Genomic DNA, 115343 nt, shown 5'->3' with positions numbered 1-115343 from the left:
CCAGGTAGGCACGGCGCCCCTCTGCTGCCGCGCGTGAGCAGCCACGACAGCCGCCCGCGGAACCCCGCGCGAGCGTGGTCGTGCGCTCGTGAGGACGGAGCGTGGCCGACATGCGAACGAGTCCGATGCGCTGGAGGTCGCTGACCTCGCGGTCGCAGCCCCTCGCTCGCTGGCCGCTCGCGCGAAGCACCGAGCCGGATGGTCGGTGGCGCGGCGGGCCGACTCGCCATCTCTCCTGACGGCGAGGCGCTGAGGCGCCTCGCGAGGGGGCGTGTGGCGATGCGGACCGTCGTGCCCCGACGATGCGTGGAGGTGCGTCCATCGCGCGAGGGCGCCAGTCGAGCGGCCTTTGGGCGGCGCCCGGAGCCAGCGTCCGTCGCGGCATCGATCTGCCTGAAATCCGGGGTCGTACGATGAATGGAGGGTGTATGAGAGCCGGTTCTTCGAAGGGTTCGTTCAGCCTTGGTGCTCTTTCTGCTGTGATGATGAACGATCGAATGGAGGATTCTATGCAACAGCCCGCGCATCTCCCCGAGCGCACACTGGAGCTCGGCTCGGCCAAGACGCCCGAGCCGCGCCCGCCGCAGACGGGGCATGTCCCTGCGCCGAAGCCGGCGCACCGGGAGCCCCGCCCGCCGAGCAAGCTCCCCCATCAGGATCGCTCCCGGCCGGCGCTCAACATCCCGCAGCGCCGCCGCATGGGCGTGCAGCGGTAAATCCCCTGCCGGCTCCCCACGCCGGAGCGCCGGGGACGGGCGGCGGCCCGGCCGCGCGCTCCGGCGGCGCGGAGCCGGAAGGCATAGACTTCCGCGACTCCGCGCCGTCCGGCCGCGCCCTGACGGCTCCGATCATGATTGGGCCGGGGCGAGGGCTGCGGTAAGACCTCGCCACCCGCGCGGGCCAGCAGCCCTTCGTCCCGCCGACGCCCAATCATGATCCAAGCCGAACCGTTCGAAGCCCGCCTCGTCGCTGCCCGGCCTCTCAGCCCCTTCGTGCGGGAGCTCTCGTTCGAGCGCGAAGGCGGCAGGGCGTTCCAGTTCGAGGCCGGCCAGTGGGTCAACCTCGTCCTCCCGCTCCCGGGCGGCGAGGTGAAGCGCGCCTACTCGATCGCTTCTGCCCCCGATGGCTCGTCCCGCTTCGATCTGGCGGTCACCCGGGTGGAGGGCGGGACGGGCTCGGAGTACCTGCACCGGATCGAGCCCGGCGCGACGCTCCGCGCCGTCGGCCCGCACGGGCTCTTCACGCGCGATCCCGCGAGCGCTGCGCCCTCGCTGTTCGTCGCCACCGGCACCGGCGTCACGCCGCTCCGGAGCATGCTGCACGCGTCGCTGCGCGCCGGGGTGGCCGCGCACCTGTGGATCCTGTTCGGCGCGCGCTTCGAGGAGGACATCATCTACCGCGACGAGCTCGAGGCGCTCGCGCGCGGCTCGGACCGGATCCGCTACGAGATCACGCTCTCGAAGGGCGGCCCGTCCTGGTCGGGCCGCCGCGGCTACGTGCAGGCGCACGTGCCCGAGCTCTACCGGGAGCTCGCCGGGGCGAGCGGGGATCCGGCGCCGCACGTCTTCATCTGCGGCCTCGATAGGATGGTCTCGTCCGTGCGTGAGCTCGCCCGCGGCGAGCTCGGCGTCCCCCGCAAGCACGTCCACGTCGAGCGGTACGACTGAGCCGCCGCCCCGCGCGAGCGCGTCCACATCGAGCGCCGCGACAAAGCCGGCGGCCTCTCCAGGACGGAGCCGGCGATCTCTGGCGGACGCGCGGATCTCCCTCGGGTGACGCGGCGCGCCTTGAGCGTTACCCTGGGTACGACGTAGGATGCGCGCCCCCCGCGGGCGGTACCTGCGGGGTCAGTTCTGCAGGTGATCACGTGACGACCAAGAAGACGTTCCGCACCATCGATCCAGCGACGCTCCCGAAGCACTTCGACTCGCCCGTCGCCGAGCAGCGCCTGGCCGACGCGTGGGAGGCCGACGGGACGTACCGTTATGACCCCTCGCGCCCCCGCGAGGAGACCTTCGTGGTCGACACGCCTCCGCCGACCGCCTCGGGCTCGCTGCACATCGGCCACGTCTTCAGCTACACGCACACGGACGTCATCGTCCGGCAGCGCCGGATGCTCGGGTTCAACATCTTCTATCCCATGGGCTGGGACGACAACGGCCTGCCCACCGAGCGGCGCGTGCAGAACTATTTCCACGTCCGCACGGACGTGCGCACGCCGTACGAGCGCGGCCTCTCGCTGCCGCAGGCGGCGCCGGAGGCGCTCAAGAAGGAGCAGCCGCGCATCGTGTCGCGGCCGAACTTCATCGAGCTCTGCCACAAGGTCACGCGCGAGGACGAGCAGGTCTTCAAGGCGCTCTTCCGCCGGGTGGGCCTCTCGGTCGACTGGCAGTACGAGTATGCCACCATCGATGATCACTGCCGCAAGACGGCGCAGCTGTCGTTCCTGGATCTGCACGAGAAGGGCCACCTCTACTCGGTCTTCGCGCCGACGATGTGGGACGTCGATTTCCAGACGGCGGTCGCCCAGGCGGAGGTCGAGGATCGCCCGCAGTCCGGCGCGTTCCACGACATCGCGTTCGCGGTGGAGGGCACGGGCGAGCAGCTCGTCATCGCCACGACGCGCCCCGAGCTGCTCGCGGCCTGCGTGGGCGTGACGGCGCACCCCGAGGATCCGCGGTATCAGCACCTCTTCGGCAAGACGGCGATCACGCCGATCTTCCGCGCGCCGGTGCCCATCTTCCCGAGCACGCTCGTGGATCGCGAGAAGGGCACGGGCATCCTGATGGTCTGCACCTTCGGCGACGCGACGGACGTGATCTGGTGGCGGGAGCAGAAGCTCCCTCTCCGGCAGATGCTCGGCAAGAACGGCCGACTCCTCCCGGTGACGTTCGGGGAGGGAGACTGGCAGAGCCGCGATCCGGCCGCCGCGAACGCGGCGTACGCGCCGCTCCAGGGCAAGGGGGTGAAGCAGGCGCGCACGGCCGTGGTCGAGCTCCTCCGCCGCGAGGAGCACGCGGCGGCGCCCGGCACGGGCCCGGCGCTCCGGGGGGAGCCGAAGCCGATCGAGCGGGCGGTGAAGTTCTTCGAGAAGGGCGATCAGCCGCTCGAGTTCGTGCCCACGCGGCAGTGGTTCGTCCGGCTTTCCGACAAGAAGGCCGAGCTCCTCGAGTTCGGCGACAAGATCGAGTGGCACCCGGACTTCATGCGCCTCCGGTACCGCAACTGGACCGAGGGGCTCCAGGGCGACTGGTGCATCAGCCGCCAGCGGTATTTCGGCGTGCAGTTCCCCGTCTGGTATCCGCTCGACGCCGAGGGCAACCCGGATCACGGCAGGCCCCTGCTCGCGACGCGCGAGATGCTGCCGGTCGACCCGACGGTCGACGTGCCGCCCGGGTACGACGCGTCTCAGCGGGACAAGCCGGGCGGCTTCACGGCGGAGTCGGACGTGTTCGACACGTGGTTCACGAGCTCGCTCACGCCGCAGATCAGCTCGTACTGGGGGCTCGACGAGGGGCGCCACGCGCGGCTGTTCCCGGCCGATCTGCGGCCGCAGGCGCACGACATCATCAGGACGTGGGCGTTCTACACGATCGCGAAGGCGATGCTGCACGAGTCGTCGGTCCCGTGGCGTCATATCGCGATCTCGGGGTGGATCCTCGACCCCGATCGCAAGAAGATGTCGAAGAGCAAGGGCAATGTCGTGACGCCGATGCACCTGCTCGACAACTACTCGTCGGACGCGGTCCGCTACTGGTCGGCGAGCGCGCGGCTCGGCACGGACACGGCCTTTGACGAGAAGGTGCTGAAGATCGGCAAGCGCCTCGTCACGAAGATCTGGAATGCTGGCAAGTACGTGCTCAGCCAGTCCGCGGACGTGCACCCGATCTCCGAGGAGCTGGATCGGGCGCTCGTGCACAAGCTGTCGGCGGTGGTGGCGGACGCGACGCGCTCGTTCGAGGCGCAGGAGTTCGCGGCGGCGCTCGAGCGGACGGAGGATTTCTTCTGGCGCTGGTTCACCGACGCTTACCTGGAGCTCGCGAAGGCGCGGGCGCGCGGCGAGGGCGGCGCGAACGAGGCGGCGCGGGGCTCGGCGGTGGCCGCGCTGCGGCTCGGGCTCTCGGTGCTGCTGCGGCTGTTCGCGCCGGTGCTCCCGTACATCACCGACGAGGTCTGGGCCTGGGTGTACGCGGAGGAGACGGGGCAGCGGTCGATCCACCGGGCGAAGTGGCCGGCGGCAGGGGATTTCGCGGAGGTCGCGGTGCCGACCGACGCGGGGCTCCTGGATCTGGCGGCCGCGGCGATGGCGGCGGTCAACAAGCGGAAGAGCGAGCTCGGCGCGAGCGTGGGGCGCGTGGTGACGGATCTCGCGCTGGGGGCGAACGCGGCGACGCTGGCGCGGCTCGGGCCGGCGCTGGGGGACGTGCTCGCGGCGGTGCGGGCAGGCAAGCACGAGCTCGTGGAGCGGGCGGAGCTCGCGGACGGCGAGGTCGTGGTGGTGCGCTGCGAGGTGGAAGCGGCGGCGGCTGCTGCCGGGGCGGGGGAGGCGGCGGCGGCGACGGAGTAGCACGGTATCGAGATGGGCCCGGCCCTCGTGGAGGGAGCGCGCCGCGCGGCGCGCACACGGGCTGAACTCGCCTGAGACGTCCTGTGCCCGTCGCGCTGCGCGCGCCGGACACAGGACGTGAAATCGGCTCAGACAACAGCCCGTGTGCGCGCCGAGCGGCGCGCTCCCTCCACGAGGGCCTACGGCTTTGCTGTGGAGACGAGAGGGCGCCGCGGCGTGTCAGGGCATGTGGGCCCCGCGGGGCATCGAGGGGAATCCGACGCGGATGGTAATCGACGTGCGGCTGTGGTGAGCTGCGTCGGTCGCGCGCGGGAAGTAGGCATCCAGGGGCTCGCGCGATACCTGAAGAAGGGCGATGCGCGCTTCGGACGTCGTCGAGGATCGGTTCGAGATCGAGCGGCTCGCCGGCTCCGGCGGGATGGGGGACGTCTATCGGGCGCGCGACCGGCGGTCGGGGGAGACTGTCGCACTCAAGGTGATGCAGGGCGCGAATGTGCGCGACCTGAGCCGGTTCTCGCGGGAAGCCGAAGCGCTCGTCACTCTCCGGCTGCCAGGGGTCGTGCAGTATGTGGCGCACGGAATGACCGCCACAGGGCAGCCCTATCTGGCCATGGAGTGGCTCGATGGGACCACCCTGGACGCGAGGCTCGCTCAAGGACCGCTCTCGATCGCCGAGAGCGTGATCCTGGTTGCACGGGTGGCGGAAACGCTCGGCGCGGTCCACAGGCTCGGGATCGTCCACCGGGACCTGAAGCCGAGCAACCTGATGCTTGTGGGCGGCGCGGTGGAGCGCGTCACGCTGCTCGACTTCGGCATCGCGCGCGATACCCGGCTCGCGCGCCGCCTGACCGTGCCCGGCGCGATCCTGGGCACGCCCGGGTACATGGCGCCCGAGCAGACGCGAGGCGAGCCGTCCATCGATGCCCGAGCGGACGTGTTCGCGCTCGGCTGCATGCTGTTCGAGTGCCTCACGGGGCGCCCGCCGTTCCTGGGCGCGAACGCGCTGTCGCTCCTCATGAAGGTCGTCCTGGAAGAGCCGCCGCGGCTCGGGGAGCTCCGGAGCGACGTCCCCGAGCCGATCGAGCGCCTCGTGGCCAGGATGCTGTCGAAAGAAGCGGGGCACCGGCCGCGCGACGGCGCCGCCGTCGCCGAGGAGCTCTCGGCCCTGGCGCACGCAGGGCTCCCCGCCGGAAGAAGCGTGACCGCCGTGCCGCCCGCGCCCGGCGCGGAGATCACGATGTCGGAGCGGCGGGTCATGTGCGTCATCCTCGCCGCCGACGGCCGCATGGAGGCCGACACGTCCACGGAGACCGAGGTCGGATCCGGAACGGAGCCGGCGCGTCCGGACCCGGAAGCGCTGCGCCGGATCGCGGCGCGCCACGGCGGGCGCGTCGAGCTCCTGCGATCGCAATGGCTGCTCATCGCGCTGTCCGGCGCCGAGCCCCCGACCGATCTCGCGGCCCGCGCGGCCCATTGCGCGCTCGCCCTGCGGGAGAAGCTCGGGGATGTGCCCATGTCGATCGCCACGGGCCTGGCGGAGATCGCGGGGCGGCTGCCGGTCGGCGCGCTGATCGATCGCGTCGTGCAGCTCTCCCCGCAGGGCTGCCGGGCGCCGGGGTCGAGCATCCAGCTCGACAGCGCGACGGCGGTCCTGATCGCCGGCCGCTTCGACACCACGCAGGAGCCCGACGGGTGCTGGCTCCGCGGCCCCAGGGAGGAGCCGGTCGCCGTCCCCAGGCTCCTCGGGAAGCCGACGCCGTGCGTGGGGCGCGAGCGAGAGCTCTCGCAGCTCTCGACCGAGTGGCGCCACTGCGTGGACGAGCCCGAAGCGAGCGCCGTGGTCGTCGTGGGCGCCCCGGGCCTCGGCAAATCTCGCCTCGGCTGGGAGTTCCTCCGCGCCCTCAAGGAGCGGAGCGAGGCCGCCGAGATCTGGATCGGCAGGGCCGACCCCCTGGCCGCCGGCTCCGCGTTCGGCCTGCTCGCCCGGGCGCTCCGCCGCGCCATGGGGCTGCTCGACGGCGAGCCGCTGGAGGTGCGGCGGAGCAAGGTGCTGGCCCGGGTCCGGCAGCTCGACGGGCTCGGGGGAGGGGGGCCGCACGTCGCGGCGTTCCTCGGCGAGCTGGTGGGGGCGCCCTTCCCCGACGAGGGAGACGTGCAGCTCCAGGCGGCACGGCAGAACCCGGTGCTGATGGGCGATCGCCTCCGTCAGGCGTTCAAGGATTTCGTGAAGGCCGAGTGCCAGCGGAGGCCGGTGCTGCTCGTGCTGGAGGATCTGCACTGGGGCGACCTGCCCACGGTGCGCCTGATCGACGCGGCGCTGCGGCACGCAGCGGAGCTGCCCTTCTTCGTGCTCGCGCTCGCCCGCCCGGAGGTCGACGAGCTGTTCCCCTCGCTCTGGGGCCAGCGGATCGGGCTGCGGCTCCGGCTCGCGCCGCTGCCGCGGCGGGCGAGCGAGCGGCTGGTGCGGGAGGTGCTCGGCGACGGCGTGAGCGCGGCGCAGGTGGACGAGCTCATCGCGCGCGCCGACGGCAATGCGTTCGTGCTCGAGGAGCAGATCCGCGCGGTCGCCGAGGGCAGGAGCGAGGGCATGCCGGAGACGGCGCTCGCGATGGTGCAGGCGCGGCTCGAGGCGCTCGGGATCGAGGAGCGCCGCGTGCTGCGCGCGGCGAGCGTCTTCGGCGAGACCTTCTGGGAAGGCGGGATCGCGGCCCTCGTCGGCGGCGCGCAGGTCGCGCCGTGGCTCGCCGAGCTCGCGCGGCGGGAGCTCGTCCTGCGGCGCGACGAGGCGCGCATCGCGGGGGAGCTGGAGTACGAGTTCCGGCACGCCCTCGTGCGGGAGGCCGCCTACGGCATGCTCACGGAGCGCGACCGCCGCGTCGGGCACGCGCTCGCGGGCGACTGGCTGGACCGGGTCGGCGGCGCGGACGCGATCGCGCTGGCCGAACATTTCGAGCTCGGCGGCGCGCCGGCGCGAGCCGCGGAGGCGTACCTGCGCGCGGCCGAGGAGGCGCTCCGCGGCGGCGATCTCGGCGCGGCGATCGAGCGGGCCGACCGGGGTATCGGCTGCGGCGCGGCCGAAGACACCGCCGGCCGGCTCCGCCGGGTCCAGGCCGAGGCCTGCGTCTGGCGCGGCGATCTCTCCCTCGCCATGGAGCGAGGCACGGAGGCGATCTCGCGGATAACGCGCGGATCGAACGCGTGGTTCTCGGCCATCACCGAGGTCGTGCTCGTCGCGTCCAAGCTGGGCCGGCTCGATGAGGTCGGGCGCTGGACGGCCATGGCGGCGGACACGGCTGCTCCGGACGACCCTGCCGTCAAGCTCATCTGTCTTGCCGAGTGCGCGATCGTGCTGACATTGAACGGGCGCTATGCGGAAGGCGGCGCTCTCGTCGAGGCCGTCGAGCGCGCGCTCGCGGGCCTCAAGGCGCGCGACCTGGAGGTGGTCGCGCGGCTCCACCTGGCGCGGTCTTGCCAGGCCATCCGCGCTGGCGATCTGGGGGCCGGCGCGGATCACATGAAGGCCGCGGTCGCCGCCTTCGAGGCGGCCGGAGATCGGCGCGGGGCCAGCAGCGAACGCGGGAACCTCGGGTTCATCCACGCGGAGCTCGGGGACTTCGAGACGGCTGAATCGGCGCTGCGCGAAGCGCTCGCGGAGGTCGACCGGATGGAGCTGCACGACGCCAGGCTCTCGATCCTGGCGAACCTCGCCGAGGTGGTCGCGACGCGCGGCGACCTGGCCGCCGCGCAATCGATGGCCGAGGCGGCCCTCTCGTCGAGTCATCAGCTGGGGGTCCTGCGCGTGGAGCTGCAGGCTCGTTATTGCCTCGCGAGGATTGGCCTCCCCGCCGGAGACCTCGGCATCGCCGAGCGCGAAGCGCGCGGCGCCGTGGCGCTCTCCGATGGCGTGCAGCCGTTCGGCCCCATCACCGCTGCTGTCCTCGCGCGCACCCTGCTCGCGCTGGGGCGCGTCGACGAAGCGATCCAGGCCGCCGCCAGGGCGAGCGCCATGCTGGCGGAGTTCGGCGCCGTGGAAGAAGGCGAGTCGCTCGTCCGCCTCACCTATGCCGAAGCGCTCGCCGCGAGCGGCAGGCACGCGGAGGCTGCCGACGCGATCGCGTCAGCCAGGACGGCGCTGCTCGCGCGCGCCGAGAAGCTCAGCGACCCGACCTGGCGTGAGCGGTTCCTCCACGACGTTCCGGACAACGCCCGCACGCTCGAGCTCGCGCGGCAATGGCTCGGCAGCTGAGCGATCGGGGGCTGGCCGAGGCGGATCGCTCCCTCCGCGAGGGCCGACGGCCGTGCTGAAGGACGAGAGAACGTCGCGGCATCCCGGCGCGCGTGGACCGCGGGGATCGACAGGAATCCGACGCTCGGATGACGCAAATCACCTGGCTTTTGCGGTGACCTGGGCCGATCGCGCGCGAGGGTGAGGCACCGTGGGGCTCGCGTGAACTACATTGCGGTCGCGATGCGCGCAGCGGACGTCGTCCAGGATCGGTTCGAGATCGAGCGGTTCGCCGGCTCCGGCGGGATGGGGGACGTCTACCGAGCGCGGGACCGGCGGTCGGGGGAGGCGGTGGCGCTCAAGGTGCTTCAGAGCGCGAGCGCGGCCGATCTGCGCCGGTTCGCGCGGGAAGCGGAGTCGCTCGTCGCGCTGCGGCTGCCAGGGGTCGTCCAGTACGTGGCGCACGGGACGACCGGCGCGGGTCAGCCGTACCTGGCGATGGAGTGGCTCGAAGGCGTCACGCTGGACCAGAGGCTCGCTCGCGGGCCGCTCTCCATCGCGGAGGGCGTGACGCTCGCGGCGCGGGTGGCGACGACGCTCGGGGCGGTGCACAGGCTCGGGATCGTCCACCGGGACCTGAAGCCGAGCAACCTGATGCTCGTGGGCGGCGCGGTGGAGCGGGCCACGCTGCTGGACTTCGGCATCGCGCGCGACATCGGGCTCACGCGGAGCCTGACGGCGCCGGGGGCGATCCTGGGCACGCCCGGGTACATGGCCCCCGAGCAGGCGTGCGGCGATCCGTCGGTCGACGCCCGCGCGGATGTGTTCGCGCTCGGGTGCGTGCTGTTCGAGTGCCTGGCGGGGCGCCCGACATTCGTGGGCGACAAGGCGCTCGCGCTGCTCGTGAAGGTGGTGCTGGAAGAGCCGCCGCGGCTCGGGGAGCTGCGCGGCGGTATCCCTGGGCCGCTCGAGCGCCTCGTGGCCAGGATGCTGTCCAAGAAGGCTCTCGAGCGGCCGCGCAATGGCGCCGTCGTCGCGGCGGAGCTCGCCGCCTTGGCCGGCGAGGCGCTCGCTGCAGGGAGGAGCGCGGTCGCGGCGCCGCGCGCGCCGGACGGGGAGATCACGACGGCGGAGCGGCGGGTGATGTGCGTCATCCTGGCCGAGAGCGGCAGCGAGGGGACGGACGCGATGCTGCCTGCGGCCGAGGGCGTCGCGCAGGCACAGGCGCTGCGGGACATCGCGGCGCGCCACGGCGGGAGCCTCGATTTCCTGCAATCGAAGTGGCTGCTCATCGCGCTGTCGGGCGCCGAGTCGCCGACGGACCTCGCGGTGCGAGCGGCCCATTGCGCGCTCGCGCTCCGGACGGTGCTCGGCGGCGCGCCCATGGCCGTCGCGACGGGGCTGGCGGAGACCGAGGGGAGGCTGCCTGTGGGCGAGCTCGTCGATCGCGTGGCGCAGCTCATCGTCGGTCGTGACGGACCGCCGCCGGCGGGTATCCGGCTCGACGACGCGACGGCGAGCCTGCTGGCGAGCCGCTTCGACACGGCGCGGGGGCCGGACGGATGCTGGCTTCGCAGCCCCAAGGCGGAGCCTGACACCGTCCCGAGGCTGCTCGGGAAGCCGACGCCGTGTGTGGGGCGGGAGCGCGAGCTCTCTCAGCTCTCGACGGAGTGGCGCCATTGCGTGGACGAGCCGTCCGCGAGCGCGGTGGTGGTCGTGGGCGCCGCGGGCGTGGGCAAGTCGCGCCTCGCCTGGGAGTTCCTCCGCTCCGTCAAGGAGCAGGGCGATGGCGCCGAGATCTGGATCGGCAGGGCCGATCCGATGGCGGCCGGCTCGGCCTTCGGCCTGCTCTCCCAGGCGCTGCGCCGCGCCATGGGTATCCTCGACGGCGAGCCGCTGGAGGTGCGGCGGCGCAAGGTGCTCGACCGGGTGGGGCAGCTCGATGGGCTCCGGGCCAAGGGGCCGCACGTCGCGGCGTTCCTCGGCGAGCTGGTGGGGGCGCCGTTCCCCGACGAGGGCGACGTGCAGCTCCAGGCGGCACGGCAGAACCCGGTGCTGATGGGCGATCGCATCCGCGAGGTGTTCGAGGACTTCGTGAAGGCCGAGTGCCAGCGGCGGCCGGTGCTGCTGGTGCTGGAGGACTTGCACTGGGGCGACCTGCCGACGGTGCGGCTGATCGACGCTGCGCTGCAGCACGCGAGGGACCTGCCGCTGCTGGTGCTGGCGCTGGCGCGCCCCGAGGTGGACGAGCTGTTCCCCGAGCTCTGGGGCCAGCGGATCGGGCTGCAGCTGCGCCTGTCGCCGCTGCCGCGGCGGGCGAGCGAGCGGCTCGTGCGGCAGGTGCTCGGCGACGGGGTGAGCGGGGCGCAGGTGGACGAGCTGCTGGCGCGCGCCGAGGGCAACGCGTTCGTGCTGGAGGAGCAGATCCGGGCGGTGGCCGAGGGCCGTGGCGAGGGCATGCCGGAGACGGCGCTGGCGATGGTGCAGGCGCGGCTGGAGGCGCTGGGCGTGGAGGAGCGGCGGGTGCTGCGCGCGGCGAGCGTGTTCGGCGAGACGTCCTGGAAGGGGGCGATGGCGGCGCTGGTGGGCGGGGCGCAGGTCGAGCAGCCGCTCGCGGAGCTGGAGCAGCGCGAGCTGCTGGTGCGACGGCGCGAGGCGCGGATCGCGGGCGAGGTGGAGTACCAGTTCCGTCACGCGCTGGTGCGGGAGGCGGCGTACGGCATGCTCACGGAGCGCGACCGCCGCGTCGGCCACGGCCTCGCGGGCGACTGGCTGGAGCGGACCGGCGGCGCGGACGCGATGGTGCTGGCGGAGCACTTCGAGATCGGCGGCGCGCCGGCGCGGGCGGCGGAGGCGTACCTGCGGGCGGCCGAGGGGGCGCTCCGGGGCGGCGATCTCGACGCGGCGATCGCGCGGGCGGACCGGGGCATCGGCTGCGGCGCGGCCGGGGACACCGCCGGAAGGCTCCGGGGGGTCCAGGCGGAGGCCCATGTGTGGCGAGGCGATCTCGCGCTCTCCGTGGAGCGGGGGAGCGAGGCGCTGCGCCTCGTGGAGCGCGGCTCGACCGCGTGGTTCTCGGCCATCACCCCGATGGCGGCGGCCGCGTCCAAGCTGGGGCGGCTGGATGAGCTCGCGCGCTGGTTGACCGAGGCGGTGGACGTGGCTGCTCCAGACGACGCGCAGAGCGCGAAGCTCCGCTGCCTGTCCATGGGGGCGGCCGTGCTGTCGATGGGGGGACGGTATGCCGAAGGCGCCGCGCTGCTCGACGCTGTCCAGCGTGCCATTGGGGACGTGGGGGCGCCCGATCTCGAGGCGGTCGCGCACCTCCATCAGGCGCGCTCGGCGCACGCGATCTGCACCGGCGACATGGGGGCCGGCGCTACCAGCCTGGAGGCTGCGTTGCTCGCGTTCGAGCAAGCCGGCGATCACCGCAACGCGTGCAGCAACCGGTCGAGCCTGGGCTCCGTGTGTACGGAGCTCGGTGACTTCGAGAAGGCGCAATCGATGCTGCGGACAGCCGTGGAGGAGGCCGACCGGATGCGCCTGGACGAGCTGAAGTTCGGCGCGCAGGCCAACCTCGCGCACGCCCTCGGGTACTGCGGCCGGCTCGCCGAAGGGCGGGCGCTCGCCGAGGCGGCGACCGTGTCGAGCCAGGGAGCGGGCCAGGTGCGCACGGAGCTCTTCGCTCGCTGCTACCTCGCGAAGATCGCCCTCGCCATGGACGACCACAGGGCCGCCGAGCGCGAGGCGCGCGCCGCGATCGCCCTCTTCGAGAGCGCGCCGACGCTCGGCGTGCAGGCCTTCTCCATCCTCGCGCGCACGCTGCTCGCGCTCGGGCGCACCGACGAGGCGGTGCGCGCTGCCACCGAGGCGAGCGCGCGGCTTTCGGAGTTCGGCACCGTGGAAGAGGGCGAGTCGCTCGTCCGCCTGACGTATGCCGAGGCGCTCGCCGCGAGCGGCAGGCGCGCCGAGGCCGAGGTCGCGATCCGGTCGGCCAAGGCGGCGCTGCTCGCGCGCGCCGAGAAGCTCAGCGACCCGACGTGGCGCGAGCGCTTCCTCCGGGACGCTCCGGACAACGCCCGCACGATCGAGCTGGCGCGGGACTGGCTCGGCGGCTGAGCCGCTCTGTGCTCGGCAGCGAGGTCCGCACCGGGGGGCCCGGGTGATGACCGCGCGGCCATCTGGACAGGCGCGGGGGGCATCTGGACACGCCCGGGGGCCATCTGGACATCCTCGGGGCCATCTGGACAGGCGCGGGGGCCATCTGGACATGCCAGGGAGCCATCAGGACACGCCGGTGCCCATCAGGACACGCCGGTGCCCATCAGGACACGGCACGAGCGCGCTCAGGCGCGAATGACGACGACCTCGCGGCCGGCAGGGGTCAGCGCGTGCTCGCGGCGGGTGCGCTCGGCGATGGGGGGCTGTCCCGCGCGCTGATCGAAGAGGATGAGCCATCCGCGCTGGAGCCCCAGCCCGGCGAGGTACTCGTCGAGCTGAGCGAGCCCCTCGGCGAGGGGATCCGGCCGGCCGTCTCGCCAGACCTTGAGCTCGATGGCGAGCGTCTCGCCGGCATAACGAACGCACAGATCCATCCTGCCCCGGCCGATGGCGTACTCGCGCTCGATGGTGCCGCCGCCGTTCACCACGCGGTGGAGGAAGGCCATGACAACGAGGTGCGGTGCGATCTCGTGGTAGGCCGCGGCGCCGAGGAGCGGCTCGCCGTGCTGGCGCCAGAAGGCGAGGAAGGCGTCGAGCAGGCGGTCCGCGTCGAGGCGGCCGTCCTGCGTGAGCCACGTGGCCTTGATCTGGGGGAGCGAGGCGCGGATCGGGAACGCGAGCTCGCGGACGACGATCTCGCGGTAGATGGGGTTGGCGATGTCGAGTCCGCCCTCCGCGGTCATGCGCACGAGGCCCAGGTCGATGGCGAAGCGAAGGTCGTCGGGGGGCACGCTGGGCAACGCGGTGCCGGCGAGCATCGGCTCGATCACGGCGCGGATGCGCGGCTCGCGCAGGCGATCCACCAGGCTGTCGAGGTGCGTGTCCTGCCGCTCGACGAGGATCTCCTTGGCGCGATCGACGTCCGCAGGCGTGATGGGTTGCGCGCGATCCTTGACGAGGACCTCGACGAGCTGGCGGGCGAGCGCGTTGACGAGCCACGGCTGGCCCTGGGTGAGCTCGAACGCGCGGTCCACGGCGTCCGGCTGGAAGACCTGCCCGGTGTCGGTCGTGTGCTGTCCGTAGAGCGCCGCGACCTCGTCGCGGGTGAAGTTGCGCAGCGTGAGCGACTCGACCTTGATGTTGAACGGGCTCGCTGTGCCGAGCCTGTCGCTGCCGCCGGAAGCGACCTTGTAGTCGCGCACGTCGCGCAGGCCGACGAGGGCGAGCGCATGCGGGAAACCGTGTGGACGGCTCGCATACCCGCTGCGGATCTGGCGCAGCATCGAGATGAGCGCCGCGTCGCGCAGCGCGTCGGCCTCATCGAGGAACACGACGAGCGGGCGCGGCGCGGCCTCGGCCCAGGAGCCCAGGGCAGCCCCGATACGCTGCCCAGGGGGCGCTTCGGGGAAGGGGGGCGGCCGGAGTGCGGCGGGGAGCTGCCAGTCGGCAAAGCGGCGCCACTCGGCGAGCATCGCGAGCTCGGCTGCGCCGGGGTCGTCGGGAAAGGGGGCGCCAACCTCCGCCGAGACGAGGACCGCCACGTAGCGCCCCTCGGCCGTGAGATCCCGGGCGACCGCGAGCAGCGAGGTCGTCTTGCCGATCTGCCGCGGCGCGTGCAGGACGAAGTAGGCCTTGCGATCGATGAGATCGCGCACCGCGGGCAAGCGCTCCTCCGCCGGGAGCATGTAGTGATCGGCCGGGTTGCAGGGGCCTGCGGTGTTGAACCAGCGGGGCATCGCGGCGGTGAGCCTAAGGGCGGCGGCGCCGGGTGACCAGCGCAGCGATGACGGCGGTGCTCGCCCGGCGGCGGCGCACCTGGCGCCCCCCGCGTGTCGCGCGCGCTCATCTGCCTGCTACGGCGGGCGAACGCCGCCTACGCAGCGTCGGCGTCGGCGCGCAGCCGGAGCGTCACGAGCCCGCTCATCACGGCCATCCCGATATGCACGAGCGCGACCTGGTCCGGAAAGACGACGCACCCGATCGCCCCCGCGACGAGCGCCAGGGCGAGCTCGATGAACCGCTGCGCGAACACCACCGCCGCGAATACACACGTGAGCGCGCACATGACGAAGCACAGCGCCGTCACGGTCGCGACCGGGATCCCGGCGGCGAGCCCGATGAGCGTGGCGCCGAGGCAGGCCACCATGTCCGCCGTGATCACCACGGCGTATTGCCTGCCGACACGGTTGGCGAGCAGGCGCCGCCGGCCGAGCGCCAGCGCCGAGAGGAAGACCACGATGACGAGGGCCTGCGCCCACGCCACGTTGCGGAGGGTGAAGAGCGCGACGCCCCGCCCCTCCAGCGCAAGCACCAGGACGCCTGCGACGGCGAGGCTCGCGACGAGCCCGAACTGGACGACCACCCGCTGCCGCAAGGAGATGGCGAAGCTCCCCTCGTGACGGAGCCGGGTGAGGTCCGCCCGGGCGCGCGCCTCCGCCTCGATCTCGCGCCCCAGCGCCTCGAGCTGCGCCTCGAGATCCGCGCGCCTCTCCGGCGGCATCTCTGCGAGCAACGCGCCGGCCGCGGCGGGATTGCGGCGCGCCACCTCCAGGGCGAACGCACGCTCGAGGTACGCCGTCATGCCGGCGCGGGCCGCGGCGTTCTCGGGCCAGGCACGGAGCGCCTGCTGGAAGCCGAACCGGCACTCGGCCGATAGCCTGTGCGCCTCCTCGTCACACCCAGCGGCCACGGCCGCGTCCAGCTCGTCCAGCCGCCGCGACGCCTCCTCGCCGAGCTCCACCGAGCCCCGGTGGCGGAGGAAATCCGTCAGCGCATCGCGCACCTCGAGCGCGCTCGCGAAGCGCGCTCCAGGGTCGGCGCTCGTGGCGCGGTTGCAGATCGCCCCGAGCTCCCATGGCACCGACGCCTCGTACTCCACCGGCGCCGACTCGTGCGCCGCGCGCAGCACGTCGCGGATCGTCCTCCCCTCGTGGCGCGGCCTGCCGGTGAGCGCCTCGTGCAAGCTCGCGCCGAGCAGGTACACGTCGGTCCACGGGCCCACCGATTCCCTGCCGTCGAGCATCTCCGGCGCGAGGTACGCCGGCGTGCCGACGAGCGCCGTGGAGGCCACGTCCTCGGGGGAATCGAGGCGCAGCGCGATCCCCCAGTCGAGCAGGTACACCTCGCCGAAGGCGCCGATCATCACGTTGTCCGGCTTGACGTCGCGGTGGACCACCCTGCGGCTATGGGCGAAGTGCACCGCATTGCACACCTGCTGGAGGATCTCGACATGCCGCCCGATCCGGTCGTGCCGCGCGCTCTGCCACGCCGGGTGCTCCGGATCGTGGATCAGCGCCCGCCACGCGACGCCCTCGACGCGCTTCATAACCAGCACGGGCTGTCCGGCGTCGTTGAGGGCCAGCGCATGCACGGGCACGATGTTGGGGTGCTCCAGCGCCCCGGTGATGCGCGCCTCTCGCAGCAGCGACGCGGCGGCCGCGGCGTCCGTCTCGGCGGGCAGCGACTTGATGGCCACGTCGCGCTCCAGCGAGCGCTGCCGCGCGAGCTCCACGCGCCCCATTCCTCCCTCGCCGAGGGTGCGCAACCGGACCAGGTCGGCCTCCCCCGGCGCTCCGGCGTCGCGCGCCACGACCACGGTGGGCAGCATTTGCGTCTCGTCACGCGTCGGGGCGACCAACGTTCGAGCGAGCACCCTGGGGGGGCCGCCGGCAGGTAAGGGACTGCGGATCGTCCCGTCCGGCGCGGTGATGGTGTCGCCGAGCGCCTCCGCGGCCGTCTCCCAGATCGGGGGCACGGATCCGTTCGAGGGAGCGGGGCGCTTCATTCCCCCCTTCTTGTACTACAGTCGTACTTCGTTGCGGCAGCGCGCCCCGCCCTGCCGCCGCGGGCGCCGCCTGCTTTCACGGTGCGTCGCTTCGCGGGGGGGGGCCGTGCGCGCGAGAAGCACGCACGCGGGGGCTCGCGCGAACTACATTGCCGACGCCATGTGGATTGCGGAGGTGGTCGAGGATCGGTTCGAGATCGAGCGGTTCGCCGGCTCCGGCGGGATGGGGGACGTCTACCGAGCGCGGGACCGGCGGTCGGGGGAGGCGGTGGCGCTCAAGGTGCTTCAGAGCGCGAGCGCGGCCGATCTGCGCCGGTTCGCGCGGGAAGCGGAGTCGCTCGTCGCGCTGCGGCTGCCAGGGGTCGTCCAGTACGTGGCGCACGGGACGACCGGCGCAGGGCGGCCGTACCTGGCGATGGAGTGGCTCGAAGGCGTCACGCTGGACCAGAGGCTCGCCCGAGGGCCGCTCTCCATCGCGGAGGGCGTGACGCTCGCGGCGCGGGTGGCGACGACGCTCGGGGCGGTGCACAGGCTCGGGATCGTCCACCGGGACCTGAAGCCGAGCAACCTGATGCTCGTGGGCGGCGCGGTGGAGCGGGCCACGCTGCTGGACTTCGGCATCGCGCGCGACATCGGGCTCACGCGGAGCCTGACGGCGCCGGGGGCGATCCTGGGCACGCCCGGGTACATGGCCCCCGAGCAGGCGCGCGGCGATTCGGCCGTCGATTCCCGCGCGGATGTGTTCGCGCTCGGGTGCGTGCTGTTCGAGTGCCTGGCGGGGCGCCCGGCGTTCGTGGGCGACAAGGCGCTCGCGCTGCTCGTGAAGGTGGTGCTGGAAGAGCCGCCGCGGCTCGGGGAGCTGCGCGGCGGCATCCCTGGGCCGCTCGAGCGCCTCGTGGCCAGGATGCTGTCCAAGAAGGCTCTCGAGCGGCCGCGCGATGGCGCCGCCGTCGCGGCGGAGCTCGCCGCCTTGGCCGGCGAGGCGCTCGCTGCAGGGAGGAGCGCGGTCGCGGCGCCGCGCGCGCCGGACGGGGAGATCACGACGGCGGAGCGGCGGGTGATGTGCGTCATCCTGGCCGAGAGCGGCAGCGAGGGGACGGACGCGATGCTGCCTGCGGCCGAGGGCGCCGCGCGGGCACAGGCGCTGCGGGACATCGCGGCGCGCCACGGCGGGAGCCTCGATTTCCTGCAATCGAAGTGGCTGCTCATCGCGCTGTCGGGCGCCGAGTCGCCGACGGACCTCGCGGTGCGAGCGGCCCATTGCGCGCTCGCGCTCCGGACGGTGCTCGGCGTCGCGCCCATGGCCGTCGCGACGGGGCTGGCGGAGACCGAGGGGAGGCTGCCTGTGGGCGAGCTCGTCGATCGCGTGGCGCAGCTCATCGTCGGTCGTGACGGACCGCCGCCGGCGGGTATCCGGCTCGACGACGCGACGGCGAGCCTGCTGGCGAGCCGCTTCGACACGGCGCGGGGGCCGGACGGATGCTGGCTTCGCAGCCCCAAGGCGGAGCCTGACACCGTCCCGAGGCTGCTCGGGAAGCCGACGCCGTGTGTGGGGCGGGAGCGCGAGCTCTCGCAGCTCTCGACGGAGTGGCGCCATTGCGTGGACGAGCCGTCCGCGAGCGCCGTGGTGGTCGTGGGCGCCCCCGGTCTCGGCAAGTCGCGCCTCGCCTGGGAGTTCCTCCGCTCCGTCAAGGAGCAGGGCGATGGCGCCGAGATCTGGATCGGCAGGGCCGATCCGATGGCGGCCGGCTCGGCCTTCGGCCTGCTCTCCCAGGCGCTGCGCCGCGCCATGGGCATCCTCGACGGCGAGCCGCTGGAGGTGCGGCGGCGCAAGGTGCTCGACCGGGTGGGGCAGCTCGATGGGCTCCGGGCCAAGGGGCCGCACGTCGCGGCGTTCCTCGGCGAGCTGGTGGGGGCGCCGTTCCCCGACGAGGGCGACGTGCAGCTGCAGGCGGCACGGCAGAACCCGGTGCTGATGGGCGATCGCATCCGCGAGGTGTTCGAGGACTTCATGAAGGCCGAGTGCCAGCGGCGGCCGGTGCTGCTGGTGCTGGAGGACTTGCACTGGGGCGACCTGCCGACGGTGCGGCTGATCGACGCTGCGCTGCAGCACGCGAGGGACCTGCCGCTGCTGGTGCTGGCGCTGGCGCGCCCCGAGGTGGACGAGCTGTTCCCCGACCTCTGGGGCCAGCGGATCGGTCTGCGGCTGCGCCTGTCGCCGCTGCCGCGGCGGGCGAGCGAGCGGCTCGTGCGGCAGGTGCTGGGCGACGGCGTGAGCGACGGGCAGGTCAACGCGCTCATCGCGCGCGCCGAGGGCAACGCGTTCGTGCTGGAGGAGCAGATCCGGGCGGTGGCCGAGGGCCGCGGCGAGGCCATGCCAGAGACGGCGCTGGCGATGGTGCAGGCGCGGCTGGAGGCGCTGGGCGTGGAGGAGCGGCGGGTGCTGCGCGCGGCGAGCGTGTTCGGCGAGACGTCCTGGAAGGGGGCGATGGCGGCGCTGGTGGGCGGGGCGCAGGTCGAGCAGCCGCTCGCGGAGCTGGAGCAGCGCGAGCTGCTGGTGCGACGGCGCGAGGCGCGCATCGCGGGCGAGGTGGAGTACCAGTTCCGTCACGCGCTGGTGCGGGAGGCGGCGTACGGCATGCTCACGGAGCGCGACCGCCGCGTCGGCCATGGCCTCGCGGGCGACTGGCTGGAGCGGACCGGCGGCGCGGATGCGATGGTGCTGGCGGAGCACTTCGAGATCGGCGGCGCGCCGGCGCGCGCGGCGGAGGCGTACCTGCGGGCGGCCGAGGAGGCGCTCCGGGGCGGCGATCTCGACGCGGCGATCGCGCGGGCGGACCGGGGCATCGGCTGCGGCACGGCCGGGGGGACCACCGGCCGATTCCGCCAAGTCCAGGCGGAGGCCCATGTGTGGCGAGGCGATCTCGCGCTCGCCGCGGAGCGGGGGAGCGAGGCGGGGGGCCTTGTGGAGCGCGGCTCGGCCGCGTGGTTCTCGGCCATCACCCAGGTCGTGCTGGCCTCGTCCAAGCTGGGCCGGCCTGATGAGGTCGAGCGCTGGACGGCCATCGCGGCGGATACCGCCGCTCGGGGCGACGACACGGCCGTCAAGCTCATCTGCCTTGCCGAGTGTGCGATCGCGCTGCTGCTCAACGGACGTTACGCGGCAGGCGGTGCGCTGGTCGAGGCCGTCGAGCGCGCGCTGGCGAGCGTCGAGGCACGAGGCCTCGAGGTGGTCGCCACGCGGCTCCACTTGGCGCGGTCCTACCATGCGATCTGCACCGGCGATCTGGGCGCCGGCGCGGATCGCATGAAAGCCGCGATACTCGCCTTCGAGATGGCCGGGGATCGACGCAATGCCTGTGGTGAACGAGGAAACCTCGGATTCGTCTATGCAGAGCTCGGCGACTTCGAAACGGCTGAATCGACATTGCGCGAAGCATCGGAGGAGTCCGACCGGCTTCACCTGCAAGACGTGAAGCTCTCGGCGGAGTCGAACCTCGCCCGTGTCGTGGCGTGCCGTGGTCGACCCGCCGAAGGGCGGGCGCTCGCCGAGGCGGCGGTCACGTCGAGCCAGGGAGCGGGCATGGTGCGCACGGAGCTCTTCGCTCGCTGCTACCTCGCGAAGATCGCCCTCGCCCTGGGCGATCTCGAGGCCGCCGAGCGCGAGGCGCGCTCCGCCATCGCGCTCTTGGAGAGCGCACCGACGCTCGGCGTGCAGGCCTTTTCCATCCTCGCGCGCACGCTGCTCGCGCTCGGGCGCACCGACGAGGCGATGCGGGCCGCCGCCGAGGCGAGCGCGCGACTCGCGGAGTTCGGCACGCTGGAAGACGGCGAGTCGCTCGTCCGCCTGACCTATGCCGAAGCGCTCGCCGCGAGCGGCAAGCGCGCCGAGGCCGAGGCCGCGATCGCGTCGGCCACGGCGGCGCTGCTCGCGCGCGCCGAGAAGCTAAGCGACCCGACCTGGCGCGAGCGCTTCCTCCGGGACGTGCCGGACAACGCCCGCACGATCGAGCTCGCGCAGCAGTGGCTCGGCGGATGCGCGAATCACGATGACTGATGCCCCGGACGCTTTGTTTATCAATGTAAGCTATATTGCGCTTTCTCCCGGTAAACCACTGGGATCCTGCGCATGCGTGCTGTGGGCTCGAGGGTTGTGTGAAATTTATTACAAACGCGATCCGCGTTTCGGACGTGGTCGAGGATCGGTTCGAGATCGAGCAGCTCGCCGGCTCCGGCGGGATGGGGGACGTCTACCGAGCGCGGGACCGGCGGTCGGGGGAGACGGTCGCGCTCAAGGTGCTTCACAGAGCGAGCGCGGGCGATCTGCGACGGCTGTCGCGGGAGGCGGAGGCGCTCGTCGCGCTGCGGCTGCCAGGGGTCGTGCGGTACGTGGCGCACGGGACGACCGGCGCAGGACAGCCGTGCCTGGCGATGGAGTGGCTGGAAGGCGTCACGCTGGACCAGAGGCTCGCTCGAGGGCCGCTCTCCATCGCGGAGAGCGTGACGCTCGCGGCGCGGGTGGCGACGACGCTCGGGGCGGTGCACCAGCGCGGGATCGTCCACCGGGACCTGAAGCCGAGCAACCTGATGCTCGTGGACGGCGCGGTGGAGCGGGCCACGCTGCTGGACTTCGGCATCGCGCGCGACATCGGGCTCACGCGGAGCCTGACGGCGCCGGGGGCGATCCTGGGCACGCCCGGGTACATCGCCCCCGAGCAGGCGTGCGGCGAGCCTCCGGTCGACGCCCGCGCGGATGTGTTCGCGCTCGGGTGCATCCTGTTCGAGTGCCTCGCGGGGCGCCCGGCGTTCGTCGGCGACAACGCGCTGTCGCTGCTCGTGAAGGTGGTGCTGGAAGAGCCGCCGCGGCTCGGGGAGCTGCGCGACGGCATCCCCGAGCCGCTGGAGCGCCTCGTGGCCAGGATGCTGTCGAAGCCGGCGGAGCGCCGGCCGCGCGACGGCGCCGCCGTCGCCGAGGAGCTCTTGGCCCTGGCGTGCGGAAGGCTCGCCGCCTGCTGGGAAACGAGCCCGGCGCCGCCCGCGCCGAGCGCGGAGATCACGACGGCGGAGCGACGGGTGATGTGCGTCATCTTGGCTGAAAGCCGCGGCGCGGAGACGGACGCGACGCTCTCGGACGCGGAGGGGGAGGCGCAAGCGGTGGCCCTGCGCGAGATCGCGCTGCGCCACGGCGGGCGCCTCGAGCTCCTGCAGTCGAAGTGGCTGCTCATCGCGCTGTCCGGCGCCGAGGCGCCGACGGATCTCGCCGCGCGCGCGGCCCATTGCGCGCTCGCGGTGCGGGCAGCCCTCGGCGGCGCGCCGGTATCGGTCGTGACGGGGCTGGCCGAGGTCGCGGGGCGGCTGCCGGTCGGCGCGCTGATCGATCGCGTCGTGCAGCTCCTGCCGCCGCACGCCGGCGCGCCGGGGGCGGGCATCCGGGTCGACAGCGCGACGGCGGGCCTGCTCACGAGCCGATTCGAGACCCTCCAGGGCCCGGACGGGTGCTGGCTGCGGGGCCCGAAGGAGGAGCCGGATGCTGTCCCCAGGCTGCTCGGAAAGCCGACGCCCTGCGTGGGGCGGGAGCGCGAGCTCTCGCAGCTCTCGACGGAGTGGCGCCATTGCGTGGACGAGCCGACCGCGAGCGCGGTGGTCGTCACCGGCGCCGCGGGCGTGGGCAAGTCGCGCCTCGCCTGGGAGTTCCTCCGCTCCGTCAAGGAGCAGGGCGATGGCGCCGAGATCTGGATAGGCAGGGCCGATCCGATGGCGGCCGGCTCGGCCTTCGGCCTCGTCGCCCAGGCGCTGCGACGCGCCATGGGGCTGCTCGACGGCGAGGCGCTGGAGGTGCGGCGGCGCAAGGTGCTCGCGCGGGTCCGGCAGCTCGATGGGCTCCGGGCCAAGGGGCCGCACGTCGCGGCGTTCCTCGGCGAGCTGGTGGGGGCGCCGTTCCCCGACGAGGGCGATGTGCAGCTCCAGGCGGCGCGCCAGAGCCCCGTGCTGATGGGCGACCGCATCCGCGAGGCGTTCGAGGACTTCGTGAAGGCCGAGTGCCAGCGGCGGCCGGTGCTGCTGGTGATCGAAGATCTGCACTGGGGTGACCTGCCGACGGTGCGGCTGATCGACGCTGCGCTGCAGCACGCGAGGGACCTGCCGCTGCTGGTGCTGGCGCTGGCGCGCCCCGAGGTGGACGAGCTGTTCCCCGAGCTCTGGGGCCAGCGGATCGGGCTGCAGCTGCGCCTGTCGCCGCTGCCGCGGCGGGCGAGCGAGCGGCTCGTGCGCGAGGTGCTCGGCGACGGGGTGAGCGGGGCGCAGGTGGACGAGCTGCTGGCGCGCGCCGAGGGCAACGCGTTCGTGCTGGAGGAGCAGATCCGGGCGGTGGCCGAGGGCCGCGGCGAGGGCATGCCGGAGACGGCGCTGGCGATGGTGCAGGCGCGGCTGGAGGCGCTGGGCGTGGAGGAGCGGCGGGTGCTGCGCGCGGCGAGCGTGTTCGGCGAGACGTCCTGGAAGGGGGCGGTGGCGGCGCTGGTGGGCGGGGCGCAGGTCGAGCAGCCGCTCGCGGAGCTCTCGCGGCGCGAGCTGCTGGTGCGGCGGCCCGAGGCGCGGATCGCGGGCGAGGTGGAGTACCAGTTCCGTCACGCGCTGGTGCGGGAGGCGGCGTACGGCATGCTCACGGAGCGCGACCGCCGCGTCGGCCACGGCCTCGCGGGCGACTGGCTGGAGCGGACCGGCGGCGCGGACGCGATGGTGCTGGGGGAGCACTTCGAGATCGGCGGCGCGCCGGCGCGCGCGGCGGAGGCGTACCTGCGGGCGGCCGAGGGGGCGCTCCGGGGCGGCGATCTCGACGCGGCGATCGCGCGGGCGGACCGGGGCATCGGCTGCGGCGCGGCCGGGGACACCGCCGGAAGGCTCCGGGGGGTCCAGGCGGAGGCCCATGTGTGGCGAGGCGATCTCGCGCTCTCCGTGGAGCGGGGGAGCGAGGCGCTGCGCCTCGTGGAGCGCGGCTCGACCGCGTGGTTCTCGGCCATCATCTCCATGGCGTGGGCCGCGTCCAAGCTGGGGCGGATGGAGGAGGTCGCGCGCTGGTTGACCGAGGCGGTGGACGTGGCTGCTCCAGACGACGCGCAGAGCGCGAAGCTCCGCTGCCTGTCCGTGGGCGCGGGCGCGCTGTCGCTGGGGGGACGGTACGCCGAAGGCGCCGCGCTGCTCGACGTCGTCGATCGCGCCATCGCGGACGGGGCGGCGCCAGATCTCGAGGCGATCGCGCACCTCCATGAGGCGCGCTCGATGCACGGAGTCTGCACCGGCGATCTGGGGGCCGGTGCTACCAGCCTGGAGGCTGCGTTGCTCGCGTTCGAGCAGGCCGGCGATCATCGCAACGCGTCCAGCGTCCGGGGGGGCCTGGGCTCCGTGTACATCGAGCTCGGCGACTTCGAGACGGCGGAGTCGATGCTGTGGACGGCCGTGAAGGCGGCCGACCGGATGCGCCTGGACGACATGAAGTTCGCCGCGCAGGCCAACCTCGCGCACGCCCTCGGGTGCCGCGGCCGGCTCGCCGAAGGGCGGGCGCTCGCCGAGGAGGCGGTCACGTCGAGCCAGGGAGCGGGCAGGGTGCGCACGGAGCTCTTCGCTCGCTGCTACCTCGCGAAGATCGCCTTCGCCATGGACGACCACGAGGCCGCCGAGCGCGAGGCGCGCGCCGCGATCGCGCTCTTCGAGCACGCGCCGACGCTCGGCGTGCAGGCATTCTCCATCCTCGCGCGCGTGCTGCTCGCGCTCGGGCGCACCGACGAGGCGGTGCGGGCTGCCGCCGAGGCGAGCGCGCGGCTTTCGGAGTTCGGCACCTTGGAAGAGGGTGAGGCGCTCGTCCGCCTGACGTATGCCGAGGCGCTCGCCGCGAGCGGCAGGCGCGCCGAGGCCGAGGTCGCGATCGCGTCGGCCAAGGCGGCGCTGCTCGCGCGCGCGGAGAAGCTCAGCGACCCGACCTGGCGCGAGCGCTTCCTTCGCGATGTTCCGGACAACGCCCGCGCGCTCGATCTGGCGCGGGATTGGCTCGGCGGTTGAGCCCTCGCGCTGCGCCGGGCGCCCCGGAGCTCTCTCGCGTGCGGGCCCTCGCTTCGCGGCGAGCGTCGTCGAGCCGCCGTCCGAACGCGCGGACGGCGGCTCGACCTCTCGCTCTCGCCCTCACTTCGTGGCGAGCTTGGTCAGGTCGAGCATTTCGTCGACGTCCGGCAGCACGATCAGGTCGCACCTGCGGTTCTTCTGCTTGCCGGCCGGCGTGTTGTTGCTCGCGATCGGGTCCGTGTCCGCGAACCCTGCCGCGCTCCAGTGCCTCGTCGGCAGCTGGCCCTCCTTGCCGATCAGGAACAGCAGCACGGCGCGGGCGCGCATCAGCGACAGCCCCCAGTTGTCCTGGAACGGGCCGCTCTTGTACGGCTGGCTGTCGGTGTGCCCGGCGACCTGGTAGTCGCGGTCCACGAGCGACTTGTCGCCCCGGATGACGTCCGAGATCTTCTTCAGGATCTGCTGGCCGTCCTTGCTCAGCGTGTCCTTGCCCGAGTCGAACAGGACGTCGCCGGGCAGCGAGATGACCATCCGGTTCCTGCGGACCTGGACCTCCAGGCCGAGCTTGACGAGCTCCTCGAGCTTCTTCCGGAGCAGGTCGAACCGCGCCTGGATCGCCTCGAGCTGCTTTGCGCGCGCCTTGTACTCGGCCAGCGCCTTCTCGCGGTCCTCCAGCGTCGAGCTCATCTTCGAGATGTCGGCGCCCTGGTCCGCGAGCTTCTTCTCGAGCTCCTCGACGCGCTTCTTCGCGTCGGCGAGCTCCTTCTCGAGGTCAGCCTCCCTCTTCTGGCTCCGGTTCTGGAGCTGGTTGTACTTGTCGAGCTGCGCCTTCCACTCCTGCTCGGAGTGCCCGCAGCCCGCGGCGAGCAGCGACGACAGCGCGAGGGGTAGTGCAATGAGTGTCCGGTTCATGAGCGCTTTCTCCATGGCTCCGTCAGCGGGAGCGGGATGCTGCGGGCGAAAGCCTCGCTCAGCTCGGCCGAGAGATCCAGAGGGGAGGACGGCGGGATCTTCCCGTCCGCGCGGCCGCGCGCTGCAGGGCGGGAGGGATCAGGGCTTCGGCGGCGGAGGCGAGAGCGGAAGCGGAGACGCCGACGACGGCGCTCTCGGCGTCGGGGCGGGCGGAGACGCCGGCGAAGGCGCCGCGGGAGGCGGAGCCGCTGGCGACGGCGCCGGGGGCGCAGGTTGCGCCGTCTTCAACGAGTGCAGGATGATGAACTCGACGCGCCGGTTCTTCTGGCGCCCCAGGGCGCTCTTGTTGTCGTCGAGCGGCCTGTCCGGACCGTAGCCCCTCGCCACGAGCTGCTTCGCGTCGATGCCCTTGCTCGTGAGGTAGGCGACCACGGCCTCGGCGCGCCTCTGCGACAGCGCGCGGTTCATGTCCGCCGGTCCTGCGTCGTCGGTGTGGCCCGCGACCTCCACCTTGACGATCTCCGGGTGGAGCTTCAGCGCCGAGGCCACGGCGTCGAGCACCGCGAAGCTCTGCGCGCCCTGGATCTTGTCGCTGTTGATCGCGAAATCGACCCGCTGGAGGATCTCGATGACCTGCTCGCCGATCTGGACGAGGCTCGCGCCGCGGTCCGGGCACCCGTCCAGGTCCTCGACGCCGTTCAGGTTCTCCGGCTGCGTCGGGCACCTGTCCTTGTCGTCGGGGATGCCGTCTGCGTCGCTGTCCGGGATCTCGTCGGGGCAGCCGTCCGCGTCCTCGAAGCCGTTCTTGACCTCGGGCTGGTCGACGCACTCGTCCTGCTCGTCGAGCACGCCGTCGCGGTCGTTGTCCACGTCGGCGCAGCCGTCCTCGTCGTCGAACCCGTCGGTGTCCTCGCGCGTGTCGGCGCACCGGTCGACCCGATCGGGCACGCCGTCCTCGTCCGTGTCGGGGCAGCCGTAGTGCTCGGGTGCGAGCACGCGGCCCGGCTGATCGGGGCACTTGTCCCGGGTGTCGGGGACGCCATCCCTGTCGCTGTCCGGCAAGTCGTCGGGGCAGCCGTCGTCGTCGTCGAGCCCGTTGACGACCTCCGCCTTGGCTGGGCAGCGGTCGCGCTCGTCGAGGATGCCGTCCATGTCGCCGTCGTCCTCGGGGCAGCCGTCCTCGTCGGCGATGCCGTCCGTGTCCTCGGCCTGGGTCGGGCACCGGTCGGCCGCGTCGCCGATGCGGTCGGCGTCCTCGTCTCCGGGCTCGTGGACGAAGAGGATTCCAGCGATGCCGCGCGCGACGGGCACGCCGATGCCGTCGCCTGCGCCCGCGCCGCCGCCCACGGTGAGCACGACGCCGAGGTCGCGCGGGGCGATCTGGAGCGCGGCGTCCACCTCGAGGGCGTTCGTGCCGCCCTGCGCGCTGAACCGGGTGGCGCCGTAGCCCTCGGCGAGCACGCGGAGCGCGGGGCCGAGCTGGTAGCCGAGCGCCGCGCCGTAGCGGAGCTCGGCCGGGCCGACCTCGGTCGCGCCGATCCGCGCGGTTCGCGGGAGCAGCTTGCCGCGCAGGTTGACGCCGAACGACAGGGGGCCCGCATTGCCATCGACGATGAGGCGCAGCCCCGCGGTCATCGGCGAGGAGCTGCCGATGAAGCTGCCCTCGCTCGTCGCGTGGCCGAGCGGAAAGCTCACGTCGGCCGCCGCGCCGAGCACCAGCGGATCGCGCGGGCCGCCGAGGAGCCGCGCCTTCGCCTCGAGGGTCGGATCGCCGGCGCCGAACGCCTTCAGGCCCTCCGCGGCGGCCGCGCCGGTCGCGGCGTCGATGCCCGGGCCCCTCACGTAGGCGACAGGGAAGCGCAGGCCGGCCTGGAGCCACGGCGTGGGCGTGATCGAGGCCAGCAGGTTCCAGGTCAGCATGTCCGAGATGACGGGCACGCTTCGCTTGTTCAGCGCGCTCGGGGCGGAGCAGTCGGTCTCGGAGACGCAGGTGTCGACGACGAGCGGCTCGCGGGCGTAGTCGAACAGGAGGCCGGCCGTGACGCCGAGGGACGCCTCCATGCGGGCGCCCTCGACGCTCAGGTAGTTCGTCGAGCCCGGCGCCGGCTCGAAGCGCTGCGCCGAGAACTCGCCGTCGACGGCCGCCGGCTGCGCGCGCGCCACGCTCGAGACGAGCCCCACCAGGGGGCCCACGATCGACAGCAGACACAGCGCTTGCAGCGTTCTCATCCATCCCCTTTCAGGCATCGTCCCGGTGAGCTTCCGCAGTGCGCGGTGCTCTGCAGTGCGGACATACGTTGGGACGGATGCGCTCCACGCGGGCGGTGAGGCGAGTACGGCAGCCGAGGGGCGCGGCGCGCATCCACCGCAACGGGGTCGAATATTCCGGGATTATGCGCGAAATTCCAAGAGGGCTTGAATTGGCGGGGCATGGGGGGCGGGAGAGGGATCGACCGAGGTTGGGGGCCGCACGGCAACCCACCGAGGTTGGGTTGCCGCCACGTGACCGAGGTTGGGGGCCTCGGCTCCTTCGGCTCCTGACCGACGTTGAGGGCCTGGCGTTGCGGCGACCGAGGTTTGGGGGCTCGGCTGCGACCGAGGTTGGGGGCATCGGCTCGGCGCCGACCGAGGTTGAGGTTGCCGCCGCCGACCGAGGTTGAGGTTGCCGGAGGTTGCCGCCAGCCGCCTGACCGAGGTCGTTGAGGTTGCCGCCGCCGACCGAGGTTGAGGTTGGCCCAGGTTGCCCCTGCTCAGTGCGTCCCGGGTGCATGCCCGTGAGCGCGTTCCAGGGCCCAGGGCCGAGCGGTGCCTTGACCACACAGGCCGGGCGTGAGACATCGGCCCCCGGCCTCCGGGCCACCCAGAGCTCGGATCCTCAACCTCTTCCTGCGCGCGGGGCGAAAACGCGCGAACGAAACCAAGCAGATGCCCATCTCGTCGCGGTCTCCGGGTACGTCGTGCCGCCCTGGCTCCCCTCGCCGTCGCCTCCGGTCGGGCCTCGCGCTCGCGCTCGTGCTGGGCGCGTCCTCCGCGTCCGCCCAGCCGGCACGCCGGCCGGCCCAGCCGCCGGCGGCCCCAGCGCAGCCGCCCGCCGGACAGGCCGGCGCCAACGCTCCGCAGCCCGGCGCCGCGCCGGCCCAGCCTGGCGCAGCACCCGTCGCTCCGGCCCAACCCGGCGCAGCGCAGCGCCTCCAGGCGCAGCCCGCACCGGCCCCCGCCACGCCGGCGCAGCCCGCACCGGCCCCCGCCACGCCGGCGCAGCCCGGCGCGGCGCCGGCTGGGGGCGCCGCCGAGACGCCCGCACCCCCGGCGGCGCGCGAGCCGCTCCTTCCGCCGGCCGATACGGCCGCTCCCGCCGAGCCGCAGCCGGCCACGCCGGCGGCCTCGGAGGGGCCCGCGGCCGCTGAGGCGGCCGCACAGCCCGAGCGCAAGGCGATCCAGGCGGAGATCGGCGCCCGGCCCAGCGAGGTCTACGCCGAGGACTGGTGGTCCCACGCGCGACCGACGTTCGAGTTCCACGGCTACTACCGGCTCCGGTGGGAGCTCTTCAACAGCTTCGCCCTCGGCCGCGTCGACCCGCGCGATCAGGCGCTCTGGCCGCAGCCGGCCGACAACTCCACCACGGGGAGCGTGGTCTCGCTCTGCAACCCGAGCGAGACCACGAGCGGCGGCACCCGCTCGTTCGACGCCTGCAAGAGCAACACCCAGGCAGGCGCCAACATGCGGTTCCGGCTCAATCCGGAGCTGCACATCAGCGACAACCTGCGCATCCTCACGCAGGTCGATCTCCTCGACAACGTGGTGCTCGGCTCGACGCCGGACGGCTACACGAACCAGCCGGCGGCGGGCGGCGGCTACACGGTCGCACGCCGGGGCGGCTACTCGCCGCTCGGGGCGTTCTCAAGCACCCAGTGGGCGCCGAGCGCTGGCGTCAACTCGACAAAGGACTCGATCTCCGTCAAGCGGATCTGGGGAGAGTACATGACCCCCGTCGGCCTCCTCCGCTTCGGCCGCATGCCGAACCACTGGGGCCTCGGTATGGTGGCGAACAGCGGCGACGGACACGACTCCGACTACCAGTCGACCGTCGACCGGCTGATGTTCGTCACGGGTATCAAGAAATACGACATCTACTTCGCCGGCGCGTGGGACTGGGCCAACGAGGGCGCGACGAGCGCCTCGTTCCAGGACCTCGAGGGCCAGCCGTACGACCTCGCCCAGTCCGATGACGTCGACCAGTACGTGTTCGTCGCCGTCCGCCGCAAGAATCCCGAGCTCCAGAAGCTCGAGCTCGCCCGCGGCAACATGGTCATGAACGGCGGTGTCTACTTCGCTTACCGGCAGCAGACGCTGGCGAACGACATCACCGCCGACGACGCGAACCCCGAATGGTCCGCGTCGCTCGGGGGGAGCGCCGACGAGATCGCGAAGGGGTACGTGCATCGGGGTGCGGAGATGATCATCCCCGACGTGTGGTTCCAGCTGCTTTACAAGAAGTTCCGCTTCGAGCTCGAGGCGGCGATGATCTACGGATCCCTCGATCTGCGCGGGCAGGACGAGAGCGATTATGCGAACGTCCTCTCGCCGAAGGACAACGGCTGGGGCATCCGTCAGTTCGGGCTCGCGACGCAGGCCGAGCTCACCGAGATGGAAGGCCGGCTGCGCGTCCACTTCGGCTTCGGCTACGCGACGGGCGACGACGACGTGCCCTCCCTCAAGCCCCAGGGGCAGCTCGGGGCCATGGAACCCCAGAACTCGACCGATCGCACCTACTCGACATTCCGCTTCCATCCCGATTACCGGGTCGACCAGATCCTCTTCAGGAACATCCTCTCTCGGGTCCAGGGGGCGTATTATTTCCGCCCGGGCGTCGACTGGGACTTCGCCCGCGACAAGAACGGCCAGCGCGCCGGCCTCGGCGCAGCCGCCATCTGGAGCCGCGCCTCGGAGTTCGTTCAGGCACCGGGGAATTCGAGGGATCTCGGCATCGAGCTGAACGGCCAGCTGTACTTCCAGTCCAAGGACGGGACGCTCAACGACGACCCCGACAAGATGGGCGGCTTCTACACGGCGGTGCAGTACGGCGTGCTGTTCCCGCTCGGTGGGCTCGGCCAGCTCAAGGGTGAAGAGACGGTCCAGAAGATCGATCTCGAGACCGCACAGACGGTGCGCTGGTATCTCGGTATCCTCTTCTGAGCCGAACCCGCCCGACGCTCCGTCTGCCGCGCGCATCGCCGCGTGTCTGGAAATGGGTGCTCGAGGCGGCGAAACGGTGCGAAACGGTGGGAAATTGGCGCGAGACGGCGCGAAACGGCGCGAAACGGCGACGTCGTCGCTCTCGTCATGAGTCCTGCATGAGCCATCCGGGGCCAAACAGCCCTTGATCTCGCGACCGTCCTGGCCAAGGATAGGATTGTCTGGACGCCAAGCGCGTCGCGATACTTCCCTGGTTCACCGAGGAGAACGGGGGGCGAAAGCCGCCGTTCGCCGGAGGGACGTGATGGTCCGTCGTCTCTTCATTGCGATGTTCTTGGCGGCGTCGATGGTGCTCGGGTCGACCTCCCTGTCTGTCGCCGAGGACGGCGACACGTCCGCTTTCCGCGACATCGCGGTCGGCAAGGACTACCGGCTCCGGGTCGCGGCGGCGCTGTCGCTCAGCAGGTCGAAGAGCCCCGGCGCGCGGCCCGCCCTCGAGAAGGCGCTCAGGGATCCGCACCCGGCGGTGCGCGCGTCGGCCGCGGTGGCCCTCGGTGCGCTGGGCAACCCCGCGGCGGTCCCGGCGCTCAAGGCGGCGCTCAACCTCGAGCCCGCCCCCAACCTGAAGCGCCCGATCCAGGCCGCCATCGAGAAGCTGTCGCGGTCGTCGACCAAGGCGCGCTTCCTGGTCAGCCTGGGCAAGTTCGAGAACCGCTCCAGCGTGAAGGACGCGAAGCTCGGATCGCAGCTCAAGCAGCAGACGCGCAACCGCGTGGCGCAGTTCGCCGACATCGAGATCGTGGCCGACGGCACCGACGTGGCGGTTGAAGGCAAGAACCGCAAGCTGCCGGCCTTCACGCTGGACGGCTCGGTCACCCACCTGAGCAAGCGCCACGGGGCGGAGGGGGTCGGCTTCGCCGCCAAGGTCGAGTACGTGATCCGCGAGATGCCCAGCCAGACGCTGAAGGGCTCGATGACCGGCTCGGCCCAGGCGCTCGCCGAGGCGAAGCGCGCCCAGGGCCTGAGGGAGCTCGCCCAGCTGCAGAGCGACGCCGTCGCGGGCGCGATCGAGAGCGCGCTGCAGCGGGCGCCGCTCGCCCTCGAGGCCGCCTCGGGCAGCAGCGTCGTCGCCTCCGGCCGCTGACCCGGCGCGCGCGTCTTCCGCGGCGTCCCGCCTCGCCGGCCCACCCCGGCGCGAACGTGGACCCGGCGCGCGCCGGAGCGCAGGCCGGCCCGGTGCAAACCGGCCTGGCGCGCGCGTCTTGTGCGGTGGGCGGCGCCGGTGGGCGTCGAGCAGGCGGAAGCCGCTCTCCGGTCGTGCTAGACCGCGCGTCCTCCTATGTCCATCGCAACGCCTGCCAGCTCCGACCTGCTCCGCCGCACATTCCTCGAGTTCTTCGCCCAGCGCGGGCACGAGATCGTCCCGAGCGCGCCGCTCGTGCCCCAGAACGATCCGACGCTGATGTTCGTGAACGCGGGCATGGTGCAGTTCAAGGACGTCTTCACGGGCAAGGACAGGCGCCCGTACCAGCGCGCCGCCTCGAGCCAGAAGTGCATCCGGATCAGCGGCAAGCACAACGATCTCGAGAACGTCGGCGTCACCGCGCGCCACCAGACGTTCTTCGAGATGCTCGGCAACTTCAGCTTTGGCGACTACTTCAAGGAAGACGCGATCGCCTTCGCCTGGGAGCTCCTGACGAAGGTCTATGACATCTCGCCCTCGCGGCTCGTTGTCACCATCTACAACGGTGAGGGGGGCTTCCCGGCCGACGACGAGGCCGCGGCGATCTGGCGCAAGGTCACGGGCTTCGGCGACGACCGCATCCTGCGGCTCGGCCTGGCCGACAACTTCTGGACGATGGGCGACGTCGGCCCGTGCGGCCCCTGCTCGGAGATCCACTTCTTCCACGGGAAGGAGCCCGACGTCGCGCGCTTCGGCGAGGAGCCGCGCATCGACGGCACGGGCTGGACCGAGATCTGGAACAACGTGTTCATGCAGTACGAGCGCGTCGAGAAGGACGGACCGCTCGTGCCGCTGCCGGCGCCGAGCATCGACACCGGCATGGGCCTGGAGCGGCTCGCGAGCGTGCTCCAGGGCGTGACGTCGAACTACGACACCGACCTGCTCCGCGGGCTCGTCGACAAGGCCGCCGAGCTCAGCGGCAAGCCGTACACGGGAGGCAGCGCCGACGACGACGTGTCGATGCGGGTCATCGCGGATCACGCGCGGACGACCGCGTTCCTGATCGCCGAGGGCGTGATGCCCGAGAAGCAGCGGCGCGAGTACGTGCTCCGCCGGGTGATGCGCCGCGCGATCCGCCACGGGCACCGGCTCGGGATCGAGCGGCCCTTCCTGCACGAGATCGCGCTCGAGGTGGTTCGCCGGATGGGCGAGACGTACCCGGAGCTCCGCGATAGGCGAGAGCTCATCGGCCGCGTCACCGAGGATGAGGAGGTCCGCTTCCGCTCCACGCTGAAGCGCGGGATGAAGATCCTGGACGAGCGCTTCGCCGAGATGCGCTCGTCCGGCGAGCGGACGCTCACGGCCGCCGCCGCGGCCGATCTCTACACCACGTACGGCTTCCCGCTGGATCTGACCCAGGTCATCTGCGCCGAGTCGAATTTCGACGTCGACGTCCAGGGGGCCGAGGCGGTCATCAAGGGCGCCGCCGAGGCGGACGGCCCGATCGATCCGACCGCTGCGGTGGACCCCGCGCACCGCGAGGCCCGCGCGAAGCTCGCGCAGCCGGTGGTGTTCACGGGTTACGAGCACGAGGAGGGCGACAGCGAGATCGTCGCGATCGTCCGGGTCGAGGTCCAGGGCGAAGGCGACCGGGCGCGCAAGGTCCGGGCGCTGGCCGAGCGCGCGGAGGCGGGGGAGACGGTCGAGATCGTCGTGCGCGAGACGCCGTTCTACGCCGAATCGGGCGGTCAGGTCGGCGACCTCGGCGAGATCACGGCGGACGGGGCGCGCGTCGAGGTGAAGGACACGCAGAAGCCGCTCCCCGGGCTGGTCGTGCACGAGGGCGTGGTCCGCGAGGGGGCGATCGCGGTGGGCCAGCGCGTCCACCTGGCGGTGGATCACGCGGCGCGGTCCTCGACGCGCCGCAACCACTCGGCCACGCACGTATTGCACTGGGCGCTGCGCAAGGTGCTCGGCGAGCACGCGCAGCAGAAGGGCTCGCGGGTCGGCCCGGACGTCCTCCGCTTCGACTTCACGCACAACCGGCCCCTCACCCGCGAGGAGATCTCGCGGATCGAGGATCTGGTGAACGAGAAGGTCCTGACGAACGCGAAGGTGACGACCGAGATCCTGCCGATGGACGAGGCGCGGCGGCGGGGCGCGATGGCGATCTTCGAGGAGAAGTACGGCGACACGGTGCGGATGCTCACGATGACGCCCGAGGTGGTGGAGCTCTGCGGCGGCACGCACGCGCGCGCGCTGGGGGACATCGGGCTGTTCAAGATCACGAGCGAGGGCGGCGTGGCCGCGGGCGTGCGGCGGATCCTCGCGTCGACGGGCCTGAACGCGCTCGCCTACGCGCGGGGCGTCGAGGCCGAGCTCGCCCGGGCGCGCCAGGTCGCGAAGGCCCAAGGCGGCGATCTCGCCGAGAAGATCGGGAAGATCGTGGCGCACGAGCGGGAGCTCGAGAAGAAGATCGCGGAGCTCGAGCGGCGGATCCTGGAGGGGACGGGCCCCGCGCAGGGCGGCGGAGGCGGCATCGAGGCGATGCTGGACGACGCCCGGGAGATCGGCGGGATCAAGGTGCTCGCGCGCCGGGTGCCGGACGGCACCAACCCGGGCGCGCTGCGCGATCTCGCGGAGAAGCTGCGCGACAAGCTCGGCGATCGCTCGGCGGTGCTGCTCGGCGCGGCCGTGGGCGACAAGGCGCAGCTCGCCGTGATGCTCTCGAAGTCGGCCACCGAGCGGCTCAAGGCCGGAGAGCTCATCAAGCCGATCGCCCGCATCGTGGGCGGCTCGGGCGGCGGCCGCCCGGACATGGCGCAGGCCGGCGGGACCGACGTGGCGCAGCTCGACGCGGCGATCGCCGCGGTCTACGCCGAGGTCGAGCGCGCGCTCGCCTCGTAGCGCGCTCGGCCAGCGCCCTGCCGGGACGGGATCTCAGGCGTCACGCCACTTGGTGCGGGCGAGCGGGAGCAGCCTCGGGGTCTTCCCGCCCCGCGCCGGGCGCGCCGGCAGCCGCGCTGGCTCGCCCGGCGCGGCCGCCCGTGGCCGCGCGCCGCGCGCGTGTGCGCCGATGGTCGCGCGCACGATCGGCGGCAGGAACACGGACTCCAGATCGACGCGCGCGAGCGCGCCCGCGACCGTGGCGATGCGATCCGGCAGGGAGGCGTTGGCGTCGACAAGGATGATCCGCCGGCCGAGCACCGTGCAGAGCCCGCCCCGCGGGTTGCGCGCGTCCGACAGGTGCGGATCGAACGCTTCCATCCTGACGGCGATGCCGACCTTGTCCGCCGCCAGGGTGAGCTCATCGAGCAACCGCGAAAGCTCCACGCTCACAGCGTAACCCTCCTTTCCAGCCGCTGGCAAAGCGCAAACGCGCCGTTGAACGCGCTGCGCCGCGCCGCGCTGGCCGGGGGCGAGCCGCGGCCGTGGCGACGGCGGCCCGCCGTCCGGGAGCGCTGCTCCACACCCGGTCCCACGCAGTTGCGCAGGGTTGCCGGGCGGTTACCCACGGTGACGTGTGGTCGCGCAGGGTTGCCGGGCGGTTACCCACGGTGACGTGTGGTCGCGCATGGTTGCCGGGCGGTTACCCACGGTGACGTGTGGTCGCGCATGGTTGCCGGGCGGTGACGCGTGGTTGCGCATGGTTATCGCGTGATTACGACCCACGCTCTCCGGTGGCGAGGTGCGCCACGTCCAATCGCGTCTTCCATCATTGAATAGAGCGCCACCGCCGTGCGGTGGTGGCGCGGTGATGCGGCGATAGGAGGAAGAGCGTTCGACTCATGGACTCCCGGACTTATCGACGCCTCAGCACCTCGATGGTTCAACGCCTCAATGGTTCGACGCCTCAGCGCGTCGACGCCTCTTCCCTCTTCGCCATATCCAATGCTCCGGACTGGCTGACATCCACTCACGCACCACATCGATGCTCGTGCGGGGGCCTGCGCGCGTTCGCGCGTTCGCGCGTTCGCGCGTTCGCGCGCTCACCTCGGCGCGAGCGCGCGAGCGCGCGTCCGGGCTTTCCACCGCGCGCGTTTCCGCGCGGGCGCGCGGCCGATCCGGGCCTCGCGCCGCGGGGGACCGGGTTCCGCGCCCTAGAGGTCGGTCAGCGGCTTCTCTTGAGCCGGATCGCGCCGCCCGTTGACCGCCGTTTCCGAGCGTGCTACGAGCAGGCCGTTCCGCGCGTCGTGGCCGAGTGGGAGCGAATGTGCGTTTCCCGGCTGCGGTGGGGTATCCCGCGCGCTTCGTCAGCCACTTTGGACGGGGCGGCCGCGATGGGGACGACGAGGGCGCCCGCCGGGCGGCGCGCCCGAAGGACGAACAAAATGACGTTCACGGATGCAGCCGCCGAGGTGCTTCGCCTCATCGGTAGACCGCTTCACTATAAAGAGATCACCGATATCGCGATCGAGAAGAACCTCCTTAGCCACGTTGGCAAGAGCCCAGAGGTAACGATGGGCGCCCGCCTGGCGGCGACGCTGAAGAAGGACACGGCGGACAACCCCCTGGTGCGCGTGAAGCCAGGCGTCTTCGCGCTGCGCGAGTGGGACGAGAAGACGATCAAGTCCGGCCTCGACGGCAAGAAGGCGAAGCGCGGCGGAAAGCCCGAGGCGGCCAAGGCGCGCAAGGACGAGGAACAGCCCACCCTGTTCGACGCGGGCACCGAGGACGAGGCGGCGGAGGAGACCGAGCTTGGCGCTCCTTCGGAGCTCGAGGCGGATCTCGGAGCGGTCGAGGCCGGCGCCGCGGACGAGGCGGTGCAGGCCGCGCCTGCGATCGACGAGGACGAGGACGACGAGGAGGTCGTGGCCGGCGCGACGGGCGCGGCCGGGATGAACGGCGTGGACATCGCGGCAGCGCGCGAGCCCGTGCCGCCGCCGACGCCCTCGTCCCCGCGCGCCGCGGGCGCCTACCTCGACGAGGAAGAGGGCGATCTCGAGGATGCGGAGCCGCCGGGTCCGGACGAGGCGATGCGGGCCGAGGCCGTCGCCGGCGCCGCGGAGCTCTTCGACGAAGAGGACGACGACGATCAGCCGATCCTCGGCGGCGACGACCGCGCGACGCCCGGCTCGTCGGGCGAGCAGGGCGAGGGCCGCCGCCGCCGCCGCCGCCGCCGCCGCGGCCGCGGGACCGCGGAGGCCAACCCGAGCACCGGTGGGCTGCCTTCCTACGTCGCCACGCCCGTCTTCGAGGCGCGGCGCGAGAACGGCCGCGAGCCGCCGCGCTCCGACCGGACCGAGCGCTTCGATCGCCCCGAGCGAGGCGAGCGCGCCGACCGGACCGACCGGGCCGAGCGGGCCGAGCGCGCCGACCGGGTGGAGCGGCCCGACAGCTTCGGCGCCGAGCCCGTCTACCGCGGTCCGCAGGTCATCGAGCTCACGGGCGGCGAGGGGCACGCGCTCGACGATCTGGCCGGCCGTGATCTCGCCGATGCGGTCGCCGGCATCCTCTCGACCTTCGATCGGAACGCGGGCGCTGTCTCGCTCCGGCAGATCGCGGAGACGGCGCAGCGCCGCGGCCGCCTCGCCGGCGACGTGCAGCTCGTGCAGTCCCAGGTCGCGGCCGCCGTGCGCGCCGACAACGCGCGCCGCACCGCCGCGGGGCAGCGGCCTCGCTTCCGCTTCGCCGGCGGCAGGATCGCGCTGACGGACTGGCTGCTGCCGGGCGACCTCGCGCGGCTGGAGCAGGAGGCGCTCGCCGCCGTGGAGCGCTACCGCGACGCCGCGCGGCGCGCGTTCGTGCGCAAGCTCTCCGAGCTCCCGGGCCATGCCTTCGTCGAGATCTGTGTCCTCGCCCTCGAGCGCATCGGCATCGGCCAGCTGCGCGCGGTGCGCCGCGCCGGGGCGCCGGGCGGCGAGAGCCACTTCTCCGGCGCGCTCCGCACGGCGGGCGACGAGATCAAGCTCGCGCTGGTCATCCGCCGGGACGGCCGCGAGGTCGGCCGCGAGCGGGTCACCGAGCTGCGCGGCTCGCTCCACCACTACGGCCCCGCGACCGCCGGCTGGATCCTGACCGCTGGTCAGATGCTCTCCGGCGCGCGTGAGGAGGCCGCGATCGTGGGCACGGCGCCCATCTCGCTCTTCGACGGGCTCGCGGTGGCTCGCCTCTGCGAGGACAACGACGTCGCCGTCCTCCGCGCCCGCCTGCCGGTCGCGATCCCCGACGTCGACCTGCTCGAGGCGCTCCGGGCGTCCTGATCCCGGTCGCGCGCGTCCGGCCGGGGGCTCGCTCCGGGCCGGACGCGCTGCCCCACACCACCGTCGCTGGGCCCTTCCGGCCTTCCCCGACAGCCCCTCCTTCAGGATCACGCCTCTCGCGCCGCTCCGGCGGTGAATGGGCTCGGCGCCGCTCCGGCGGTTGACGGGCTCGGCGCCGCTTCGGCGGTGGATGGGCTCGGCGCCGCTTCGGCGGTTGACGGGCTCGGCGATCCTTGCCAGCGTCCGCGCCCATGCGCCATCGCGCGATCGCTTGGGCCGCACCCCTCGCCCTGCTCGTGACCGGCTGTGCTTCCGTGGAGCCGCCCGCGTCCCGCTTCCCGACCGCCGACGCGGCGCTCGACCGGATGAAGGCCACCTATGCCTGCGTGAACGGCGTCCAGGGCACCGCCAAGGTCGACCACTTCTCGCGCCAGGGGCGGCTCCGCGGGGAGATGTACATCCTCGCGGTCAATCCGGATCGGGTCCGCTTCGATGTGGTGAGCCCCTTTGGCGCGACGCTCTTCACGCTCACGTCGAATGGCACCCAGTTCCAGATGCTCGACGTCGGGGAGAAGCAATTCCTGCACGGGCCCGCGAGCGCGTGCAACCTGGCGAGGCTCACCCAGGTGCCCATCCCCGGGCACGCCCTCGTGTCGCTGCTGCGCGGCGAGGCGCCGGTGCTCGCTCACGAGCCGCACGGCGCCTCGATCGCCTGGGACGGCGACGGCTTCTACCGCGTGTTGATCCAGGGCTCCCGCGACGCGGTGGAGGAGATCCACCTCGAGCCGCACCCCCGCGACTTTCTCGCGCCGTGGAGCCAGCAGCGCCTGCGCGTCCGCGAGGTCCGGGTCGCGCAGCGCGGGACAGACCTCTACCACGTGGAGCTCGGCCATCACGAGGCCATCCGCACCGCGCCGCCGCGCGTCGATCCGGAGGGGATCGACGACCCGATACCGCCGAGCGGCGGCGCCTGCCTGGCCGAGATCCCCCGCTCGATCCGCATGCGGGTGCCCAACACCGAGGACGACGTGATCTTTCAATACAAGGAGGCGAAGTGGAATCCGCCCCTCATCCCGGGGGCGTTCACGCAGCCGGTCCCGGGCGGCGTCGTCCGCCGTCATGTCGATTGCCAGGACTGATAAGGTGCTCTGAGCAGACGCGCTCAGGGAGCTCCTGAGAGGACTCAGGCCATCACGGGCGGCGCGGCCATCGCGCGGCAGCGCTCGCCTGATGGCGTGGACGCCGCTCGCTCGAACGTCTAGACAGACGCAATCCACGTCGCCATGGCGGGAGGAGTCGGCGATGGACGTCGAGCCGGGAACGATCGTCGGCGAGAAATACCGCCTGGAAGGGCCGCTCTCGCGGGGCGGGATGGGCTCCGTGTGGCGGGCCCGGCACCTCCAGCTCGGGGCGCCGGTGGCGATCAAGTTCATGGACCCGGAGCACGCGGCCTCGCCGGAGTTCCGCGCGCGCTTCTACCGCGAGGCGCGGACCGCGGCGAACCTCGACAGCCCGCACGTGGTGAGCGTGCAGGACTACGGGATCCAGGGGGTCGTCCCGTACCTCGTCATGGAGCTGCTCCGGGGCGAGGATCTCAGCCGTCGGCTGAGGCGGGTCCGGCGCATCGCCCTCGCCGAGGCGGCGCGCATCGCGATCCAGACCGGCAAGGCGCTGCGCCGCGCGCACGAGTCCGGGCTCGTCCACCGCGATCTCAAGCCCGGCAACCTGTTCCTCTCGCGCGTCGACGAGGAAGAGGAGATCGTCAAGGTCCTCGACTTCGGCATCGCAAAGCAGCTCACCGGCAAGCTCCTCACCGACGAGACAACGAGGACCGGCGAGCTCCTGGGCTCGCCGTTCTACATGAGCCCGGAGCAGGCGCGCGGCGACAGGAACCTCGACGCGCGCAGCGACCTGTGGTCGCTCGGGGTCATCCTCTTCCGCGCGGTCACGGGCAAGCTCCCGTTCGAGGGCGACGTGCTCGGCGCGGTCCTGTCGCGGATCCTCGTCGAGCCGATCCCGCTCGCGACGCACATCGCGCCCGACGTGCCGGCCGAGCTCGACGTCTTCTTCCTGCGTGCGCTCTCGCGCGACAGGGCGCAGCGGTTCCAGTCGGCGCAGGAGCTGGTGCACGCCTTCGTCGCTGCGGCCGGCGATCTGGGCATCCCGCTGCCCGTGCCCTCCGCGCCGCCGTCGGTGCCCGTGACGTCGCGCACGGGGACGCTGCTCGGGCTGTCGCCGGGAGGCACCGCCGAGCCCGAGGGCCCAGGGGAGCTCGCTCCGCTCTGCCGGTCCGAGGACCAGGGCCCGCGCCCGCGACAGGATACGCTCGCCTCGCTGGCCGAGCCGTCCCAGCCCGGCACGCTCACGGCGGCGGCGGTTGGCGAGGTCCGCGCGGTCGGCAGGCCTCACGCGAGCGCGACGCTGCGCTGGCTCGTGGCGTGCGGCGCGCTCTCCGCGATCAGCGGGGCGATCGCGGTCACGGCGCTGCGCCCCGTCGACAAGCCGCTCGCCGCCCCCGTGACCGCGCCGATCGTGCCCGAGAGCGTGAGCTCGGATCCGCCGCCTGAGGTGGCCCGCGCTTCGACGTCCGCGGTGGTGCGCTCGCCCGGGGTCGACAGCGCGCCCGCCGCGGACGCCGCGCCGCCCTCGCCGATGCCCTCGGCCACGGCGGCGCCGGCGGCGTCCGCCGAGCGAAAGGGCCCGCCAGAGCCGCGCCGGCGCCCGCGCCGATCGCGCGAGATCATCGATCCCTGGCAGCGAAGGTAGCGGCGCGGTCGCGCCGGACGACGGCGGCTACGCGAGCGCGTCGCGGATGCGGCGCGGGGCGTCGGTGATGAGCCCATCGACGCCGAGCGCCGCGAGGTCCTGCGCTTCCCGCGGGTCGTTCACGGTCCACACGTTGATCACGCGGCCCTGCCTCTTCAGCAGCGCGATGCGCTCGGGCGACGCGATCGTCCGCTCGATGTGCGCGGCGAGCGCCCCGAGCGCCGGCGCGAGGCGCACGGCCGTGTCGTGGTAGCGGCTCCGGTGCACGAGGAGCGCGCGCGGGACGGCCGGCACCATGGCGCCGAAGGCGGCGAGCATGACCGGATCGAACGACGAGACGAGCAAGGCGTGGCTGGGATCCCACGCGTGCAGGAGCCGCGCGGTCGCGAGCACGACCGCGGTGCGATCGGGCACGTCCCGCTTCATCTCGATGTTGACGGCGAGCCGACGCTCGCGCGCGAACGCGAGCACCTCGGACAGGAGCGGCACCCGCTCGCCGCGGAGGTCGACCCGCCGGAGCTCGTCCCAGCCGAGCGCCGCGGCGGCGCGCGTGTCCGCGCCCTCGGTCACCCGCGCGAGGTCGGCGTCGTGCAGCGCCACGAGCTCACCCGAGCCGCACACCCGCACGTCGAGCTCGATCCCGTCGGCCCCCTGCGCCGCGGCTTCCTCGAAGGCGGCGAGGGTGTTCTCCGTGGGGGCGCCCTCGCCGCGCACGCCCCGGTGCCCGAAGAGGAGCGGCGCGCGCGCGGCCGCCGCCCGCGCCCCGCCGCGCGACGCCGCTGCCTGCCCCGGCTCGCGCGCGCTCCGGCGGAAGCGCTGCTCCGCCCAGGTCAACGCTCGGGCTCCCCGTCGAGCTCCTCGGCGACGGCGCGGGCCGCCTCGCGCGCGCGCTCGAGCGCGGAGAGCGGGAAGGACGCGGCGCCGACGGCCGGGTGCCCGCCCCCGTCGTAGCGGCGGCAGATCGGGGCGATGTCGCGATCGCGCGGGACGCCGCACCAGGGGTTATAGCCAACCGAGAGCTTGTAGTGCTGCTTCTGCCGGGAGAGCGTGACCGAGTACACGCAGTCCGGGTACATCGCGTACGTCATGAACTTGCCGACCGCCTCGAGCGGCGCGTCGGAGAGATCGACAAGCACCACGCGGCCGAGCTTCCGCGCGCCGCGCTCGATGCGCGTGACGAACGTCTGCCGCGAGACGGAGAGGGGACGCCAGAGCTCCTGGATGTCGGCCGCGCGCGCCACCTCGCTCACGGGCTGCTCGACGAGCCGGGGCACCACGGAGGCGAGGAAGGGGCCGTCGCCGTGGTGCTCCACCACGGAGGCGAGCTGCATGATCGGCTCCTCCCGGCTCACGGCGGCCTCGGCCGAGGGGAAGCGCGCGGTGTCGATGAGATCGGCCCACAGGATGAGCTCATCGATGCCGGACATCTCGACGCCGAAGTGATCGCGGCTGACGTCCGCGATGAGCTTCGTGCACGAGCCGTAGGCGGCGTCGTAGAAGACGTGGGGCGCGTCGCCCGCGACCTTCGCGCGCGACGCGCCGGCGAGCGCCGCGTCGCGCTCCTCGTCCGAGCCGAACCCGGTGACGTGGTGGTCGAAGTACCAGGTCAGCTTCTTCGTCGGCGTGTAGCGGAAGTCGAGGATCGCGTTCTCGTCGCCGTCGAGCCACGACGGCGGGATCATCGTCATGCCCGGGCCGTACCCGCAGGAGCGGTACCGCAGCGCGAGCGGTTCGTCGGGGCGGAGCGCCTGCATCAGGCGGGTGAACAGCGCCGCGCTCGCCATGCCGTCGAAGCAGTGGCCGTGCGTCGCGACGACGATCTCCCTGGGTTTCATCGGGCGAGGGGGTAGCACGACCCACGGCCGGCCGCTCGCGGAGCGAGCGCGGCGCGGCGGTTCTGGTAGGCTCGGCGCGATGCGGCGCGCTCTCGCTCACCTCGAACCGCATCCGTTCAGGCCGGCGCGCCGCCTGCTCGCCATGTCGCTCGCGCTCGCCGCGTCGGGCTGCGGCGCCGGCGGCGCTGGCGGCGCCGAGGTGTTGCGCCCTAGCCCGCCGCCCGCGCCGGCCTCCGCCCCCGCGGCCGAGACGTCGCGGAACCCGCCGCCGCCGCGCGATGCGCCTGAGCCGGACCCGGAGGCGTCGCGCCTGTTCCTGAGCCGCGCGGCGGAGCGGCGGCCCGCGGCGAGCGCGCCGGTGCCGCGCGTGACGGCGCTCGCGCTCGCCAACACCGCGCGCGGGGAAGCGAGGGGCATGACGCCACTCGGGGACGTCGTGTCGCTCGCGATCGAGGAAGGGGAGAGCGGCGCGATCCCCGTGCGCGTCGCGCCGGGGGAGTGCGCGGTGTTCATCGCGCAGGGCGGGCTCGGCGTGATCGAGGTCGACCTCTTCGTCACGAAGGGCGCGCCGCCCGCGCTCGAGATCGTCGCCCAGGACGCGGATCGCGGGCCGGTCGCGGTGATCGGCGGGCGGGGCGCGTGCTTCTCAGCGCCCGGCGCCGCGCCGCTCGAAGTGGAGCTCCACGCGCAGGTGCGGCGCGGCGCGGGCGTCGTTCTCGTCCAGGGCTTCCACGGCGCGCGCCCCGCCGCGCCGCCCGGTGCCGCGCCGTCCGGCGTGACGCCGCCCAACACGGCGCCGCCGAGCGCCGCGCCGCCCGGTGCCGCGCCGTCCGGCGTGACGCCGCCCAACACGGCGCCGCCGAGCGCCGCGCCGCCCGGCGCTCCGGATCGCGTGCCGCCCCGGTAGCGCGGCGGCCGCCGGGCGCGGCCGCCGCGCGCTCCTCATTTTGCGCAACTCGGCCCGGGCGCCGGTCGACACGCGGCGTATGGCGTCGATCGAGATCCAGCCCGCAGATCCCTCTTACCCCGCGCAGCTCTGGGCTCTCGTGACCGAGACCGAGGCCGCGCCGCCGACGCTCTACCTTCGCGGCGCGCTCCCGGCGCGCCCGGGCATCGCGATCGTCGGGACGCGCGCCGCGAGCGACGAGGCGCTCCGGTTCACGCGCGCGCTCGCCGCGGCGCTCGGCGAGGCGGGCTTCTCGATCTGGTCGGGCGGCGCGCGCGGCGTCGACGCGGCCGCGCACGAGGGCGCGCTCGACGCGCGCGCGCCGACCGTCGTCGTCAGCGGCGGCGGGCACGCGCACCCCTACCCGCGCGAGCACGCGGCGCTCTTCGATCGCATCCTCGCCGCGGGCGGGGCGCTGCTCGCGCGCGTCCCCGACGACACGCCGCCGCTGCCGGCGCTGTTCCTCCAGCGCAACGCGGTGCTCGCCGCGCTCACGCTCGCGACCGTCGTGGTCGAGGCGGGCATCGAGAGCGGCGCCCGCTCCGCCGCCGCGGCTGCCCGCCGCCTCGGCCGCCACCTCTGCGTCGTCCCCCACGCCCCCTGGAGCCCGCGCGGCGTGGGCTGCGCGCTGGAGCTCGCCTCCGGCGCGCGCCCCGTCACGCGCGCCGCCGACGTGATAGAGGTCCTCGGCGGGCAGGCGCCTCCGCCGCGCCGGCGAGCGCGGCGGTCGGCGCGCAACGGGTCGCCCGGCGGCCGCACGCTCCCGCTCCCGGAGGCGGTCTTCGGGGCGCGAGCGAGCCCTCCGCCCGAGGAAAACGCGCAATCTCGGCCGATGAGCGCGGCCGAGCGCGCGGTCCTCGACGCCCTGGACGCCCGTCCGGCGCACGTGGATGAGGTCTGCGAGAGGACGGGGCTTCCGCCCAGACGCGCCGTGGAGGCACTCTTGACGTTGACGCTCCAGGCCGTAGTAGTAGAGGGGCCCGCCGGGTTGTTTCGGCGGGCTCTTCGTTGAAGGGCGCGCCGGCTCACCCTGCCCAGTGCGGTTTCGGGTGGCCGCCTCCTCGCGGGGGGGCCTCCCCCGCACCGAAGGGCGCCCTTCAATCCTCACAAGCCCGATCTCGTTGCTCAGAAGGTGGTGATGGCCAAGACGCTCGTCATCGTGGAGTCGCCTGCGAAGGCGAAGACCATCAAGAAATATCTCGGCAACGGGTACGAGGTGTTCGCCTCGAAGGGGCACGTCAAGGACCTGCCCAAGAAGCAGAACGCCGTCGACGTGCAGAACGATTTTGCCGAGACCTACGAGGTCATCGAGGGCAAGGAGAAGGTCCTGGAGGAGCTCAAGTCCGCCGCGAAGAAGGCGGACGAGGTGCTCCTGGCGACCGACCCCGATCGCGAAGGAGAGGCGATCGCGTTCCACATCTCGGAGGAGATCAAGAACCCGAAGCTGAAGGTGGCGCGGGTCGAGTTCCACGAGATCACGAAGAAGGGGGTGGATCACGGCGTCCACAACCCCCGCAAGCTCGACGAGAACCTGTACGACGCGCAGCGGGCGCGGCGCGTGCTCGACCGCATCGTGGGCTACGACGTCTCGGCGCTCGTGTGGTCGAAGCTCGCGTTCGGCCTGTCGGCCGGGCGGGTGCAGTCGGTCGCGCTGCGGCTCATCGTGGATCGCGAGCGCGAGGTCGAGGCGTTCGTCCCGGAGGAGTACTGGAACATCGCGGTCGGCCTCGGCGCGGCGAGCCCCCCGCAGCGCGCCCCGTTCGTCGCGAAGCTCGCCTCGGCCGACGGCAAGAAGCTCGAGGTGACGAACGGCGAGGTCGCCGGCAAGGTGCGCGCCGATCTCGAGACGGCCCGCTACCGGGTGGCGAAGGTCGTGCGGCGCGAGCAGAAGCGCAACCCGCCGGCCCCGTACACCACCTCGAAGCTCCAGCAGGACGCGACGAACTACCTGCACTTCGGCGCCAAGCGGACGATGCAGATCGCGCAGGCGCTCTACGAGGGCATCGACCTCAAGCGCGACGGCGGCCCGGTCGGCCTCATCACGTACATGCGTACCGACTCGACGCGCGTGAGCGACGACGCGGTCGCCGAGGTGCGCGGCGTGGTCGCGAAGCGGTACGGCAAGGAGTTCGTCCCCGAGCGCCCGAACGTCTTCAAGTCGAAGAAGAACGCGCAGGACGCGCACGAGGCGATCCGGCCGACGAGCGTCGAGATCCACCCGGACTCGATCAAGAAGTACCTCAAGGACGAGCAGTACAAGCTGTACAAGCTCATCTGGAACCGCTTCGTCGCCTCGCAGATGACGCCGGCGGTGTACGACCGCACGACGGTCGAGATCGACGTCGCGCCGACGATCGCGGCGCCCGCGTACCGGAGCTACCTCGCCAGGGCGACCGGGCGGATCCTGAAGTTCGCCGGCTGGCTGCAGGTGACGGAGGGCCAGCAGGAGTTCGCCGGCGAGGACGAGAGCGCGGGCGCAGCCGCGGAAGGCGGCGCCGCCGCGCCGGCGCCCGAGGCGAGCGCCGCAGAGGCCGAGCGGGCGGCGCCCGGGCCCTCTGCCGAGGAGGACTCCGAGGCGCTCTTGCCCGACATGAAGGAGGGCGAGGCGCTCTCCGTGTCGCCCCCCGGCGTCATCACCGACCAGAAGTTCACGCAGCCGCCGCCCCGTTACAACGAGGGCTCGCTCGTGCGCGAGCTGGAGAAGCGCGGCATCGGCCGCCCGTCGACGTACGCGGAGATCATCAGCAAGGTGCAGCAGCGCGCGTACGTCGAGAAGCGGGACGGCGGCGCGTTCCAGCCGACGCTCCTCGGGAAGTTCGTGGTCGACGGCCTCGTCCGGTCGAACCTCGACATCATGGACCCGAACTTCACGGCGCAGATGGAGGAGGAGCTCGACGCGGTCGGCGCCGGCAACCTGAAGCGCGAGCAGCTGCTCAAGAGCTTCTACAAGAAGTTCAGGGAGCAGCTCGACAAGTCGAAGAAGCTCGCGCCGTGGAAGCCCGAGGCCGAGAAGACCGACATCGTCTGCGACGAGTGCGGGTCGATGATGCTCAAGAAGTGGGGCAAGAACGGCTGGTTCTTGAGCTGCGAGCGCTACCCGAAGTGCAAGGCGACGCGCGACCTGTCCGACGCGCGGGGGAGCGCCGCCGTCCGCGAGACCGACATCTCGTGCGACAAGTGCGCGAAGCCGATGATCATCAAGACGGGCCGCTTCGGCGACTTCCTGTCGTGCACGGGGTACCCGGCCTGCAAGAACACGCGCCCGGTGCCGCTCGGCGTCGCGTGCCCGAGCTGCGGCGGCGATCTCATCGAGATCCGGCCTCGCAAGAAGGGCGGGCGCACCTTCTACGGCTGCTCCAACTGGAACGCCGAGCAGAAGTGCGAGTTCAAGCTCTGGCAGAAGCCGGTGCCTGTCCCGTGCCCCCAGTGCGGCGCGAAGTTCGTCACCCGCACCGCCGGCAAGAAGGCGATGCTCGTCTGCGCGACGAAGGACTGCGGCTTCAAGCAGGAGATCGTCGAGGGGGAAGGGGAGGACGGCGCCGCGGACGGCGCGGCCACCCCGGACGCCGCGGCGGTCGTCGCGAGCGCCGCCCCGTCGCCGGCCGCCCGGCCCGCGCCGGAGGAGGCCGCGCCGCAAGCGGCCGACGCGGCCCAGGGGACAGCCGAAAAGCCCGCGCGGGCCGTGCGCGCGCGCCGCACGGCGAGCTAAGAAGCCCGCGAGACCCCCCCCACCGTGGTGAGAGCTGTATGAACGGAGCGGAGAGCCCCCACGACGTCGTCGTCGTCGGAGGCGGCCTGGCCGGTTGCGAGGCGGCGTACCAGCTCGCGCAGCGCGGGCTGCGCGTGCGCCTCGTCGAGATGAAGCCTCACAAGCGCACGCCAGCGCAGACGAGCGATCGGCTGGCAGAGCTCGTGTGCTCGAACTCGCTGCGCGGCGCCGCGCTGAGCAACGCGGTGGGGCTCCTCAAAGAGGAGCTCCGGCGCGCGGGCTCGCTCGCCCTGCGCTGCGCGGACGAGACCTCGGTGCCGGCCGGGGGCGCGCTGGCGGTCGACCGCGAGCGGTTCGCCGAGGCGATGACGCGGGCGATCGAGGCCCACCCCCGCATCACCGTCGAGCACCGGGAGGTGACGGAGATCCCCGCCGAGCGCCCCGTGATCCTCGCGACCGGGCCGCTCACCTCCGACGCCCTCGCGGCGAGCCTCGCCGCGGCCGTCGGCGCCGAGCACCTCGCGTACTACGACGCGATCGCGCCGATCGTCAGCGCCGACTCGATCGACTGGTCGCGCGTGTGGAAGCAGTCGCGCTACGGCAAGGGGGGCGCGGTCCGCGGCGACCGGGCCGCGCAGCGGGAGCAAGCCGCGCAGCCGGAGCGGGCCGCGCAGCCGGAGGACGCGGCCGACCGCCGCGACGACGCCGAGGCCGGCGACGAGGCCTACGTGAACTGCCCCTTCGACGAGGCGCAGTACAAGGCGTTCGTCCAGGCGCTCGTCGCCTCGGAGAAGGTGGAGGCCCGCGCCTTCGAGGAGGTGCGCTACTTCGAGGGGTGCCTGCCCTGCGAGGTGATGGCGACGCGCGGCGAGCAGACGCTCGCGTTCGGGCCGATGAAGCCTGTGGGGCTCACCGATCCGCGCACCGGCCGGCGCCCCTACGCGGTGCTCCAGCTGCGTCCGGAGGACGAAGCGGCGACGGCGTACAACCTGGTCGGCTTCCAGACGCGCATGAAGTTCGCCGAGCAGCTGCGGGTGTTCCGGATGGTGCCCGGCCTCGAGGAGGCCGAGTTCCTCCGCATGGGCTCCGTGCACCGGAACACCTTCGTCGACGCCCCGGCGCTCCTCGGCCCCGCGATGGAGCTCCGCGCGCTGCCGGGCGTGCACCTCGCCGGCCAGATCTCGGGCGTCGAGGGCTACGTGGAGAGCGCCGCGGCCGGGTTCGTGTGCGCGATCCTCCTCGCGCAGCAGCTGCGGAACGAGCCGCTCCGGCCGCCGCCGCCCACGACGGCGCTCGGCGGCATCCTCACGCACCTCGGCCGGAAGCAGCCCACGTATCAGCCGTCCAACATCACCTGGGCGCACATCGCGCCGCTCGATCCAGCGCAGGGCAAGCTGCGCAAGCGCGCCCGCTACGAGGCGATGGCGGAGCGCGCCCTCCGCGACGTCGACGCGTGGCGGGCCTCGCTCTGACGGCGGATCGCCGCGCGGCCGGCGGCGGACAGGCGAGCGGCCCCGGCGCCTGAGGCGTTCGACGTCAGCGCGCCCTCGGTCGACCGAGCGTCGAGCGCCCCGAGCGCCCGCTGCCGCCCGCCTCGCGCTCCAGCGCGGCGGCGGGGCGCGCCATCGTGCGCGCGCGCCAATCGTGCGCGGCCTGCCCGCCGCGCGCCGGCTTGGATAGCCTGGCGGTGGTGCGCCGCGCGCCGCCCGCGCGCTTACCGGAGCCCGCCCGCGCGGACCCGCGCCCATGGAGGTACCCGATGAAACTTCGCTTGCTCGCGCTCCTCGCGCTCGCCGTTCCTTCCTCGACGCTCCTCTCGCCTCGCGAGGCGCTCGCCTGCGGCGGGTGCTTCGCCCCGCCTACCCAGACGACCGTCGTCAACGCGCACCGGATGGTGCTCTCCCTGTCGCCCGTCCAGTCGGTGCTCTGGGATCAGATCCAGTACGCCGGCGATCCGAGCGAGTTCGCGTGGGTGCTCCCGGTCAAGCCCGGCGCGTTCCTCGAGGTCGGCTCGGACGCCTGGTTCGAGACGCTCGACGCGGCCACGTCCGTGCGCATCACCGCGCCGAACTCCACCTGCGCCACGCGCGGTGGGGGCTGCGGCGCGACGCTCGGCTCCTCGGACGCGGCGGGGGCGTTCGGCGGCGGCGATCAGGTCACCGTGCTCCACCGCGGCACCGTCGGGCCGTACGAGACGGTGACGCTCGCGACCGACACGCCCGGCGCGCTGAACACGTGGCTGGAGGAGAACGGCTTCGGCGTCGACGCGTCGACGCAGCCGGTCATCGATGCCTACGTCGAGGAGAGCTTCGACTTCATCGCCCTCAAGCTCCAGCCGGGCAAGGACGTGAAGGAGATGAAGCCGGTGCGGGTCGTCATGCCGGGGGCGAACCCCACGCTCCCGCTCCGGATGGTCGCCGCCGGGACGGGCGCGAACGTCGCGATCACCCTCTTCACCATCAGCGAGGCGCGGCTCGCTCCCGAGGGGTTTGCGGCCGCGGCCGTCCCCATCGACCTCCTCGCGTGGGATTTCGCCCCGCAGGAGTCGAACTACAGCGTGCTCCGCGAGAAGGCGCTCGCGGCGGCCGACGGCGGCCGCGCGTTCCTCACGCCCTACGCGCAGCAGGGCTCGCTGTTCTCGCCCGTGTCGAGCCCCGCGGCGCCGTTCGGCGTGCGCTACACAACGAGCGGCTCGACCACCCCGGTCGACACGATCGCCGCCGCGTTCGCCCAGCAGGGCCTCGCCAACCGCGAGACGCAGGACACCGCGTGCGCCGTGCGCTTCGCCGAGATCGCGACCGAGAGCCGCGCCGTGGCGAACCCGTGCCCGGCCGGCGTCCCGCTGTCCGATCCGAGCTGCGGGGAGGTCGCCGCCGGTCAGCTCGACGCGCGCGAGCTCGCGTGCGGGGCGCTCGACGACCTCGCGGTCGCGATGGTCGGCCTGCACCCGAAGGACGTCTGGCTGACGCGCCTGGAGGCGAACCTGCCGCGCGCCGCGCTCGACACGGACCTCGTCCTGAGCCCCGCGCCGCAGGAGCGTGTCGACAACTGGCTCCGCGCCCGCGTCAGCGTCCACGCCGACGTGCTCTGCGGCGCGGCGACCCCGCTCCTCGACGGCGACCGCCCCTCGCGCACCCGGGGGCAGGGCACGCTCGTCGGCATGGCGCTCGGCGCCCTCGCCCTCGCGGCGGCGATCGCCCGACGCGGCGTGCGCCGCCTCGCCTCCCGCCCCGCCTGACCGGCGTCTCTCCGCGTCGCGTTCGCGCCGTTCTTCGAGGTCGAGCGGCCGCGCGACCTGCAGCGTGAGCAGGGCGGCGCCGGATCGAGGCGCTGAGGAGCGAGGCAACGCCGGTGTTCGCCGGACGCAGCGTGCCTGGGTCCTCACCGGCTGTTCATGGCCGCGTCGATGGCGCGGAGGAACATGCTGTCAGGGAAGGCCGCGCGGAACCGCTCGGCTCGCGCGCCGGCGTCGGCGCGCCGCCCGGCCTCGATGAGGGCCTGGATGGCCAGCGCCTCGCGCTGCTCGGCTCTCGGGCTGCGCGGATAGTTCCGTGCGTGCAGGGCCAGCACGTCGAGCGCTTCTGTCGCGTTCCCTTCGCTGAGCGCAAGACCGGCGCTGCTGAGCAAGGCGCTCTCCTCGGTCGTGTCGTGCTCGCTGGGCGGGGCGGCTTTGCGAGAGGGGGCGCGTGACGGCGCCGCGGCCGCCACGTCCACGGCCCCCGGGGGCCCGGCGTCCACGACGGCGTCGGCCACGACGAGCCCGCCCGTGGCGCGCCCGCCGCGCCCTGCCCCGGTGCGCTCGGCTCGGTCGGACGCGGCGCCTTCGACCTCGGCGCTGACGGACACCACTGGCGCCGCGGCAGGCGGCGGGAACGCGGCATAGACCACGACGGCGCCCGCCCCGGCTCCCCCGAGGAACAGCGCCACGCCTGCCTTGATGAGCCAGGATCGCGCGATCGTGACGACCGGCGGCATGCGCTTCTCCCCGGTGGCGCCGGCGGCCTCCACGGCGTTCCCGAGACGGCACCGGTGGGGCGAGAAGGCGCCTGCATGGGGCTGCGCCGCAGGGCCGCCGGAGAGGCTGTCCGTGCCGCGGGCCAGCCCTCCGGTCGAGGCGAGCGACCGCTGGAGCCACGCCCACAGCGGTCTGGCGAGGTCCTGCGAAAGGCCGAGCCGGATGCTGCCTGCGTCGAGCAGCATGGGTCTGTCGGCCTGGGCGAACGGCGCCAGGGCGAAGCGCAGGCCACGGAGGCCGAGCGCGTCCGGGTCCCGCGCCGAGAGCCGTTTGACCGCGGCCGTGAACTCGTTGCGGGCTCGTCTCAGCCGATCCCATGCGGTGTTCACGGGGATCTGGAGCGCCTGAGCGATGTCGCGCATGTCGCTTCCCTCGAGGTCGTAGAGCACGAACACCGCGCGTCGTTCCCTCTCGATGCGCTGGATGAGCTCGCGGACGAGGCGCTGGGTCTCGGCCTGTGCGACCCGGCGCTCCGCGTCGAGCCCGGGGTCCGCGAGCTCGATGGGCTCGGCACCGTCGAGCGCGAGCAGCTCCCGCTGGTTCCGTGCGAGCTGCAGGTGGCGAAGGGCGACACGCGCGCTGATGCCCGCGACCCACGATTTGAGCGACAGGCGAGTATCGTGGCCCTCGAGGCGCCGGTGAACGACGAGAAACACCTCGTGAGCGACGTCGTGGAGATCGCGAGACGCGACGCCGAGCCGCCAGAGCACCGCGAGGACGTACGGGAGCAAGGTCTGATAGACCTCCTCGAACGAGGGTCGCGGGGACGACCCGATGACGGGCACGGGATCCCGATCGGGTGCGGCGGCGAACTCTGGGACGGGCGCTGGCGTCATCTCCGGGGCGAGCGCAGGCGCCGCCTCCGGGGCGGGTGCAGGCGCGGGCGCCGGGTCGGGCGCAGGAGGGGGCGCTGGGCGTGCTCGGGGCTCTTTCATGGATAGGTAGTCCGGCGAGACCGCCCGGCTCGTTGCGAAATCGTACACGGGCTCGACGCGACCGGCCGGGCAGGTACCGAAGGGAAGCCTCACCCCGGCGCCGGCGTCACCGAACGGCGCCCTCGCTGAACGGCGGCCTCGGTGAGGCGAGCCTTTCGGCCAGCGCCCTCCTGGCGCGACGCAGCCGGGTGGCGGCCGAGTTGGGGTTCATGCGGCGCTTTCGTGCCCAGGCCACGAGGCTCAGGCGCCCGGCCACCGCGAGGAGGACCTCGCGATGGCCGGCGGGGAGCGCGGCGACCTCGCGGAGCGCGGCGCGGGCAAGGAGCTCTCCCTCGATCTCGAGAGGCGCCTGGCCGGCGGGCGCGAGGGGCGCGCCGCATAGGATCTCGCAACGAACATGGGCCTTGTCCCGGTAATGGGACACCTGGCGCCAGACGACGCCGTGCAACCAGGCGCGCAGCGCGTGGCGCGGGTGCCGCCGCGGGTCGGGGCGGTACCTGCGTGCTCGGATGGCTTTCCAGGCGCCGAGGAGCACCGTCTGGAGGAGATCTTCTCGATCGCGGGCGGGAACGTGGAGGGCGCGGAGCAGGAGGGCGACGAACGGCCGCTCGGCCCAGAGGACCTCGATCGAGGGTGAGGCCACCGGGTGGAGCACCGCTTTCGGCGCGCTGCGTGCGCGACGGCGCGTCCGGGCTCCCGGGGCATCGGTGGACGGGCGGCGGCTCTCCCTCCGGGGAGGGATCGGCAATGGGGTCTTCATCGGAGCGGAGTCCGGGACTGCCCCGCTTCTCGTTGCACAATCGACGGGCCCGTACCTACGGGGCGCCAGAGCGCTCGTTCTGGCGGCAGGCGGGGGACGGGCGCACGATGGGGACAGGCCGGGCCCCCATGAAGGGCGACTTCCCTTGCGGCGGCCCAGAGGCTCCCGCGATCTCGTTCGCTGCCCCTACTGGGTGGGACGGGACATGCGCCTCGGTGAATGCCGTCGAGGGGGCGCGGAAATCATCGCCGGCTTCCGTTCTGCGCGGCAAGCTCTTCGCCAACGCACACCCCCCGGCCGATGTCGACTACTGCGGATCCTCCTCGTCCTTCAAACCCAGAGTGGACACTGGATGCCCCTTCCGCATGGCACCGTCCCACTCGACAGACATGGGCCTGCTGCTTGCCTCGGTCACCGGTCCCATGCGAATCGTTCCAACGGTTGCCGCCCTCGTTTCTCTCCATGGAGTCGCTCTATGTGTTGTATCTTGCATCATGCACCCATCGGAGACTTTCTCTGAGACGGAGATTGAACCACCGACAAGCGCTCCAGAAGCCGGCGACATGACACTTGAGGACGAAGCGGAGAACGGTCCCACGACCGAACCGGAGGCGGTCGGCTCATTCAAGATCGTCCACTGCAAGAGACGTGAGCACGGCGTCGAGTGCATGATGAAGTGCGCCGATGCAGGAATATCATGCCCGGCCGGACGAAAACACCCGTACAAATCCGACGTCAAAACTGGACTACTGATGCAATGCAGAGGTCTCGGTCTGGTCAGCGGCTGCTGGTACTATTACGAAAACGGAGATATCTGTCGGTTCGTCCTCGGGGCCCCTATTCTGTGCCGCTACGAGGGTGGAACTCCTGATTGAGAGCGCGCGCGTAGAACGCGGCTTCCCGCGACGCGCGCTTCCAGTCCGGTCCGAACAGAGACTCCAGGCACCGAAGAGCGAGCGGGCCGAGTTCGGGCGACCGCTCACCGCCCGAGAGGGCGGCGGAGCCTAGTCCGCGGAGTCGCCGCATCCGCTCGACGTCTTCCACGGTGATGGCTGTAGGCCCGTGCACGCGACCGCGGACGTGCTCCAACATCGCCCCCTCGACGGCGGTCAGTGTGTTTTCCCACGCCGAGGGATCCACCTGGAGATCGGCGTCTCCGCGCTCGATCGCATCGGCGAGGATCCGGATGTAGCCGACGGCGTAGAGCTCGGCCGTGGCCGCCCACTCGAGCAGATCCTCGTCCTCTTCGCTGAGCAGAACCTCGTCCTCTTCGTCGTCGTTGGTGAGGGGCTGATCCGGGTCAGGCATGCCCGGAGTCTAGTTCAGTCGCACGATGCGGAAAGGTGCGGCGGCGTCACCTCGTCCGAGGACGGTCTGGAGCGCGAGAAGAGAAGGTCACCGCGCACCAGACCGCGCCTGGCTTCCCTCGTCTGCTGATGGGGGCGCACGGCCAGGCGGACTCCTGGCGCCGCACCTCGCTCGGTCCGCTCGCCCCTCGTGCGGGGCAGGCGGGGCAGACACCCTGGCATGACGTTGCGCTGTAACTCCCGCGCAACACTCACCGTTGCGCCGGAGGTGGCTCTACGCAGCAGGATCGCCCCGGCCGTGGCTGCCTTCCTGGGAGCGCCAGCTCGCGGGGTGGCGGACGAAGCGAATGATCCAGATCGGAGCGACGTGGAAGGCGTCGATCGGCGTGCTGCATGCGGGGCGGCGCGTCCGGGGTCCCGGCGCATCGGAGGCAGGCGGCAGCCCTCCCGCCTGGGAGGGATCGGCGACGGCGTCTTCATGGGAGCGGCTTCCGGGACTGCCTCGCTTCTCGCTGCACAATCGACGGGCCCGCGTAACCGTAGGGTGCCAGAGCGCTCGTTCTGGCGGCAGGTGGGGGACGGGCGCACGACTGGGACAGTTCGGGCCCTCGTGCAGAGCGACGCGGGCTGTCGCTTGGAGAAAGATGAGAAAAGTACCTCGCTCTTCGTAATGCGATCGCACGGGGGTGGCTACCCCGGGGTTGGTCTGGCGGCACCCTTGGGTTCCCTGGTAACGTGGCCGCACTTACGGCGGCGCGCCGTCAACGGCGCCGCAGATCATTGAGGAGCGGCGATGGCGGCGTGGGCGCGACGTTGGCACCGTGGGATCGTGGCGGTTTGCTGTGCGAGCACGCTCGGGCTCGGGGTCATGTCCGGCGGATGCGGCAGGCCGGGGATTTACTTCTGCCCGTGGGACGAGGACGAAGGACCCAAGGGAACGCCTTGTGAAGTGACGGAGCCCCCCGACGCCGGCGGCGCTGGCGGGTGCGGGGGTGGCGGCGACGGCGGCGATGACTGCGTGGCCGAGGACGACACGGACGTCGCCATCGCGTCCGATTTCGGCGACCTGATCCCGGCGCAAGAGCTCTGCGCAGGGCAGTGCGTACCGAAGGAGCCGCTCGGGTGGTCCGAGCCCACGTTGCTCTGGATCGGCTCCCCCGACGCCGTGCCGAGCTGCCCTGCGAACGCACCGATCGTCGGCTACGAGGGCTACGCGGATTTCGCGGCTTCAGCTCCGCACCAGTGCCCCGCCTGCGCGTGCGACCCGCCGGAGGCCACGTGCGAGGTGCCGATGGAATGGAGGGCCTACGCCAGTTTCCCGTGTGGCGGCCCCGAGGCTCCCGCGGCCTCGTTCGCTGCCCCGGAGGGGTGGGACGGGACCTGCACCTCGGCGAATGCCGTCGAGGCCGGACGGACCTGCGATGGCGCCCAGTGCGTGCAGTCGCTCGCGATCCAGGCGCCTCGCGTCGTCTCCGCAGGTTGCGCACCGAGGGTCATGGAGGCGCCGGAGAGCCCCGACGACCCCGCGACAGCGGGGAGTTTCGCGATCGTCGCCCGGGCGTGTACCGGCAACGCGTCCCCCCCGTGCGCGGATCCGGGCATGACCTGCACGCCGGCACCGCCGATGGGCAACGCCGCGCCGCCGGAGGGGTTTCTCACGTGCATCCACCACGAAGGAGAGCAGGACTGCCCCGCCACGTACCCGGACCGGCACGTCTTCTACGCCGGTGTGGAGGACACGCGCGGCTGCGCTCCTTGCGGCTGCACCGAGCCCACCGGAGCGACGTGCAGCGTCCTGGCCTCCGCGTTCAGCGACGAAGGGTGCTCGCAGTTCGTCGCGGGCCAGGTGATCACCTCCGACGCCTCCGGCTGCGGGACCGTCGCTTCCGGGACAGCACTCGGAAGCAAGTCGGTGAGCGTCGTCAGCCTCGAGCCCGGAAAGTGCGAAGCGTTCGGCGGCGAGGCGGTGGGCAGCATCGCGCCCACCGCGGCGGCGACGTTCTGCTGTCACCACACCAGCTCTGTACCGGCCTGAGTCGTCGGCTCACTCCGAGCTCAACAGGGGCCTCTCCAGGAGGTGGCAGGCCGCGAGGGGCGCGTCCACGGACCCCGCGCGCGCTCGCGGCCGCCTCATGGGAATAGCTCCCGCAGGCGCGTCCGATGCTTCGCGAAACCACGCGGAGGTTCAGAAGAAAGCGATCAGACGGAGTGCCACCGCCTCCGAGACGGGCGCCGTGGACCACCCGTCGCCATGGATCGGCCGAAAGAACGGTCGAAGCGTGTTGACCAAGAGGTCGCCAGTGAGCTGCCCGGTGAGGCGGGCCGAAAGCGGCACCTCCATTCCCGCACGAAGCCCGAAACCTGCGTGGGGTCGCGCGAATTCCCTGCCGGTGCTCTCCCTGACCTGCCACACCCCGCCTGCTGTGGCGACGGCGCAGCCGAAGAACCAGTCCGCGTGACCGCAGGGAACCAGCGAGCCGCTCACCCCCGACACGCCGAAGATCCAACCGCGGTAGGGCTCGCCGTCGACCGGAAGATCCCCGCGGGCCTCCAGCGAGAGCGAGAACCTCTCCCAGCGGACACCGGCGACCCCCGAGAACCCGACCGCCACCGACGGCGCCACGCCGGCGCCGAGCAGGACCCCGGCGCCCACCTGAAGGCGAGGGCGCTCCGGCGGCGGCCCCGGACGCTGAGCGGGTCGGGCCGGCGCAGCGACGGGGCGGGGCGGCTTCGAGGCCGGCGCCTCGGGCGGCGCGTCCGGCGAGTCAGGTGGAGCGGCCTCCCCCGGCGCCGGCGGAGGCGACGCCGCGTCGGGCGGCGCGCCCGGCGAGACGGGTGGCGCGGCGTCCTCCGGCGCCGGCGGGGGCGGCGTCCCTGAGGGCGGCGCAGGAGCGCCCCCCGGTGCAGGCCGTGGTGGCAGGAACGGGCGCATGAAGATGCTGAGGGAGAGGCCGATGTGCTGCACCAGCACGCCACAGATCGGGTTCGAGAGCTCCTGGCGGCCGAGCTCCCGGCCATTGCGGTCATGGAGCACGATCTCTCCCTGGAACGCCGTCCCCTTGCGCTGGACGACGACCTCGATGTGCCGCGCGCCGTCGTGAACGAACGGGTCGGCCCCGGCGAGCTGGCTCGCGACGATCGCCCGGAGGCTCGGCTCCTCGGGGCACCCCTCGGCGCCGGGCCCCCGCGTGTAGGACAGCCGCGCGCCACGCGGCGCGCCCTGCGCGAGCGCCGCGGGCGCCGCCAGGAAGAGCGAGGCGGCGAGCGGCAGCGCGGCGCGGTTCATCCTCCGGGTCCGGTTGCGGGCGAGCTTGAGGCGGACATGAGCGGAGCTCCCTCCTCTGTACTATTTGCTATGTCCGGCAAGGTCCCCCGGATCGTTGCGAAATCGTGCGCCGGAGCCGAAGAAAGAACGAGCCGGCGAGGCGCCGTCCGTGCGCCGGTTCGGCCGGCTGGACCTCGGAGGAACACGCGCCGGCGGCATCGCGAGCGGCCACGAGCGGGCGACGCCCCCGCCCCACGCCGCCCGGCGCGGCCACTCCCGTCACGCTGGCCGGCGTCCGGCGTGGCCTCCCTGGAAACGAAGACGTCCGCCGCACGGAGCAAGAAACCGGCGGAGGAGCGGATGAAAGAGCGCTTGTGCGGGAGACGGCGCGTGCCCCTAGAATCCCCGGTTTCAGGCGGAGGGGAAGGAGGAGGGAACAGTGGCAGGTTACGGATACAGCTATGTCACGGACAAGGCGTTCAGCGCCTTCGCGCGCGAGCTCGAACAAGGGGTCTGGAAGAGCATCTCGATAGAGAAGTACGATGTGCCGAACCGCGTTCCGGCGGCGTTGCTCCTCGAAGCGCCGCGCCCGGTCGTGTGGAAGACGCACGCCCGGTGGGCGATCGCGGGGCTCGACGAGGCGCTCGGCGTCGCATCGGCCGCGGAGCTCGCGGAGCTCGACGCGGAGTGGGACTCTTCGCAGCGGGCGCTCCACATGTTCCTCGGCTCGGCCGCGGAGCACCGAGAGCCCGCGCACCGCGACGCGGCCGTTCGGCTCCGCGGGGCCCTGCTCGCGGGGGCGGGCACCGAGCAGGCCGGCTATGGGTACGACGCCGAGGTGGACTTCGGCTGGCACCAGGTCGCCATCGCGGAGAGGGCGCCGCTCGCCGCCGATGTGAAGAAGGTGGGCGCCGCGGCGCACCTGAAGCGCATCGAGGAAGCAACGGCGGCCCTCGCCAAGGGCCTCGGCCGGGGCCCCGGCCAGAAGCGCGCAGCCCCCCGGTCGAAGCGCATCCGGGAGACCATGGTCGCTTGCAGGACGGCGTTCAACGCCATCCACGAGGAGATCGACTGGCTCATCGAGCACACGCCGAACGGCAAGCACCGCGAGCACCTGGAAGCGCTGCGCGCTCCCTTCCTGGCGCTGCTCGAGCGCAACCCGCCGCGCGCCCTGCCCGCCATCGAGGAGGAGAAAGAGGGCACCGGGGAGTCGCCGGCGCCGCCGCCGGAGACCCCGGCCGTCGCGCCGGGCTGAGCGCCTCCGCGGCGCCGGGAGCACGCTCCGGCTGCGCTCGACGCACGTCGAGACAGCACGCGTCGACAGCGTGGGCCGGGTCATCCGCGTGCGCCGTCACCCCGACGGCCACATCGCGGCAGCACGCGGTTCGTGCCGGACGAGCACGCCAACCGCGTCGAGGTCCACGAGCCCGACGGCGCGCGGCGGCGCATCGATTACGACTTCCTCGGGCGACCGGTCGCCGTCATCTCTCTTCTTCCGCCCCGGGCTCGAGAAGAGCATAGAATCCCGGCCGCATGATCGGCCAGAAGCTCGGCGGCAAGTACACCATCGACCGCCTGATCGGCGAGGGCGGCATGGGCGCCGTGTACGAGGGGCACCACGCGGGCACGGGCCGGCGCGTCGCGGTCAAGGTCATCACCGGGGACATCGCGAAGAAGCCGAAGCTGGCGCAGCGCTTCGAGGTGGAGGCGCAGGCGGCCGCGACGATCGCGTCGGACCACGTGGTGCAGGTGCTCGATGTCGGGCACGACGAGCGCGGCGCGCCGTTCATGGTGATGGAGCACCTCGCCGGCGAGGACGTGGCAGGCCTGCTCGCCCGCGTCTCCGCGCTCGCGCCCGAGGCCGCGGTGAAGATCGCGGTGCAGGCGTGCCTCGGCCTCGGGAGCGCGCACGCGCGCGGGATCGTGCACCGCGACGTGAAGCCCGGGAACCTGTTCCTGTGCGCGCGGGACGGCGGCGGCGTCACCGTCAAGCTGCTCGATTTCGGCATCGCCAAGATCACCGGCGAGGCCTCCGCGGGCGCGAAGCTCACGCGCACCGGCGCGATCATCGGATCGCCGATCTACATGTCGCCGGAGCAGGCGCGCACCGTGCACCATATCGATCACCGCACCGATCTCTGGTCGCTCGGCGTCGTCCTCTACGAGATGCTCGCGGGGCACGCGCCGCACCACGACATCGAGGCGCTCGGGGGGCTCATCTTCGCCATCTGCTCGCGCCCGGTGCCGCCGCTGCGCTCGGCCGCCCCGTGGGTCGATCCGAGGCTCGCGGCCGCGGTGGAGCGCGCGCTCGTGATCGATCCGGCGGGCCGCTACCAGAGCGCCGGCGAGATGGCGACGGTGCTGCGGACGTTCCTCCGGGGAGGCTCCGCCGAGCTCACGGCTGACATGCTCGTACCGGCGGACCGGCGCTGCGCACCCGATGCTGCGCACGGGGCCCTGGCGTTCGCGACGACGACCCGCGGCGAGCTGATCCCCCCCGTCGCGCCCGTCCCCCACGTGCCGCCGATCGCGCCGCTCGCTCCGCCGCGGAGCGCCGAGGTCGGGCTGGTCGCGGTGACGCCGCCGCCTCCGATCCCGCGACCCGCCGCGGCGAAGGAGGGCGCGTCGCCCTCGCCGGCGCTGTTCGTCGCGGGAGGCCTCGTGCTCGCCGCGCTCGGCGTGGGCGGCGCCTTCGCGCTGGGGTGGATCGGGCGTGACAGCGCCCCTTCCGGAGTCGCGCCGGCGAGCGGACTCGTCGTGGCGGGCGGAGGGAGCGCCTCGGGGACGCCGGCGGTGGTCCCGACGACCCAGGCAGGCACGACCGGCGAGATCACGGGGCCGATCACGAGCGTCCTCGGCGTGTGGCAGAGCAGCGACAAGAGCCGCGTGTACGACGCGGTGGCGGCGGGCGGCGGGGTGGAGCTGCGCGTGCGCGATCCGGAGCAGCTCGCGGGGCAAGGCTACGAGAAGGGGGAGGCGCGCTTCGTGCTGTCGCAGATCCCGGGCGATGTGTCGCTGTTCGAGGTGGAAGATCGGTTGCGGCCGCTGCCGCCCGAGCGCACCTCGTACGACGAGGCGCGGGCGCGACCGACGTGCCTCGTGACGCGGAAGAAGGTGGGCACGAAGCCGCTCCGGGCGCGCCTCGACGGCAACACCCTGAAGCTCGAGGTGGTGCGCCTCGCGGCGGACCTGTCGAACTTCGTCGTCGAACGGGGCCGCGTGGTCCGGTGCGAGGGGCTCGACGGCGCAAGCATGTCGATGGTGACGGGTGAGCTCGTTCGACCATGAAAGGGGAAGGGTAGGATGATTCGACGGAGCCCCCCGACGGGCAAGCAGTGGAGGGCGGCGTGGCTCCTTCTGGGCCTCGCGGGCGCGGCGTGCTGCGGGCCGCCTCCGACGCCGGTGACGCCGGTCTACGCCGAGGTGAGCCGCGGCGCCGACCACGACGGTGACGGCGTCGCCGACATCGACGACGCCTGCCCGGCCGCCCCGGAAGACGGCCTCCTCCCCAAGGCGAACGACGGTTGCCCGGCGCCCGACCCGGATCGCGACGGCGTGCTGCTCGCCGACGATCGCTGCCCCGACGCGAAGGAAGACGGCCAGGCGCCGATGCCCGCGGACGGCTGCCCCATGGCCGACGCCGACGCCGACGGGGACGGGGTCGCCGACGCGAAGGACAAGTGCCCCTCTCGCCTGGAGGACAACCAGGATCCCGACCCCGGCGACGGCTGCCCGTCCCCCGACACCGACGCCGACGGGATCGCCGACGTGGCCGACTGGTGCCCTGCACAGGCCGAGACGCTCAACGGATACAGCGACTCCGACGGCTGCCCGGACACCCCCCCTGCCGAGGTGGCGTTCGACGCCGACGCCTCGAAGAGCTACGTGCCGGAGCCGAAGAAGATCAACCCGACGACGCGCAAGCTCGGGGGCGCGGTGGGCCGCTCGCGCGCGGCCCCGGTGCCGGGTAAAGTGAGGCCGGTGGGCGGCAGCTCGGCCACGGTGCCGGGTGAAGTGAAGCCGGTGAGCGGCCCGTGAGGCGAGGAGACGACATGAACGGAAGCCCGAAGACTGGCCATCTCCGCCGGGGCCTGCTCCCGGCCGTCGCGCTCGCGGGCGCGCCCTTGCTCCAGGCGTGCGGTCCCGCCGAGGTGCAGCTCGAACCGCTCTCGGTGGTCGACCTGCAGGTGCGGCCGGCGTCGGGTCAGCGCCTGTTCTGCCCCGGCGACCCCTTCCAGGTCGAGGTGGTGGCGAAGCTGAAAGACGGCACCACGTGCAGCAGCACCGACCGGACGCGCGGCTGCCTGGACCAGAAGGACGCGGTGATCAAGCCGGAGGACGTCCGGATCGCGGGCAGTGCCGGGTTCCGCGGGGAGCCGGCGGAGCAGTTCGTCTGGATCCCGCCGACGAACCCCCTGGAGACCGCCACCGGGCTGGCACTGAAAGGTTGGCTGGAGAAGATGGTCGCCGGTCAGACCACGACGTCCATGGTGGGCGAGTCGGAGCTCCGGCCCGTGTATCAGTGCCAGAACAGGGGGTGGTATTCCGGCGGCGGCTACGGCGCGCACGGGCCCGACGTGGAGGTCGCGATCACGACCCTGTCGACCCCCTATTACCCTGACGCGGCGCTGATCCGCGTCAAGGCGATGGGCGGGCGCGCCTATTTCATCAGCCCGTCGATGGATCAGACGGTGCAGATCTTCTCGAAGGGGCAGATGGGCGCTCCCGGGCGCACCGGCGAAAACGGCGAAGACGGCGAAAACGGCGAGGATGGTAAAGACGCCGCCGTCGGCGCCGCCGCCTGCACGCCGGGCGGCGACGGCACGAACGGCACCGACGGCGGGCCCGGCGGGCCCGGCGGCGACGGCGGCGACGGCGGCGACGGCGGTCCGATCCGCATCGTGCTCGACGAGGCGGCGGCCGACAAGGTGAGGGACCGCGTGGTCACGTGGAGCCCCGGCGGGGACGCGGGGCCGGCGGGCCCTGGAGGGCAGGGGGGTCGGGGGGGTCGCGCCGGCGCCGGCGGCCAGGGTGGTCTGTTGGCGCCGGCCTGCAAGGAGACGAAGGGCAAGGACGGCAAACCGGGTCGGAACGGGCGAGCGGGCGTCCCGGGTCGGCCGGGCCAGCCGGGCCGGCCGGGGCCGCCGCCGGAGGTGACGACGATGCCGCGGGCGTCGCTGTTCGCGGCGGAGATGGGGGTGATCACGCGCATCGAGGCCGCGAAGGCGAAGCCGCAGTAGCGCGCTCGAAGAGCGGCGCGCCGAGCGTGTCCTCGAGCTGCTTGACACGCTGGCCGAAAGCGGCGGGGGTGACCCGGGCTCGAGAGCTCCTGGCGGCCGAGCTCCCGGCCATCGCGGTCATGGAGCACGATCGCTCCCCGGAACGCCGTCCCCTTGCGCTGGAGAGGAGGAGAAAGAGGGCACCGGGGAGTCGCCGGCGCCGCCGCCGGAGACCCCAGCCGTCGCGCCAGGCTGAGAGCCTCCGCGGCGCCGGGCGCCCGCGCCGCCCGTCCCCTCGGACAGCAGCCGTCCGCGCCGCCCGTCCCCTCGGACGGCAGCCGTCCGCGCCGCCCGCCCCCTCGGACAGCAGCCGCCCGAGCCGCCCGCCCCCTCGGACAGCAGCCGCCCGAGCCGCCCGCCCCCTCGGACAGCAGCCGTCCGCGCCGCCCGCCCCCTCGGACAGCAGCCGCCCGAGCCGCCCGTCCCCTCGGACAGCAGCCGCCCGAACCGCCCGCCCCCTCGGACAGCAGCCGCCCGAGCCGCCCGCCCCCTCGGACAGCAGCCGCCCGAGCCTCCCGCCCGGCCTGACCGGCGCTCACTCGCCCCCCTCCCGCGCCTTGGACGGCGAGACGGGCAGAGCCGGGCCCCGCTCCGGGACGATGGTGAGATCGCCGTCCGCCTCCAGGATGGCCCATCGCACCTGGGAGAGGTGCTCCAGCCCGCTCTTGTGCATCTCGGATACGATCTCGTCCGGCTGGATCCGCTCGCGATTGCAGGCCTCCTCGAGGATACGTCCCTTCGCGACCAGCACCGTGGGCGAGCCGTCGATGACCTTGGACGCCCCCGGGAAGAGGTGCGTCACGATGGACGTCAGGAACACGAGCACCAGGACGGTGGACACGCCCGCGAGCGCGTTCGCGAGCGACGCCTCGCGGACGAGGGACTGAGAGACGATCTCGGGGATCAGCATGAGCGTGACGAGCTCGAACGGCGACATCGAGCTGAGCTCGCGCTTGCCGAGCACGCGGAACGCCGCGGCGAGGAACACGTAGACGAAGGCGACGCGGGCGACGGTCTCCATGGCTGTCTCAGGGGAAGATGAAGGTGCGGAGCGGCGCCTTTACGCCGCGCTCCCCACCGCACGACAGGGTTGCGTTGCCCTCGGCGAGCCAGCTGCGCTCGCCGCGGAGCTCGATGTCGAGCCGGCGTCGCTCGCCGGGCGCGACGTCACCCAGCTCGAAGCGCCCGAATGCCGCCTCTGCAGGCGTGGTGTGGTGCTCCTCGAAGCTGTCCAGGTAAGCCTCGTCGATCGTGAGCGCTGCCGCCCGGCAGGGCTCGCCCGCCGCGTTCCCCACGTCGAACGTGACCCGCTCCATGTCGCGGAAACGCATCCGCTCGGGGTAGGTGACGCGCAGGGTGAGCCCCTGCGCCGTCGCCTCGCGCGTCCCCCGCGCGTGCATGAACAAGGCGCTCGCGGCCACGCAGGCGAGCGCGAACGCGCCGAGCGCGTGCGGTGGATTCAGGGCGAGCCGGCGCCGCAGGGGCGGCGCCGGCGGCGGTGCGGGCTCGGGTTCGGACGGCGCCCTGTGCGACCTGGCGCGCGCCCGGGCGGTCCCAGGAGCAGAGATCTCGCGTTCGGCAGGGATCATCGCGCCCACGCCGTTCAAGACTGGTGCCGCACCCCGCTCGCGCAGGCGCGGCCCGCTCGCGCGACAGCCGTTCTGCGCCGGAGAGGCCGCTTGCCTCGCTGGCGCCGCAGAACGCGCTGCGGGCGTGGCGCTTTGCCACATCGCGAGCCTCCTCCCGCCCACGTCCCAGCGCGATCGCGCCTTGGCGACGTGGCACACGGACTGCTTGAGCCGTTCTGGTGAGGACGCGCGGGCCGCTGTGGCAATCGAGCTGCGGCCGCCCGGCGTTCGGGACTCGACATGACCTGCTCGGTGCCGACGTTTCCAGGCTCCAGGGCGGACTCCAGCACCGGTCGCGCAGCGGCGAGGAGCGCGCTTCACACGACGCGCCTCCTCCCGGGGATGAAATGGGTGCTCGAGTCGCTCCTTGATGACATCGCGCTTGCCCGGGAGCGGATATGGATCTCCACTTACATCTACCGCAACGATCTCATGGGCCATCGCTTCGCCGACGCCTTCGCGAACGCCGCGCGCCGCGGCGTGGACGTCCGGCTCCTGTACGACGCGCTCGGCAGCCACACGACGCCGGCGGCGTTCTTCGAGGACATGAGGGCTCGCGGCATCCGCGCCCGCGCTTACAGGCCGTTCGGCGCGGTCCTCCGCGGGGGCGCCCTGTTTCCGCGAGAGCACTCGCGCATCGTGGTGATCGACGGCGCCGGGTATGTCGGTGGCGCTGCGTGGGCCGACGAGTGGCTTCCGCGCGACGAGGGCGGTGACGGCTGGCACGAGGTCTGTAGCCGGGTGATGGGGCCCTGCGTGACCGACATGGCGCGGGCGTTCGAGTGCCGCTGGATGCTCGCCGACGAGGCGGCGGGGCGCTCGTTCGATTACTGGACGGGCGGCGTCTACGACGACGTGGAGTTCATCACCGACGCGCCCGCGCCGCCCGCGGTCATCTACGAGCGCCACATCGAGCGGGTGCGCGCCGCGCGGCGGAGGGTATGGATCGAGAACGCGTATTTCTGCCCTCCCCGCGGGCTCGAGCGCGAGCTCATCGACGCCGCGCGCCGCGGGATCGACGTGAAGATCATCGTGCCGCGCGACTCCGACCTTCCGGCCATCCGCCATGCGAGCCTCGCGCGGTACACGTCATGGCTGGAGAACGGGCTGCAGATCTACGAGTTCCTCCCGTCGATGCTCCACGCGAAGTTCGCGGTGATCGACGACGACTGGGCGACGGTGGGGACCTTCAACGCGAACTCGACGAGCCTGAGGTGGGTGAGCGAAGCGAACCTCATCGTCAAGCAGCCCGCCTTCGTGAGGGACGCTGCCCTCCTGTTCGAGCAGGACATCGAGCGGAGCGAGGCCGTGCGCCTCGACAACCTGCCCAGGCAGGGCCCGTTCGCGCAGGCGCGAAACGCGCTGTGGAGCTTTGGCCTCGACCTGCTGGAGCCTCGCCATGCGGGCGTGCGCCGGAGCGGCGCGCTCCCCGAGGCCGAACGCGAGGGCGGGCTCCTGCAGGCGCTCGGCGTCTAGAGCGGCGGTCACCCGCTTCGGATACGGGCCCATCTCGACGTTTTCGGTGCTCAGCGCACCGGAGTGCGCTTCCGCGCCGAAAACGCCGATCTGGGCCCGTCTCCTGTGCGGGTGACCGCCGCTCTAGATTCGCGTCTCAGCCAGCCCGCGAGAGATCGCTGATACGCGGACCTGGAACACCAGTCTGCTTGGAAACCGGAGAAATGAACCGCCAAGAACGCCAAGAAGACAATGAAGTCTTGGCGTCCTTGGCGCTTTGGCGGTTCAACTTCTTGCTGTTTGCGTGCGGCTTCAGCTCGCTTGTCGCATCTCTCTGATGCGGGGTGCGGAATCTCGTCCTCCGCGCCCTGAGCCGCTACGGCGCTGCTGGAGCGCTCGACGAGCCCTCCGCTGCCCCGGAATCCGCGGCCGGCGGCGGCTCCTCGGTCGGTGGCCGACGGACGCCCGGCTCGCGCTCGGCCGCGCCGGCGTCGTCGTAGACATCGGCGGCGCTCGTCGAGGCGTCGGGCGCCGGCGGGCAGGCCGCCTCCCCGCCTTCTCGGCCTCCACCCGCCGGACAGGCGGCGCCCCCGGGCTCCTGCACCGAGCCGGCAGGGGCCGGCTGCGCGAGGGGCGGCGCCGCCTCCGCGCCCGCATCCGGCCCGGGCGGCGCGCTCGCCGCCTGCGCCGGCGGCTTCCCGGTCGCGGCCGGCGCGCTCACCGCCGGTGCGGCGATCGCAGCCGGCGCGGCGGCCGCGGTCGGCGTAGCCGGTCCAGGAGCCGCGGCTTTCAGGGCACGCGCCGGGCGCGGCGCCGCAGCCTGCGCGGGCGGCGCCACGCGCTGGTGCTCCACGCGGGCCGTCAGGGAGCTCGCCTCGGGCGCTGGCCCCGCCGGAGAGGGCGCCTCGGCGACCGCCGCCGGGGGCTGGACCGGCGCCGCGGGCGTCAGCCCGACCGCGCGACCTGTCTTGCCCAGCGCCACGCTCCACACCGCCGCTCCCATCAGGAGCACGAACCCGGCCGCAGCGACACCGCGGAACGGGATGCGCTCCCGCAACGACGGCCGCAGCGATGGAGGCGCCGCCCCCGGCACATTCACATTCACCATCGCGGTCGCCTCGGACCACGCGCGCTCGCCGCTCTCCTCGATCCCCTTGCCCTCCACCGTCACCGGCGCCCTGCGCGCCGCCACCGCCGGCGCCATCCGCGCGGGCGTCGTGGGCAGCTGCAGCTCCAGCGAGTCGTCCGCGCGACGCGAGTGCAGCGTCGGCGCGGAGCTCACCTCGACCGACCGCGGCGACGGCGCCGGGAGCTGGCTGGTCCGCTCGTCCAGCCATTGCGCGCGGAGCGAAGCGCCGCACACGTCCTCCGCGACACCCCTCGATACGAGCCATGTCGCGAGCGCGACGCCGAGCTCGCGCATGTTCCCCCAGCGGTCCGCCGGATCCTTGCGCAGCCCGCGATCGATGATCGACCAGAGCGCCGGATCCGTGCCGCACCGCTCGACGAGCGAGCGCACCGGATCCTGGATGATCGCGCGCAGCGTCCCGAACCCCTGCTCGCCGGCATACGGCGTCTCGCCCGCGATGGCCTCGTAAAGCATCGTGCAGAGCGCCCAGACGTCCGCGCGATGATCGAGCTGGCCATGCCCCATCGCCTGCTCCGGCGGCATGTACTGCGGAGTCCCGATCACGGCCGCGCCGGTCGATCCGGACGCGGGCTCGGTCCACGTCACCTTGGCGATCCCGAAATCGACGACTTTCGGTTGTATCCTCCCGTCGCCCTGGTGCGCGAGCATCACGTTGTCCGGCTTGAGATCCCGGTGAACCACGCCCCGCTCGTGGGCCGCGTGCATCGCGCTCGCGACCGGCAGGAGGACCGCGACCGTCGCCTCGGGCGTGAGCCGGCGCTCGCGGCAGAGCACGTCCCGGAGGGCCTCGCCCTCCAGGAGCTCCATCACGATGTACGGCGTGCCGCCCTCGGTCTTGCCGAGATCGAAGACACGCACGATCCCGGGATGGCTGAGCTTCGCCGCGGCCCGCGCTTCACGGAGCAGGCGCTCGGCGATCGCGGGCGAGCGCATCTCCGGCCGCAGCACCTTGATGGCCACGTTGGCCTCGAGCGCCGTGTTCGTCGCGACCCAGACAGACCCCATCGCGCCCTCTCCTGCTTTGCGGAGGAGCTGGTACTTGTCGCCCACCACCGTACCGCCCTCGAAGCACTCCCCCACGGTGTGCTCGAATGCCTGGGTCATGTTGCTCGACATGCGCTCTCCTGCCGTCTGCTCCGGCCATCCGCCGCTCGCCACGCGCTCGCCACGCGACGGCACGCGCCGAATCTGGAGCATCGCGTGTGCCAGGCGATCCTCTCAGGGAGCGCCTGAACACCTGCACGGGCGCGTCAGCGCCAGCGCGCCTCAGCGAGGCAACTTGCCACGTGCCTTTCGCCTTCCCGCGAGCGCTCAGATGAAGCTGTCGTAAGGACGCCCCCGCGAGCTCTCGCTCCGGACGTCCTCGGCGCCGGCATACTCGAGGATCAATTCCAGGATCTCGACGTCTCGCTCCGAAGAGGCATTTACGCCCACGAGGATCGCGCCTTGTCCCACGCCGCTGTCGTACGCGCTCGCCCGGTGCTCCGGGATCCCGGCGCCGACGAGCGCGGTGACGAGCCCGCCGGTCGCGTCGCCCGCGTCGGCGAGCGCGGCCTCGATGGGCCCCGCCGCCACGAGCCCCAGGCCAGGGAACGCCACGCTCGTGCCGAGCACCGCGAGCGCGGCCGCGGACGCCCCCGGCGCCCCACCGACGCCCGTCGCCGCATCCGAGCCGGCTCTGCTCTCGGCGCGCTGGCCGCGCCCCGCGTCGGTCATGACAAGGCTGATGGCGTCGCGCGTGTATCCGCAGCTCATCACGCGCTCAACCGACCTCTCGGCGTCCGACCATGTCCTGACAAGACCGGTCACCAGCTTTGTCCTCACCTACAGCTCCTTTCCCGACGAACGTCCTCGCGCGCGTCTCCTGCCTGTATTCTGGAATCCCACATCGCCACAGCAGAAGGCATGCCAAGAGAAAATGTGGCAAATCCTCGGCAGCTTGCGCTGTCGACCGCCCGGCGTCTGCGCAAGTTGTTGCGCAGATGCGCCAACCCGAGGTGCCGTTGCGGCGAAGACGAAACGCCGGACGCGCTCAGGCGCGATCCGCGCGGCGCCGTGGGGAGCGACGGTGAGGCGAGATGACGCGAGCTCAGCGATGGAGCCAGATGCGGAGCTGTGCCAGCAGCTGCTCCGTGTCGACGGGCTTCGAGATGTAGTCTGTCGCGCCCGCCTCCAGGCACTTCTCCCGATCGCCCTTCATCGCCCTCGCCGTGACGGCGATGATCGGTAGCGTCTGGAATGCCGGCCGTTTGCGGATTGCGCGGATCGTGTCGTATCCGTCCATCTCCGGCATCATGATGTCCATGAGGACGACATCGATCCCGCTCGTCCTCTCCAGGAGCTCGATGGCGGCCTTGCCCGTGTCGGCGGTGAGGGCCGTCATCCCGTGGCTCTCGAGGACGGTCTTCAGCGCGTAGATGTTGCGGAAATCGTCGTCGACGATCAGCGCACACTTCTCGGAGAGCGCGGCGGCCGACTCGTGGAGCTGCTCCACGACGAGCCGCGTCGGCTCCGGCAGATCGGAGAGCCGGCGGTGCAGCGCGAGCGTAACCTCGTCGATCAGGCGCTCTCTCGACTGGACGTGCTTCACGGGGAGCCTCTGCGCCAGCCGGGAGAGGAGCGCCTCGTCTTCCCCGGCGACGCCGGCCGGCGCGTACACGATGGCCGTGAGATCCGCGAAGCGCCCTGCGCGATCGACGCGCTCGATGAGCTCGAGGCCGGGCATGTCCGGCAGGTCCAGGTGGAGCACGATCGCGTCGAACGCCTCGCGCTCGAGCGCGTCGAGCGCCTCCCGGGCCGTCGTCGCGCTGGCGACCGCGGTCGCCTCGCCCCCGAGCAGCTCGGTCACGGAGGCGAGGGAGGCCTCGTCCCGCGCCACGACGAGCACGCGGCGCAGCGGTGAGCCGATGAGCCCGGCGAGCCGCGCGAACGCCTCGTCGAGCGCCGTCCTGCTGCTGAGCGGCTTGTTGAGCAGCCCCACCGCGCCCATCCGTCGCGCGCGGCTCCGCTCCTCCTCCGTCTCCGTCGTGATCACCTGGACCGGGATGTGCCGCGCCGAGAGGTCGCGCTTCAGGCAGTCGAGCACCCGCCACCCGTCGACGTCGGGCAGGTTGATGTCCAGCGTGATCGCCGCGGGCTCGAGCTCTCGCACCAGCGACAGCGCGGTCGCGCCGCGGACGGCGACGATCGCCTTGAAGCCGTGCTCCCGCGCGACATCCACGAGGAAACGGGCGAACACGGTGTCGTTCTCCACGATCAGGATCGCGCGGTCGCCAGGGCGGACGCTCTCGCTGTCGTCGATGATCTGGGTGTCCGCGCTCGCGGACGTGCGATCCGACGGCCGGCTGCTGTGGACGGCGTCCTCGCTGGGCGACGGCGCGTCGAGGACGTGCGTGGGCTGCCTCCGCGCCGCCCGCACGGGCCGGAAGGTGCGCGGCAAATAGAGCGTGAACGTGCTGCCGCGGCCCGGCGCGCTGACCAGCGTGAGGTCGCCGCCGAGCATCCCCGCGATCTCCCGGCTGATCGCGAGCCCGAGCCCCGTGCCGCCGTACTTGCGGCTCGTGCTCCCGTCCGCCTGCTGGAACGCCTCGAAGACGATCTGCTGCTTGTCCGGCGCGATCCCGATGCCTGTGTCATGGACGGAGAGCGCGATCACCGCGTCGGCCCGGCTGAGCACATCGTTCTCATGGCTCCAGCCGCCGCGGGCCACTGTCACCTCCAGGACCACCTTGCCGCGCTCGGTGAACTTGAAGGCGTTCGACAGCAGGTTCTTGATCACCTGCTGCAGCCGCTTCGCGTCGGTGAACATCGACGGCGGCAGCGTCGATGAGAAGGAGAGCTCGAAATCGAGCTTCTTCGCCTCGGCGACGTGCCGGAACGTGCGGCGCACGTAGTCCGAGAGGTCGGCGAAGCTGATCTCTCCGACGTCGACGACGACGGTGCCCGACTCGATCTTCGTGAGATCGAGGATGTCGTTGATGAGCCCCAGGAGATCGGTGCCCGACGCGTGGATCGTCTTCGCGAACTCGACCTGCCGCGGGGTGAGGTTCTGGTCGTTGTTCCTGGAGAGCTGATCCGAGAGGATGAGGAGGCTGTTCAGCGGGGTCCTGAGCTCATGGGACATGTTGGCCATGAACTCCGACTTGTACTTGGACGTGAGGGCGAGCTGCCGCGCCTTCTCCTCGAGGGCCTGGCGGGCCTGCTCGACCTCGTGGTTCTTCCGCTCGACCTCGACGTTCTGCTCCGCCAGGAGCCGCGCCTTCTCGCCGAGCGCGGCGTTCGTCTCCTGGAGCTCCTCCTGCTGGCTCTGGAGCTCGCGCGCCAGCGACTGGGACTGCTTGAGCAGGTCCTCGGTGCGCATGTTGGCCTCGATCGTGTTGAGCACGATGCCGATCGACTCGGTGAGCTGGTCGAGGAACGCCTGGTGGGTCGGGCTGAAGCGCTCGAGCGACGCGAGCTCGATGACGGCCTTCACCTGCCCCTCGAAGAGCACGGGCATCACGATGATGTTGACCGGGGGCGCGTCGCCGAGGCCGCTCGTGATCGTGATGTAGTCGGGGGGCGCGTTGACGAGCAGGATCTTCACCTTCTCGAGCGCGCACTGCCCGACGAGCCCCTCGCCCAGCTTGAACTGGTTGTCGACGTGCTTGCGCTCCTTGAACGCGTAGCTCGCGAGCAGCTTCAGGACGGGCTCCTCGCGCGAGGAGTCCATGACGTAGAAGACGCCCTGCTGCGCCGTGACGACGGTGGCGAGCTCGGACAGGATGGATCGGCCGACGGTGAGGAGATCCTTCTGCCCCTGGAGCATGCGCGAGAACTTGGCGAGGTTGCTCTTGAGCCAGTCCTGCTCGCTGTTCTTCAGCGTCGTGTCCTTGAGGTTCCGGATCATCTCATTGATGTTGTCCTTCAGCGCGGCGACCTCGCCCTGCGCCTCGACCTTGATCGACCGGGTGAGGTCGCCCTTGGTCACGGCGGTGGCGACCTCGGCGATCGCGCGCACCTGCGTGGTGAGGTTCGCCGCGAGCTGGTTCACGTTGTCGGTGAGGTCCTTCCACGTGCCGGCCGCGCCGGGCACGCTCGCCTGCCCGCCGAGCTTTCCCTCGACGCCGACCTCGCGCGCCACCGTCGTCACCTGCGCCGCGAACGTCGCGAGCGTCTCGATCATCCCGTTGATCGTGTCCGCGAGCGCCGCGATCTCCCCCTTGGCGTCGACGACCAGCTTGCGCTTGAGATCGCCGTTGGCGACCGCGGTGACGACCTTGGCGATGCCGCGCACCTGGTTCGTCAGGTTGCCGGCCATCGAGTTCACGTTGTCGGTGAGGTCCTTCCAGGTGCCGGCGACGCCGCGGACGTCGGCCTGTCCGCCGAGCTTCCCCTCGGTGCCGACCTCGCGAGCGACGCGGGTGACCTCGGAGGCGAAGGAGCGGAGCTGATCGACCATCGTGTTGATGGTGTTCTTGAGCTCCAGGATCTCGCCCTTGACGTCGACGGTGATCTTCTCGGAGAGGTCGCCGTTGGCGACGGCGGTGGTGACGGCGGCGATGTTGCGCACCTGGGAGGTGAGGTTGCCGGCCATCGAGTTGACGGAGTCGGTGAGGTCCTTCCAGGTGCCGGCGACGCCGCGGACGTCGGCCTGTCCGCCGAGCTTTCCCTCGGTGCCGACCTCGCGCGCGACGCGGGTGACCTCGGAGGCGAAGGAGTTGAGCTGATCGACCATCGTGTTGATGGTGTTCTTGAGCTCCAGGATCTCGCCCTTGACGTCGACGGTGATCTTCTTGGAGAGGTCCCCCTTGGCCACGGCGGTGGTGACGGTCGCGATGTTGCGCACCTGGGCCGTGAGGTTCGACGCCATCGAGTTGACGGAGTCGGTGAGGTCCTTCCATGTGCCGGCGACGCCGCGGACGTCGGCCTGTCCGCCGAGCTTCCCCTCGGTGCCGACCTCGCGCGCGACGCGGGTGACCTCGGAGGCGAAGGAGTTGAGCTGATCGACCATCGTGTTGATGGTGTTCTTGAGCTCCAGGATCTCGCCCTTGACGTCGACGGTGATCTTCTTCGAGAGATCGCCGTTGGCGACGGCGGTGGTGACGGCGGCGATGTTGCGCACCTGCGCCGTGAGGTTGCCGGCCATCGAGTTGACGGAGTCGGTGAGGTCCTTCCATGTGCCGGCGACGCCGCGGACGTCGGCCTGTCCGCCGAGCTTCCCCTCGGTGCCGACCTCGCGCGCGACGCGGGTGACCTCGGAGGCGAAGGAGCGGAGCTGATCGACCATCGTGTTGATGGTGTCCTTGAGCTCCAGGATCTCGCCCTTGACGTCGACGGTGATCTTCTTCGAGAGATCGCCCGTGGCGACGGCGGTGGTGACGGCGGCGATGTTGCGCACCTGGGAGGTGAGGTTGCCGGCCATCGAGTTGACGGAGTCGGTGAGGTCCTTCCAGGTGCCGGCGACGCCGCGGACGTCGGCCTGTCCGCCGAGCTTCCCCTCGGTGCCGACCTCGCGCGCGACGCGGATGACCTCGGACGCGAAGGAGCCGAGCTGCTCGACCATCGTATTGACCGTCTTGGCGGTCCGGAGGAACTCGCCGTCGAGCGGCCTGCCGTCCACCTCGAGGGCCATCATCTGCGAGAGATCGCCCTTGGCCACGGCGCCGATGACGCGCGCCGTCTCTGCGGTGGGGTGGACGAGATCGCCGATCAGCGCGTTGATGCACGCGATCTCGTCGGCCCACGCGCCGCTCACCTCGCCGATGAAGGCGCGCTGCGAGAGCTTGCCCTCCTTGCCCACCGCGCGGCTCAGGCGGGCGAGCTCCTTCGCGAGCTTCTCGTTGCGCTCGACGACGTCGTTGAACGTGTCGGCGATCTTCCCGTCGAGCCCGAGCCAGTGGACGGGCAGCCGCACCGAGAAATCGCCCTTCTTGAGGTGCGTCAGCGACATCAGCAGCGTCCGCCGGTCGAGCTCGTCGCTCTCGATCGGCGCGGGGGCGCGGGGGCGCTCGGCCGGGCCGCTCTTCCTCGCGCTCGCGCTCGCGCGCGCGGCGCCGTGCAGCCCGTCCCCGGACGCGCCCTTCTTGCTCTTGCCATTGCCGGCTCTCGCCTTGCGGGCTGTCTTGTCGAGGTCGCTTCGCTGCTCCATGCCGCCGTTCTCCTGGTCCCGCCGCGGGCAGGACCGATCTGTTAAGGGAAATGAGCGCACGCCCCGGGCGCGGAGGGCGCCGGGGGCGGTGGAGGCCGTCGGGCCAGGCGCCCCGGAGCTACCTCGGGGCGCCGCGGCGCTGCCGCGAGGGGGGGAGAGGGCGACAGGGGGAGAGGCCTTTTCGCCTGGACGGCGGCGCCGTCGATCGACGCTGCGCTCGGGTTTCGCGGATCGCTTCGCGCCACCGAGGAACGGGGCTCTCGCTGCCCGGCCGCGAGGGGTCCGTCGGGTCCCATCGGGCTCAGGCTTCGTGGCACGTTGGCCATGCGCTTCTGCTCCCACCGCGCAGCAGCATGGGCTCGTATTACTACGCAGGCGCGCAGCCGGGCAAGCTTCGCGCCGCGCGCGGCGCGTGCGGCGCGCAGCGCGCGCGTGTGGTGCGCAAGGCGCGCGTGCAGCGGCGGCGGGACAGCCGACCAGGGGGCGCCCAGCGCCGGCGCGGCCGCCCTCCGAGGTGCTGTCTCAGGCCACGTCGGACTTGGGCGAGCGGCGCCTCGTCGGGAGATCGCCCGGCTTCTTGCGCGGCGTGATGATGCAGTAACGCCCTGCCTCTGCCACCTTCTCATGGACGCCCGACTCCATGGGATCTCGCGCCGTCCTGAGCGGCGGCAGCCATCGCGACACGTTCGCGAGGCACGACGTGCGCTCGGGAAACGGAGAGTGACGGGGGGGAGGCCGGTCCGTCGCTGCGCGGTGCGGCCGCTCCGCGGGGGCGTCATACGACCGCTCCGGGATCGCGTCATACGGCCGCTCCACGGTGGCGTCATACGACCGCTCCACGGTGGCGTCGTACGGCCGCTCCGCGGGGGCGTCATACGACCGCTCCGGGGTCGCGTCACACGGCCGCTCCGCGGGGGCGTCATACGACCGCTCCGGGGGCGCTCCGTGGTGCGGCCGCTCCGAGGGGGACACGTGCTGCGGCGCGAACGGGGCGGCGTTCTGCGCGGGGAGCGTACCGGAGGACGCGCGCCGCTTCGCGGTCGTGGCGGCGATGCGGGCCCGGAGGTCCTCGACGTGCCTTGCGAGCCGCTCCGTCTCCGCGGTGAGCCGCGTGAAATCCTCCTCGGTGAGCCGAGTGAAGTCATCGATCTGGCTTCTGCGCTCTGACATAAACGAGTCCTTTGCCGCGATCCTTCAGCTGCTCTCGACGCCCGTCCGCTTCGCTGCACATTGCAATCTGCACGCCGCATGCCGCCCCGCCTGGGTCGGTCGCACGCACCCGGCGGGGGTCGAGCGGCGCTGGGGCGAATTGCCGCAACGTGGCAAACCTGCCGCCATCCGTCCTCGCGATCGCTGCTCGACGATCGGCAAAGATCCGGCTGGACACGCGGGGTGGGCTCGGCGGCATGCCCTGTGCCGTGGTGACGCCGCACACACGATGGATGAGCCCGGCGCGCCTCGCCCGGTCACGGCCTCCTCCGCCGCGCTCGGGGGCGCGGCGGGGAGGCCCGTATCGGGGCTCCTGACCACGGAGGCGCGCGCGGCGCTGGTGCGCTGGTGAAGGAGTGGACCCATGCAGAACTCGTACTTCGAATCGGTCGGCGCCCGGCTGGGGATCCCCGGTGATGGCTTGTGGCCGTGGGTGATCGTCGCGGCCAGCGTCCCGGTCGGCTTCGGGCTCGCTCGGATCGCCGTGGGCGTCTTCCGGCGCGCCGGTTCGGTCGTCGTGCGACGGACCGCGACGCCGTGGGACGAAAAGACACTCGACGCGGCAATCGGCCCCGTGACCCTTTGTCTCGGGATCGTCCTGACAGCGGGCCTCGCCAAGCTCACGCGGCTCGGTCAGGGCCTCGTGACCGATCTGCGGTCGCTCCTCTCGGCGCTGTTCATCGGCGGGGTGGCGTGGCTCCTTCTGCGCATCGTGGGGATCCTTACGGAGGTGCTGGACGCGCGCGCCCTTCGGCATCTCGAGGAGGGGAGCGAAGCGTCCCGCGGGCTCCGCACCCAGGCCCGCGTGCTCGAGCGGGTCGCGCGGGTGCTCATCGTGATCGTGGCGGGCGCGCTCGTGCTCATGAACTTCGAGGCGGTGAGGAACGTCGGTGTCTCGCTGCTGGCGTCGGCCGGCATCGCGGGCGTCGTGCTCGGCCTCGCGGCGCAGAAGCCGGTCGGCGCGATCCTGTCGGGCCTCCACATCCTGTTCACCCGCCCCATCGACCTCGGCGACAAGGTCGTTGTGGATGGCGAGTTCGGGACGATCGAGGAGATCAAGCTCACCCACGTGGTCGTGAAGCTCTGGGACGAGCGGCGGCTCATCGTCCCGACGGCGAGGCTCCTGGATCAGTCGTTCCAGAACTGGACGAAGCACGGATCGGAGAAGCTGGGCACCGTCGAGATCCACGTGGATTACCGGACCCCGGTGGACGCCGTGCGGCGGCATTTCGAGGCGATCCTCCCGAGCAGCGAGCTCTGGGACGAGCGTGTGAAGGCCGTCCAGGTCACGAATGTGACAGAGCGCACGATCGAGGTGCGCCTCCTCGTCTCGGCGCGCGATCCTGGGCGGCTGTTCGATCTGCGGTGCTGGCTTCGTGAGGAGATGATCCGCTGGGTTCAGGAGCTCGAGGGGGGCGCGTACCTGCCGCAGGAGCGTTTGACGCGGACCGCCTCGGTCACGGAAGCGGTCGAGGGTCGTGGTCCGGCCTCGGGCCGCGCGCGCCGGGCTGGAGCGGGCGATGGGCTGCCCGGTGTGGCGCCGTGACGGCGCGCGCCCGACGTGGTGCGGAATGCCACACCATGGCGTTCAGGTGGGGTGCGATGAACCCGGCGCGTCCGCTGCGCACGTCCGGCGCGTCGACGTCGTGTCTCAGGTGCTCTGACGGCAGGACGACCAGGGAGGCGCGGATCAGCCCTTCAGAGGCGTCCCGCGCTCCCTGACCGCCGGTGGCGGCGCCGCCCGCCGCTCCCTCGCACGGGAGGCGCAGGAAACCGGCATATGGCTTGCAGTGAAATCAGAAAGATCTGGGACAGTTGCCCGTCCGTCGAGCCGTCGATCGCGCGACGAGGTGTTCGCCACGCCCCGGGGGAAAGGGGGCAGTGGCACGTCGGAACTGCGCCTCCCGCCATGTGCAGGTGCCTGCGCGGGAACCCAGGAGCAAGACACCATGAAGTCGGTCATCAGGATCACGCGGCTCGGCGGTGTGGATGTGGTTGCGCACGTGGCGTTCGGCCTGCTGCTCCCGATCGGGGCGCTCCAGTGGGGGGCGCGGCACGGGGGGAGCGGCGTGCTCTTCGGCTGCGGGCTGGGCGTGGCGCTGCTCGGCTGCGTGGCCGTGCAGGCGCTCGTGCACGGGATCGTGGCGAGGCAGCTCGGGCTGAGGCTGCGGGAGATCCTGCTCTCGCCGCTCGGCCCGATCGTCAGCCGATCGCGTCCCGCTGCCGGGCAGGCGCAGGGCGCCGCGCTCGGTCTCGCGGCGAACGTGGCCCTCGCGGTGCTCTTCTTTCTGGCCGTCGAGGCCCAGCGCGGGGCGGGCGAGCTCGGGTGGGCCTCGGTCCTTCAGGCCGTCGAGCCGCCCTCGCGCGAGGCCGCGATCGTGTGGATCGCCTGCGCGAACCTGGGGATCGCGCTGCTCGGCCTGCTGCCGGCGTTGCCGTTCGAGGGGGGGCGCGCGCTGCGCGAGGCGCTCTCGCCGCTCACCGGCACCTGGCTCGCGACGTCGATGACCGCGGCGCTCGGCCAAGCGACGGCGGCGGTGCTGTTCTTCATGGGCCTGTTCGGCGGCCAGCTCGTCGCGGCCGCGCTGTCGGCGCTCCTCTTCCTGGAAGCGCGGCGGGAGTGGAGCGCGGCGCAGGCGGTGATGGCGCCGGTGGCGTCGCCCGAGGGGCGCCCGAGCGAAGGGAGGGCCGTCCAGCTGTGGCCCGGTGAGCTCGTGGGTGATGCCGCGCGGCGGATCCTCGCGAGCCAGGAGCCCGACTTCCCGGTGGTCTACGAGGACCGCGTGATCGGGATCGTGACGCGCACCGACGTCATGCGCGCGCTGGCCGCCGGTGAGGACGGGTGGTTCATCGCATGGATCATGCGCTGCAACGTGCCCCGCGTGGCCGCGGACGTGTCGCTCGACGAGGTGGGGAGGAAGATGATCGAGAAGAACACGCCGGTGGTCGCGGTCTTCGACGGAGAGAGCTACCTCGGGCTCGTCACACACGCGGATATCGCGGGGGCGCTCACGCGCGGGCGGGGGGGACGGCTCGGGAGGATTCACCTGGTGCCTCAGGCTGGGTAGCGGGATCGCCGGGATGCCCGGCCCCCAGCGGGGGAGCTCGTCGCGCGGGGCGCTGACGGGCAGAACTCGCGTGAGACGTCTTGTGTCCGTCGTGCTTCGCACGACGGACACAAGACGTTAATTGCGCTCAGACAACTGCCCGTCGCCGCCCCGCGCGACGAGCTCCCCCGCTGGGGGCCTATCGCTCTCCGGGATCGGGGGGTAAGCGCTCAGACAACTGCCCGTCGCCGCCCCGCGCGACGAGCTCCCCCGCTGGGGGCCTGTCGCTCTCCGGGATCCGGGGGTAAGGCGCTCGGACGACTGCCCGTCGCCGCCCCGCGCGACGAGCTCCCCCGCTGGGGGCCTATCGCTCTCCGGGATCGGGGGGTAAAGCGATGCGCCCCGCCACCTGGAGAGGGGGCGGGGCGCATCGTCGTCGGGAATCGGTGAGGCAGAGCCTCAATCACCTCGCACGAAATTGAGCTTGAAGGAGACCACGAGCACGAGCGCGTCCTGACTGATGCGCCGCTTGCCCCAGGCGACCCCGATGTGAAGCCCCTCGATCGGATCGAGGTTGGGGGGGAGACCCACGGTGTGCGTGAGCGTCTTGGTAAAGTTCCACTCAGGCCGCTTGTTCGCGAGCGCCGCGTTGACGGCCTTCATGACGGTGTGATCGAGGATCGAGGGGATGCCGCGGATGTCCGCCTCCTCGAGCTCGACGTTGAACGCCAGGACGTTCCCCTTGTTCCTCTCGATGATCTCGGGGCAAATCAGCACCTTGAGCTCATCGAGACGGATGGTGGGGTTGACGCCCGCGATGGACCACTGGAGCTCCGCCGGGCAGGTAACCCGTAAGCCCAGGTCCTCGGCCAGGGCGATGTTTGTCGCCTTGCCCAGGTACAGCCAGCGGTCGGTCTCCTCGTCGTTGTCCAGGTGGATCTTCACAGGGAGGAACTCACCCAGGATCTGCGCGAGATCCTCCCGCGTGATGATGGCTTCGAGCCACACGGCCAGCGCCTCAGCTCAGGTGATGACCGCTCTCGCCGCCGTGGGACAGCCCCGCTCCCTCGACGCTGTAATGCGAGTTCGCGGAGCTCGCCTCGGACCCGACCGCGCCCTTCACCGCGTCGACCGCGCTGCCGACCTTGTCCTGGACCTTGCGCTCGGCCTGCTCGACCCCGCGGGTCGCCTGGCGCTTCAGGCCGTCGAGGCGGGTCAGGATCTCGCGGCGCAGCGCCTCGCCGGACGTCGGCGAGAGCAGCAGGGCCGCGCCCGCGCCCACCACCACGCCCGCGCCGATGAGGCCGAGCGCCGTGAGCGGGCTCCGCTTGCGCGAGAGCCCGACCCAGCCGAGCACGTCGTCAAAGCCGAGCGCCCCGACGGTGGCGGCGACGCCGACGATCGCCTTCGCGACGTCGAACACCGTCGTCTTGGCCGTCGTCGCGGCGACGCCCGCGCCGGAAGCCGCCGACTCGACCACACCCTTCGCAGTCCCCACCGCGTTGTTCAATCGGTTCGTCATGGCTCTTTGTCTCCTTGTGACGGACATGACATCCGCCGGTTCGTGTCGGGATACATTGCAGGGCCCGGACCAACCGCCATCTCGCGCCCAGTGCGCCTGTCAGCGAGGCCGCGGACCATCGGCGTGGCGCCTGCGTGACGAAACGCCACAGGTGTTGTGACGCGCCTCGGGCGCAACGCGCGCCGCCAGGCGACGACCGCTCGTGAGACGAGGGCCGCGGCGCGCGGCGCCGTCGCCAACGGAAAGATGGGATTGGGGGAAAGATGGGATTGGGGGGGAGGAGAGCCGCCCCGCCGAGCGCGGGAGTCCGGCTGCAGCGCCGCTCCGGCAGGGGCTCCTGGCCACGTCCGCCGAGCGGGCGAGCGCGCGCGTCACCGGGGGGCGTGGGCGACGCCGATCAGCGCGACGTCGACCCTGCGATCATAGCCATAGGAGTACATCGGCTGGTTGCCGACCGCCTCGGCGGCGCCCGTCGCGCGCGTCGTGATGCGATCCGCGGGGATGCCCTCCTTCACGAGGATGTCCTTCACGCGTGCGGCGCGGCGGAGCGAGAGATCCCGGTTGTACGCCTGCGTGCCGCGCGGATCGGCGCGGCCGACGAGCTCTATTTTCGCGCCGTCGAGGCTCGATGAGAGGAGGCAGTCGACGAGCGCCCTGAGCTCCTGGTGCTCCTGCGGCAACGGCTCGGCGGAGTCGAAGGCGAAGCTCGTCTTGGGCAGGCGACAGACATCGGCGACGTCGGCCCCGAGGGTGAGGCCGATGAACCGATCCTCGCCTTCCCTGAGATCGGGCCATTCGACCTTGTAGACTCCATCCGGCCCGGGGTTCGGCAACCTCGGCTCGGGGTGCGCCTGCTCCGGAGGTGGGGCCGCGGCGCACGCGGTGAACAGCGAGAGCGCAAGCGCGCCCAGGCAGAGCCTGGGCAGGTTGGATATGGACAGCATGACGACCTTCCTTTCGAGGTCGGCGGCCCGCGGAGCGCGACACGGCGCCAGAGAAGGGCGCAGCGCGTTCCTCTCCGTTCTAGAAGCCGCCTTGTGGTCCGAGGAGGCTGTTCAAGCTCCGTGCCGGACCGGCGATCGAGGCGTGTCGCCGCGCGCCACGCCCCGCGCTCCCGGCGGGGTCATCAGGGCGATGAAGGCTCCCTGGCCTCGAGCTTGGGCCAGGTGAACCGGAAGGTGGCGCCCGCGTTGACGGCGGACTCGACCCACGCGCGCCCGCCCTTGCTCTGGACGATCTTCTGCACGACCGACAGGCCGATGCCGGTGCCCTCGACCTTGTCGCGCGCCTTCAGCGTCTGAAAGATGCCCCAGATGCGGTCGTGGTACTCGGGCGCGATGCCCGCCCCGTTGTCGGAGACAGAGAACTCCCAGAACGGGCCGGCGTCACGCGCGCTGATCCGGACCTCCGGATCGGCGCCGCCGGCGTGCTTCAGCGCGTTGCCGATGAGGTTCAGGAACGTCTGCTGGAGCGGCGCGCGCTCCGTGACGAGGATGGGCATGTCGGGGGCGATCTCCACGCGCGTCTCCGGCGGGGGCGAGAGCAGCTCGATGATCTCCCGAAGGACCTTGCCGACGTCGATCGCCTCGGGCTTCTCGCGGACGCGGCCCGCCCGCGAGTAGCTGAGGATCCCGTCGATGAGGTTCTCGAGCCGGTGGACGCGCCCGCGCAGCAGATCGAGCTGCTTGCGGCTCTCCGCCGTCATCTTGTCGTTCAGGTCCTCCTCGATCCACTGCGAGAGGTTCGCGATGCCCCTGAGCGGCGCCTTGAGGTCGTGGCTCGTGACGTACGCGAACTGATCGAGCTCCTTATTGCTGCGCTCCAGCGCCTGGACGAGCCGCTGCCGCTCCTCCTCGGCGCGCTTCTGATCGTCGATGTCCGTATACGTGCCGAACCAGCGGACGATGCGGCCCGACCCGTCGCGCGCGGCGACCGCCCGGCCGATGAACCAGCGGTAGACGCCGTCCGCGCGCCGGAGCCGGCACTGGCTCTCGTACGGCTCGCCCGTGCGGAGCGCCTCGCGGAAGGCCTCGATCGCCCGCTCGTGCTCGTCGGGGTGGATGATCCGGCTCCAGCCCTCGCCGCCGGTGTCCTCCGCGGTGAGCCCCGTGTAGTCGTACCAGCGCCGGTTGAAATACTCGTGGTGGCCGTCCGGCCGGTTCGTCCAGACGAGCTGCGGCATCGTCTCGGCGAGCAGCCGGAACTGCGCCTCGCTGTGCTTCAGCTCCTCCGCGAGCGTCTCGACCTCCTTGCGCACGGTGACCTCGCGCTCGAAGAGGAGGGCGTTGTCGACGCTGAGGGCGGCGCGCCGGGCGAGCTCCTCGGCGAACTGCACGTCGGCCTTCGTGTAGTGCCGGCCCGACTCGGCGTGCGCGAGCGTGATCGCGCCGAGGACGCGGCCGCGCGCCGCCAGCGGCACGACAAGGTACGAGCGGAGGCCGAGCTCCCGCGCCATCCGGAGGTGCTCCTCGTCCCGCGCGTTCTCGACGAGCAGCGAGTCCGGGATCTCGGAGGCCCACTCGGTCTCGCCGCTCCGAAGCACTTTCGGTACACCGCGGCTCGCCGCGGGATCGACAGGATAGCTCTGCTCGATCTGGTGGACGAGCGCCACCTTCTGAGGGTCGGTGTGCTGGACGGCGACGCGCTGGATGGGGCCGTCCTGGGCCTGGATGTCCACGGCGCACCAGTCGGCGAGGAGCGGGACGATGAGCCGGGCGAGCTGCCCGAGCGTCTCGCGGAAATCGAGCGAGGACGAGAGGATTTCGCCCGCGCCGGCGAGGAGGCTGACGTTGGCCTCGGCGCGCTTGCGCTCGCTGATGTCGAGCACGTACGTGAGGTTGCGCCGCTGCGTCTCGATCCGGGCGGACCCGACAAGGACCGCCACGCGCTTGCCGTCCTTGCGGATGTACTCCTTTTCGAACTGCTTCGTTACGCCGTGGAGCTTCAGCTCGTTGACCGCGTCGTGGTGGACGTGCTCGTACTCCGGCGGGGAGAGCTCCTGCCAGCTGAGCAGGCCTGCCTTGAGGTCCTCGCGGGTGTAGCCGAGCATCGAAAGGAAGCAGTCGTTCGCCTCGATGACGCGCCCTTCGTAGTCGCTGAAGAGCAGGCCCATCATGCTGGTGTCCATGATGCGCCGGAACACCTCGTCGCTGGCCTGGCGCTCCAGCTGGCGGAGCGCGGCCTCCTGCCGCTTGATCTGCTCGGCCCTCCGGTGCAGCTCGACGAAGACCGCCACCTTGGCGCGGAGGATGTCGGGATTGAACGGCTTGACGACGTAATCGACCGCGCCCTCGCGATAGCCGCGATACCGTCGGTCCTCGTCCTCCGGCAGCCCCGAGATGAAGATAATCGGCGTGTGCCTCGCCCGATCGAGCCCTCTCACGCGGGCGGCCGTCTCGAAGCCGTCGATACCGCGCATCTTCACGTCCATCAGGATCAGCGCGAACTCCTCGCGGGCGAGGTGCTCCAGCGCCTCCTCGCCGGATTGCGCGGTGACGAGCCGCTGGCGCAGCGGATCGAGCACGGCCTCGAGGGCGAGGAGGTTCGCGCGGTGATCGTCGACGAGCAGAATGCTCGCCACGGGCTCGGACGGAGCGGACGGGAGGGGAGCGCCAGGCTGGACAGAGGACTTCATCTGAAGCGGGCTCAGCCCTGGCTTTCGGTCGGGCATGACGAAGACGGTTAACGGCGCCCGGACCTTCTGGCAAGCGAAAGCGGCGCTCGCGCGGCGAGGGCCATTCTCCGCTCGACGCGCTCGCAGCGGGCCTCTCCGGCGCGCCGCGGCGCCTCCAGCGCGCAGCGACGACGCTGCGAGGAATCCTGCGCGGAACCGGGCTCCGCGCGCCACGCTGTGGCGATCCGTCACGCGCGGCGAACGGAGCGGACCGCCCTGGATGTGGCGCCGCGACGCGGCCGCCGGCCGCGCGTGGCTGGCATGGTGCCTGCTGGATGTGCCGCAGAGGGAGCACGCATGCGATTCGGACTCAAGCTGGCGTCATTCGTTGGAGCGCTCGCGGGCGCGCTGCCGCCTTCGCCGGCGGCGGCCGACGGAGCGGGGCTCTTCGCGCTCCCGCCGAGCCGGCTCGATGCGGCGGACCACGCGGGGATGCCGACCTCCGAGCCGCCTGCGACGTCTCGGGGGACGTTCGTCGCGCTGATGGAGCGCGCCGTGATGGCGGTGCTGTCGCCGCCTCCGGCGGAGCTCCGCGTGGCGCCCCTCGTGAGCCGAGGCGGCGGCGGAGGGCTCCGCCTCGTCCTGCCCGTGTGCGAGGACGGCTGTTCGCGTTACGCGTCGCGCGCCGTCCTGCTCGTCGCGCAAAGCTCGCCCGACTCGCCGCTTGCGTGGCTCGCAGCCGTGGGCAGCCGCGTCGGGCGAGCGCTCCAGGGGCCACCCGGCCTCGCGGCTGTCCGGGAAGAAGCACGGAGCGCGCGCGCGAAGGTGCCTCAGGAGGAGGCGAGCGCGCTGCCCGAGTAAGCGTGCGGGCGAGCGAAGCCGCGAGTGCGCGCCGGCAGACCGCCTGTCCGCCGCGGCCGTCGCTGAGCCCGCCTGACGCGAAAGAGCCGAGTCGGCGCAGGATGGAAGTCGCGCGGGGACCGACGGCGGATCGGGCCACCCTCTCTGACGCTTCCAGGGGCAGTGTCGGCGCGCGTGCGCCGCTCATGGCGAGGTGCGGGTCGACGCGACCGCCTCGTACAGGGCGCGGAACATCGCCGCGAGCCTGTCCGGCTGGTAGCTGGCGTTGAGCCCGCTGGGGTTCGGCAGCACCCAGAGGCGCGTCGAGCCGAGCGTCTCCGTCTGCGGGCCGGGCGTGGCGCGGGGCCTGCCGAAGGCGCCCCGATAGGCGCCGATCCCGAGCACGGCCAGGAAGCGGGGGCGGTAGCGCTGCACCCTGGTCGCGAGCCGCCGCCCGCCCGCGGCGAGCTCCTCGGCGGACAGCTCGTCGGCCGACGCGGTCGCGCGCTCGACCACGTTGGTGATCCCGTACCCGAGCTTCAGCAGCTCGCGCTCCTCGAACGGGGAGAGCACGCGATCGGTGAACCCGCCGGCGTGCAGCGCGGGCCAGAACCGGTTGCCGGGGCGTGCGAAGTTGTGCCCGACGGCGGCCGTGTAGAGGCCCGGGTTGATGCCGCAGAAGAGGACGTGGAGGTCGGGGGCGATGACGTCCGGCACCGTCTTGCCGGCGGCGGCGAGCAGCTCGTCGCGGGTGGGTCGTCGGGGTCGGGGAGGGGAGTGCACGGGCTTTTCCAGGCGGGCGGCGGGCGCAGGGCGCCGCGGCCGCAGCTTACGACGGCGTTGCGCCAGGTGCGCGGCGCCGTGGGCGAGGAGCGCGGCTCCCGGCGTCGAGGACGAGGATCGGCTCTGGACGGGGGCGCGACAACGGATACCGTCGTGCTTTCCCCCGATGCTTGTGCGCTCGCTCGGTCTGCTCACGGCTGTCCTCGCATCCGCCTGCGCGCGTGCGCCCGAGCCGAGCCCAGCGAGCGGCGCCGCGGGAGCTGCTCGGGCCGCGCGTGCGTCGGGCGCGCCGGGCGCGACCGGCGCCGCCCCGGCAGGGGCGCGCTATTTCCAGGGCCTCACAGAGAGCGTCTTCCGGGTAACGCACGACGGACCGGACGCGGCGGTCGCGGCTCGCGTCGTCACGGAGGGCGGGCGGATCGAGCTCGGCGGAGACGGGCGTGTCGCCGCGGCGGCGTGGGAGGTGGATCTGTGGGCGGCCGGGGATCCCGTCGTCGGATCGCTCGCGATCGCGCCCCACCTCGGCGGCGGCTTCCTGCACTGGACCCGGGGCAGGGCGTTCCGCTCGCGCGGCTTCACGGACCCGCTCGCGGAGGTGGCGCTCGGCGGCAGCGGCGCGGTGCGGGGCGCCCGCAACGGCTTGCGAGGCGTCGTGGTCTTCACGGAGCAGGGGCCTCGGGAGCTCCTGCCGGGCGTGGATCGCGGCCGCGCGCTCGACACGCCGGCCATCCACGATCTCGCCGCGCTGGACGCGGCGCGCGCGGCGCGCCTCGACGTCTTCGGCCGCGCAGCGACGACGGCGGACGGCGGCAGGACGTGGATCGATGTCGGCCGGCGGCTCGGGCTCGGCGTGCGCGCCCTGAGCGTCGCCCCGGACGCGCTCTCGCTCGAGACCGCGCTCGGGCGCGTGCCCGTCCTGCCGGACGGCTCGCTCGGCCGGCCCGACGGCGATCTCCGCTCGATAGGGCTGCCGAGCGGGTCGTTCCAGCTGCTCTTCGCGGGCGCCCAGGCCGCTCCACGCGAGGACTCGGCCCTCGGCGATCTCGCGCCGCTCGCGGCGGCCATCTCCGCGGGCGCGCTCTTGCCCGACGGCACCGCGCTCGGGGTGTTCGACGGCGGCGTCGCGCGGATCGATGCGCGCACGGGCGCGGTGCGCGAGCGGTTCTCCGGCTGGGTCCCGGACGGGCTGGGCTGCACGCCGGTGGCCGCGGAGGACGGGCCGCTCTTCCTCTGCGTGTGGGACGATTACGACGGCTACGGCAGCTACGTCCTGCGCTCCGAGCGCGGCGGGGCGCCGCGGATGGAGCGCGCCTTCAGCGACGAGGGGTTCTTCGCGGCCGATGACGGCGGCGCGCTCGGCTACGTCGGCGGCTGCGCGTCGTCGCCGCGGCTCGCCAGCGACGAGGAGCGAGATCGCCGCTACGGCGAGGTCGTGATCCACCCGAGGATCTGCGTGCGGCGCGGCCCAGGCCTCTGGGTCGAGCACGCGGTGGAGCTCGGCGAGGCGCAGACGCTGGTGGGCTGGGCGCCGCGCCGGGACGGGGGCGCGGTCGCGCTGCTGAGGGGCGAGCGCGACGCGCTGTTGCCGGCGCCCGCCGGGGCGCCGCGCGGCCGCGACGAGGGGGGCGCGCGGGTCGTGCAGCTCCGCGGGCATCCGCCCGGCTGGTACTGGACGCCGCCCCTCCGCGACGGGGCGCGGGTGCTCGTCGACAGGCGCTTCCGCGCGCGCGAGGACGGCGGGGTCGACGGGTGGCTCTCGTCGGTCGAGTGGCCCGATCCCATCGGGCAGGCGAGCCTCGGCGTCACGATCGCGGAGGACGGGACGGTCTCGTCGTACGCGTTGCCGCCGAGGCCGGCGGGGATGGTGGTGACCGGCGACCACGGCGTGCTCGTCACGGCCGGCGCGGAGCTCTACGAGACCCTCGATCACGGCCGGACGTGGCGTGCCGCCGGGCGCTCGCCGCTGCCGCCGACGTCGTTCCGGGGCGGGTGCTCCGCGCTCGGCTGCGAGCTGAGCGGCGTGGTGCGGCTCGGCTGGGGTGCGGGCGAGCTGTCGCCGGCCGTCGCCGCCGCGCCGGGCCCCGGCTGCGGGGCTGCGGAGGCGAGCCGGCCGGCCGCCGCCGGGGCAGGCGCGGGCGCGGCGGCTTGCGCGAGCGGCGTCGGCCAGATCGAGGAGCCGCCGGCGGATCTGCCGTCGCTCTCGTGCGCGCCGGTCGGCTTGCCGGCGCTGCGCCCGAGCGCCGCGCCCGCGGCCGACTCGGAGCGATGGACCGTGCCGACGTCGTATGGCGAGACGCTCGACATCGTGCCCGACGCGCCGATGCCCAGGCGCGCCGCGCGGCCGCCCGAGAAGGCGTCGCCTGATGAGGCGGGGCCCGCGGCAGAGAAGGTGGTGCCCGAGGAGGCGCCGCCGAGCGGCGCGACGGCTGCTGGCAGTCGCGGCGCGGCGCCGGGGAAAGGAGGCCCGAAGGCCGCGGCGGTCCGGACGCACAGCGTGCTCTATCGCCCTCCGTTCGATCTGCGGGACGAGGTGTTGCGGCGGAACGCGACCGAGCTCGCGCTGAGCGGCGGTCACGGCGGGAAGCGCGCCGCGTCGGTGCCGCTGCTCGCCCCGAGCGGCGAGGTCGGGCTGCTCGTCCTCGCCGAGGCGGGCGAGCTGCTGCTCGGCCCGGAGGGCGCGCGGGCGCTCCCGGCGTTCGAGCCGCGCCGAGGTTACGCGGACACCGCGCCGGGGCGGGCCCCGGGTCTCCTGCTCGGTCCGGGCCGCGCCCTCGTGCTCGGCGACCTCCGGCGCCGCGTGGCCATCGAGGAGCACACGCCGGAGCCGCGGCAGCCGGCGCGCCTCGTGGGGCTCGACCGCGAGGAGCTCCGGGGCCGGCCGATCACGCTCGCGTGGCGCGACGACGGCGAGGCCGGCGCGCTGGTGCTGGACGGCGCGGCCCTCGAGAGCGCTGGCGTGGCGGTGCTGGAGCGCATGGCCGGGACCGTGGGCGAGGTGGTCGCGCTCGCGCCCTGGTCGACGCTGACCGCCGGGAGCGACGCGCGCTGCCGCGGTCTGAGGGGCGCGTGGCGGGCGCTCGTGGCGCTCGATCCGGAGCGCGCCCTGCGCCTCGATCAGAGGGCGCTGCCCGCGATCGCCCTCGGGAACCAGGGCCTCGCTCAAGTGCGCTGGGGGCGCGAGCGCGTCTGCCTCGAAGCGCTGCACCTCGCGGCCTCCGACTCGAGGCGGCGCGGCGAGCGCGCGGAGGGCGCGGCGCTGATCGCGCGGTGGACGTCTCCGCGCGGGCAGCAGCGCGCGCCGGGACCGGGCGCCGCCGGTGCAGGAGAAGGTGTGCTGCGAGCACACGCGGTCACCCAGCGGCTCGTGTGCTCCGTGGGCGCGAGGCCCGAGGACGGCTAAGGCGCGGCCCCCGGCGATCGGCTCGCCGCCTGCTGGCGCGCCCTCCAAACCCGCAGCGCCCGCGCGGCTTCACTCGCCCACGCGCTCCCGGGCTGCGCTGCGCGCAGCGCGGCGGATGAGATCGGCGAGCGCACGAGGGCGCGGAGCGCGGGGTGGGCGCGGGTCGGCCGAGCCGGAAATCTTCTGGCGAGCACGATCAGGCGTGACAAATGATGCGCCCAGCCGACGAGAGGTTGGTACCATCACATTTGCAATGCACGGCGACAGGACACGAAGGTCGAATGACCTCGATAGTACAGCGTCAATGCAAATTCGTGCTCCGTTCTCTCGGCATGCGAGCGCCGGAGCGGGGCTCGTGTTGCTCTACGCCGACAACTACGAGCAATTCCGTCCGGCATACCCTGTGCTGGAGCAGGGCTCGGTCCTCGGTCGCGATCCGACGGCGGACGTGTCGGTACCGACGCGGAGCGCTTCGCGCCATCACGCCCGGATCGAGCGGCACGACGGCGTCTGGTTGCTGACCGACCTAGGCGGCCGCAACGGCACGCTCTGCAACGGCGAGTTCGTCACGGAGACGCCCATCGCGCACCTCGACGAGGTCCGGGTGGGCGACGCCATCTTCAAGTTCGTCGAGCGCGACGTCGAGAGCTACGCCCGCTACCGCATCGATGGCGCCTACCTGGAGGCGCCGGGCTCGCCGGAGGGGCCGCCGCGCTTCTCGATGGGCCGGATCGTGGGAGGGTACCAGACGCGACGCCTCGCCGGCAGCCTGTACGAGATCGCGCACAGCGAGATCTCGGTGCTGATCCGCGGTGAGAGCGGGACTGGAAAGGAGATCTTCGCCCAGCAGCTCCACGACTGGAGCGGCCGGCGCGGCCCGTTCCTGGCCGTCAACTGCGCCGCCATCCCCGTCGCCCTCGTCGAGGGAGAGCTCTTCGGGCACCGGCGCGGCGCGTTCTCGGGCGCGGACCGCGACCGCGCGGGCATCCTCCGCGCGGCCCACGAGGGCACGCTCTTCCTCGACGAGATCGGCGATATGCCCGCGGAAGCCCAGGCGAAGCTCCTCCGGGTGATCCAGTCGAAGGAGATCACGCCGCTCGGCGCGACGCAGCCCGAGCGCATCGACGTGCGGATCGTCGCCGCCACGCACCGCGATCTCGACAAGCTCCAGCAGACGGGCGCCTTCCGCGCCGATCTGTTCGCGCGCCTGAACGAGCACAGCGTGACCTTGCCTCCCCTCCGGGAACGCAAGGAAGACATGTTCTTGCTCTGCACGGCGCTCGCGGCGCGCCACGGTCGGGCCGAGGTCCGGCCCAGCATGGCCTGCATGGCGGCCCTGCTTCACTACGATTTCCCCTACAATGTGCGGGAGCTCGAGGCGCTCATGAAGCGCTGGGCCGCCGCGGATCGCGGCGTGGAGCTCGGCGTCCAGGATCTCAGCGACGCCATCCGGGATCGCATGAAGACCTACGGGGCCCGCGGCGCTGATCTCGCGAGCCCGCTGGCGGAGGATCCCCGCGCCACGGTCTACCCGCTGTACGAGGACCTACCGGGTGACGAGGGCGCGTCCGCGGCAGGCGGGCCGCTGCCGCCGAGGACGACCCCGGAGGAGAGCGTGCTGCGGGATCTCCTGGCGCGGCACCAGGGGAACGTCGCCGCGGTGGCGCGCGTGCTGGGGAGAGATCGCGTGCAGGTGCACCGCTGGATGCGGCGATACAACCTCAAGGCCGACGCGTTTCGCGGGTAGCATCGCCCTCCGCACAGGATGGATCCTGCCCGCCTTGGACCGGACGTCGTGGCTCCTCTCCTCGCCGCGCTGGCGCTGGCGGCGTGCGGGGCGGCCGAACCGGCGCCCGCGCCGCCCGGCGCGCTCGATCCGCCCCCCCGCGTCCCCTCGGCCGTCGCGCTCGGCCCGGCCCGCTACGTCGCCGAGCCCGACCGCGGGTTGGTCGAGCGCGTGGTCGTGGGCGGCCAGGAGGTCGACAGGGCGATCCTCAACGGCCAGCGCGCCGAGCTGCGCGGCCTCGAGCGGATCGAGCCGCTGGGCTCCGATGGCGTGGTGCTCGCCGGCGGCGCGACGTTCCCCGCCTGGGCTCGGCCCGGCGCGCGCGGCGCCGACGCCGCGCGCTACGTGTTCTGGAGCGGCGGCGAGATCTACGCCGCCGAGAGCTTCGGCGGAGAGCTCCGCAAGCTGGCGACCCTGCCGGGCGACGTCGCCGGCGCGTTCCCCTGGCTCGACGGCATCGGCCTGATCACGGCGGCAGGGAGCTTCGTCGTCCAGGGCGCGAGCGGCGCGCTGCGGCCGCTCGGCTTGCCGTCTGTCGTCGCGGCCGCTGCGGCCAGCGAGCGCCGCGCGCTCGGCCTCACCGTCTTCGGGCGCGCGCTCCTCACGCTCGACGCGGGCGCGTCTTACCGAGACGTCACGGCGGAGCTCGGAGACACGATCGCGCTCGACGTCCGCGGCGAGGAGATCGTCGCCTCCCTGATCGGCGGCCTCGAGCGCGCCGTCGAGCCGAGCGGCCGCATCGGAGAGCCCCGCGCGCCGCGCGCGCGACCGGCGGCCGACGTCGAGCAGCTGTGGCCCGACCGCGCGCCCTTCGCACAGCTCGCGGACGCCGTCACCGCGGGCCTGCCGCTCGCTGACGGGGGGGCCGCGCTCGCCGTCGGCGGCCTGATCGGCCGCATCGACCTCGCCACCGGACGCGCCTCGTCCGTCGTGCCGCTCCCGCCCGGCAGCGGCGAGTGCGCGCCGTTCCGCGCGAGCGACGCGCTGCTCGCCGTCTGCGCCGGCCCGGAGCGCGCGAGCGTCGTCGACCTCTCCAGCGACGCGCGCGCGCCGCGCGCCCTCCGCGTCGAGCGCTCGTTCGAGCTCTTGCCTGAGCCGGCGCCGGAGATGGATCGCTTCGTCGGCGTGGACGGCGAGGCGCTCGGTTACGTGGGGCCGTGCGAGGGGCCGCCGAGGCCGCGGATCGACCTCCGCGCGCTCTCGCAGGGGGCGCTCGCCGGCGAGTCGACGCAACAGAGCGCGGTGTTCTGCGTGCGGCGCGGGCCGGGAGACTGGGTCGAGCACCGCCTCGACGCGGCTGACGCGACCGACGTCCTCGCCTGGATCCCGCGCCGCGGCGGCGGCGCGGTCGCCCTCGTTGCGCGCCCCGGCGCGTTCCTGCCGGACGGCGAGCGCGTCGAGGTGCGCGGCGCGCTGCGGGTCGTGCGGTTCGCGCGGGGCGAGCCGCCGGTCCTCCTGCCTCCGTATGGCGACGAGCGAGCGGAGCTGCTCTCGCGCGCGCTCTACGTGCGCGCGGACGACTCCATCGAGGGCTGGCTCCCCGTGCCCGGCTACGCGGCCGACCTCGCGCCGATCACGATCGATCCCGCCGGCCGGCTGCGCCGCCACGCCGTGCCGGCGCGCGCGACCTCGATCGCGGCGTCGGGCCCCCTCGCGCTCGCCGAGACCGAGGACGGAAGGCTCTTCGAGACGATCGATCGAGGGCAGCGGTGGGCGCCCGTCGCGCTGCCGCCGGGCAGCCTGCCCGCGCGCCTCGACGGCTGTTCGGCGGTGGGCTGCCGCGTCGGCCCGTTCCTCCGGCTCGGGTGGGCGTCGGCCCCGCGCTCCGGCGCGAGCGCCGCGCCGTCCCCCAGCGCGACCAGGGCGGAGCCGCCCCCCGCGCGAGCGCGGCCCGAGCGCGACAGGGCGGCGCGGCCGCCGGCGCTGCCGCCCCTCGTGCGGCTCGCCTGCAGCTTCGCGGGGCCGCTCGACGCCGCGCGCGTGCCGGAGTCGTCTGGGCTCGGCGCCGTCGCCGCGCCGCCTTCGCGCATGGCGGGCACGCTGCGGCTCGGGACCCTCGGGATGCTGACGCTGCCGTCGTTCAACGTTGGCCCGTCGGGCAGCGGCGGCCTGCCGGGGCCGTTCGCCGACGCGGAGCTCGCCTGGATCGCCCCGCTGGACCTGCGCGCCGAGATCCACCGCGCCACCGTGCCGCTCGCGAGCACCGGGCTGCTCCAGCTCGCGTACCGGCCGTACGAGGCGCAGGTCGGGCTCGTCATCGATCGCGACGGCCGCGTGGCCCCCGTCGCGGCCGGTCCGCCGGAGACGTGCCTCGCCGGCCTGCTGGACGCAGCGCTCGTCACGCGGCCGGTCGGCGGCTGCACCCCCCAGCCCGCGGTCGGCGTCGATCTCGGCGATCGCGCGGTGTTCTTGAGCTCTCGGCACGACGGCCTCGCGGTGAGCTCGGTCGATCTCCGCGGCGCGCGCGGCGAGGCGCCTCTCGCGCGGCCCGGGGGCGGCGGGCCGCCTCCGGCGATCCGGGAGCTCCACGTGCAACGCACCGCGCGCGCGGCGGAGCATCGGACGCGCTTCGCCTTCGGCGGAGGCGCGCGCGGGGGCGCGCCCGTCTTCGTGGCGGTCGCCGGGGACGGCGGCGCGGCGCTCTCGCGGGTCGATCCCGTGCTCGGCACCCTGGGTCCCGAGGAAGCCCTCGCCCCGCTCGGCGCGCTCGTCGCGGGCAGCGACCCCGCCTGCGCGCCGCGCGGTGGAGAGGCGCGCGTCGTCCTGCCGTTCGACACGGAGATCGGCCTCGTGCCGGGCGCGCTGCCGGGGATCACCGCGGCCGGGACGGCCGGCGTCGCGGTGATCCGGTGGTCGCGCGAACGCGCGTGCCTCGACGCCGTGGAGCTCGTCGTGTGGGACGAGCGCTACGAGGGCGGCCCCGGGTTCTACGATCCGCCCGGCGTCGTGAAGAAGCTCATCGCGCGCTTCGCGGGGCCGCCGCCCGCGGCGCCGCTCGGCGCGTACGGCGGGCTCGTTGATCGGCGCGGGCGTGGAAGGTCGAGCCCCGCGCCGGCGCGACGGAGCGAGCCGGCGCAGGGCGCCGGTGGAGGCACGCTCGCGCTCGTCATGTACGGCCAGGAGAGCCGGCAGCCGGTGCAGTGCAACGCCGTCGTGCGCTGAGGTGACCGCGCGCTCGCGATCCTCCCGGACGCGGCGCACGCCCGCGGATCGCGGGGCGTTCGCGGCGCGCGGTCCGCGCGGTCCGCGCGGCCAGGAGCGCGCTGCGGTCGAGCTCCAGATGGTCTACAATGCGCCGCGTGCGCGCCGTCGCGATGTCCTCCCGCGCTGGCGTCCTCCTCGCGCTCGCCCTCGCCGCCGCGTGCAGCGCCGCCCCGGAGCGCGCTCCGCGGCCTGCGCGGCCTCGGGCCGCCGCGCTCGCCGACCCGCCGTCGCTCTCTCCTGCGCGCTACGTCCTCACCGAGGACATCGGCGTCCTCCTCGACGCCGCCGTCGGGGCCCATGAAGGCTCGCCGGTGCCCCGCCGGGAGCCCGCGCTCTACGAAGGGCGCCGCGTGCTCCTCGAGGCCGGCGTCGTGCTCGCCGACGCCCCCGCCGCCGAGCCGCTCCGCGGGTTCCGGTCGATCCCGGCGCGCCTCGGGGGCGGGTTCCTCCTGTGGTCGGAGGGCCGCGTCTACCGCGCCGCCGGCTTCCTCGGCGAGCTCGCGCCCATCGCCGACGTCGGCGCCCCCGGCGGCGCGCGGCCGTACCTCGACACGATCCTCCTGCGCAGCGATCGGGGGCTCCTCGAGATCGACCCGTCCACGCTCGCCGTCCGCCGCTTCGGTGCTGCGGGCGTGGTCGACGCGGCGGCCGTCGACGCGCGCCGCGCGGTGCGCCTCGACCTGCTCGGCCGCGCCTCGGTCACCCTCGACGGGGGCGCCACCTGGATCGACGTGCTCGAGACGCGCGGGCTCGCCACGTCGCTCCTCGAGGAGCAGGACGACGGCCGAGCGGTCGCGCTCCTCGGGCCGTCGGGCGGCGCCACGCTCCGCGTGACCTCCGCCGGCCTCGTTCCGATCGCGCCCGCTCCGCCGCGCTCCGGGCCGAGCGCGTCGCTCTATCTCCCGCCGGCGTGGGAACCGCAGCTCGGCGCCTCCTCGGTCAACGCGCTCGCCCCGGAGGTGGTCGCGCTGGCCGCGGCGACCGGCGCGCTGCTCCCTGGAGGCAGGCTGCTCGTCGCTCGCGACGGCGGACTCGCCGTGCTCGCGGCGGCGACCGCCCAGCCCATCGCGGAGGCGGGGATCGAGAGCCTCGACCCGCGCTACGCGCGCTGTCAGCCGTTCCGGTCGGGCGACGACGTGTTGCTCGCGTGCGCGCACGAGGCCGCCCAGGTGCTCCGGCTCGAGACGACGCTCTCCGCACCACAGCTGGAGGCCACGTTTCCGCCCCGCCGCCGGGGCCCCGACCCGATCGCGAGCTCGCAGGGCGCGTTCGTCGGCGACGATCACGGCCGCCTCGCCTTCACCGGCCGGTGCGGCAGCGCCCCCCCTGGGCTCCGCGACTTTCCGGAGAGCCCGGGAGATGCCGTCCCGGCAGACGACGCGCCGGCGCCGCGCTGGCGCTTCGCGCCGACGGCGCCCGACGAGCCGCCGGGGGACGCTGCGAGCCGCGAGCCCGGAGAGGAAGGCGTTGCGCGCGTGTGCGTGCGCGTCGGCGGCGGCCGCTGGGTAGAGCGCCGGATCGAGGGCGAGGACGCCGATCGCCTCTACCGCTGGATCGTCGGCGAGCGCGGGATCGTCACCGCCCTCGTGCTGGAGGCGCCGAGCGGGCCGCGCCAGCGGCCCTCCGAAGAGGACGAAGGGCAGCGACCCTCCGAGGGCGAGGAGGCGGACGCGCCGCCGAGGTCGCCTTCCGGCCCCGACGAGCGCGTGCGCGAGCGCCATCCTGCGGACCCACCCGAGGGCGTCCGGGTGGTCCGCGTGCGCGAGCGCGACCCGGCGCTCGCGGGCGGCGCCTTTCCGGCGCTCGCGGGCGGCGCCTCTCCGGGGTCCGCCGCCGCCTCGCCGCGCATCGTCGACACCGACTTCTGGGAGGACGACGACGGCGCCGTGCGCGGCTGGCTCCACCTGCCCGAGGCGGCCGACGGCGACTCGCCGGCCGACGCGGCGCTGCCGGAGGTGGGCTCATCCGGGCCCGTCGACCGGCTGCTCTCGCGCCGCCGCGGCGGTCGCATCGCCGGCCTGCGCATCGACGCGCGCGGCGGCGTCACGGTCTTTCCCCTCCCGGCGGCTGTCGAGCACGTCGTCGTCGGCGGGCGGTTCGCGCTCGCCGCCACCCGCGGCGACCCGCCGGCCTTCTTCGAGTCGACCGACGGCGGCCGCTCGTGGCGCCCGGTCCAGGGCCCGCCCGCGCGCCAGATCGAGCCTCCTTTCGACGAGGGCGCCCCGTTCGCGTGCTCCCCGATCGGCTGCACGATGGGCGAGCACGGCCTCGTCCGTCTCGGCTGGGGCGGCCCTCCGCCCTCGCCGCGCAGCGCCCCGGCCTATGCTCCAGCGGCGAGCAAAGCGCTCCGGGCCGCTCCTCCGCCGCTCATTTCCTGCCGCCTCGACGACGACCCCTCGTCTTTCCCGCCGCCGTCGGCCGCCCCGGCGCCGCGCCCCCCGGATCGCCTCCCCGCTCGCGGCACCGCCCGGGGAGCGCCCGCGGCGCCGGTCGCTCCTGTGGGCCGTCGCACCGGCGATGCGCCCCCCGTCGTCTCGCTGTCGACCGCCTCGTCCTCCCCCCTGGGCACGCTCCGCGACGGCATGCTCACCGCGAGCGTGCTCCTGCCGTTCGCGAGCGGCGCCGCGCCGCGCCGCCTGTCGCTCCGCGACGGCTCGCTGATCGCGGCGTCCGGCGATGTCGTCCCCGTGCTGCTCGCGCCCGGCGCCAGGGCACCCGCGGATCTGCTGCTGCTCTTCGACGCGAGCGGGTCGCACGGGCGGCGCGGCCTCCGCGTGCGCTCGGGCGCCGAGCCGCCGGCGCTGCTGCCGTTCGACCACGCCGGCACCCTCGCCGCCGCGGTCGAGCTGCCGGGCGGCGACCTGCTCGCCCTCGACGCCGGAAGGCGCAGCGTCGTCCTCGCGACACGGCAGGGCGCCTTTCCGGCCTTCGGGTTCGCGCGTGTCCCCGAGGTCGCGGGCGCTCGGCTCACCCTGGGCCGTCGGCTCGACGCCCCGGGCGTGGTCCTCATCGGCTACTCCGTTGCTTCCGGGGAGGTGGTCGCGGGGCCGATCGACGTCGCCCGTGGCCAGGTCGGTCCCCTCGAGCCGCTCGGTCCCCTCGCGCCGCTCGCCGAGATCGGCGCCGGCGGCTGCGGCGGCGCACGGCCGTCGCACCGGTTCATCGCCGAGATGCCGGCCACGCTGCGGGTGGCCTCGCGGAGCGGGGCGCCGCTCTTCGAGGGGGACGCCCCCGGGGTCGCGCTGCTCGCCGGCGGCCGCGGAGCCCTGTGCATCGAGGCGGTCGAGGTCCGCGCCGCGTCCCGAGGTGCGCTGGACCTCGGCGTGGTCTTCGGCCCCGACGGCGCCGCCGCGCTCCGCGGGGGCGGCGGAGGCGCGAGGCTCCGCTGCGAACTCCTGACGGACCGGCGCTGACGAGCGATGCACCTCCGGAGATTCCGCCCCGCCGGGTCTCTCGTGCTAGGGTCGGCCCATGCTCGCCCTTCGATCCTTGGCCCTGCCGATCGCGGTGGCCGCGTCGATGCTTGCGCTGACCGATTGCTCGGAGCGGCCCACAAGCTTTCCCGACCGCGACGGCGTGGTCGCCGCCCAAGCCGAGTGGTGCGCCGCGCTCGCCAAGCTCCAGCGCGCCGGCGCTTCCTGGGAGCACCTCAACGCGTGCAAGGCCGCCTACCCGACAGCGTCGCCCACGTACCTCCGCGCGATGACGAGCTGCTTCTCGCGTCGCATGGAGGCCGCCACCGAGAGCTCGCCGGACCGGAGCCAGATCATCCTGGAGTGCAACGACGAGGTGGCCGTCAACATCAGCCCGGACGACCCCGGGGCGGCGCCGGTCATCGAGTCCCGCTGCGCGCGCATGGCCCGCTGCGAGAAGGTGCCCGTCGCCGCGTGCAAGAGCGCGTTCAGCAAGCTCGAGGGGGCCCAGCGCGCGATGTTCACCACGATCTACAACGCCGCCGGCCACTACGAGATCATCGACTGCCTCGAGAGCGCGAGCTGCACGGACAACGAGGAGGCGGGCCGCCAGGCCTGTTACAAGCCCGCCTCCGACGCGCTGCTCTGGTTCCCCGACTGAGCCCGCGCGCCGGCGATCGTCTCCTCGTCCACGCTGGCGGTGATCTTCTTGTCCGCGCCGGTGGTCCTCTTTCCATCCGGCCGGCGGTCCTCTCGTCGCGCCTCGTTTCCATGAAATCCCTGGTAGCGTGCCGCGTATGCGAACCGCCCGATCTCGAACCGGTCCCCTGTTTCAGCTCGGCGCGCGGCGTCAGCGCGCCGAGCGTCTTCACGCCCGCCCCAGCGCGACCCAGCACGCAGCGGCGCGCCGCCTCCTCCTCGCGCGCGTCGTCGCCGTCGCGCTCGCGCTGATCGGGGCGTGGCTGCCCGCGAGCGCCGCGCACGCGGCGGGCACCGTCACCATCGCCGATCGCTCGCCCAAGGAGGACGACGGCCGGTGGAAGCTCAAGATGACGATCAACTACGGAGGGACCCCGCACCTCGGGCACATCCCGATGCTGTTCTCGTTCACGCCGACGGTGCACTACGAGCGAGCGCTCACCGACAAGTCGCCCGAGACCCCGATCCTCGTCCGCACCCCGCTGCAGAACCAGCAGTCGATCAACGAGAGCATGGACGTCGGCTTCTCCGACGCCAGCGGCAAGGTCTTCGCGATCACGAAGTTCGACTTCGTCCTCCGGCGCGATCACGGCTTCGAGGCCGGCGAGTACGATCTCGTGATCAAGCGCGCGGGCGACGGCGTGCAGATGGGGCAGAAGCAGAAGATCACCCTTCAGGGCGACAACCCCATCATGGATCGCCGCGCGATCGTCTTCAGCGGCGAGAAGAAAAAGAAGGACGACAAGACCGAGAAGGCCGACGCCGAGAAGAGCAATGAGCCCGCCAAGGAGCAGGCGTCCGAGGGCGAAACCGCGCCCGACGCTGCCGAAGCGGAGCCGTCCGCCGAAGAGACCCCGCCCAGCGAGGCGCCGCCGCCGGTGGAGCCGAAGCAGGGCGGCTGCGGCTGCCGGCTCTCGCCCGACGACGCCGCGACGCCCATCGCCCTGCCGCTCGTCGCCATGGGCGCTGCCGCCGCGCTCGCGCGAAGGCGCCGCGCGCGCCGCGCGTAGACGCACCCAAGCCACGAGAACCCCGATCGGCGGGGGTCCAGCCGGACAGCCTCGCCTCTGTGCTGGACGTTGCGCAGAGCCCCGGCCGGCCGCGCCTGCAGCACATCGTGATCGAGCTTGCAGGGACCACCCGAGGGCGCAGACAATCCCCGGCCGACGCCGACTGTCCGCGACTCCCTCGCGGGCCCGCCGTCCCCAATCCAATCGATGAGCTCCCTAGTCCCTGCCCACCAGCACCCCCTGCTGTACGCGATCTTCGTGCGCGTCTGGCTCCACGAGCTCTCGCGCGCCGCCAAGGCCAGGGTGACGCTCGCCAGCGTGCCCGACGCGGCGCTCGACCGGCTCGCCGCGCTCGGGGTCGACTACGTGCACCTGATGGGCGTCTGGACGCTCGGCCAGGAGGGCCCGCGCCTCTCGCTCACGCACCCCGATCTGCGGGCCGAATACGACCGCGTGCTGCCCGACTGGACCGAGGCCGACGTGGTCGGCTCCCCGTTCGCGGTCGCGCGCTACGAGGTGAACCCCGCGTTCGGCGGCGACGCCGGCCTCGCGGATCTGCGCCGGCGCCTCGCGGCGCGCGGCATCGGGATCATCCTTGACTTCGTGCCGAACCACGTCGCGCGCGATCACCACTGGGTGAGGGAGAAGCCCGAGTGCTTCATCGTCGGCGACGACGGCGCCCCGCTCAGCGGGCGCGATCCTTACATCCCGCCGTGGCCCGACACGGCCCAGCTCGACTACCGGCTCGCGGCGACGCGCGCCGCGTCCGTCGAAGCGCTCCGCAGCGTCGCGTCGCGGTGCGACGGCGTCCGCTGCGACATGGCGATGCTGGTGCTCGACGACGTCTTCCGGCGCACGTGGTCCAAGCGCCCCCCGACGGAGCGGAAGGCCGAGGCCACCGGCGAGTTCTGGGCCGAGGCCATCGACGCCGTCCGCCGTGACCACCCGAGCTTCGTCTTCATCGCCGAGGCCTTCTGGGATCTCGAGTGGCGCCTGCAGATGCTCGGCTTCGACTACACCTTCGACAAGAGCCTTTACGATCGGCTGAGCCACGCCTCCGCCTCGTCGGTCCGAGGCCACCTCGCGGCGACGCCCGACTACCAGCGGCGGAGCGTCCGCTTCATCGAGCACCACGACGAGCCGCGCATCGCGGCCGTGCTCCCGCCGGACCGGCGCCGGGCCGCGGAGTTCATCGCGGCGACGGTGCCCGGGATGCGGTTCATCCACCACGGCCAGCTCGAGGGGCGGACGGTGCGCGCCTCGCTGCACCTCGCCCGCGCCCCGGAGGAGCCGGTCGATGAGGCCTGCCTCGCCTTCCACGAGCGGCTGCTCGCGGCCGTGCGCCGCCCCATCCTGCGCACCGGGAGCTTCGCCACGCTGACCGCGCGCGGGCCGGGCGCGGACGCGTTCGTCGCCTACCGGTGGGAGTCGCTCCCGGCCTGCGGCGCGCCCCGGAGCGCGGCGCCGCTCGTGGCGGTGATCAACTTTGCCCCGTCGCGCAGCGGCTGCCGCATCCCGCTCGACATCGCCGGCATCGCCGGCCGCAAGGTCCTGCTCGTCGACCTCCTGACCGGCAACGAGCACCCGCGCGACGGCGACGAGCTCGTCGATCTCTCGCGCGGCCTCGGCGTCGAGCTCCCCGCGTACGGCATCCACCTCTTCGAGATCCGCCGCTGAGGCGAGCGCGGGCCCGAGCCCTGCGAGGTCACCATGTCCGATCGTGGCACGGGCGCGCCCCTCCGCCTCATCACCATTCCCTGGAGCCACTACTGCGAGAAGGCGCGGTGGGCGCTCGATCGCGCCGGCGCGCCGTACCGGGAGGACGCCTACCTCCCGCTCGCCCACGCGCTCCCGTCGCTGCGGGCCGGCGGGCGCCGCTCCGTCCCGGTGCTCGTCTCGCCGGCGGGCGTGCTCGGCGACTCGACCGACATCCTGCGCTACGCGGACGGGCTCGTCCCGCCGGAGCGCGCGCTCTTCTTTCGCGAGCCCGACGCGGCCCGGGCCGAGGTCGAGGCGCTCGAGGAGCGCTTCGACCGCGATCTCGGCCCCGCGACCCGCCGCGTCGCGTACTTTCACCTCCTGCCCGACGAGGAGGGCGCGTTCGCCCTGATGGGCGGGTCGCTCCGATCGCTCGAGAGCGCCGGCGCGGCGCCGCCCTGGTGGTTCGGGCGCGGCACCTTCCGCGCTTACTACCCGGTCGCGCGGGCGGTCATGAAGCGCGTCATGCGCATCGACGCCGCGGCCGCCGAGCGCTCGCGAGGCAAGCTCCGCGCGGTCTTCGACGCGGTGAACGAGCGCCTGCGCGACGGGCGCCCGTTCCTCACGGGCGACCGCTTCTCGGCCGCCGATCTCACGTTCGCCGCGCTCGCCGCGCCGCTCCTCGCGCCCGAGCACCACCCCGTGCCGCTCCCGCCGCCAGGCAAGCTGCCGTCCGACCTCCGCGCGCTCGTCGAGGCGCTCCGCGACGAGCCGGCAGGCGTGTTCGCCCTGCGGATGTACCGCGAGCACCGGCACGCGAAGCCCGGCCGAAGCGCCGCCGGCTGAGGCACGCCGCCCCGCCGCAGGCCGGCCCCGGCGTGGCCGGCGCGCTCACCCGCGCGCCGGCACGCTCGCGATGAGGTCCCGCGCCGCCGGCCCTGCCTTCAGCGGATCGCGGCGCGCGCCGAAGTGCCGCGCGTGGTCCCGGACCGCGCCGATCGCCGCGTCGGGGGTGAGGCCGTGCCGGGAGCACAGCCACGCCGCCAGCACGACGCCCGCGCGGCCCGCGCCCGACGCGCAGTGCACCACGACGGGCGCGCCGCTGGCCTCGGCGCGCCTGAGCGCGTCGAGCGCGCGCTCCAGGGCGTCGGGCGAGGGGAGCGCGCCCCCCTCGAGCGGCACGTGCGTCACCCGGAGGAACTCGCGCTGGTAGCGGCCGAGGAGCGGTATCCGGTGGAGCGCCAGCTCCCCCTCGTCGAGCAGGCAGAGCACCTCGCGCATGCCGTGCCGCGCCATGAAGGCGAGCCACGCCTCGACGGGCGCGTCGCTCGGATCCTGGTGTGCCGCCGAGGTCGGCGGCGCGACAACGGACGAGCGGATCCCGGAAGCCGACCAGAGCGCCATCCCGAAGCCGGGCCGCTCCGCGCCGTGGACGATCCGGTCGAGCGGCGACGCGGGCGCGAAGTTGAAGGGGGCCGGCGTCGCCTGGTCGTGCTCGCTCCGGTAGAAGAGCTCGAACTCCGCGACGGACGCCTCGAGCTCGGGGTCGTCGATCGATCCTGGCCGCGCGCGCCGCACCTCGGCGATGGCCTCGGCCGCCGATCGTCCCAGCGACACGAGGCGGCACGCCAGCACGACGCCGGTGCGTCCGACGCCGCCCTCCCCGTGGACGGCGATCGGCCGCGGCGCCTGGCCGAGGAACGCCACGGCGCGGAGGAGGTCCACGCTCGGGATGCGCGCGAAGTCGGCGAGCGGGCAGTGCAGGTGGACGAGCGAGCCCACCGCCTGCGGCGGAGGCGCCCGACGCGAGAGCGACACCAGGCTGCGGAAGCCGAGCTCCGCGAGCTCCTCGACCGCGCCGGGCGCGTGGGGGTAGGCCATGGCGGCGAGCTCGCCGGGGATCACGAACGAGAAATTTTCGAGCTCGCTCATGGCCGTCGCTCGCTGTGCAAAAGACCGTGGCTTGCGCCGCGGGGTGGGACATCGGCCTGCACCGCGCCGCGAGGTCGCAGCTCACCGAAGCGCTGCGCCTCCGCGCGGAGCGAAGCGATCGGGAGCTGCATCGGGCCGTCGGTCGGCGATCGATCGCCCGTCCCGCCGGCGAGCGGGGCGTCGGGCGAGGCGGCGGCGGCGGCGGCGAGGCCCAGGACCGCCGAGATCGTGGGCCTGGGCGCGAGGGCATTCCTCATGGTGGGGGCGCATTGTAACGGCAGATCACGGCCGCTTGGCAGCCGTCACGCGGGCGGTTCGTCCTGGTCGCGACGAGCCGGGTGAATCGCGGGCGGCGCGGCTGAATCGCGGGTGGTGTGGCTGAATCGTGGGTGGTGTGGCTGAATCGCGGGCGGAGCCGGTGAATCGCGGGTAGCGCCGGTGAATCGAGGACGGTGCCGGTAAGCCGCGGATGGTGCGGGTGAATCGAGGACGGTGCGGGTGAATCGCGGGTGGCGCCGGTGAATCCGGGGGGTGACGCGGCGGGGTCGCGCCGCGACGATCGCACGTCGCTCCTGGTTCCCTCGGCACGTCCCGGCGTGTATGAAGGGCCCGTGGTCCGCTTTGCCCTCGCCCGGACGGCCATCGCGCGTCCCCTGATGCTCGTCGCGCTCGGGCTTGGCGTGGGCTGCAGCGGCGCCGCTTCGCCGACGACGGCGCCGCCGCGCCCAGGCGAGGAGGCGCCCGCGACCTCGAGGCCCGCGGCTGCCCGGCCGGAGGCCGCCCCCCAGCAGGCGGCGGCGCCCAGCCCGGCGGAGGCGCAGGCCTTCATCGCCACCGTCGACCGGGAGCTGCGAAAGCTGCGGCTCCAGTCCGCGCGGGCTTCGTGGGTCAACCAGACCTACCTCACGGACGACACCGACGCGCTCGCCGCCTCCGCCGAGGAAGCGAGCATGGAGTACCTGAGCCGCACGATGAAGGCGGCGACGCGCTTCGACGGGCTCGCGTTGCCCACGGAGGTCGCCCGCCAGCTCGCGCTCCTCAAGATCTCGACATTCCTTCCGGCCCCGAGCGACCCGGCGGAGCGCGCCGAGCTCGCCGCGCTCTCGGTCGACATGACGAGCCTGTACGGCAAGGGCAAATACTGCCCGAAGGCCAAGCCGGGGCGGGCGACGCCAGCGGCCCGCGGCGCTGCGCCCGCGGGCGCCGGCGCCGAGCCGAAGTGCCTCGCGCTCGACGAGCTCTCCAACCGCCTGAAGACCAGCCGCGACTGGGACGAGCTGCTCGATGTGTGGGCGGGCTGGCACGCGATCGCCCCGCCGCTCCGGCCGAAGTTCGAGCGCTACGTCGCCCTCGGCAACAAGGGGGCCGCGGAGCTCGGCCTCGCGGATGTCGGTGCGCTCTGGCGAGCCGGGTACGACATGTCCCCGGAGGCGTTCGAGGCCGAGACCGAGCGGCTCTGGGGCAAGCTGAAGCCGCTCTACGACGAGCTGCACTGCTACGTGCGCGCCAAGCTGCGCGCGATCTACGGCAAGGACAGGATCGGCGAGAAGGCCCCGATCCCGGCGCACCTGCTCGGCAACATGTGGGCGCAGGAGTGGTCGAACGTCTACGCGCTCATGGAGCCGTACAAGGGCCAGCCTTCGCTCGACGTGACGCGGAAGATCAAGGCGAAGAAGCTCGACGGGAAGCAGATGGTCGCGCTCGGCGAGCGGTTCTTCACCTCGCTCGGGTTCGACCCGCTGCCGGCGACCTTCTGGGAGCGGTCGCTGCTCACGAAGCCGGTCGACCGCGAGGTCGTCTGCCACGCGAGCGCCTGGGACGTGGGCGATCGGGACGATCTCCGCCTCAAGATGTGCATCGAGCCGAGCGAGGAGGATCTCATCACGATCCACCACGAGCTCGGGCACGTCTATTACAACCACCAGTACTACAGGCTCCCGATCCTGTTCCAGGCGGGCGCCAACGACGGCTTCCACGAGGGGATCGGGGACACGCTGGCCCTCTCCGTCACGCCGGGCTACCTGAGGTCGCTGGGCTTGCTCGACCGGGTGTCCGAGGACGAGAAGGGGCTCATCAACTTCCTCTTCAAGAAGGCGCTCGACAAGATCGCGTTCCTCCCGTTCGGCAAGCTCATCGACCAGTGGCGGTGGGATGTCTTCTCGGGCAGGACGAAGCCGGGCGACTACAACGCCGCGTGGTGGGCGCTGCGGCTGAAGTACCAGGGCATCGCGCCGCCGGTGCAGCGCAGCGAGGCCGATTTCGACCCGGGGGCGAAGTTCCACGTCGCCGCGGGCATCTCGTACATGCGCTACTTCCTCGCGCACATCTATCAGTTCCAGTTCCACCGCGCGCTGTGCAAGGCGGCCGGGCACACCGGGCCGCTCCACACGTGCTCGATCTACGGCAGCGCGGCCGCGGGCGAGAAGCTCCGCGCCATGCTCTCGCTCGGCGCGAGCCGCCCGTGGCAGGAGGCGATGCAGGTGGTAACGGGGGAGACCGCGGCCGATCCGGGCGCCATGCTGGAGTACTTCGAGCCGCTCCGGAGGTGGCTCAAGGAGCAGAACAAGGGTGAAGTCTGTGGGTGGTAATTGAGCGTGGGTGAGCGTAGGTGAGCTGTGCGTGTCTTCGTCGCCGTTGATCCGGGAGCCGAGCTCCTCGCCAAGGTCGGAGAGCTCCTGCGGGAGATCTCGCCGCGGGCTCCGTCCGCCAAGTGGGTGGAGCCTGCCGGGCTGCATATCACGCTCGCCTTCATGGGCGAGATCGGAGAGGAGCGCCTGCCGCTCGTCATCGCCGCGGCGGGGAGCGTCGCCGCATTCCACAGGCCGCTCACGCTGCGCATCGAGAAGGGCGGCGCGTTCGGCACGCGGCGTCGCCCGCGCGTGCTCTGGCTCGGCGTGGGCGGCGCGGTCGGCGCCCTCACCGCGATCCACCGCGATCTGGAGCAGACGCTCTCGATGTCGACGGGCTACGTGCCGGAGGACAGGCCGTTCGAGCCGCACCTCACCCTCGCCCGCTCGCGCGACCCGCGCGGCGATCCGGCGCTCGACGCCTGCGCTCAGTCGGTGGGCAACGTCGACTTCGGCGAGACGCGGATCGAGGAGATCATCGTCTACCAGAGCGAGCTGACCCCGAAGGGCGCGCGCTACACGGCGCTCGCGCGCGTGCCGCTGGAGGGGATCGGCACCCCCGAGCCGGCGCGCTGAGCGTCGTCCTTCGCGGAGGCGCTGAGCGTCGTCCTTTGCGGAGGCGCTGAGCTTCGTCCTTTGCGGAGGCGCTAGACGGCGCCTCACTCGGGATCCTCAGCGCTTGCGCGGCGCGGGCGGCGGGATGAGCCCGAGGCGCACCGCCTCCTTGTAGGCGAACGATCGGCTCAGCCCGAGCAGCCGTCCGGCCGTCGCCGCGTTGCCGTTTGCTGCGCGGAACGCGCGGGCGAACGCCTCGCGGCGGGCTCTCTCCAGCGCCTCTGCCAGCGGCTCCACGGGCTGCTCCTGGGGCGTGTCCGCGAGCAGCAGCCGCTCGCCGGGGAGCTCGATCAGCGGGGCGAGCGAGCGCTCCGTCGCGCTGTCATCGATGGCGTCCACGTCCTCGCGCCGCAGGACGAGCGTCCTGCCGGCTGCGCTCTTGCCCTCCGTGATCGCCCGGCGCAGCACCGCGCGCTCCACGGCGTTCTTCAGCTCGCGGACGTTCCCCGGCCAGGCTCCCTGCGTGAGCGCGCGCAGCGCCGGATCGGTGAAGTCGACCCGCGCTGCGCCGAGCCCGGCCGCGAGCTCGGCGGCGAAGCGCTCGCAGAGGGCCGGGATGTCCTCGCGCCGCTCGCGCAGGGGCGGCACGCAGATCGGGTAGACCCAGAGCCGATGGAACAGGTCCGCGCGAAAGCGCCCCTCGGCGACCTCCCGCCGGAGATCGCGGTTCGTGGCCGCGACGACGCGCGCATCGACGCGGCGCGCCCGGTCCTCGCCCACGGGCTGGATCTCGCCCTCCTGCAGCGCGCGCAGGAGCTGCGCCTGCGCGGAGAGCGGGAGCTCGCCGATCTCGTCGAGGAAGATCGTCCCGCCGTGCGCTGCCTCGAACCTGCCCGCGCGCGCCGTCGTGGCGCCGGTGAAGGCGCCTCTCCTGTGGCCGAACAGCTCCGATTCGACGAGCTGAGCCGGGATCGCCGCGCAGTTGACGATCACGAGCGCCCGGCTCGCCCGGGGCGATCGCTCGTGCAGCGCGCGGGCGACGAGCTCCTTCCCCACGCCCGTCTCGCCCGTGACGAGCACCGGCACCGACAGCGGGGCGAGCACCGCGATCTCGCGTTCGATCCGCTGCATCCCGGCCGACCGGCTCGCCGGCGCCGGGCCGCCCGACGTGGCCCCGATCGCGTGGCGCGCCTCCGGGACGGGGACTAGCCCGCGGCCGACGTCGAGCCGCAGCGCGCCGGCGCAGAGCCCCGCGAACACGCGCGCGTCGTCGTCGAGCAGGCCGCGGAGGCCGTCGGGATCGCAGGCGTCCAGCGTGAGCAGCCCGGCGAGGCGGCCCCGCACGTGCAGCGGGACGGCCATGCACGCGTGGATGGGATGGATCTCGCCGGGGTTGCCGAGCAGCCAGCCGCTATAGGGATCGGGCTCGCTCGGGTCGAGGAAACGGATCGGCCCGGCCGCCAGCGTCGCCCTGCGGAGCCGCGGGTGCTCCGCGGGCCGGAAGCTCATCCCCAAAGCAGCCGGCGACAGCCCGATCTGCGCGGCGACGCCGACCGAGCCGTCCTCCGCCGCCGTGAGCACCGAGAGCGCGTCCGCCGCCGTCACCTGCGCGAGCGCGCGCAGGATCCGCTGCAGCGCCTCGTCGCGGGCGGGCGCTTCGGACAGGCTGAGCACGGCGTCGAGCAGGGTCACGTGGGGTCCTCGAGGAGACGGGGGCGACGGAGGTTTCCTGTCGGAGACTCCGGCAGGAAACACCGTGGGGTGAAGCGGGGCAAGGCGCGCGGCGGGGCGGCGCGCGGGGGGTCGCCACCGGAGCGGCCGCCCTCGGCAGCGGGCCCGGTTTCCTGGAGGAAACCGCCGCCGATCGCCGGGCGCGCCGAGCCGACAAAGTCGGCGCGATCCGCGGAGAAACGCCGTTGGCACGGCCCGTGCGAGCTCGTGCGAGCCGACGGGCGAATCGACCGCTGAAGGCGGCTAGCGCGCGGGTACAGCGCCCGGCCTGGAGGCATAGCCCGCGGCCTGGAGGTTTGTCATGGGATTGAACGTTGGCTTGCTGCGGGAGAGCTTCGAGCTCGTGATCGAGAGGGAGCCCAACCTCACGCACCGTTTCTACGGCATCCTGTTCTCTCGGTATCCGCAGGTGAAGCCGCTCTTCGGCCGCAACAGCGGGGAGCAGCAGGAGAAGATGCTCGCGGAGGCGCTCGTCGCGGTCATCGACCGGCTTGAGGACGCGTCGTGGCTCGAGGAGAAGCTCATGGCGATGGGGGCCAAGCACGTCGACTACGGCGTCACGGACGCGATGTACCCCTGGGTCGCCGACGCATTGATCTCCGCGATGGCCGAGGTCGCGGCCACGGACTGGTCCCCGGCGCACCAGCAGGCGTGGACCGACGCGCTCGGCGCGATCGCCTCGCTCATGCAGCGCGGGGCGAGGGAGTACGGCGCTGCCCGGCCCCACGCGCCGGCGCCCGCGGCGTCCGCGGCGCCCGCGGACGGCTGAGGAGACACTCCCGCGACCGCGCCGCGCGGCGGAGAGGCGCGCGCGGACGGCTTGGGAAACACTCCTTACGACCTGGCAATCTGAGCCTCCGCGTCGCCGCGGACGGCCACGGCGACGACGCCCTCGACCTCGGGCTCGCAGAGCCCGCGCGGCCGGCGGCGTCACTCCCCCATCGCCTTCACGACGACGCGCTTGCGCCGCCCGCCGTCGAACTCCGCGTAGAAGATCTGCTGCCACGGCCCGAGATCGAGCTTTCCCGCCGTGATGGGCACGATCACCTGGTGGTGCACGAGGATCGACTTGAGGTGGGCGTCGCCGTTGTCCTCGCCGGTCCTGTGGTGCTTGTAGTCGGGCCCCTCGGGGGCGAGCTCCTGGAGCCACGCCCAGATGTCCTCCCAGAGCCCGGGCTCGTGGTCGTTCACGAACACGCCCGCGGTGATGTGCATCGCGCTCACGAGCACCATGCCCTCCCGGATGCCGCTCTCGGCGACGACGGCCGCGACGCGATCGGTGACGTTGATGAGCTCGCGCTTGGCCTTCGTCTCGAAGTAGAAATAGTCGGTCTTCGACTTCATGGCTCTCTCCCCCGCGCGGGTCACGGTGCGTGACGGAGCGCGCGTGATCGACGATCGCGCCGCGGCCGCCTGTCGCCGCGGGCGCGCGCCGGCTCCGGGGCTCCATAGCCCACCCCCTGGCCTGGCGCGAACCGCGTGCGGGTGCCGCGCCGGGGGGCTACGATCGAGCGCCGTGAAGGCGGCGCGGCGACGCTTGATCCTCGACATCGTGGCGACCGACGCGACGTTCGAGCGCGCCGAGATCCGGGGCCAGGCGGCGTGGGTGGGCAAGTGCATCCATTGCCTCTCGCACGTCGTCGTCGGCCTCGACGGCGAGCCGATCCAGCGCGCGACGATCGAGCACATCGTCCCGCGCACGCACGGCGGGACGGACGCGCTCGACAACCTCGCGCTCGCGTGCGGCCGGTGCAACGCGCTCAAGGGGATGCGGCTCGACGTCCGGCGCCGCGACGACCCGAGGCTCGTCGCGGTGATCGAGCGGCTCAAGGAGCGCAAGGCGAGCCGCCTCCGCGGCGCCGGGACGTAGCGCCGCTCCGCCGTGGCGCGGGCGGCCTGCTGGCCCGCGCGCCCGGCCCCAGACGGGGATCCCGCGCGCGGCGCGCTCTCCTCGCCGCGCCGCGCTCAGGGGTAGAGCCGCTCGACGCGCCAGCCGTCGCCGTGGCGGAGGTAGACCACGCGGTCGTGCAGGCGGCTCTCCTGGCCGTACCAGAACTCGATGCGCTCGGGCACCACCCGGTAGCCGCCCCAGAACTCCGGCCGAGGCACCGGCCGTCCATCGAAGCGGCGCTCGATCTCGCGCACCTGCTCGAGGAGCGCCTCGCGCGAGGGCAGCGGCGCGCTCTGCCGGGACGCCCACGCGCCGATCTGGCTGCCCCGCGGGCGGGTCTCGAAGTAGGCGTCCGACTCCGCGTCGCTGACCCGCTCGATGCGCCCCTCGACGCGGATCTGCTCGGCGGCCTTCGCCCAGTGGATGCAGAGCGCGGCGAACGGGTTCGCCGCGAGATCCATCGACTTGCGGCTCTCGTAGTTGGTGAAGAACACGAACCCGCGCTCGTCGATGCCCTTCAGCAGCACCATCCGCGCCGAGGGGCGCCCGGACGCGTCCGCCGTGGCCAGCGTCATGGCGGTGGCGTCGGTCGGCTCGGTGGCTTGCCGCTGCTCGAGGAGCTCGCGCGCGAGGAGGAACGGATCGGTCGGCTCGGTGATCATGGTGAACCGGTGCTCATGGTGAAATTGCGTCATGCATATACAGGCAGAGAGCGCCGCTGGCGAACCCGCGCTGCGCGCGAGCCATGCGCGCGACCTCGGAGGGTGATGGCGGGGCGGCCGCTTCTCTGCTCCCGTCGCTGGTTTCCGGGAAAGCTCGCGTTGTCGCGCACTCGCTGTTTTGATACTAGCGGAGGGGCGGAGCGAGGGCGTGCATGGTCGTACCGGTGAGCGTGGGGGACGTCCTCGCGGACAAATACGAGGTTGAGCGCGTCCTCGGGGAAGGCGGGATGGGCGTGGTCGTCGCCGCCCGCCATCTCCTGCTCGGCGAGCGGGTAGCCATCAAGTTCCTGCAGCCCCAGGCCCGCGAGCGCGCGGACCTCGTCGCCCGTTTCCTGCGCGAGGGGCAGGTCGCGGCGCGCATCCGGAGCGAACATGTGACGCGCGTGTACGACGTCGGCACGCTCGCGCGCGGCGAGCCTTACCTCGTCATGGAGTACCTCGAGGGGACCGATCTGAAGGCCGTCCTGCGCGCCCGCGGGCCGCTCCCGATCGCGCTCGCCTGCGACTACCTGCTCCAGGCGTGCGACGCGCTCGCGGAGGCGCACGCGCTCGGCATCATCCATCGGGATCTGAAGCCGGGCAACCTGTTCCTGACCCAGCGGGCCGACGGCAGCCCGCTCATCAAGGTCATCGACTTCGGCATCTCCAAGATGGCCCTCGCCGCGGAGGCGAACGCGCCCAAGGCGAACGACATGACCGAGAGCTCGACGATGCTCGGCTCGCCGTTCTACATGGCGCCCGAGCAGATGGTCTCCTCGAAGAGCGTCGACGCGCGGGCCGACGTCTGGTCGATGGGCGCCATGCTCTATCAGCTGCTCACGGGCGCCGTCCCTTTCCGGGGCGAGTCCCCGATGGCCATCTACGACAGCATCCTCGAGGGGCCGCCGCGGCTCGCCGGGCAGCGCTCCGACGTGCCCGAGCGCCTCGACTGGGTGATCCAGCGCTGCCTCCAGAAGAGCCCGGCCGATCGCTTCGGCAACATCGCCGAGCTCGCCGCCGAGCTCGCTCAGTTCGCGCCGCCGCACGCGCAACACCTGGCCGAGCGCGCCGCGCGCGTGCTGCAGGTCCGCCTCGGCGCGAGCGTCGAGGCGGGCCGCGCGCCGCCTGGACGCTCGCCCTCCACGTCGCCCGGGCCCCCCGGCGCGACGCCGTTGTCCAGCGACTCGGGCGCGAAGGGCGTGCCGGCCGGCTCCGCGTGGGACGGTGCGCCCACGGCGCTCCTCGTGGATGGCGGGGTGACGGATCGTTCCTGGGGCGGTACGCGCGCCTCGTTGGGCCAGGGCGGCGGGGCGCGCACCCTCGGGATCGCGGCGGCCATCGCGGCGGCGCTCGTGGGCGCCGCGGGGCTCGCGTGGCTCGTGTGGTTCGCGCTCCGCGCCCCCGCGTCGGCTGTGGCGCCGATCGCCGCGTCGGCGCCCTCCCTCGCGCCGGAGGCGCCTTCGCTCGCGCCGGGGGCGCCCTCGCTCGCGCCGGAGGCACCCGCGCGCGACGCGGCGGACCCCGCTGCTGCAGGCAAGGTCGCCGAGCTCCACGACGGCGGCCCTGCGCCGCCGCCGGAAGCGCCCGTGCCAGGGCTAGCGACCGCGCGGCCGGCGGCGAGCGGGTCCGGGGCGCCGCGGCCGGCGGCGAGCGGGTCTGCGGCGCCGCGGCCGACCGCGTCGTCGAAGGGCTCGCGGCCGTCTCCGCCTGTCCGGCCCACGTCGACCCCGCAAGACTTCTTTTCCGATCCGCGATGACATCCCGTGAGCCCAGGAGAGGTGCCGTCTTGCTTTGCCATCGTCGTCTCTCGAGCATCTGTCCGGAGGCCCGCTGCGCCGCCGCGGTCTCCGGCGCGCCGCGGGCCGGGCGCCGTCGAGCGGTAGCGCTCCTGTCGACGCTCGCTGCGCTCGCCTCGCTCGCGCCGGCCGCGCGCGCCGCCGAGCCCACCCGGGAGGAGCGCGCCGCCGCGGTCGCGCTGTTCGACGAGGGCCGCGCGCTGATGGCCGCGGGCAAGCACGCGGAGGCCTGTCCGAAGTTCGCGGAGAGCCACGCGATCGACCCGGGCATCGGCACCCTCTTCAACCTCTCCGACTGTTATGAGCGCACCGGCAAGATCGCGACGGCGTGGATCGGCTTCCGCGACGTCGCGGCCGCCTCGCTGTCGGCCGGCCAGATGGAGCGCGAGCGGGTGGCGCGCGCCCGGGCGGCCGCGCTCGAGCCGCGGCTCTCCCGCCTGCAGATCGTGGTCCCGCCGGAGGCGGCGATCGCGGGGCTGGGCCTCACGCGCGATGGCGTCGCCGTGGGCAGGGCGCTCTGGGGGACGGCGGTGCCGCTCGACCCTGGCGAGCATCGGATCGCCGCCGCTGCCCCTGGGCACGGGCCCTGGGAGGTGAAGGTCACGATCGACAAGCCGGGCGTGGTGAGCGTCACGGTGCCGGCGCTCGAGCGCGCGACGGAGCCGGCCTCTTCATCGAGCGGCGCGTCGACGCCGGCGGTCGCGGCGCCGCCTCCGGTCCGTGCGCCGGTGGACGACCAGCCCTCGGCGCAGGGCGGGAGCGTCCGCAAGCCGCTCGGCATCGTGGGGGTCGGGCTCGGCGCGGTCGGGCTCGGCGTCGGCACGGCGCTCGGCTTCATGGCGAAATCGACGTTCGATAAGGCCACCGAGGGCGGCCATTGCGACGAGGCGGGCCGCTGCGTCGATCAGACGGGGCTCGATCTGCGCGATGACGCCGTGGCGAAGGGCAACATCGGGACGGTGGTGTTCATCGCGGGGGCGGCCCTCGCCGTGGGCGGGGCGATCCTCTGGATCACAGCGCCGTCTGCGCCTGACGTCGGGGCGGCGTCCGCGCGCGGCCGCGGACCGACGGGCGACACCCCGTGGAGCGCGCGCGTCGGCCTGGGCCTCGGGAGCGTGTCGATCGCCGGCACGTTCTGAGCGGAGCGCGCGAGGAGCAGAGGCGGAAGCGTCGTCGCGGCGACGGCGATCGCGGGGCGCAATGCGATGCCCGGCGTCCAGCCGGGTGGGTCGACTGGCACCGACGGCGAAGGAGCGCCGGAGTGAGCGGAGGCACCCGGAGAGCTCGGCGTTCGGCGCGGCGCATCGATTGACACAGATCGCCTGTCCGACGCAGCGCTGGGCGGCGCGCTGATCGATGATGCCGAGTCGGCCGCATCGATTTCGGCGCGGGCGCGGAGCACAGCACCTCTCTCCCTCAGGGGCTCCTCTGGCGCGGCGAGCCCGGCGCCGTTGCGAGCCGGCGCTGCGCGCGGCTGGCCTGCCGGCGCCGCCGAGCGCCGGCCAGCGAGCTCTGGCGGAGTGGACGCAGCGAGCGATGATCCGTCGCAGGCGATGATCAGAACGGTCCTGGATGGGAATATAGCCCTGGCCCCGAATGGACAACGGGGGTCTCGCACGTACCGCTCCATTTCAAATATCCAACTCGACGAGTGAGCAGCGCATCTCTGGCGCACGTCGGCGTGTGCCAGGCGCATTTCATCTGAACGCCTGCTCAAATCATGGGCAATTCCGCCCGATGCCGGGCGCGGGACACCCTCATTCCATCGTTCGATTGCGGTGGCGACCGGGCGAACGGGCGTGTCGAAGGCCCTTGTGCTCACAGGCCATGGGGATGAGCTTACAGGCCATGGGGAGCGGCGTCCCGCCGGCGTCTCCGGGCTTGCATCGAGCATGTACGCCGTCTGCCCGCCAGGCGAGCGCGTGTTGACGTTCTGCAGGTGTGATCCGTCACCAGCTCATGCCGGCGCCGAGCTCGTCACTCTTTACGCCCGGGCAGTAGATCATGAGTGCGCCACACGGCGCTTGTCATGTAGAATGCGTCGCATGAGGAAACAGCGTTCAACCTTGGCTTTGTGGATGACCTTCGCGTTCGGCGGCGCGTGTCTCGCGCTGGGCGCCGGTGCGTGCAGCGACGATGGGGCGACCAGCTCTGGCGACTCCACGTCAAGCGGAGGGAGCCAGAGCTCCGCCGCGCAGACGGGGACGGGGGCCGGCGCGGGCACCACCACCGGCGCCGGCGCGGGCACCACCACCGGCGCCGGCGCGGGCACCACCACCGGCGGTGGCAGCGGCGCCACGTCGTCCGGCGAGACCACGTCGGGACAGGGCGGCGCCGGCGCCGGCGCTGGCGGTGGCGACCCGGTCGAGTGTGATGCCAGCGTGGCGCCCGATGTCGGGAAGCTGGCGCTCGCTCCCGTCGTCACCACCGGCGTGGACAAGCTGGTTTACGCCGCTCAGCCGAAGGGGTCGAGCGACTGGTATCTCGTGCAGCAGACCGGGACGATCCGCGTGTTCTCGGGCGGCCAGCTGCGCCCCGGGGTCTTCCTCGACGTGAGCAGTCAGATCTCGCTCAGCGGGGGGACCTTCGACGACGAGCGCGGGCTCCTCAGCGTGGCGTTCCCGCCCGACTACGCGACGAGCGGCAAGTTCTACGTGATGATGACGGCGACCTCGGGCCAGAACATGAACCGTGACGCCGTGTTCGAGTACCAGCGCTCCAGCGCCGATCCTTACGTGGCGAACGCGACGCCGACGAAGACGATCGTGCGGCTCGACGCGTCCGCGGTGAATCACAATGGCGGCCATATCGTGTTCGGGCCCGACGGCATGCTCTATGTCGGCACGGGCGACGGGGGCGCGTCCTGCAACAACGACAAGCCTGGAGGATCGCAGGACCCGGCCGCGCTGTTCGGCAAGATCCTGCGCCTCGATCCGAATGCCGCCGAGCCGTACGCTGCGGCCGGCAATCCCTTCGATGGCACGAGCGCGCGGACCTGGCACTATGGTCTGCGCAACCCGTATAGCTTCACCTTCGATCGTGGGACGGGCGACCTCTTCATCGGCGATGTCGGCCAGGATAGTTACGAGGAGGTCGACTACGTTCCTGCCGGCACCTCGGGGCTGAACTTCGGCTGGCCGAAGTGGGAAGGCACCCACGCAGACACCTGCAGCGGGAAGACGATGCGCGAGGGCGCGACGCACACTCCGCCCATCGTCGACATGGATCGGCGGCAGAGCGCGACAGGGCCGTACCGCGACTACAAGTCGGTCATCAGCGGATTCGTGTACCGGGGCAGCGGGGTGCCGCAGCTCCGGGGCGTCTACCTGTTCGGCGACTACGCCGGAGGGAAGATGGGCGCGCTCATGCAGTGCGGGGCGAAGACGTCGCCCATCACGGTCATCGGCAAGAACCCCGATCCGAA

The 115343-nt window shown here is 73.0% G+C and carries 69 protein-coding genes (1 of these 69 running past the window's edge); 42 read left to right on the top strand and 27 right to left on the bottom strand.

Features of this window, described 5'->3' with window-relative positions; translation table 11 throughout:
• Nucleotides 1-509: 509 nt before the first annotated feature.
• The 5 genes from WME90_RS26935 to WME90_RS26915 all read left to right on the top strand — a co-directional run bounded on the left by WME90_RS26935 (nucleotide 510) and on the right by WME90_RS26915 (nucleotide 12911).
• Nucleotides 510-716, top strand: coding sequence for a hypothetical protein (locus WME90_RS26935; protein WP_437274867.1), 207 nt, complete (start codon nucleotides 510-512; stop codon nucleotides 714-716).
• A 216-nt stretch (nucleotides 717-932) separates the two neighbouring features.
• Nucleotides 933-1667 (top strand): ferredoxin--NADP reductase, encoded by a 735-nt coding sequence (locus WME90_RS26930; RefSeq protein WP_437274866.1) that lies wholly within the window; start codon nucleotides 933-935, stop codon nucleotides 1665-1667.
• 200 nt (nucleotides 1668-1867) lie between these two features.
• A complete protein-coding gene (valS, locus tag WME90_RS26925; protein WP_437274865.1) occupies nucleotides 1868-4567 on the top strand; it encodes a valine--tRNA ligase in 2700 nt (899 codons plus the stop codon).
• Nucleotides 4568-4922: 355 nt separating this feature from the next.
• Nucleotides 4923-8813, top strand: a complete 3891-nt coding sequence (locus tag WME90_RS26920) for a protein kinase domain-containing protein (RefSeq protein ID WP_437274864.1) — start codon at nucleotides 4923-4925, stop codon at nucleotides 8811-8813.
• 222 nt (nucleotides 8814-9035) lie between these two features.
• Nucleotides 9036-12911 carry a protein kinase domain-containing protein gene (locus WME90_RS26915; protein WP_437283665.1) on the top strand — a complete coding sequence of 1292 codons (3876 nt, stop codon included), beginning with the start codon at nucleotides 9036-9038 and terminating at the stop codon, nucleotides 12909-12911.
• 227 nt (nucleotides 12912-13138) lie between these two features.
• On the opposite strand, the gene WME90_RS26910 is transcribed toward WME90_RS26915, so the two are convergent.
• Both WME90_RS26910 and WME90_RS26905 read right to left on the bottom strand, forming a co-directional pair.
• Nucleotides 13139-14689, bottom strand: a complete 1551-nt coding sequence (locus WME90_RS26910) for an ATP-binding protein (RefSeq protein WP_437274863.1) — start codon at nucleotides 14687-14689, stop codon at nucleotides 13139-13141.
• Nucleotides 14690-14826: 137 nt separating this feature from the next.
• Complete coding sequence (locus WME90_RS26905) at nucleotides 14827-16560, bottom strand: protein kinase domain-containing protein (protein ID WP_437274862.1); 1734 nt, start codon at nucleotides 16558-16560, stop codon at nucleotides 14827-14829.
• 337 nt (nucleotides 16561-16897) lie between these two features.
• Between WME90_RS26905 and WME90_RS26900 the strand changes: the two genes are divergently transcribed.
• A complete protein-coding gene (locus WME90_RS26900) occupies nucleotides 16898-20794 on the top strand; it encodes a protein kinase domain-containing protein (protein WP_437274861.1) in 3897 nt (1298 codons plus the stop codon).
• A gap of 119 nt (nucleotides 20795-20913) precedes the next feature.
• A complete protein-coding gene (locus tag WME90_RS26895) occupies nucleotides 20914-24789 on the top strand; it encodes a protein kinase domain-containing protein (protein ID WP_437283664.1) in 3876 nt (1291 codons plus the stop codon).
• Between the two features lie 120 nt (nucleotides 24790-24909).
• Here the strand turns inward: WME90_RS26895 and WME90_RS26890 are convergent, their stop codons facing one another.
• Both WME90_RS26890 and WME90_RS26885 read right to left on the bottom strand, forming a co-directional pair.
• Entirely contained in the window at nucleotides 24910-25701 is a 792-nt protein-coding gene (locus WME90_RS26890) for an OmpA family protein (protein ID WP_437274860.1), read from the bottom strand.
• 138 nt (nucleotides 25702-25839) lie between these two features.
• The gene (locus WME90_RS26885; RefSeq protein WP_437274859.1) at nucleotides 25840-27930 is read right to left on the bottom strand and encodes an OmpA family protein; all 2091 of its coding nucleotides are present in this window, start codon (nucleotides 27928-27930) and stop codon (nucleotides 25840-25842) included.
• A 696-nt stretch (nucleotides 27931-28626) separates the two neighbouring features.
• Here WME90_RS26885 and WME90_RS26880 point away from each other — a divergent pair.
• The 3 genes from WME90_RS26880 to alaS all read left to right on the top strand — a co-directional run bounded on the left by WME90_RS26880 (nucleotide 28627) and on the right by alaS (nucleotide 34987).
• The gene (locus WME90_RS26880; RefSeq protein WP_437274858.1) at nucleotides 28627-30897 is read left to right on the top strand and encodes a TIGR04551 family protein; all 2271 of its coding nucleotides are present in this window, start codon (nucleotides 28627-28629) and stop codon (nucleotides 30895-30897) included.
• 304 nt (nucleotides 30898-31201) lie between these two features.
• Nucleotides 31202-32041 (top strand): HEAT repeat domain-containing protein, encoded by an 840-nt coding sequence (locus WME90_RS26875; protein ID WP_437274857.1) that lies wholly within the window; start codon nucleotides 31202-31204, stop codon nucleotides 32039-32041.
• A 195-nt stretch (nucleotides 32042-32236) separates the two neighbouring features.
• Nucleotides 32237-34987, top strand: a complete 2751-nt coding sequence (alaS, locus tag WME90_RS26870; RefSeq protein ID WP_437274856.1) for an alanine--tRNA ligase — start codon at nucleotides 32237-32239, stop codon at nucleotides 34985-34987.
• 33 nt (nucleotides 34988-35020) lie between these two features.
• Here the strand turns inward: alaS and WME90_RS26865 are convergent, their stop codons facing one another.
• Nucleotides 35021-35419: a hypothetical protein gene (locus WME90_RS26865; protein WP_437274855.1), complete on the bottom strand. Its 399-nt coding sequence runs from the start codon at nucleotides 35417-35419 to the stop codon at nucleotides 35021-35023.
• 992 nt (nucleotides 35420-36411) lie between these two features.
• Here WME90_RS26865 and WME90_RS26860 point away from each other — a divergent pair.
• From WME90_RS26860 to WME90_RS26850, 3 genes are all read left to right on the top strand, one after another.
• Entirely contained in the window at nucleotides 36412-38283 is a 1872-nt protein-coding gene (locus tag WME90_RS26860) for an HTH domain-containing protein (RefSeq protein ID WP_437274854.1), read from the top strand.
• Nucleotides 38284-38534: 251 nt separating this feature from the next.
• Nucleotides 38535-39422, top strand: coding sequence for a LolA family protein (locus WME90_RS26855; RefSeq protein WP_437274853.1), 888 nt, complete (start codon nucleotides 38535-38537; stop codon nucleotides 39420-39422).
• A 163-nt stretch (nucleotides 39423-39585) separates the two neighbouring features.
• Nucleotides 39586-41049: a serine/threonine-protein kinase gene (locus tag WME90_RS26850; protein WP_437274852.1), complete on the top strand. Its 1464-nt coding sequence runs from the start codon at nucleotides 39586-39588 to the stop codon at nucleotides 41047-41049.
• 27 nt (nucleotides 41050-41076) lie between these two features.
• Here the strand turns inward: WME90_RS26850 and WME90_RS26845 are convergent, their stop codons facing one another.
• The gene (locus tag WME90_RS26845; RefSeq protein WP_437274851.1) at nucleotides 41077-41883 is read right to left on the bottom strand and encodes a glycerophosphodiester phosphodiesterase; all 807 of its coding nucleotides are present in this window, start codon (nucleotides 41881-41883) and stop codon (nucleotides 41077-41079) included.
• The gene (locus WME90_RS26840; RefSeq protein ID WP_437274850.1) at nucleotides 41880-42884 is read right to left on the bottom strand and encodes a hypothetical protein; all 1005 of its coding nucleotides are present in this window, start codon (nucleotides 42882-42884) and stop codon (nucleotides 41880-41882) included. The genes WME90_RS26845 and WME90_RS26840 overlap by 4 nt, the downstream gene beginning before the upstream one ends.
• A 79-nt stretch (nucleotides 42885-42963) precedes the next feature.
• Here WME90_RS26840 and WME90_RS26835 point away from each other — a divergent pair, with 79 nt between their 5' ends.
• The 5 genes from WME90_RS26835 to WME90_RS26815 all read left to right on the top strand — a co-directional run bounded on the left by WME90_RS26835 (nucleotide 42964) and on the right by WME90_RS26815 (nucleotide 50777).
• Nucleotides 42964-43791: a hypothetical protein gene (locus tag WME90_RS26835; protein WP_437274849.1), complete on the top strand. Its 828-nt coding sequence runs from the start codon at nucleotides 42964-42966 to the stop codon at nucleotides 43789-43791.
• Between the two features lie 79 nt (nucleotides 43792-43870).
• On the top strand, nucleotides 43871-44842 hold the full coding sequence (locus WME90_RS26830; protein ID WP_437274848.1) for a DNA-processing protein DprA: 972 nt from the start codon (nucleotides 43871-43873) through the stop codon (nucleotides 44840-44842).
• Nucleotides 44843-44968: 126 nt separating this feature from the next.
• Nucleotides 44969-47539: a type I DNA topoisomerase gene (gene topA, locus WME90_RS26825; protein ID WP_437274847.1), complete on the top strand. Its 2571-nt coding sequence runs from the start codon at nucleotides 44969-44971 to the stop codon at nucleotides 47537-47539.
• A 38-nt stretch (nucleotides 47540-47577) separates the two neighbouring features.
• On the top strand, nucleotides 47578-49011 hold the full coding sequence (gene trmFO / locus WME90_RS26820) for a methylenetetrahydrofolate--tRNA-(uracil(54)-C(5))-methyltransferase (FADH(2)-oxidizing) TrmFO (protein ID WP_437274846.1): 1434 nt from the start codon (nucleotides 47578-47580) through the stop codon (nucleotides 49009-49011).
• A gap of 287 nt (nucleotides 49012-49298) precedes the next feature.
• On the top strand, nucleotides 49299-50777 hold the full coding sequence (locus WME90_RS26815; protein WP_437274845.1) for a DUF2330 domain-containing protein: 1479 nt from the start codon (nucleotides 49299-49301) through the stop codon (nucleotides 50775-50777).
• A gap of 143 nt (nucleotides 50778-50920) precedes the next feature.
• Here the strand turns inward: WME90_RS26815 and WME90_RS26810 are convergent, their stop codons facing one another.
• From WME90_RS26810 to WME90_RS26800, 3 genes are all read right to left on the bottom strand, one after another.
• A complete protein-coding gene (locus WME90_RS26810) occupies nucleotides 50921-52489 on the bottom strand; it encodes an RNA polymerase sigma factor (RefSeq protein ID WP_437274844.1) in 1569 nt (522 codons plus the stop codon).
• A gap of 106 nt (nucleotides 52490-52595) precedes the next feature.
• Nucleotides 52596-53132 carry a sigma-70 family RNA polymerase sigma factor gene (locus WME90_RS26805; RefSeq protein ID WP_437274843.1) on the bottom strand — a complete coding sequence of 179 codons (537 nt, stop codon included), beginning with the start codon at nucleotides 53130-53132 and terminating at the stop codon, nucleotides 52596-52598.
• A gap of 954 nt (nucleotides 53133-54086) precedes the next feature.
• On the bottom strand, nucleotides 54087-54557 hold the full coding sequence (locus WME90_RS26800; RefSeq protein WP_437274842.1) for a hypothetical protein: 471 nt from the start codon (nucleotides 54555-54557) through the stop codon (nucleotides 54087-54089).
• 948 nt (nucleotides 54558-55505) lie between these two features.
• Between WME90_RS26800 and WME90_RS26795 the strand changes: the two genes are divergently transcribed.
• Nucleotides 55506-56591 carry a hypothetical protein gene (locus WME90_RS26795; protein ID WP_437274841.1) on the top strand — a complete coding sequence of 362 codons (1086 nt, stop codon included), beginning with the start codon at nucleotides 55506-55508 and terminating at the stop codon, nucleotides 56589-56591.
• Nucleotides 56592-56741: 150 nt separating this feature from the next.
• Here WME90_RS26795 and WME90_RS26790 read toward each other — a convergent pair whose 3' ends face one another.
• Complete coding sequence (locus tag WME90_RS26790; protein WP_437274840.1) at nucleotides 56742-57842, bottom strand: hypothetical protein; 1101 nt, start codon at nucleotides 57840-57842, stop codon at nucleotides 56742-56744.
• Between the two features lie 418 nt (nucleotides 57843-58260).
• On the opposite strand from WME90_RS26790, the gene WME90_RS26785 reads away from it, so the two are divergent.
• From WME90_RS26785 to WME90_RS26770, 4 genes are all read left to right on the top strand, one after another.
• Entirely contained in the window at nucleotides 58261-59076 is an 816-nt protein-coding gene (locus WME90_RS26785; protein WP_437274839.1) for a hypothetical protein, read from the top strand.
• 278 nt (nucleotides 59077-59354) lie between these two features.
• Nucleotides 59355-61109, top strand: coding sequence for a serine/threonine-protein kinase (locus tag WME90_RS26780; protein WP_437274838.1), 1755 nt, complete (start codon nucleotides 59355-59357; stop codon nucleotides 61107-61109).
• A 15-nt stretch (nucleotides 61110-61124) separates the two neighbouring features.
• A complete protein-coding gene (locus WME90_RS26775) occupies nucleotides 61125-61859 on the top strand; it encodes a thrombospondin type 3 repeat-containing protein (RefSeq protein WP_437274837.1) in 735 nt (244 codons plus the stop codon).
• A gap of 14 nt (nucleotides 61860-61873) precedes the next feature.
• Nucleotides 61874-63061, top strand: coding sequence for a hypothetical protein (locus tag WME90_RS26770; protein ID WP_437274836.1), 1188 nt, complete (start codon nucleotides 61874-61876; stop codon nucleotides 63059-63061).
• Between the two features lie 574 nt (nucleotides 63062-63635).
• Here WME90_RS26770 and WME90_RS26765 read toward each other — a convergent pair.
• On the bottom strand, nucleotides 63636-64121 hold the full coding sequence (locus WME90_RS26765; protein WP_437274835.1) for a DUF421 domain-containing protein: 486 nt from the start codon (nucleotides 64119-64121) through the stop codon (nucleotides 63636-63638).
• A 7-nt stretch (nucleotides 64122-64128) separates the two neighbouring features.
• Nucleotides 64129-64689, bottom strand: a complete 561-nt coding sequence (locus WME90_RS26760; RefSeq protein WP_437274834.1) for a hypothetical protein — start codon at nucleotides 64687-64689, stop codon at nucleotides 64129-64131.
• 291 nt (nucleotides 64690-64980) lie between these two features.
• On the opposite strand from WME90_RS26760, the gene WME90_RS26755 reads away from it, so the two are divergent.
• Nucleotides 64981-66204 carry a phospholipase D-like domain-containing protein gene (locus WME90_RS26755; RefSeq protein WP_437274833.1) on the top strand — a complete coding sequence of 408 codons (1224 nt, stop codon included), beginning with the start codon at nucleotides 64981-64983 and terminating at the stop codon, nucleotides 66202-66204.
• Nucleotides 66205-66559: 355 nt separating this feature from the next.
• Here WME90_RS26755 and WME90_RS26750 read toward each other — a convergent pair whose 3' ends face one another.
• From WME90_RS26750 to WME90_RS26735, 4 genes are all read right to left on the bottom strand, one after another.
• The gene (locus WME90_RS26750) at nucleotides 66560-68449 is read right to left on the bottom strand and encodes a serine/threonine-protein kinase (protein WP_437274832.1); all 1890 of its coding nucleotides are present in this window, start codon (nucleotides 68447-68449) and stop codon (nucleotides 66560-66562) included.
• 195 nt (nucleotides 68450-68644) lie between these two features.
• On the bottom strand, nucleotides 68645-69157 hold the full coding sequence (locus WME90_RS26745) for a hypothetical protein (RefSeq protein WP_437274831.1): 513 nt from the start codon (nucleotides 69155-69157) through the stop codon (nucleotides 68645-68647).
• Between the two features lie 265 nt (nucleotides 69158-69422).
• Nucleotides 69423-74462 carry a HAMP domain-containing protein gene (locus WME90_RS26740; protein WP_437274830.1) on the bottom strand — a complete coding sequence of 1680 codons (5040 nt, stop codon included), beginning with the start codon at nucleotides 74460-74462 and terminating at the stop codon, nucleotides 69423-69425.
• 522 nt (nucleotides 74463-74984) lie between these two features.
• Nucleotides 74985-75632 carry a hypothetical protein gene (locus tag WME90_RS26735; protein WP_437274829.1) on the bottom strand — a complete coding sequence of 216 codons (648 nt, stop codon included), beginning with the start codon at nucleotides 75630-75632 and terminating at the stop codon, nucleotides 74985-74987.
• Between the two features lie 403 nt (nucleotides 75633-76035).
• Between WME90_RS26735 and WME90_RS26730 the strand changes: the two genes are divergently transcribed.
• Nucleotides 76036-77217 carry a mechanosensitive ion channel family protein gene (locus tag WME90_RS26730; RefSeq protein WP_437274828.1) on the top strand — a complete coding sequence of 394 codons (1182 nt, stop codon included), beginning with the start codon at nucleotides 76036-76038 and terminating at the stop codon, nucleotides 77215-77217.
• A 403-nt stretch (nucleotides 77218-77620) separates the two neighbouring features.
• Nucleotides 77621-78739, top strand: a complete 1119-nt coding sequence (locus tag WME90_RS26725; protein ID WP_437274827.1) for a CBS domain-containing protein — start codon at nucleotides 77621-77623, stop codon at nucleotides 78737-78739.
• Nucleotides 78740-79177: 438 nt separating this feature from the next.
• Here the strand turns inward: WME90_RS26725 and WME90_RS26720 are convergent, their stop codons facing one another.
• The 4 genes from WME90_RS26720 to WME90_RS26705 form a co-directional block, all read right to left on the bottom strand.
• Complete coding sequence (locus tag WME90_RS26720; RefSeq protein WP_437274826.1) at nucleotides 79178-79726, bottom strand: hypothetical protein; 549 nt, start codon at nucleotides 79724-79726, stop codon at nucleotides 79178-79180.
• A 10-nt stretch (nucleotides 79727-79736) separates the two neighbouring features.
• Nucleotides 79737-80240 carry a YtxH domain-containing protein gene (locus WME90_RS26715; protein ID WP_437274825.1) on the bottom strand — a complete coding sequence of 168 codons (504 nt, stop codon included), beginning with the start codon at nucleotides 80238-80240 and terminating at the stop codon, nucleotides 79737-79739.
• Between the two features lie 371 nt (nucleotides 80241-80611).
• Nucleotides 80612-81184: an OmpA family protein gene (locus WME90_RS26710; RefSeq protein ID WP_437274824.1), complete on the bottom strand. Its 573-nt coding sequence runs from the start codon at nucleotides 81182-81184 to the stop codon at nucleotides 80612-80614.
• 182 nt (nucleotides 81185-81366) lie between these two features.
• A complete protein-coding gene (locus WME90_RS26705) occupies nucleotides 81367-83874 on the bottom strand; it encodes a PAS domain S-box protein (protein ID WP_437274823.1) in 2508 nt (835 codons plus the stop codon).
• Nucleotides 83875-84210: 336 nt separating this feature from the next.
• Here WME90_RS26705 and WME90_RS26700 point away from each other — a divergent pair, with 336 nt between their 5' ends.
• Entirely contained in the window at nucleotides 84211-84714 is a 504-nt protein-coding gene (locus WME90_RS26700) for a hypothetical protein (protein WP_437274822.1), read from the top strand.
• A 183-nt stretch (nucleotides 84715-84897) separates the two neighbouring features.
• Here the strand turns inward: WME90_RS26700 and mug are convergent, their stop codons facing one another.
• Nucleotides 84898-85410, bottom strand: coding sequence for a G/U mismatch-specific DNA glycosylase (gene mug / locus WME90_RS26695; RefSeq protein ID WP_437283663.1), 513 nt, complete (start codon nucleotides 85408-85410; stop codon nucleotides 84898-84900).
• 232 nt (nucleotides 85411-85642) lie between these two features.
• Here mug and WME90_RS26690 point away from each other — a divergent pair, with 232 nt between their 5' ends.
• The 8 genes from WME90_RS26690 to WME90_RS26655 all read left to right on the top strand — a co-directional run bounded on the left by WME90_RS26690 (nucleotide 85643) and on the right by WME90_RS26655 (nucleotide 101532).
• Nucleotides 85643-88876, top strand: coding sequence for a hypothetical protein (locus WME90_RS26690; RefSeq protein WP_437274821.1), 3234 nt, complete (start codon nucleotides 85643-85645; stop codon nucleotides 88874-88876).
• A 355-nt stretch (nucleotides 88877-89231) separates the two neighbouring features.
• The gene (locus WME90_RS26685; RefSeq protein ID WP_437274820.1) at nucleotides 89232-90623 is read left to right on the top strand and encodes a sigma 54-interacting transcriptional regulator; all 1392 of its coding nucleotides are present in this window, start codon (nucleotides 89232-89234) and stop codon (nucleotides 90621-90623) included.
• A 48-nt stretch (nucleotides 90624-90671) separates the two neighbouring features.
• The gene (locus WME90_RS26680) at nucleotides 90672-93824 is read left to right on the top strand and encodes a hypothetical protein (RefSeq protein ID WP_437274819.1); all 3153 of its coding nucleotides are present in this window, start codon (nucleotides 90672-90674) and stop codon (nucleotides 93822-93824) included.
• 137 nt (nucleotides 93825-93961) lie between these two features.
• Nucleotides 93962-97279, top strand: a complete 3318-nt coding sequence (locus WME90_RS26675; protein WP_437274818.1) for a hypothetical protein — start codon at nucleotides 93962-93964, stop codon at nucleotides 97277-97279.
• Between the two features lie 58 nt (nucleotides 97280-97337).
• Complete coding sequence (locus WME90_RS26670) at nucleotides 97338-97940, top strand: hypothetical protein (RefSeq protein WP_437274817.1); 603 nt, start codon at nucleotides 97338-97340, stop codon at nucleotides 97938-97940.
• Nucleotides 97941-98076: 136 nt separating this feature from the next.
• Nucleotides 98077-98988 carry an MYXO-CTERM sorting domain-containing protein gene (locus tag WME90_RS26665; protein WP_437274816.1) on the top strand — a complete coding sequence of 304 codons (912 nt, stop codon included), beginning with the start codon at nucleotides 98077-98079 and terminating at the stop codon, nucleotides 98986-98988.
• A gap of 207 nt (nucleotides 98989-99195) precedes the next feature.
• Complete coding sequence (locus WME90_RS26660; RefSeq protein WP_437274815.1) at nucleotides 99196-100665, top strand: alpha-amylase family glycosyl hydrolase; 1470 nt, start codon at nucleotides 99196-99198, stop codon at nucleotides 100663-100665.
• A gap of 33 nt (nucleotides 100666-100698) precedes the next feature.
• Nucleotides 100699-101532, top strand: a complete 834-nt coding sequence (locus WME90_RS26655) for a glutathione S-transferase family protein (protein ID WP_437274814.1) — start codon at nucleotides 100699-100701, stop codon at nucleotides 101530-101532.
• 45 nt (nucleotides 101533-101577) lie between these two features.
• On the opposite strand, the gene WME90_RS26650 is transcribed toward WME90_RS26655, so the two are convergent.
• Both WME90_RS26650 and WME90_RS26645 read right to left on the bottom strand, forming a co-directional pair.
• Nucleotides 101578-102618 carry a phosphatase domain-containing protein gene (locus tag WME90_RS26650; protein ID WP_437274813.1) on the bottom strand — a complete coding sequence of 347 codons (1041 nt, stop codon included), beginning with the start codon at nucleotides 102616-102618 and terminating at the stop codon, nucleotides 101578-101580.
• A complete protein-coding gene (locus tag WME90_RS26645; protein ID WP_437274812.1) occupies nucleotides 102615-102875 on the bottom strand; it encodes a hypothetical protein in 261 nt (86 codons plus the stop codon). Before WME90_RS26645 ends, WME90_RS26650 begins: the two co-directional genes overlap by 4 nt.
• Before the next feature lie 399 nt (nucleotides 102876-103274).
• Between WME90_RS26645 and WME90_RS26640 the strand changes: the two genes are divergently transcribed.
• Nucleotides 103275-105206, top strand: a complete 1932-nt coding sequence (locus WME90_RS26640; RefSeq protein ID WP_437283662.1) for a M2 family metallopeptidase — start codon at nucleotides 103275-103277, stop codon at nucleotides 105204-105206.
• Nucleotides 105207-105233: 27 nt separating this feature from the next.
• On the top strand, nucleotides 105234-105821 hold the full coding sequence (thpR, locus tag WME90_RS26635) for an RNA 2',3'-cyclic phosphodiesterase (RefSeq protein WP_437274811.1): 588 nt from the start codon (nucleotides 105234-105236) through the stop codon (nucleotides 105819-105821).
• 96 nt (nucleotides 105822-105917) lie between these two features.
• Here thpR and norR read toward each other — a convergent pair whose 3' ends face one another.
• On the bottom strand, nucleotides 105918-107492 hold the full coding sequence (norR, locus tag WME90_RS26630; RefSeq protein WP_437274810.1) for a nitric oxide reductase transcriptional regulator NorR: 1575 nt from the start codon (nucleotides 107490-107492) through the stop codon (nucleotides 105918-105920).
• 340 nt (nucleotides 107493-107832) lie between these two features.
• Between norR and WME90_RS26625 the strand changes: the two genes are divergently transcribed.
• On the top strand, nucleotides 107833-108300 hold the full coding sequence (locus tag WME90_RS26625; protein ID WP_437274809.1) for a globin domain-containing protein: 468 nt from the start codon (nucleotides 107833-107835) through the stop codon (nucleotides 108298-108300).
• A gap of 161 nt (nucleotides 108301-108461) precedes the next feature.
• Here WME90_RS26625 and WME90_RS26620 read toward each other — a convergent pair whose 3' ends face one another.
• Nucleotides 108462-108875: a secondary thiamine-phosphate synthase enzyme YjbQ gene (locus WME90_RS26620; RefSeq protein WP_437274808.1), complete on the bottom strand. Its 414-nt coding sequence runs from the start codon at nucleotides 108873-108875 to the stop codon at nucleotides 108462-108464.
• 193 nt (nucleotides 108876-109068) lie between these two features.
• Between WME90_RS26620 and WME90_RS26615 the strand changes: the two genes are divergently transcribed.
• A complete protein-coding gene (locus WME90_RS26615; protein ID WP_437274807.1) occupies nucleotides 109069-109401 on the top strand; it encodes an HNH endonuclease in 333 nt (110 codons plus the stop codon).
• A gap of 95 nt (nucleotides 109402-109496) precedes the next feature.
• On the opposite strand, the gene pdxH is transcribed toward WME90_RS26615, so the two are convergent.
• Nucleotides 109497-110117 carry a pyridoxamine 5'-phosphate oxidase gene (gene pdxH, locus WME90_RS26610; RefSeq protein ID WP_437274806.1) on the bottom strand — a complete coding sequence of 207 codons (621 nt, stop codon included), beginning with the start codon at nucleotides 110115-110117 and terminating at the stop codon, nucleotides 109497-109499.
• Nucleotides 110118-110296: 179 nt separating this feature from the next.
• Between pdxH and WME90_RS26605 the strand changes: the two genes are divergently transcribed.
• The 3 genes from WME90_RS26605 to WME90_RS26595 form a co-directional block, all read left to right on the top strand.
• The gene (locus WME90_RS26605) at nucleotides 110297-111880 is read left to right on the top strand and encodes a protein kinase domain-containing protein (RefSeq protein ID WP_437274805.1); all 1584 of its coding nucleotides are present in this window, start codon (nucleotides 110297-110299) and stop codon (nucleotides 111878-111880) included.
• A gap of 29 nt (nucleotides 111881-111909) precedes the next feature.
• The gene (locus WME90_RS26600) at nucleotides 111910-113058 is read left to right on the top strand and encodes a tetratricopeptide repeat protein (protein ID WP_437274804.1); all 1149 of its coding nucleotides are present in this window, start codon (nucleotides 111910-111912) and stop codon (nucleotides 113056-113058) included.
• A 939-nt stretch (nucleotides 113059-113997) separates the two neighbouring features.
• On the top strand, nucleotides 113998-115343 hold the 5' portion of the coding sequence (locus WME90_RS26595) for a PQQ-dependent sugar dehydrogenase (protein WP_437274803.1). The gene runs 142 nt beyond the window's last position; the window shows 1346 of its 1488 coding nt (coding positions 1-1346); its start codon is at nucleotides 113998-114000; its stop codon lies off the right edge, out of view.

This window comes from Sorangium sp. So ce375 (genome assembly GCF_051473855.1).
Classification (GTDB): domain Bacteria; phylum Myxococcota_A; class Polyangia; order Polyangiales; family Polyangiaceae; genus Sorangium.
Note: the sequence above shows the minus strand (reverse complement) of the source record. Positions and strands in the feature narration are given on the sequence as shown.

Bases quoted from the DNA above. Each gene is read 5' to 3' on its own strand.
- WME90_RS26935 (WP_437274867.1), top strand. From the start codon at position 510: ATGCAACAGCCCGCGCATCTCCCCGAGCGCACACTGGAGCTCGGCTCG.
- WME90_RS26930 (WP_437274866.1), top strand. From the start codon at position 933: ATGATCCAAGCCGAACCGTTCGAAGCCCGCCTCGTCGCTGCCCGGCCT.
- WME90_RS26920 (WP_437274864.1), top strand. From the start codon at position 4,923: ATGCGCGCTTCGGACGTCGTCGAGGATCGGTTCGAGATCGAGCGGCTC.
- WME90_RS26915 (WP_437283665.1), top strand. From the start codon at position 9,036: ATGCGCGCAGCGGACGTCGTCCAGGATCGGTTCGAGATCGAGCGGTTC.
- WME90_RS26910 (WP_437274863.1), bottom strand. From the start codon at position 14,689: ATGCCCCGCTGGTTCAACACCGCAGGCCCCTGCAACCCGGCCGATCAC.
- WME90_RS26905 (WP_437274862.1), bottom strand. From the start codon at position 16,560: ATGCTGCCCACCGTGGTCGTGGCGCGCGACGCCGGAGCGCCGGGGGAG.
- WME90_RS26900 (WP_437274861.1), top strand. From the start codon at position 16,898: ATGTGGATTGCGGAGGTGGTCGAGGATCGGTTCGAGATCGAGCGGTTC.
- WME90_RS26890 (WP_437274860.1), bottom strand. From the start codon at position 25,701: ATGAACCGGACACTCATTGCACTACCCCTCGCGCTGTCGTCGCTGCTC.
- WME90_RS26885 (WP_437274859.1), bottom strand. From the start codon at position 27,930: ATGAGAACGCTGCAAGCGCTGTGTCTGCTGTCGATCGTGGGCCCCCTG.
- WME90_RS26880 (WP_437274858.1), top strand. From the start codon at position 28,627: ATGCCCATCTCGTCGCGGTCTCCGGGTACGTCGTGCCGCCCTGGCTCC.
- WME90_RS26875 (WP_437274857.1), top strand. From the start codon at position 31,202: ATGGTCCGTCGTCTCTTCATTGCGATGTTCTTGGCGGCGTCGATGGTG.
- alaS (WP_437274856.1), top strand. From the start codon at position 32,237: ATGTCCATCGCAACGCCTGCCAGCTCCGACCTGCTCCGCCGCACATTC.
- WME90_RS26860 (WP_437274854.1), top strand. From the start codon at position 36,412: ATGACGTTCACGGATGCAGCCGCCGAGGTGCTTCGCCTCATCGGTAGA.
- WME90_RS26855 (WP_437274853.1), top strand. From the start codon at position 38,535: ATGCGCCATCGCGCGATCGCTTGGGCCGCACCCCTCGCCCTGCTCGTG.
- WME90_RS26850 (WP_437274852.1), top strand. From the start codon at position 39,586: ATGGACGTCGAGCCGGGAACGATCGTCGGCGAGAAATACCGCCTGGAA.
- WME90_RS26840 (WP_437274850.1), bottom strand. From the start codon at position 42,884: ATGAAACCCAGGGAGATCGTCGTCGCGACGCACGGCCACTGCTTCGAC.
- WME90_RS26835 (WP_437274849.1), top strand. From the start codon at position 42,964: ATGCGGCGCGCTCTCGCTCACCTCGAACCGCATCCGTTCAGGCCGGCG.
- WME90_RS26830 (WP_437274848.1), top strand. From the start codon at position 43,871: ATGGCGTCGATCGAGATCCAGCCCGCAGATCCCTCTTACCCCGCGCAG.
- topA (WP_437274847.1), top strand. From the start codon at position 44,969: ATGGCCAAGACGCTCGTCATCGTGGAGTCGCCTGCGAAGGCGAAGACC.
- trmFO (WP_437274846.1), top strand. From the start codon at position 47,578: ATGAACGGAGCGGAGAGCCCCCACGACGTCGTCGTCGTCGGAGGCGGC.
- WME90_RS26815 (WP_437274845.1), top strand. From the start codon at position 49,299: ATGAAACTTCGCTTGCTCGCGCTCCTCGCGCTCGCCGTTCCTTCCTCG.
- WME90_RS26810 (WP_437274844.1), bottom strand. From the start codon at position 52,489: ATGAAAGAGCCCCGAGCACGCCCAGCGCCCCCTCCTGCGCCCGACCCG.
- WME90_RS26800 (WP_437274842.1), bottom strand. From the start codon at position 54,557: ATGCCTGACCCGGATCAGCCCCTCACCAACGACGACGAAGAGGACGAG.
- WME90_RS26790 (WP_437274840.1), bottom strand. From the start codon at position 57,842: ATGAACCGCGCCGCGCTGCCGCTCGCCGCCTCGCTCTTCCTGGCGGCG.
- WME90_RS26780 (WP_437274838.1), top strand. From the start codon at position 59,355: ATGATCGGCCAGAAGCTCGGCGGCAAGTACACCATCGACCGCCTGATC.
- WME90_RS26775 (WP_437274837.1), top strand. From the start codon at position 61,125: ATGATTCGACGGAGCCCCCCGACGGGCAAGCAGTGGAGGGCGGCGTGG.
- WME90_RS26770 (WP_437274836.1), top strand. From the start codon at position 61,874: ATGAACGGAAGCCCGAAGACTGGCCATCTCCGCCGGGGCCTGCTCCCG.
- WME90_RS26765 (WP_437274835.1), bottom strand. From the start codon at position 64,121: ATGGAGACCGTCGCCCGCGTCGCCTTCGTCTACGTGTTCCTCGCCGCG.
- WME90_RS26760 (WP_437274834.1), bottom strand. From the start codon at position 64,689: ATGATCCCTGCCGAACGCGAGATCTCTGCTCCTGGGACCGCCCGGGCG.
- WME90_RS26750 (WP_437274832.1), bottom strand. From the start codon at position 68,449: ATGTCGAGCAACATGACCCAGGCATTCGAGCACACCGTGGGGGAGTGC.
- WME90_RS26740 (WP_437274830.1), bottom strand. From the start codon at position 74,462: ATGGAGCAGCGAAGCGACCTCGACAAGACAGCCCGCAAGGCGAGAGCC.
- WME90_RS26735 (WP_437274829.1), bottom strand. From the start codon at position 75,632: ATGTCAGAGCGCAGAAGCCAGATCGATGACTTCACTCGGCTCACCGAG.
- WME90_RS26730 (WP_437274828.1), top strand. From the start codon at position 76,036: ATGCAGAACTCGTACTTCGAATCGGTCGGCGCCCGGCTGGGGATCCCC.
- WME90_RS26725 (WP_437274827.1), top strand. From the start codon at position 77,621: ATGAAGTCGGTCATCAGGATCACGCGGCTCGGCGGTGTGGATGTGGTT.
- WME90_RS26715 (WP_437274825.1), bottom strand. From the start codon at position 80,240: ATGACGAACCGATTGAACAACGCGGTGGGGACTGCGAAGGGTGTGGTC.
- WME90_RS26710 (WP_437274824.1), bottom strand. From the start codon at position 81,184: ATGCTGTCCATATCCAACCTGCCCAGGCTCTGCCTGGGCGCGCTTGCG.
- WME90_RS26705 (WP_437274823.1), bottom strand. From the start codon at position 83,874: ATGAAGTCCTCTGTCCAGCCTGGCGCTCCCCTCCCGTCCGCTCCGTCC.
- WME90_RS26700 (WP_437274822.1), top strand. From the start codon at position 84,211: ATGCGATTCGGACTCAAGCTGGCGTCATTCGTTGGAGCGCTCGCGGGC.
- WME90_RS26690 (WP_437274821.1), top strand. From the start codon at position 85,643: ATGCTTGTGCGCTCGCTCGGTCTGCTCACGGCTGTCCTCGCATCCGCC.
- WME90_RS26670 (WP_437274817.1), top strand. From the start codon at position 97,338: ATGCTCGCCCTTCGATCCTTGGCCCTGCCGATCGCGGTGGCCGCGTCG.
- WME90_RS26665 (WP_437274816.1), top strand. From the start codon at position 98,077: ATGCGAACCGCCCGATCTCGAACCGGTCCCCTGTTTCAGCTCGGCGCG.
- WME90_RS26660 (WP_437274815.1), top strand. From the start codon at position 99,196: ATGAGCTCCCTAGTCCCTGCCCACCAGCACCCCCTGCTGTACGCGATC.
- WME90_RS26655 (WP_437274814.1), top strand. From the start codon at position 100,699: ATGTCCGATCGTGGCACGGGCGCGCCCCTCCGCCTCATCACCATTCCC.
- WME90_RS26650 (WP_437274813.1), bottom strand. From the start codon at position 102,618: ATGAGCGAGCTCGAAAATTTCTCGTTCGTGATCCCCGGCGAGCTCGCC.
- WME90_RS26645 (WP_437274812.1), bottom strand. From the start codon at position 102,875: ATGAGGAATGCCCTCGCGCCCAGGCCCACGATCTCGGCGGTCCTGGGC.
- WME90_RS26640 (WP_437283662.1), top strand. From the start codon at position 103,275: ATGCTCGTCGCGCTCGGGCTTGGCGTGGGCTGCAGCGGCGCCGCTTCG.
- WME90_RS26625 (WP_437274809.1), top strand. From the start codon at position 107,833: ATGGGATTGAACGTTGGCTTGCTGCGGGAGAGCTTCGAGCTCGTGATC.
- WME90_RS26620 (WP_437274808.1), bottom strand. From the start codon at position 108,875: ATGAAGTCGAAGACCGACTATTTCTACTTCGAGACGAAGGCCAAGCGC.
- pdxH (WP_437274806.1), bottom strand. From the start codon at position 110,117: ATGACGCAATTTCACCATGAGCACCGGTTCACCATGATCACCGAGCCG.
- WME90_RS26605 (WP_437274805.1), top strand. From the start codon at position 110,297: ATGGTCGTACCGGTGAGCGTGGGGGACGTCCTCGCGGACAAATACGAG.